The sequence below is a fragment of the Tabrizicola flagellatus genome, from assembly GCF_046295235.1.
GTDB classification, from domain to species: domain Bacteria; phylum Pseudomonadota; class Alphaproteobacteria; order Rhodobacterales; family Rhodobacteraceae; genus Tabrizicola; species Tabrizicola flagellata_A.
In genome coordinates this window covers 1-100,277 of sequence record NZ_JBKBLV010000012.1, presented here as the reverse complement: position 1 = coordinate 100,277, position 100,277 = coordinate 1, and the positions used below count along the sequence as shown (strand labels likewise).

Here is a 100,277-nt window from a genome sequence, read left to right as displayed (position 1 = left end):
GATCGAACCCTTCGGCGGATCTGCGGTGGCCATCCGCGAGACCCCCGCCGTCCTCGGCCCGGTCAACGGCGCGGCGCTGCTCCGCGACATCCTCGACGAACTCACCGATCAGGGCGACAGCCAACTGGTGCGTGCGAAGATCGACGCGATCCTGTCGCGCATGGCCTGTCACGGCTCGATCCGTTCCGGCCGCCAGATGCGGCCCGAGGAAATGAACGCCCTGCTGCGCGAGATGGAGGCGACGCCCCTCTCCGGCCAGTGCAACCACGGCCGGCCGACCTATGTGGAACTCAGCCTCCACGACATCGAACGGCTGTTCGGCCGCCGATGATCACGCTGTTCGGCCAGACCTATGCCTGGAACGCCCCCGAGGTCCTCGTCCTCGGCGGCCTCGTCGCGCTGCTCCTCGGCTTCCTCGTCCTGATCCTGCGCACGGCGGCACGGTCGGCCTCGGCCGCCGAACCGCTCGCCCGCGAGGTGGCCTGGCTGTCCAGCCGCATCCAGCAGATCGGCGACGGCCAGCAGCAACTGGCCGGCGGCCTGCACCATGTCAGCGAGGCGCAGGCCGTCAGCCAGACCGCGATGCTTCAGGTCATGGAACAGCGCCTCGCCGAGGTGCAGCGCCAGATGACCGAGGCGCTGCATGGCACCTCGACGCGCACCGCCCGGTCCCTGGGCGAATTGCAGCAGCGGCTGGAGACCATCGACAAGGCGCAGGCGAACATCGAGAAGCTGTCGGGCAACGTCTTGTCGCTTCAGGACATCCTGTCGAACAAGCAGACGCGCGGCGCCTTCGGGGAAATCCAGCTGCATGATATCGTGCAGAAGGCCCTGCCGAAGGACGCCTACACGATGCAGGCGACCCTTTCCAACGGCCGCCGCGCCGACTGCCTGATCCACCTGCCGAACCCGCCCGGCCCCATCGTCATCGACGCCAAGTTCCCGCTCGAGGCCTACGAGGCGCTCCGCCGCGCCGACACGCCGCGCCTGGCGCAAGAGGCCCAGCAGCTGATGCGGCAGGCCGTCCGCGCCCATGTCCGCGCCATTGCCGAGAAATACATCCTGGAGGGCGAGACCGCCGACGGCGCGCTGATGTTCCTGCCGTCAGAGGCGGTCTATGCCGAATTGCACGCGAATTTCCCCGACCTGGTGCGCGAAGGCTTCGCCGCGAAGGTCTGGATCGTCTCGCCCACCACCTGCATGGCGACGCTGAACACGATGCGGGCGGTGCTGAAGGACGCAAGGATGCGCGAACAGGCGGGGGCGATCCGGCGGGAACTGTCGCTTCTCTATGCCGATGTCGAGCGGCTGGGCGCGCGGGTCGAGAACCTCGACCGCCACTTCGGACAGGCGGCAAAGGACATCGAGGAAATCAAGATCTCTTCCGACAAGGCCACGAAACGCGCCCGGCGACTGGACAATTTCGACTTCGAGGAACTGGCCCCGGACGATCCCGCCCGCGTCATCGGACCGACGGCCGCCGAATGATCCACCTCACCGCCGCCGACTACACCCGCCAGCCCTGGAAGAACGGGCGCGGCAGCACGACCGAGCTGTGGCGGCTGGAGCGGCACGGGCAGCTTCTGGTCCGCCTGTCGCGTGCGGCGGTGGTCGAGGACGGACCATTCTCGCTGTTTCCGGGGATCGAGCGGAACCTGACGGTCCTCTCGGGCCCCGGCTTCCGGCTGACCGGGCCGGGGATCGACCTGCGGTGCGAGCCGCTGGTGCCTGTGGCCTTTCCGGGCGACGTGCCGGTCGAGGCCAGCGAGACGCAGGGGATGCAGTCCGACGATTTCAATGTGATGACCGCCCGCAGCCTGCCGAAACCGCAGGTGACGCCAGCCCAGAACGACAGCCTGCCAGCCGGCGGCACGCTGGCGCTTTATGCGCTTGGACCCTGCCTGGTGAACGGTCGGGCTGTGCAGCGCGACGACCTTATCCTGACCGAAGGCGCGGCCCGGCTTCAGGGCGACTGGCCGGTGCTGGCGGTGCGGCTTCACGGTCTGACCTGACGGCACCACGCCCGAAGCCCAGGAACTTGTGCCAAAAATTCTTGGGCCGCGCGCTCAGATGCGCAACAAGGGCTGCGCAAGCCGCGGGATCAGCCCACGGAACCGCAGCGGCGCATCCGTGGCGGCAAGGCAGATGCAGTCCTCACCCGCGAGTGCTACCGGGGTATGTTCCAGATCCTCGTCGGCGATCTCGATGTCGCCGCGACCGAAACGGTCGTTGTCATCGGCAAAGGCGCCCTGCAGGACCAGCGTCAGCTCCATCCCCCGGTGGCCATGGTCGGGCACCGCTGTCCCCGCCGGAATGTAGAGCAGCCGGGCCGAGGCGTCCTTGCCGGTGGGCAGGATCGCCTGCTTCACCCCGCCGCCGACCTTGCGCCAGCGCACGGCGGACAGGTCGCCGCCCACGTAATCCGCCAACGGCGCCGGAAAGATGCCCGCGGGTTTCAGCGGCTCGGACCGGGTCGCCTGCGGCAACCCTTCGATGCGTTCCAGCGCGCGGGACAGGGCGTCCTCGCCCATAGCGATCTCCTCGGCTTCTTCCAGCAGCGCGCCGCCCACCGCGTCGAAGGACGCCGCCCGCGCCCGGCACTCGTCGCAGAGCGACACATGCGTCGCCACGACAAGGTTGAACGCCTCGGGCAGCTGGCCGGCGGCGTAGGCCATCAGCAACTGGTCCGAAAGATGATGGCGTATCGTCGTCATTCCCGTCCTGGTCCTTACCCCAACTGGTGGCGCAGTTTTTCCAGCGCCAGCCTTATCCTCGACTTGATCGTGCCCAGCGGCAGCCCCGTCTCGGCAGCGATCTCGCTGTGCGACAGGTCACCGTAGAAGGCGCGCTCGATCAGCACCCTCTGCGGCGCGGGCAACGCGGCCAACGCGCGCCCCAGCCGCTCCGTCTCCTGCTGGGTCTCCATCACCTCTGCCTGGTCAGGCTCAGGCTCCGGTCCCCAGTCCAATTCCTCGGGCTCGGCCCGGCGCGCCTTGCGCAGCGCGTCGATCCGCCGGTTGCGGGCGATGGTATAGACCCAGGTCGCCACGCTGGCCCGCGAAGGATCGAAGAGATGCGCCTTCTGCCACAGCGTCGCCATGACGTCCTGCGCGCATTCCTCGGCCAGCGCGGCCCCCGCCCCGGACTTCATCAGGAAGGCCTTCACCCGAGGGGCAAAATGCCGGAACAGCGCCGCGAACGCCGCCCTGTCCTGATGGTCGCGTACCTTCACCAGAAGGCCGGCCCAGTCCGTCTCATCCGTCGTCGCCAACGACCCGTCCCTTTTCTGGCGCGAACCGACCCGTGCACCTATGCCCGAAGGCAGCGGCGGCAAGGCCTGTTCCGTCATAGCGGCTCTCGAGGCGTCAAGCATCATGGGCTTTCTACGCCTGCAACCCGCGAACGGATCATTTTTCAGCGAACTGGAGCGCGCCAGCCACAAGTCAAGGCTTTATGTCAACTGCATTTGACAGTTTTCTGGCTTCTGTCACGTTAGGCAAACCTGACACGAAACTTTCTTCGGTGCGGCAGCCTGTGCGCAGCGAAGGGTGATCCGATCGGGCGCCCGCTGCGTAACTGTCTCAAATAAACGAGGGAAGTCCAAGGAATGCCTTTCGAACAGTTCGGCCCCGCCCCCCGCCGCATCGCCGTGATCGGTGGCGGCATATCCGGAATGGCCGCCGCCCACCTGCTGGCCGACCGCAACTCGGTCGTGCTGTTCGAGTCCGAGCCGCGCCTGGGTGGCCATGCTCGTACCGTGATCGCCGGCAAGCGCAAGGATCAGCCGGTCGATACCGGCTTCATCGTCTTCAACCGGGTGAACTATCCCCATCTGGTGCGCCTGTTCGAGAAACTCGCCGTCCCCGTCACCGAAAGCAACATGTCCTTCGGCGCCTCGATCCGGGGCGGGGCCATCGAATACGGCCTGGCCTCGATGGACACGATCTTCGCCCAGCGGAAGAACGCCTTCAACCCGCGCTTCCTGCGGATGCTGACCGACATCCTGCACTTCAACCGCAATGCCGAGGCCGTGGCCAATGACCCCGACATGACCATCGGCGAGCTTCTGGGCCGCCTCGGCACCGGAGCCTACTTCCGCGACCACTACATCACCCCGTTCTCGGGCGCGATCTGGTCAACCCCGACCTCGGGCATCCTGAACTTCCCGGCACAGGCGCTGGTCCGCTTCTTCCGCAACCATGCGCTGATGGACTACGACGGCCAGCACCAGTGGTACACGGTCAAGGGCGGATCGATCGAATATGTCCGCCGCCTCCAGTCGGCGATGACGGCGCAGGGCGTCGACATCCGCACCGGCACCCCGGTCGCATCCGTTCGGCGCGAGGCCGGGTCGGTCTTCGTGCGCAGCCACGGCGCCGAGCCCGAACTCTTCGACGACGTGGTGTTCGCCACCCATTCCGACATCACGCTGAAGCTTCTGGCCGACGGCACGCCCGAAGAGACCGGCGCGCTTTCCGCGATCCGCTACCAGCCGAACGAGGCGGTGCTGCATTCCGACCCCGCGCTTATGCCGAAATCGCGCAAGGTGTGGTCCTCCTGGTCCTATGTCGAACCGAAGACCGGCCCCGGCGACCGCATCGACCTGACCTACTGGATGAACTCGCTGCAACCGATCCCGCAGGACGATCCGCTGTTCGTCACCCTGAACACCACCCGCCCGATCCGCGACGCGCTGATCCACGACGTGACCACCTTCCATCACCCCGTTTTCGACGTCGCCGCCTTCGCCGCCCAGGCGCGCCTGCGCACCATGAACGGCGCGCGCAACACCTGGTTTTGCGGCGCATGGATGCGCAACGGCTTCCACGAGGACGGCTTCGCCTCGGCGGTGGATGTGGTGCAGGCGATGGCGGAACGGCACGCCTTCCGGTTGGTCGCATGAGCCAGGTGCAGCGCATCCCCGCGGAAACCTTCCACGGCCGCAAGGGCGCGGTGAAGAACGCCTTCCGCTATTCGGTGGACTACCTGCTGCTCGACCCGGCGAAGGTGCAGGGTCCGGCGCTCTTCTCCCGCAACCGGGGCAACCTGATGTCGGTCCACGACGCCGACCATGGCGGCGCTCCCGGCCAGGGGCGCGGCGTGGACTGGGCGCGCGAGGTCCTTGCCCGACACCACCTCGCCCACGACCGCATCCTCCTCCTCGCCCAGCCGCGCCTGCTCGGCCATGTGTTCAACCCGGTCAGCTTCTGGCTGTCCTACGACCATGTGGGACACCTTCGCGCCGTGATCGCCGAAGTGACCAACACCTACGGCGATCGCCATTCCTATCTCTGCCACCGCGAGGATCGTGCCCCCATCACCCGCGAGGACACGATCACGGCGCAGAAGATCTTCCACGTTTCGCCCTTCCAGCCGGTCGCCGGCACCTACACGTTCCGCTTCGACATCAGGCCCGAACGGATCGGCATCTGGATCGACTACACCACCCCGGGCGGCGGCCTCTTCACCAACCTGATCGGTCCACGCCAGCCGCTGACAAACCTTGGCATCCTCGCCTCGGCCCTGCGCCGGCCCTTCGGCTCGCGCCGGGTCCTGGCGCTGATCCACTGGCAGGCACTGAAGCTGTGGCTCAAGAAGGTGAAGTTCAATCACCGCCCGACGCCCCCGGCCGAAGACATCTCCCGATGACCCGGCCCGTCCGGCCCGCCATCCTTCATCTGTCCGCAAATATCCCCGCCGGAGGCAAACGCCCGAGCCGGTTGCGCGCGCCGCGCGCGCAGAGGCGAGGCAAGAGGCTTGCGCCGACAGGCGCTCAATGTCGCTACCGCCGATGACCGCGCGCCTTCCCGCCTGGTCGCTCTTTGCCGCCCTGATCGCCATGGCCGGCCTGCCGATCTACATCCACGCACCGAAATTCTACATCGACAGCTACGGCACGACGCTGGCTGCGATGGGCCTGACCCTCGCCGGCCTGCGCCTCGTTGACGTTGTGCAGGATCCGCTGCTCGGCTGGCTTGCGGAACGCACCCGGCCGCGGCGCCGCCTGACCATCGCCGCCGCCACCGCACTCATGGCCGCCGCGATGCTTGCCCTCTTCGCCGTCGCACCGCCCGTCGCCCCTCTGGCCTGGTTCGCCCTCAGCCTGACGGTCCTCTTCTCCGCCTTCTCCTTCCTCACGATCTGCTTCTACGCCGAAGGCGTTACCAAGGCGCAGACCCTCGGCGCCCAGGGCCACATCCGCCTGGCCGGCTGGCGCGAGGGCGGATCGCTCCTCGGCGTCTGCCTTGCCGCCACCGCCCCGGTGGCGCTTGCGCCGCTCACCGCCACGCCCTTCACCGCCTTTGCCCTGATCTTCGCGGCCTTCGCCCTGGCGGCGACGCTTGCCATGCGCCAAGAATGGCAGGGGGCCGGGGCCGAACCCGCTGCGAACCCCTTCGAGCTGTTCCGCCCGGCGCTAGCCGATCCCCTGTCGCGCCGCCTGCTGCTGATCGCGCTCCTGAACGCCTCGCCGGTTGCCGTCACCTCCACCCTCTTCCTGTTCTTCGTCGAAAGCCGACTCGCCCTGCCCGGCTGGGAGGGACCGCTGCTCCTCCTTTTCTTCCTGGCCGCCGCAGCCTCCACGCCTCTCTGGAGCCTGCTGGCCCGCCGCCACGGCCCGAAGCCCGTGCTTCTGTTGGCGATGCTGCTGGCCATCGCCAGCTTCCTCTGGACCCTCAGCCTCGGCACCGGGGACCTCGTCCCCTTTGCCCTGATCTGCGCCGCCTCGGGCGCCGCGCTTGGCGCGGACCTCACCCTCCTCCCGGCGATCTTCGCCCAGCGCCTGGCACAGACCGGCACGCCCGAGGCGGCGGCCTTCGGGCTATGGAACTTCGTGTCAAAGGTGTCGCTGGCCCTTGCCGCGCTCACCATCCTGCCCGCGCTTCAGACCGCGGGCTTCCGACCGGGCGCCGCGAACACCGAATCGGCACTGAGGGCACTCACACTGATCTACGCCGGGCTGCCTTGCGTATTGAAACTGACGGCCATCGCACTGCTTGCCCGGACCCGCCTCGACATGACCCCGAAGGACGCCACGCCATGACCCCGATCCTTTCCGCCCTGTTCGGCGCGCTGGTCGTCGTCGCCCTGATCATGCTGCGAACCCGCTTCGCCTCGTTTGCCGCCCAGACCCCCGCAGACTATGCCGGCACCGGCCCCGCCTTCGACCTCCGCCGCCACCTGAACGGCCCGCTGACCTGCGAGGGCGTGATCTTCGGCCCGACCGGCCGCGTCACCTCGCGCTTCGTGGCCGAGATGACCGGCACCTGGAACGGCTCTGCCGGCACCCTGGCCGAAGTCTTCCGCTACGACAGCGGCACCGTGCAACATCGCGCCTGGACGCTTGTGCTGGCGGCTGACGGCCGGATCACCGCGACGGCACCCGATGTCGAGGGCACCGGCACGGGCCGTGTCGAGGGCTCGGGCGTCCTGTTGCGCTATCGCATCCGGCTCACGCCCGAGGCCGGCGGGCATGTCCTGGACGTGACCGACTGGATGTATCTGCTCGACAACGGCTCGATCATGAACCGTTCGCAGTTCCGCAAGTTCGGGATCAAGGTGGCCGAACTGGTCGCCACCATCCGCCCCGCCACGCCCGAGGCGCGCCAGCTGGCCGCCGCCGAATGAGGGAGTTCAGGGGCAAACGCTACTGGCTTGTCGGCGCGTCCGAAGGTCTCGGCCTGGCGCTCGCCCGGCTGATGTCGGAGGCCGGCGCCGACCTGATCCTCTCCGCCCGCAGCGAGGACAGCCTGAAGGCCGCCGCCGCAGCCCTTCCCGGACCGGCGACCATCCTGCCGATGGACGTGGGCGACAGCGCCAGCGTCGCCGCGACGGCGTCGCAACTACCAGATCTGGACGGCATGGTCTTTCTCGCCGGCGTCTACTGGCCGATGCGCGCACAGGACTGGGATGCCGAAAAGGCTGAAGCCATGGCCAACGTCAACTTCACCGGCTGCGTCCGCACCCTTGGCGCCGCCCTGCCGGGGATGGTGGCGAGGAACCGGGGGCATGTGGTCATCACCGGCTCGCTCTCGGGCTTCCGGGGCCTGCCGGGCGCCATCGGCTATGCCGCGTCCAAGGCCGGGACGATGGTGCTGGCCGAATCGCTCTACGCCGACCTGCGCAAGACCGGCGTCACCGTGCAGCTCGCCAACCCCGGCTTCATCCGCACCCGGCTGACGGCAAAGAACGAGTTCACGATGCCCTTCATCATGGACCCGGAGGTGGCCGCCCGGATCATGTTCCGCCACATGGCGCAGGGCGGTTTCAAGATCAGCTTCCCCACCCTCTTTTCCTGGCTCTTCCGGGGCGGCAACTTCCTGCCCGACTGGGCCTACTACCGGATCTTCCCGCCGCGCGGCTGACTTTCGCCCGCCTCGCGGCCGCGCTTGGCCCTTGCGCCGCGCGCCGCGCCGCGTTCAATGAGGCATGGCCGATCCCCTGTCGCATCCCACGCTTTTCCTCCGCATCCGTTTTGGCGGCGACGACATGATCGGTCCCGGCAAGGCCGCGCTCCTGGACCGCATCGCTGCCACCGGGTCGATCGCCGCCGCCGCCCGCGACCTGGGGATGAGCTACAAGCGCGCCTGGATGCTGATCGAGACACTGAACGCCATGTTCGACAGCCCGCTGGTCGAATCCTCGCGCGGGGGAACGGGCAAGGGCGGCGCTGTGCTGACCGACCGCGGCCGCGAGGTGCTGGCCGAATTCCGCGCCGTCGAACGGGCGGCAGCGGCCGAGACCGCCCCGCACCTGACCCGCCTGCAGGGCTGGCTGCGCAAACCCGGCGAAAAGATGCGACCAAAGGATTGACGCACGCACCGGCTTCACGCGATATGTTTGTCGAAACATATCGCAGGAGCCCTCATGATCCCCCGCCGCCTTGCCCTGGCCCTCGGCCTTGTCGCCCCGCTGATGCTCGGCCTTCCGGCCGCCGCCGAGGACCCCCCGGTGATCGCAGCCGCCGCCGACCTGCAATTCGCGGTGACCGAGATCGCCGCCGCCTTCACCGCCGAGACTGGGAAGGAGGTGAAGCTGTCCTTCGGCTCGACCGGCAACTTCGCCACCCAGATCCGCGAAGGCGCGCCGTTCCAGATGTTCATGGCCGCCGACCAGAAGTTCATCGCCGAACTCCACGCCGAGGGCCTGACCCGCGACGAGGGCACGCTGTATGCCGAAGGCCGGATCGTGCTGATGGCCCCGCACGGCTCGGCCCTGAAGCCGGACGAAGCGATGGACAACCTCGCCGCGCTGATCGACGCCGGCAAGCTGACCAAGTTCGCCATCGCCAACCCCGAACACGCCCCCTATGGCCTGCGCGCCATGGAGGCGCTGCAACACCGCGGGCTGTGGGAGAAGATCCAGCCGCATCTGGTGCTGGGCGAGAACGTGGCCCAGACTGCGCAATTCGCGCTGTCGGGCAATGCCGAGGGTGGCATCATCGCCCTGTCGCTGGCCCGCGCGCCCGAGGTGGCAGCACAGGGCGAATTCGCGCTTATCTCGCACGACTGGCACGACCCTCTGTTGCAACGCATGGTTCTCCTGAAGAACGCGGGCCCCGTTGCCGAGGAATTCTACGCCTACATCCAGTCTCCCCCCGCGCGCGAAATCATGGTCAGGTACGGCTTCATCCTGCCTGACGAGGGCTGATCTTGGACTGGACCGCGCTGACCCTGTCGCTGGAGCTTGCCGCCTGGACGGTGGCGATCCTGCTGCCCGTCTCGGTCCTCGCCGGCCGCTGGCTGGCCTATGGCCGGTTCCGGGGCAAGGGCGCCGTCGAGGCGCTGGTGATGCTGCCGCTTGTCCTGCCGCCCACGGTCTTCGGCTTCTACCTGCTGGTGGCCTTCGGGCGGAACTCTCCGGTGGGCGCCTTCTGGCAGGAAACCTTCGGACACCAGCTTGTCTTTACTTTCGAGGGGCTGGTGGTCGCCTCGGTCATCTTCAACCTGCCCTTCGCGATCCAGCCCGCCCAGCGCGGCTTCGAGGCGATTGCGGTGGAACTGCGCGAGGCGGCGGCGACCTGCGGCATGTCGCCCCTGCGCAGCTTGTGGAAGGTGGAACTGCCGCTCGCCTGGCCGGGGCTGATGACCGCCATGGTCCTGACCTTCGCCCATACGCTGGGCGAATTCGGCATCGTGCTGATGGTCGGCGGGTCGATCCCCGGGGAAACCAAGACCATCGCCATCGCCATCTACGACCGGGTGCAGGGCTTCGACATGCGGGGCGCCGGCATCATGTCGGCCGCGCTGGTCGCCATCTCCTTCTCGGCCATCGCCATCACCTACGCGCTTTCGGCGCGGATCGGGCGGAGGCTGGCATGACGCTGGAAGTCGCCCTTCGGGCCGAGACGCCGATCCCGCTGGACGTGGCCTTCGCGGTGGCGCCGGGCGAGCTTCTGGCGCTGGTCGGCCATTCCGGGTCGGGCAAGACCACCATCCTGCGCAGCATCGCCGGGCTGTGGCGGCCGACCACGGCAAGGGTTGCGGTGGACGGGGAAACCTGGCTCGACACCGGATCCGGCATCGCCCTTCCCACCCATCGCCGCCATGTCGGCGTTGTGTTCCAGAATTACGCGCTTTTCCCGCACATGACGGCGGCGCAGAACGTCATCGCCGCGATGGACCGCCCCGACCCGACCGAGGCCGCGCGGCTTCTGGACCTCGTGAACCTCCACGGCCTGTCCGACCGCAAGCCCGCGCAACTGTCGGGCGGCCAGCAGCAGCGCGTGGCGCTGGCACGGGCGCTGGCACGGAAACCGGCGGCGCTTCTCCTTGACGAACCCTTCTCGGCCGTGGACCGGGCCACGCGGGAACGGCTCCATGCCGAAATCCTTGCCCTGCGCGCCCATCTCAAGATGCCGGTGGTGCTGGTCACCCACGACATGAACGAGGCGCAGCTTCTGGCCGACCGGATGCTGGTGATCGAGAAGGGCCACGTCGTCCGCGAAGGCACCACCGCAGCCGTGATGGCCGACCCGGACGCACTGCGGGCCATGGGCATCCGTGAGGTCGCGGCCCTGCTGCCCGCCATCGTCGAGGGCGCGGAAGAGGACGGCCTGACCCGCCTGACCACCGCCGCCGGGCCGCTTTACCTGCCCGGCATCGACAACCCGCCCGGCACCAGGGTCAGGGTGCGGATCATGGCACACGAGGTGATCCTGTCCCGCAGCCGGCCCGAGGGCCTCTCGGCGCAGAACATCCTGCCCTGCACCGTCACCGCGATCCGCCCCGGCGACGGCCCCGGGGTCATGGTCCACCTGACCGTGGGGGACGACGAGATCCTCGCCCGCATCACCCGCCGCGCCGCCCGGCAACTGGGACTGCAACCCGGCGACGCGGCCCATGCGGTGCTGAAGTCGATGTCGGTCGCGCGCGATCATATCGCGGGCGCAGCCCATGACTGAGCCGCGCCGCAGCCTGCCCGCCGCCTTCGTCGCCGGCGCCGGGGTTGGCAGCCTCGGCGGGCTCATCGGCCTCGGCGGGGCCGAGTTCCGCCTGCCGCTGCTCCTCGGCCTGTTCCGCTTGCCGCCGCTTGAAGCCGTGATCCTGAACAAGGCCATCAGCCTTGTCGTCGTCGCTGCCGCCCTGCCCTTCCGCGCCGGCACCGTGCCCTTGGCCGAGATCGCCACCCACTGGCCGGTGATCCTGAACCTGCTGGCCGGCAGCCTTGCCGGGGCCTGGGCCGGGGCGGGCTGGGCCACGCGGCTGTCCTCGACCACGCTCTACAAGGTCATCGCCGCGCTTCTCGTCCTGATCGCCGCCGCGCTTCTGATCGGCCACGACGCCGAAGGCGCGGGCCCCGCCCTGACCGGCCCGGCGCAGATCGTCGCGGGCATCGCGGCGGGCTTCGGGATCGGGGTCGTCGCCTCGCTGATGGGGGTGGCGGGCGGAGAGCTGCTGATCCCCACCCTGATTCTCCTCTTCGGGGCGGATGTGAAACTCGCCGGCTCGCTCTCGCTGGCCGTCAGCCTGCCGACCATGCTGATTGGCTTCGCCCGCTATTCCCGCGACCAGAGCTTTGCGACACTCGCCCGCAACGGCCGCTTCGTCCTCGTGATGGCGGCGGGGTCGATCCTCGGCGCCTTCCTCGGCGGGCAGCTACTCGGGGTGGTGCCCGGAAGCCTTCTTCTGCCCATGCTTACGGCAATCCTCGTGATTTCCGCCGTGAAAGTCTGGCGCCATGGCTGAAACGGAATTGCCTTTCCGCCCGACTTCTGGCCAAGTCGGCCCATGCAGAACGCCCTGATCTTCGCCGCCGCCGCCTTTTTCGAGATCGCCGGATGCTTTGCCGTCTGGGGCTGGTGGCGGCTGGACAAGTCCGCGCTCTGGCTGATCCCCGCCGCGGTCTGCCTTGGCCTCTTCGCCTGGCTCCTGACCTTAGTCGATGTGGAACATGCCGGCCGCGCCTATGCGATCTATGGCGGGATCTACATCGTCGCCTCGCTCGCCTGGCTCTGGGCGGTGGAAGGCACCCGGCCCGACCGCTGGGACACGATCGGATCGGCGATCTGCATCATCGGCGCGGCGGTCATCCTCTACGGCCCCCGCCAGGTCTGACCCTCTCAGGCCAGTCGCCCGCGCAAGGGCAGAAGGCCCAGCGCCGCGACCAGCGCGAATCCTGCACCCGCAAGGAAGGTCGCCTCCGACCCCAGGCCCTGCCACAACGCCCCCGCGATCACGCTGGCCAGAAGCAGCGCCGCGCCCGTCACCAGGTTGAACATGCCGAAGGCCGTGCCGCGCAGTTCCGCCGGCACCGCCTCGGCCACCAGCGCCGACAGCAGGCCCTGCGTCAGCCCCATGTGCAGCCCCCAGAGCGCGATACCGAGCGCCAGTCCGGCAAACCCCGGCGCCAGCGCCAGCACCAGATCGGCCGCGATCAGCAGCGCGAGCCCCGCCATGAGAAGCACCGGCCGGCTCATCCGGTCCGACAGCACCCCCGCCGGCCAGGCCGAGACCGCATAGACCGCGTTCATCCCCACCAGCACCAGCGGCACCAGCATCAGCGACAGCCCAACCTCCTCGGCGCGCAGGATCAGGAAGGCTTCGGAAAACCGCGCCAGGGTGAACACTGTCGCCACCGCGACCACCGCCCAGTAGGTGCCGCCCAGAAGCCGCAGTTCGGCCCGAGCCAGCGGATTGCGCACCTTGCGCAGCCCCTCGGGCCGGGCGGGCTCCTTCACGGCGAACAGGATCAGCCCCAGCGCGAGGAAAGCCGGGATGACGGCAACCCAGAATACCGACCGGAAGTCGTCGGCAAAGAGCCACATCAGCCCGATGGCCATGAGCGGCCCGAGGAAGGCCCCCGCCGTATCCAGCGACTGCCGCAGCCCGAATGCCGCGCCGCGCCGCCCCTCGGGCGCAAGGTCGGCCACCAGCGCATCGCGCGGCGCGCCGCGGATGCCCTTGCCGACCCGGTCGATGAACCGCGCCGCCACGACCCAGCCCAGCGAGGGCGCCAGCGGAAAGACCGGCTTCGTCACCGCCGCAAGTCCATAGCCCAGCGCGGCCAGTTCCTTCCGCCGCCCGATCCGGTCGGACAGCGCGCCGGAAAAGACCTTGGTGATCGCCGCCGTCGCCTCGGCGATGCCCTCGATCACCCCAACCGCCAGCGCCGAAGCGCCAAGCCCGACCGTCAGATAGACCGGCAGAAGCGCGTGGATCATCTCGGACGAGACATCCATAAGCATCGACACGAAGCCCAGCGCCCAGATTCCGGCGGGCAGGCCCCGCCAGGGCGAGGCGGCCTTGGTCGCTGTGGTTTCGGTCATCGCGGGCGTTCCGGTTCGGCGGCGGGGTTTGCGGGATCAGTCGTGCCGCCGGGCTTCGGCTTCGGCCTCGGCACGGGTCACGCCGATGTCTCTTAGCATGCGGTCGTCAAGCCGCGCCAGCGCGGCGCGCTGCCGTTGTCGGTCGGCCCAGTCCATCAGCGGGGACGGACCCGCCGGCAGATGCTCGGGCGGGAAAAGCGGGAAGAAGGCGGTCAGGGGTCTGGTCCGGGTCATGCGGATGCTCCTCGCTCAGTCGCTTTCGCCCTTGGCGTCGAAGACGCGGCGGGCATAGTCGTCCAGCACCGCCTCGCAGCCCTTGAGCCGCGTCCGCGCCTCCTCGGCGCGGTCGGCGCCGTAGAAGTCCAGCTTGCCGATCCGGTCCAGCCAGCCCTGCAGCTTCTTCAGGTCGGCGTCGTTCTCTTCCAGCTCGGCATAGCTGTAGTGGCCGGCGGTGATCTCCTTGGCCACCTCGCGTTCGAAATCGTCGCACTTGTCGATGAACTCGGCATAGGCCTCGTCGCGGTCGGCCTTGAACCGGCCGACGACCCGCGCCTCCTGCGCGGCATCCAGCGCCATGGTCTGCAACAGCACCGCCTCGCCGCCGGCCTTGGCGATGTCGTTCTCGATCATCTTCAGCCGGCGCAGATGGTCGTCGCTGCGCGGCAGGACGCAGACCCCGTTCTGCAGATAGACCGCGCCCATGCCCTTCAGCTTGCGCCAGATGGCGATGCGCCTGGCCGAGGGTTCGGCAGGCACCTTGTAGGTCAGGAGAAGCCAGGTGATATCGCTCATGCGGACATATTTATAGTAACAGTGGTTACAAGTCAAGTGTCCGACAAAATCGCCTCACGCAACAACGACCGGCCCAGGCTCTGGACCCGGGTGGTCTAACTGTCTTCCGTCGGATTTTCGGACGGCCTTCGGCGGGATGCCGCCCAAGGCGGGCCTGCCGGACGGCCCGGGCGGCTCAGAACAGTCCGTCGCCGCCCTTGTCCTGTTCCACGACCTCGTCGGCGACCACGGCCGCCGCGCCCCCCACCACCAGCGGCGCGCAGCCCGAGGCGAGAAGCCCCGCCATCAGAACCGCCAGTCCAAGCCAGGGTTTCCGCATCTTTCCGCCTCCTGCCATATCCTTGCCAAATCCCTAACGTCCGCGACCAACCTTTTGATCTTTTTGGCGTATCTGCCTTTGTCCACCGTGGACAGGGTCAGAACTCCACACCCGGCTGGCCCTTGATGCCGGCCCGGAACGGATGCTTGACCAGGGTCATCTCGGTGACCAGATCCGCCGCCTCGATCAGCTCGTCCTTCGCATTCCGCCCGGTCAGGACGACATGGGTCAAGGGGGGTTTCTCGGTCTTCAGGAATTCCAGCACCTCGCCGATATCCAGGTAGTCGTAGCGCAGCGCGATGTTGATCTCGTCCAGCAGGACCATGCGGATGGACGGATCCCGGATCAGTTCCTTCGCCTTCTCCCACCCCGCCCTTGCGGCGGCGATGTCGCGGGCCTTGTCCTGCGTCTCCCAGGTGAAGCCCTCGCCCATCGCGTGAAACTGGCAGAGATCGCTGAAATTTTCGGTCAGAAGCCGCCGCTCGCCGGTATCCCAGGCGCCCTTGATGAACTGCACCACCGCGCAGGGCATCCCATGCGCGATGCAGCGCAGGATCATCCCGAAGCCCGAGGAAGACTTGCCCTTCCCCGCCCCTGTGTGGACGATGACCAGACCCTTCTCTCCCTCCTTCCCCGCCATGATCCTGTCTCGCGCGGCCTTCTTCTTGGCCATCTTCTGCGCGTGGCGGGCCAGGTCGTCGGGGTCGGTGGTCGCAACAGCGTCGGTCATGGTCGGTCGTGTCCTTGACAAGGGGAGGTGCGATGGCTCAGGTGGGCTGGCGCTGGTTCCTGTTTATGACAGGCGAAGAGGGAATGCGACAGGTCGGATTCGACCCTAGGCAGCCGCCCCCGCGACCGTGACCGGAGAGGTCCCATGGCCACTGGCGGATGCCGGGAAGGCGGGGGCCGTGGGGGGCAGCCCCCGTATCCGCAAGCCGGGAGACCTGCCAGCGCGGAAGGAAACCGGCGGACGGGGTGTTCCGCGACCGGTGATCGGCGGCAACGCCCCTCGCTGGCCCACCCCTTTCGCCTTTGGATAGGCAATGATGGGCACGACCCTTTTCGTCTGCACCACCTGCAAGGCCGGCCAGCCGGTCCCCGAGGGCGCACTGCCCCCCGGAGCGCAGCTTCACGCCGCGCTGACTGCCGGCCCCGCCCCTGAAGGCGTCCGCATCGTGGGCGTCGAGTGCCTGTCCGCCTGCAACACCGGCTGCGCCGTCTCGCTGACCAAACCCGGCGCCTGGTCCTATGTCTATGGCCGGCTGACGCTTGACGACGTGCCGGCAATCCTGGAAGGCGCCGGGAAATACGCCGCCACCACGGACGGCATCGTCCCCTGGCGCGACCGCCCTACCGTCTTCCGCAAGCAGAGCATCGCCCGCATCCCCCCTCACCCCCTGCCAGAGGCCGCCGAATGACCGACCTGACCAAAATCCCCGTGACCGTGATCACCGGCTTCCTGGGTGCGGGAAAGACCACTCTGATCCGCCACCTGATGCGGAACCCGCAAGGCAAGCGCCTCGCGATCCTGGTCAACGAGTTCGGCACCGTGGGCGTGGACGGCGAGATCCTGAAATCCTGCGCGGACGAGAACTGCCCCGTCGAGAACATCGTGGAGCTTGCCAACGGTTGCATCTGCTGCACCGTCGCCGACGATTTCATCCCGACGATCGAACAGCTGATGGCCATGCCGCAGCGCCCCGACCACATCCTGATCGAGACCTCGGGCCTGGCCCTGCCGAAGCCGTTGCTCAAGGCCTTCGACTGGCCGGCGATCCGCAGCCGGATCACGGTGGACGGCGTCATCGCGCTGGCCGATGCCGAGGCTGTCGCTGCCGGCCGCTTCGCCCCGGATGCGCAGGCCGTGGAGGCCCAGCGCGCGGCCGATGCATCGCTCGACCACGAGACGCCGCTTTCGGAGGTCTTCGAGGACCAGATCCTCTGCGCCGACCTGATCCTTCTGTCAAAGGCCGACCTTGCCGGGGATGCGGGGCTGGCGGCCGCGAAAGAGGTCATCAGCGCCGAGATGACCCGCCCTGTCCCCATGCTGCCGATGACCGACGGCGTGATCGACCCGCGCGTGATCCTGGGCCTGAACGCCGCCGCCGAGGACGACCTCGCCGCCCGCCCCTCGCACCACGATGGGGCCGACGACCATGAGCATGACGATTTCGACAGCGTCGTCATCGACCTGCCCGAGGTCACCGACCCAGAGGCCCTGTCCGCCGCCATCGTCCGGCTGGCCGAGGAGTTGAACATCCTCCGCGTCAAGGGCCATGTCGCGGTCGCGGGCAAGCCGATGCGGATGCTGGTCCAGGCTGTCGGCGCCCGCGTCCGCATGCAGTATGATCGCCCCTGGGGCACTGCGCCGCGTCGGTCGCAACTGGTCGTGATCGCCGAACACGACGACATCGACGAACCCGCGATCCGCAAGATCCTGGGGGCCTAGGATGCCGCTGGCAGGCGCCTTCCCGTCAGATTTGCCCAAAGCAAATCTGACCGCGCCCGACCCGCCCCCCGGGGGCGGGCGCGATATATCGCTCCCACCCCCGCGTGCCGGTCGCGGCCAGATTTGCGCGCGCCGGCAGACTGCATCTGCCGGGGCCCATCGCCCGGGTGTGGGGGCCTGACATGCACGTCGTCTTCCGCGAAAGCCACGGGCTTGAGGAAACCGAGACCCCCTTCGACCTCGGCCAGGACCCGGCCGACCTGGTGGTGCTTTCCTTCTCCGACAGCGACCTCGGGGCGTTCACGGCGGGCTATGAGCGCGCCTGCCGGGCGGGTTTCCAACCCACCGTCCGTCTCGCCAATCTCATCGCGCTGAAGCACCCGATCTCGGTCGACACCTACGCCGAACGCACCCTCTCCGGCGCCAAGGCCATCCTCGTCCGCCTGATCGGGGGCGAGGCCTACTGGCCCTACGGCCTCGCCGCCCTGCAGGACCTTGCCCGCCGCCAGGGCACGGCGCTTGCCATCCTTCCCGCCGACGGTCGCCCCGACCCGCGCCTCGACGAGCTGTCCACGCTCCCCGTCTCCACCCTCCGCCGGTTGCAGGCGCTGTGTGACGAGGGGGGCGCGGTGGCCGCCCATGCCGCGCTGGCGCAACTGGCGCTGGCGGCGGGCATCTACGCCGCCCCGGTGATGGGCGACAAGACCGTGCCGCATATGGGGTTCTACGATACCGAGCGCGGAGTCATTCCCGCGCCAGCAGCCCCCCACCCCCATCCCCTCCCCACGGAGGGGGAGGGGAGGCGACAGGCCGCCGACGGGTCCTCCCGGACGGTGCCACAGGACCATCCCCACACCGTCCTCCGCGGCTCCCTCCCCCCCGAGTGGGGGAGGGATGGGGAGGGGGGGGTGCCCGGGAAGGGCACCGTCCTCGTCACCTTCTACCGCAGCTACCTGACCTCCGGCGACACCGGCCCCGTGGACGCCATGATCCGCGCCCTCCGCGCGGAAGGCTTCGCCGCCCACGGCGCCTTCGCCCCCAGCCTCAAGGCCCCGGGCGTCGCCGACTGGCTCTCGGCCCATCTCGCCGCAAACCCACCCGTGGCCATCGTGAACGCCACCGCCTTCTCCGCCAAGGCCGACGACGGCGCGACCCCCTTCGACTCCGCCACCTGCCCGGTCTTCCAGGTCGCCCTCTCCACCGCCCGCCGCCGCGACTGGGCGGCCTCCGACCGCGGGCTGTCCCCCGCCGACCTCGCCATGCACGTCGTCCTGCCGGAAGTCGACGGCCGTCTCTTCGCCGGCATCGTCAGCCACAAGTCCCCCGGCAAACGCCACCCGGACCTGCAATTCTCCCGCTTTGCCCACCGCGCCGACGCGGCCCGCATCGCTGCCGTCGTGGGCCGCGTCAGCCGCTGGCACCGCCTGGCCACCACTCCCACGCCGGACCGCCAACTGGCCGTCATCCTCTCCACCTATCCCGGCCGCGCGCACCAGATGGCCCATGCCGTCGGCCTCGACGCGCTGGCCTCGACCGACCGCCTGCTCGCAACCCTCGCCACCGAGGGCTACCGGATCGCCAATGGCGCACCGCTGACCGAGGCCCTGACGGAAACCCTCGCCTGGCCCGTTGCCGACTATCTCGCGGCCCTCGAAACCCTCCCCGACCCCCTCCGTCAGGACCTGACCGCAGCCTGGGGCGACCCCGCCTCCGACCCGCAGGTCCGGGATGGCCAGTTCCACTTCCCAGGCACCCGCCGCGGCCACGCGCTGATCGCGCTGCAACCCGAACGCGGCGAGGTCGCCAGCCGCGACAGCGACTATCACGACCTCTCCCGCACCCCGCGCCATGCCTATGTCGCCTTCTACCTCTGGCTCCGCGCGCAATCCCTCCATGCCCTGATCCACATGGGCGCGCATGGCACGCTGGAATGGCTGCCGGGCAAATCCGTCGCCCTGTCGGAGACCTGCTGGCCCGAGGCGCTGATCGGCCCCACCCCGGTCATCTACCCCTTCATCGTCAACGACCCGGGCGAGGCCGCCCAGGCCAAGCGCCGCATCGGTGCCGTCACCCTCGGCCACCTGCCGCCGCCGCTCACCACGGCCCAGATCCCGCCCGAACTCCAGCGCCTCGAACGCCTGCTCGACGAGTATTCCACGGCCGACGGCCTCGACCCCGCCCGCCGCCGCCGCCTGATCGACACGATCCGCGACGAAGCTGCGGCCTCCGGCGTCGCAGCCGATCTCGGCCTGTCCGCCAGCGCCACCCCGGCGGAGGCAATCACCCGGATCGACCGCTTCGTCTGCGACCTGAAGGAAAGCCAGTTCGGCCAGGGTCTCCACATCTTCGGCGACGGCCAAGGCGAGACCCAGGGCCTCCTTGCCGCGCTGAACGGCCAGCGCGTCCCCCCCGGCCCCGCTGGCTCTCCGCACCGGGGCCGTAGCGACGTGCTGCCCACCGGGCGCAATCTCTTCTCCGTCGATCCCCGCGCCGTCCCGTCGCGCAATGCCCATGCCCAGGGCGTCAAGCTGGCCGAGGAACTGATCCGCCGCCACCTGCAGGACCACGGCGACTACCCGCGCGGCCTCGTCGTCGACCTCTGGGGAAGCGCCACGATGCGCACCGCCGGGGAAGAGTTCGCCATGGCCCTGCACCTCGCCGGCCTTGCGCCGAAATGGGACGACGGCTCCGCCCGCGTCTCCGGCTTCGAGATCCTCCCCCTCGCCCTCCTCGGCCGCCCCCGCATCGACGTCACTCTCCGCGTCTCGGGCCTGTTCCGCGACGTGTTCCCGACCCTCGCGCAACTCTTCGAAGCCGGGGCCGAAGCCCTCAGCCAACGCGACGAAACGCCCGAGGACAACCCCTACACCACAAGGCAATCCCGCGTCTTCGGCCCGAAACCCGGCCTCTACGGCCTCGGCATGGGAACCGCCGCCGACACCTTCACCGACGAGGCGCGCGCGGCGGCGGGCGAAGCCTGGCTCAACGCCTCTTCCTGGGCCATCGGCCCCGACGGCCAGTCGCACGAGGCCCGCGCCGACCTCGAAGCCCGCGTCCTGGCGTCAGACAGCTTCGTCCACGCCCAGGACCTCCCCGAAACCGATGTCCTGATCGCCGCCGACTACGCCGCGCACGAGGCCGGTTTCGCCGCCGCCGTCGCCAGGCTGGGCGGCGCGAAACCAACCCTCTACCACCTCGACGCGACCCGCCCAGACACGCCCCACGCGCGCACCCTCACCGAGGAAATCGCCCGCGTCGTCCGCGCCCGGGCGGCGAACCCGGCTTGGGCGAAAGGCATGATGCACCACGGCTTTCGCGGCGGCGCCGAAATCGCCGCCACCCTCGACCACATGGCGGCCTTCGCGCATCTGGCCCAGGTCGTCCCCCCGCACCTCTTCGACCTCTACCACGAGGCCACCCTGGGCCGTGCCGAGGTCCGCGACTTCCTCCAACGCGAGAACCCCGCCGCGCTTGCCGCCATGGAAGACCTCTTCCGCCGCCTCCGCGACGCCGGCCTCTGGCAGACCCGCCGCAACTCCATCGCCGCCCGGCTGGACGGTGCCGCATGACCCGGCCCCTTCGTCTGTCCCCAGATATCCCCGCCGGAGGTGCGACATGGTTTGCGCCATTGGTTCGAGCAACCATGTCGCGGGCGAGCCGGTTGCGCGCCCTTCGCGCGCAGAGGCGAGACAAAAGGCGCGCGCGGAACGCGCTCCTTTCAACACCCGCTCCAACCCCCAGGCGCGCCAAATGACCGCCTGGGAGATCAAGGGCTGGTGCCCCGGAGCCCTCCGCCCGATGCCGTCCGGCGACGGCCTCGTCGTGCGCATCCGTCCGCCGATGGGCCGCCTGACCCCGGCGCAAGCCGCAGCCATAGCGACAGCGTCCGAAACCCACGGCAATGGCATCATCGACCTCTCCGCCCGCGCCAACCTGCAACTGCGCGGCGTGACCGAGGCCTCGCATCCGCGCCTCATCGACGACCTCCGCGCCCATGGCCTGATCGACCCCGACATCGAGACCGAAACCCTCCGCAACCTCATCGTCACGCCCTTCCGGACCAGCCCCCCACCCCCATCCCCTCCCCACGCGGGGGAGGGGAGCCGCCCGGCCCGGCAGGTCCGCGCAACATCCGCCCCAGGTGCCTCCCTCCCCCCAGGGTGGGGGAGGGATGGGAAGGGGGGGCACCCGGCCAGATCAGAAGCCGACACCGACAGACTCGCCGCCACCCTCACCGCCGCCCTCGCCCGGATGCCGAAGCTTCCGGCCAAGTTCGGCTTCGCGCTGGACACCGGCCCGCGCCCCGTCCTGACCGGCGCCTCCGCCGATATCCGCGTCGAGCGCAGCGCCGACGGCAACCTGATCCTGCGCCCCGACGGCCACCCCTACGGCCAGCCCGTCACCGACCTTGCCCGGGACGCCATTGCCATGGCCGACTGGTTCGTCGCCAGCGGCGGCATCGCCAATGGCCGGGGCCGGATGTCCGCCCTCATCGCCAAAGGCTGCATCCCGCCGGGCTGCACCCTTGCCCCCGCCGAGACGCTGCCGATGCCCGGCCCCGGTCTCCACCCGGACGGCGCCCTTGTCGCCCTCGCCTTCGGCCAGATGCGCGCCGAAACGCTTCACGCCCTCGCCGCCCTTGGCCACGAGGTCCGCCCGACGCCCTGGCGCATGCTCCTGATCGCCGGCGCGACCGAGCTTCCCGGGATCCCCGGTCTCATCATCGACCCCGCGGACCCGCTCCTGCGGATCACCGCCTGCACCGGCGCCCCCGCCTGCCCGCAGGCGCTGGGCGACACGCGGCACCTCGCCCGCCGCCTCGCCCCGCAGCTTGCAAGCTGGCAAACGCTCCACATCTCCGGCTGCGCCAAGGGCTGCGCCCATCCCGGCCCCGCGCCCCTGACCCTCACCGCCACCGGCCAGGGCTACGACCTGATCCGGAACGGCACCGCCCATGACACGCCCAGCCTGACGGGCCTTGCCCCGCAGGCGATCCTCGACCACCTGAAGGCCCCGCATGCCCCACAGCTATGAGACCGACGGCGCCGCGATATACCGGCAGAGCTTCGCGATGATCCGGGCCGAGGCCGACCTCGCCCGGTTCACGCCCGAGGAAGAGATCGTCGCCGTCCGCATGATCCACGCCGCCGGGATGGTCGAGCTTGCCCCGCACATCCGCTTCACCCCCGGCATGGCCATCGCCGCCCGCGCGGCACTGGAGAACGGCGCGCCGATCCTCTGTGATGCGCGCATGGTCAGCGAAGGCATCACCCGCGCGCGGCTGCCGAAGGACAACCCGGTCATCTGCACGCTGCACGACCCCAGGGTCCCCGCGCTGGCGAAAGAGATGTCGAACACCCGCTCCGCCGCCGCGCTGGAACTCTGGCGCCCGCACCTCGCCGGGGCCGTGGTCGCCATCGGCAACGCGCCCACAGCGCTTTTCCATCTTCTCAACATGCTGGAAGACCTCGCCTGCCCCCGCCCCGCCGCGATCATCGGCTGCCCGGTGGGCTTCGTCGGCGCCGCCGAATCCAAGGATGCGCTGATGGAGGCCCCTCCGGCCCCCAGCCTCATCGTCAAGGGCCGCCTCGGCGGGTCGGCGATCACCGTGGCGGCCGTGAACGCCCTGGCATCGAGAAAGGAATGACCATGCCCGTCATGACCGATCCGTGCGGTGCCCCCCACCCCGCTCCCCTCCCCACGGGGGGGAGGGGAAGCGCCTCGGGCGACCCGCGCGCGCAAACCCGACCGCCCATGGCCCAGACTTCGTCGACCCCGCACCTCCCCTCCCCCCCGTGGGGAGGGGATGGGGGTGGGGGGCTCGCCCGCGCCCGGAAAGGGGGCCGCACATGGGCCGCGTGATCTGCGCGGGCCTCGGTCCCGGCGACCCGGATCTGATGAGCCTCAAGGCCGCCCGCACCATCGGTGCGGCGAAACATGTCGCCTATTTCCGCAAGGAAGGCCGCGCCGGGCAGGCGCGCCGGATCGTCGAGGGGATGCTTCCCCCGGACGCCGTGGAATACCCGATGGAATACCCCGTCACCACGGAACTTCCCTTCGACAGCCCCGGCTACATCGACGCGCTGGCGCATTTCTACGACGACTGGGCCAACAGACTCGCCGCGCTGGCCCGGACCGATGATGTCGTCGTCCTCTGCGAGGGCGACCCGTTCTTCTACGGCAGCTTCATGCACCTCCATTCCCGCCTGCAAGGCCGGGTGCCCGTGGAGGTGATCCCCGGCATCACCGGCATGACCGGCTGCTGGACCGCAACCGACACGCCGATCACGTGGGGCGACGACGTGCTGACCGTCCTCATGGCCACGCTGCCCGAGGACGACCTCGTCCGCCACATGGAACAGGCGGACGCGCTGGTCATCATGAAGACCGGCCGCAACCTACCCCGCGTCCGCCGCGCGCTGGAGCGGACGGGGCGGCTCGACCGGGCCTGGCTCGTCGAACGCGGCACCATGCCGAACCAGCGGGTCGCGCGCCTCGCCGATGTCGACCCTAACGACTGCCCCTATTTCGCGATCGTCCTCGTCCACGGCCACGGCCGCCGCCCGGAGCTGCCGGAATGACCGGCTGGCTGGCCATCGCGGGCCTCGGCCCCGGCGACGACCGGCTGGTCACGCCCGAGGTCTCGGCCGCCCTGGCCGAGGCGACGGATGTGGTCGGCTACATCCCCTATGTCGCCCGCGTCGCTCCGCGCGAAGGCCTGACGCTGCACCCGTCCGACAACCGCGTCGAACTCGACCGCGCCCGCGCCGCCTTGCAGATGGCCGCCGAGGGGCGCCGCGTCGTCGTCGTTTCCTCCGGCGATCCGGGCGTCTTCGCGATGGCTTCGGCCGTTTTCGAGGCGCTGGAGGGCCGGGCGGACTGGCAGGCGCTCGACATCCGCGTGCTGCCCGGCATCACCGCGATGCTCGCCGCCGCCGCCGCTGCGGGTGCGCCCCTGGGCCACGATTTCTGCTGCATCAACCTGTCGGACAACCTGAAGCCCTGGGAGGTGATCGAGACCCGACTCCGCCACGCCGCCCGAGCCGATTTGGCGATGGCCTTCTACAACCCCCGTTCGGCCAGCCGCCCGGAAGGGTTCGTGAAAGCCCTCGCCACCCTGCGCGAAGAATGCGGGCCGGACCGCCTTGTCACCTTCGCCCGCGCCGTCTCCACCCCCGACCAGCGCCTGACCACTGTTACCCTGGGCGAAGCGACGCCCGAGATGGCCGACATGCGCACCGTGGTGATCCTCGGCAATTCCGCCACCCGCCGCGTCGGGCCGTGGGTCTATTCGCCGCGGAGCGCGACATGACCCGCGAAACCCTCTTCGTTCCCTTCGGTTCCTCCTCGGAGCCCGCCCGCGAGGAGTGCCCGAAGGGCTCGACGAGCCTACCCCTGGAGACCCAGCCAGCCCATGACCTCGGCCACGGTCCGCGCCACCCGGCGATCCGGCACTGCGGGCCGATCGATCAGGATGACCGGCAGGCCCAGCGCGCGCGCGGCGACAAGCTTGGCCTCGGCCCCCGCGCCGCCGGCGTTCTTGGCCACGATCACCTCGATCCGGTGGTCCGAGAGCAGCGCCCGGTCGCCCGCCACCGTGAAGGGCCCCCGCGCGATCACCGCCTCGGCCAGGGGCAGGGGCAGCGGTTCGGTCGGCGGGTCCACCAGCCGCAAGAGGTAATGGTGCTGCGGCGCCGCCGCGAAGGCATCGAGGGTCTGCCGTCCGATGGCGAGGAACACCCGTTGCGGGGCCTGTCCGAGGGCCGCAACCGCCCCGGCGACATCGGGGACATGCATCCAGCGGTCGCCCTCGCCGGCCTGCCAGGGCGCGCGCTCCAGCGCGATCAGCGGGGTTCGTGTCGCCGTGCAGGCTTCCACCGAGTTCCGGCTCATCTGTGCCGCGAAGGGGTGGGTCGCATCGACCAGATGCGTGATGCCCTCGGCGCGGAGATAGGCCGCCAGCCCCTCGGCCCCGCCGAAGCCACCGATACGGACGGGCAGGGGCTGCGCCACCGGGGACCCGGTCCGTCCGGCGTAGGAATAGACCGCCTCCACCCCGGCCTCGGCCAGCGCGCGGGCCATGGCGGCGGCCTCGGTGGTGCCGCCGAGGAGAAGGACGCGCGGCGGACGGAGGGGGGTCATGGCTGATCCCTGGCTGACGATCATCGGTCTGGGCGAGGATGGACCGGACGGCCTGTCGCCCGCAAGCCGTGCCGCCCTGGCAGGGGCCGAGGTCGTCTTCGGCGGCCCGCGGCATCTGGCGCTGGTCGAGGCGGGGGACAAGGGCCGCCCCTGGCCCGTGCCCTTCGACATTGCCCCGGTGCTGGAGCATCGCGGGCGGCGGGTGGTCGTGCTGGCCTCAGGCGATCCGTTCTGGTTCGGGGCGGGCGGCAGCCTGATGGCGCATCTCGCCCCCGGCGAGTGGGTGTCGCATCCCGCGCCGTCCAGCTTCCAGCTGGCGGCGAATCGGCTGGGCTGGCGGCTGGAGGAGGTGCAGTGCCTTGGCCTGCACGCCGCGCCCTTCGACCGGTTGCGGCCGGTGCTGGGGCGGGGGGTGCGGGTGATCTGCACCCTGCGCGACGGGGCGGCGGTGGCGGACCTCGCGGCCTGGCTGGCGGCGAACGGGCATCCGAACGCGCGGCTGACCGTGCTGGAACGGCTGGGCGGCCCGCAGGAGCAGATCACGCAGGGGTTGCCAAAGGGCCCCATCGGGGCCCCGGTCTCGGCGGCCATCGAGGCCACCGATTCCGGGCTGCCGCGGGCAGGCGGCCTGCCCGATGCGCTGTTTGCCCATGACGGCCAGATCACCAAGCGCCCGGTCCGCGCGCTGACGCTGTCTGCCCTGGCGCCGCGGGCCGGCGAGCTGCTCTGGGACATCGGGGCGGGCTCGGGGTCGGTCGGCATCGAGTGGCTGCTGGCCGGGGGCGCGCGGGTCGAGGCGCTGGAGGCCGATCCGGCGCGGGCCGAGCGCGCCCGGGGCAATGTCGCGGCCTTCGGCCTGTCGCACCGCCACCGGCTGACCGAGGCCCGTGCGCCCGAGGGGCTGGAGCGCCTGCCGCCGCCCGATGCGGTCTTTGTCGGCGGCGGGGCGTCCGCGGCCTTGCTGGCGCGGCTGTGGGAGGTGATGCCCGAGGGTGCCCGGCTGGTCCTGAACGCGGTGACGCTGGAGACCGAAGCGCTGGTGCTGGACTGGTCGGCGCGGGTGGGCGGCAATCTCCTGCGTGTCGAGCTGTCCGAACCCGCCGCAATCGGGCGCAAGCGCGGCTGGCGCGCGGCGCTGCCGATCCTGCAATGGAGCGTCGTGCGATGATCGTGGCAGGCTTCGGGTTCCGGTCGGGAGCAAGTGTTGCGGCGCTGCGCGAGGCGCTGGCCCGCGCGGGGGGGGCCGAGGACGTGACGCATCTGGCGACGGTGGCGGGCAAGGCCGGGGGGCTGGCCGGGCTGGGCCGGGAGCTGGGGCTGCCGGTGATCGCGGTCCCGGACGCGGCGCTGCGCGGCCAGGTGACGGTGACGCAGTCGCAGCGGGTGGCGGCGCGGTTCGGGACCGGCTCGCTGGCCGAGGCGGCGGCGCTGGCGGCGGCGGGGCCGGGCGCGCGACTGCGGGGGCCGCGGGCGGTGTCCGCAGACGGGATGGCAACGGCGGCGATTGCCGAGGGCGCGGCATGAGGCACGGGAGCCGAATGGAGCGCCTTGCGGCGCAAGCCTGTGTCTCGCCTCTGCGCGGCCCGGGGGCCGCGCAACCGGCTCGGTCCGGCCTCCGGCGGGAGTATTTGGGAAAAGGGCAAATGCCGGGGCACGCGAGGGGTTTGACATGACCGTCCATTTCATCGGGGCGGGGCCGGGGGCGGCGGATCTGCTGACGATCCGGGGGCGCGACCTGATCGCGGCCTCGCCCGTCTGTCTGTATGCCGGGTCGCTGGTGCCGGAAGGGGTGCTGGCGCATTGCCCGCCCGGCTGCCGGATCGTGAACACCGCGCCGCTGTCGCTGGACGAGATCATTGCGGAGATCGTCGCAGCGCATGCGGCGGGGCTGGACGTGGCGCGGCTGCATTCGGGCGATCTGTCGGTCTGGTCGGCGATGGGCGAACAGCTGCGGCGGCTGCGTGACTTGGGCATCCCCTATGACGTGACGCCGGGGGTGCCGTCCTTTGCCGCCGCCGCCGCCGCGCTGGGGGCGGAGCTTACGTTGCCTGGGCTGGCGCAGTCGGTGGTGCTGACCCGCACTTCGGGCCGGGCCTCGCCGATGCCCGAGGGCGAGAGTCTGGAGGCCTTCGCCCGCACCGGGGCGACGCTGGCGATCCATCTGTCGGTGCATGTGCTGGGCGACGTGGTGGCGCGGCTGATGCCCGTCTACGGGGCGGACTGTCCGGTGGCGGTGGTGTTCCGCGCATCCTGGCCCGAGGAGAAGGTGCTACGGGCGACGCTGGCCACGCTGGATGTCTCGGTCGGCGAGGGCGAGCGGACGGCGCTGATCCTGGTCGGGCGGGCGCTGGCGCAGGAGGGGTTCACGGAAAGCCGGCTTTACGCGGGCGACTACGACCGGCGCTATCGTCCCGTGGGCACCGATCCGCGGTTTCCGGAGACCGGGCGGTGATCCCGGGCCTGATGGTCTCGGCTCCGGCCAGCGGCACGGGCAAGACCACGGTGATCCTGGGCCTTCTGGCCGCGCTGCGGGAGCGCGGGCTTGTGGTCCAGCCGTTCAAGAACGGGCCGGATTACATCGATCCGGCCTTTCACCGCGCGGCCTCGGGACGCGAGTCGGTGAACCTTGACAGCTGGGCGATGCCGGGGGCGATGCTGGACGGGCTGGCGGGGCTGGCCGAGGGTGCGGACCTGGTGCTGGCCGAGGGGTCGATGGGCCTTTACGACGGGGTGGCGGCGCCGGGGGCCTGTGGCAATGGCGCGGCGGCGGACCTGGCCCTGCGCATGGGTTGGCCCGTGGTGCTGGTGATCGACGCGAGCGGGCAGGCGCAGACGGCGGCGGCGGTGGCGCAGGGTCTGGCGCGGTTCCGGCCGGGGCTGCGGCTGGCGGGGGTGATCCTGAACCGCGTCGCCTCGCCCCGACACGAGGCGCTGCTGCGCGCCGGGATGGAGGAGGCGGGACTGCCGGTCCTGGGTGCCCTGCCCAAGCGCGCGGCGATCGCGATGCCGGAGAGGCATCTGGGCCTGGTGCAGGCCGAGGAACTGCCTGCGCTGACCGACCTTCTGCGCGCGGCAGGCGATCTGGTGCGCGAGGCTGTGGACCTCGACGCCCTGATCGCCGCGGCGGACAGCGCGGTGCGTCCCGCCCCCCCAATGCCGATCCCGCCGCCCGGCCAGCGCATCGCCCTGGCGCGGGACGCGGCCTTCAGCTTCGTCTATCCGCACCTTCTGGACAGCTGGCGCCGGGCGGGGGCCGAGGTGCTGCCCTTTTCGCCCCTGGCCGATCAGGCCCCGGACCCAACGGCCGATGTCTGCTGGCTGCCCGGCGGCTATCCCGAGCTGCACGGGGCAACTCTGGCCGGGGCCACGCGCTTTCGCGACGGGCTGCGCGGCTTTGCCGACCGCAAGCCCGTACATGGCGAATGCGGGGGCTACATGGCCATGGGCGAGGCGATCATCGACCGGGACGGCGCCCGCTGGCCGATGGCGGGGCTGCTGGGCCTGGTCACCAGTTTCGAGAAGCGCAAGATGCATCTCGGCTACCGGCTGGCGCGGCTGGCGCAGGGCATCCCCGGCCATGCGCCGGGCAGCAGCCTGCGCGGGCACGAGTTCCACTATTCCACCATCCTCTCCCAGCCCGATGCACCGCTGGCCGAGGTTACCGACGCCACCGGCACCCCGGTCGATGAGACCGGGAGCACTCGACTCCAGCCCGGCGGCGGGCTATCGACCGGCACCTTCTTTCACCTGATCGCGCCTGCCCCATGACCGGATTCATCCATTTCGTCTCAGCCGGACCCGGCGACCCCGAGCTGTTGACCGTCAAGGCGGTAAAGGCGCTGGAGGCGGCGGATGCGGTGCTGTTTGACGACCTGTCCTCGGGGCCGATCCTGGCTTTGGCGCGGCCGGGGGCGGACATGGTGGGGGTGGGCAAGCGCGCCGGGCGCGCCTCGCCCAGGCAGGACCACGTCAGCCGCCTTCTGGTGGACTATGCCCGGACCGGCGCCCGGGTGGTGCGGCTGAAATCGGGCGATTCGGGCATCTTCGGCCGGCTGGAGGAAGAGCTGACCGCCGTCCGCGCCGCGGGCATCCCCTGCGAGATCGTTCCGGGCATCACCTCCGCCTCGGCGGCGGCGGCGGCGGCGGGGATCCCGCTGACCCGGCGCCAGCACGCCCAGCGCATCCAGTTCATCACCGCCGCCGATGTCACCGGCAACCTGCCGCCCGGGCTGAACCTGCCCGCGCTGGCCGATCCCGGCGCGACCACGGTGGTCTACATGGGCAAGCGCACCTTCCCCGCGCTCGCCGCGGCGCTGGTCGCCCATGGCCTGCCGCCCGACACGCCGGCGCTTTTGGCCGAAGCCGTCAGCACCCCGGACCAGCGCCTGTACCGGACCACGGTCTCCGCCCTGGCCGAAGCCCTGGCCGGCGACCGTTCGCCCCTGCCTGGCCTGATCCTCTATGGCCGCCTGGCCGAAGGCGTCGCGGATTGATTGCGGCCGGTCGCCTTCCACCTTGACCTGACGCCGACAGAGGCGCAGACAGAAAGCTGCAAGGTGTCCCACAAGGCGCAAAGCGCCGGGACTGAAACGGGAATGAGGAGCGGGCCGACCCAACAGGGGGTCCGTGACATCAGCCGCCCCCGCGACTGTCAGCGGTGAGCGGGTTCCACCAAGGCCACTGTCCCCGAGGGGGCGGGAAGGCCAGGAGCCTGCCGCGATCCGCCAGCCAGGAGACCGGCCCTGCAAGGAAGCAAACCGCCGTCGGGTGTGACGGACAGGAGGGACAGACATGCATATCGAACCGGGCCTCGTCGACGGGGCCAAGATCGCGCTCAGCTATGCCACCGCAGCCGCCGCGGGCGGCACGGCACTTTACCACATCGCCAAGGCCACCCGCGAAAGCGGCATAGCCTCGGTCGCGCTGCGGTCGCTGGTGGCGACCGTGGGCGTCTTCACCTTCTTCGAGATCCTGCCGCATTTCCCGGTGGGCGTGTCGGAGGTTCACTTCATCCTGGGCTCGACCCTGTTCCTGATCCTTGGCGCAGGGCCGGCGGCCATCGGGCTGGCCATGGGCCTTCTGATCCAGGGTCTGTTCTTCGCGCCCTCCGACCTGCCGCAATACGGCATGAACCTGACCACGCTCCTCGTGCCGCTCTTCGCCCTGCATGCGCTGGCCAGGCGCGTCATCGCCCCCGGCACCGCCTATGTCGATCTGGAATACCGGCAGGTCCTTGCGCTCTCGACCGTCTATCAGGGCGGGGTGGTCGCCTGGGTGGCCTTCTGGGCGATTTACGGCCAGGGCTTCGGGGCCGAGAACCTCGGCTCGATCCTGTCCTTCGGCGCGGCCTACATGCTGGTCGTGCTGATTGAGCCCATCGCCGACCTGGCCGTGCTGGCCGCGGCCAAGACGCTGCGGGCGCAGGGCTCGGCCCTGGTGACGCCGCGGCTCTATTCCGCCGCCTGACCCGATGCGGCGCGGCCTTGCACGGGGCCGCGCCCACCCGTAAAGCCCGGGCCATGACCACGCTTTCCCTGATCGGCATCGGCACCGGCAATCCCGACCATGTGACCGGACAGGCCATCCGCGCGCTGAACGCGGCGGACCTGATCCTGATCCCGCGCAAGGGGCAGGCGAAATCCGACCTTGCCGACCTGCGCCGCCAGATCCTGACGCAGGTTCTGACCCGCCCCGTCACCGTCACCGAATACGACGTGCCCCAGCGCGCCGATCAGGACGACTACCTCGGCGCCGTGAACGACTGGCACGACGCCATCGCCCGGGTCTGGGCCGAGTGCATCGCCGCCCATCCCGGCGCCCGCGATGTCGCGCTGATGGTCTGGGGCGACCCCTCGCTTTACGACAGCACGCTGCGCATCGCGGCCCGGCTTCCGGGCGTGACCGTCAGGGTCGTGCCCGGCATCACCTCGCTTCAGGCGCTGACGGCGGCGCATGCGATCCCGCTGAACATGCTCGCCGCCCCCGTCACCATCACCACCGGACGGCAGCTGCGGGACCACGGCTGGCCCGAGGGCGCAACGACCCTGGCCGTGATGCTGGACAAGGGCGGCGCCTTCACCGCGATCGACCCCGCCGACACCCATATCTGGTGGGGCGCCTATGTCGGCATGCCCGAGGAATGTCTGATCCACGGCCCCCTCGCCGAGGTGGCCGAGCGCATCCTCGCCACCCGCGCCCGGTTGCGGGCCGAGCATGGCTGGATCATGGACATCTACCTTCTGCGCCGGGGCGGCGATGTCTGACCTGATCGCCCGCGCGCTGCCGCTTTACGGCCTGCCGCCCGACACGCCGCTGACCCTGCTCAACCGGTCCGAGAACGAGACCTGGGCCGCCGGCGATCTGGTCATCCGCCTGCACCGTCCCGGCTATCACACGAAGGCCGAGATCGCCTCGGAACTCGCCTGGCTGGGTGCGTTGCAGGATCTGCCGGGGCTAAACGCCGTCCGCCCTGTGGCGGGGCGGCAAGGTCTCGTCACCGAGATCGACGGCCGTTTCCTTGTCGCCTTCGCCCGCCTGCCGGGGCAGGAGTTGCAGCCCGGCGACGACCTGTCGCGCTGGTTCGCACCGCTGGGAGAGATCACCGCCCGCCTGCACAGGCACGCCCGCACCTGGACCCCGCCGCCGGGGTTCACCCGCAAGCGGTGGGATGCAGAGACCATCCTCGGCCCGCATCCGCATTGGGGCCACTGGCGGCAGGCGCAGGGGCTGGACGGCCCGGGCGCGGCGCTGCTTGCGCGCGCGACCGAAGCCCTGGCCGCGCGGCTGGCCGCCTACGGGACCGGGCCGGAGCGTTTCGGCCTGATCCATGCCGACCTGCGGCTGGCGAACCTGATCATCGATGGCGAAAGGCTGACCGCCATCGACTTCGACGACTGCGGCTTCGGCTGGTGGGCCTACGACCTCGCTGCCGCCCTCTCGTTCATCGAGACCGATCCCCGCCTGCCCGAGCTGATCGCCCGCTGGCTGGAGGGCTATGCCCGTATCGCCCCGATGGGGCCCGAGGACCGGGCGATGATCCCCTCGCTGATCTTCCTGCGCCGGGTCCTCTTGACCGCCTGGCTGGCCACCCGGGCCGACAGCGACACCGCCCAGGGCTTCGGCGGGCCGGGTTATACGGCCGGAACCCTCGAACTCGCCGAAGGCTACCTGTCCGGCGGCCTAAGATTTTTCGTCGAAAAATCTTAGGCTTGCGCTACTCTTTCAACAAGAGCCCCAAGGCCAGCACGGTCAGTGCCAGGCCCACCAGCACCAGGCCGGGCGGCACCGCGCCATGCAAGGCGATCTCCCACAGGATCACCCAGGAGGGGACAAGATAGGTATAGGCCATCACCTTCGCCGCCGGCAGGCGCAGGCTGGCATATTGCAGCAGGACGAAGGTCAGGGCGCTGGCGGCCACCGCGACATAGACCAGCGTGATCCAGACGTTGCCCGGCAGCGCCGCCCAGTCCGTCGCCAGCACCGCCGGCCAGGCGTAAAGCGCCAGCAGAAATGTCCCTGCCAGCATCATCCCGAAGGTGAAGACCACCGCCGGCTCGCCCCGGTTCAACCTGCGCACCAGGGGCGCGTAGGCGGCGTGGGCTACGCAGCCCAGGAAATAGATCGCCTCGCCCCGCCCGATCTCGAAGGCCACGAGCGCCCCGAGGTCGGCGCGGAAGATCACCCACAGCGCCCCCGCCGCCCCGATCGCCAGCGCCAGCGCCATCCGCCCGGTCAGCCGCTGGCGCAGGGTCAGCCAGCCGAAGCCCGCCGCCATCAGCGGCGTCAGCGTGAACACCGCCGCCGCCGAGACGGGCGGCGCGGACTTCAGCCCCTCGAACATCAGCACGAAATAGCTCGCCAGGAGCCCGCCCAGCACCAGATAGCGCCAGGGCGCCGCAAAGGCGCTTTTCGGGATGCCGGTCGTCGCCCGAGCCGCCGCGCCCACCAGCACCCCGGCCAGGACGAAGCGCACCACCGACAGGGCGCCGGGGTCGATGTGCGGCGCGGCCAGCACCCCCAGCGAGAAGGATCCCGCAACCAGCGCCGAAAAGGCCAGCATCGCCAGATGCCCGCGCGCGGATTGCGATAGATCGTCAAGCATCAGGTGCAGAACTTCCAGGACTTCGCGGCCTCTTTCAGATGGGCAAGGAAGGCCTGAACCTTCCGCGTCCGGTGCAGATCGACATGGGTGACGATGCGCAGGGCGGATTCCCATTCCGGGCGCGGCGGCAGGATCTCTATCAGATCGGGGTCGTCGGCCGCGCGCAGGGTCATGATGAACCCCAGCCCCGCACCCTGCCGCACCGCCTCTTCCAGCGCAGCTGCCTCGGTCGCGGCATAGACGATCTGTTCGGGCGGCACGGTCGCCCACAGCCAGCGATGGAACGGCGCGCGGGTCGTATCCGCATCGGTGCAGACAAATCGGTGTCCGCCGAACTCTGCCTCCGAGGCGGGTTTCCCGTGCCGTTCCACATAGGACCGCGCGCCGTAAAGCCCCGCCTTCACCCGCACCAAGGGCTGCACCACATTGTCCGGCTCTTCCGGCCCGTTGCCGGCCCGGATCGCCACATGCGCCTCGCCGTAGTCCAGCCGGAACAGCCGCATGTCGGTCAGGAACCGCACCCGCACATCGGGCCATTTCTCCTGGAAACTGACCATCACAGGGGTCAGCAGATCGGCGATCCCGGCGATCGAGGTCACCACCAGCTCCCCCGACACCGTCTCGCCCTGGCCCTTGATCCGGCTGACCAGATGGGCAAACTGCTCTTCGGTGGTCTGCGCGACGGCCAGAAGGTCACGGCCGGACTCGGTTGCCGTATAGCCCCGCGCGTGTCGCTGGAACAGCTTGACGCCCAGCCGTTTCTCGAGCGCGTCGATGTGCCGGATCACCGTCGCATGGTGCACCCCCAGAACCTCGGCCGCGCCCGAGACGGTACCCAGACGCGCCACCTGATAGGCGGTGCGGATCTCGTCCCAGTTCTCCATCTCGCCTCCGACATCCCTGTGCGCATGCGCACATCAGCGCAAATCGCCGGCCAGCACAAGCATGCGGGCGGGAACAGTCGCTGGCCCCGGATGACCCGATGCGCCGCGTTCCGCCCTGGCGGGCTTGACTCGCGGCCCTGGCGGGCGTATCCGCCCCCCAGTTTTCCCGGAGGCTTGCGCTTCCGGTCCCTTGGGCATTGCCAGGGATCGCCACCCGTCAGCGCGGATGCGCCCACGGGTGCCGTTCTGCTTTGCGACAGGGTTCCGCCGCCCCATATCGGGGCAAACGTCTGAAAGGGTGATGCGATGTTCGAAAGTCTATCCGAACGCCTTGGCGGCGTATTCGACCGGCTCACCAAGCAGGGCGCGCTGACCGAGGCCGACGTCGTCACCGCACTGCGCGAGGTGCGCGTGGCGCTGCTGGAGGCCGACGTCTCGCTTCCGGTCGCGCGCGACTTCATCAAGCGCGTTATCGACAAGGCCACCGGTGCCGCCGTCACCAAGTCGATCACCCCCGGTCAGATGGTCGTCAAGATCGTCCATGACGAGCTGATCCGCGTCCTGGCCGGCGACGACGCGCCCGAGGCGCTGAAGATCGACAACCCCCCCGCAACGATCCTGATGGTCGGTCTGCAAGGCTCGGGCAAGACCACGACCACGGCCAAGCTGGCCAAGCGGCTGAAGGAAAAGAACGGCAAGAAGGTTCTGCTGGCGTCGCTCGACACAAACCGCCCCGCGGCGATGGAGCAGCTGGCGATCCTCGGCATGCAGATCGGCGTAGATACCCTGCCCATCGTCAAGGGCGAGTCGGCGGTGCAGATCGCAAAACGCGCCAAGACCCAGGCGAACCTTGGCGGCTATGACGTGCTGTTCCTGGATACCGCCGGACGCCTGCACATCGACGAAGTCCTGATGGACGAGGTCCAGGCCGTCCGCGACATCGCCCAGCCTCGTGAAACCCTGCTCGTCGTCGACGGCCTCACCGGCCAGGACGCCGTCAACGTCGCCACCGAATTCGACGGCAAGGTCGGGATCTCGGGCGTCGTCCTGACCCGGATGGACGGCGACGGTCGCGGCGGTGCCGCCCTGTCGATGCGCGCGATCACCGGCAAGCCGATCCGCTTCGTCGGCCTCGGCGAGAAGATGGACGCGATCGAGCCCTTCGAGGCCGAACGTGTCGCCGGCCGCATCCTGGGGATGGGCGACATCGTGGCGCTGGTCGAGAAGGCGCAGGAAACTTTCGAGGCCGAACAGGCCGAACGCATGGCCAAGCGCTTCGCCAAGGGTCTGTTCAACATGAATGACCTGAAGATGCAGCTTGAGCAGATGCTGAAGATGGGCGGGATGCAGGGCCTGATGGGCATGATGCCCGGCATGGGCAAGATGTCCGCCCAGGCCGAGGCCGCGGGCCTGAACGACAAGATGCTCCACCACCAGATCGCGCTCATCAACTCGATGACCAAAAAGGAACGCGCGAACCCCGACCTGCTGCAGGCCAGCCGCAAGAAGCGCATCGCCGCTGGTGCGGGCCTCGACGTCGCCGACCTGAACCGCCTGCTGAAACAGCACAAGCAGATGGCGGAGATGATGAAGAAGATGGGCAAAGGCGGCATGATGAAGCAGATGGTCAAGCAGTTCCTTGGCAAAGGCGGCATGCCCGACCCCTCCAAGATGTCGCCCGAGCAGCTTGCGGAACTGGCCAAGGGCGTCCAGCAGGGCGCGGGCGGGCTGGGCGGCGGGCTCCCCCCCGGCATCGGCGGCCTGCCGCGCGGCATCACCCTGCCTGCGGGCCTGAGCGGGCTGATGAAGAAGAAATGATCCACCCGATTGCGCGCCAGTTTGACAATGCCGTGCCGGTCCTGCGGACCGAACGGGTTGTCCTGCGCGCGCCACGGGCTGACGATTTCGACGCCTACGCAACCTACTATGCCGAAGACCGCAGCCGTTTCACCGGTGGCCCGCTCGACCGCGCCTCCGCTTGGCGCGCCTTTGCTGCACAGATCGGTCATTGGCATCTGCGCGGCTACGGCCTGTGGACCGTGACCGATGCCTCCGAAGCGCCGATCGGCCACGTCGGCTTCTGGAACCCCGAAGGCTGGCTGGAACCCGAGATCGGCTGGGCGCTGTATCCCGGCCACGAAGGCAAGGGCTATGCGTACGAGGCAGCCATTGCCGCCCGAACCCACGCCTACAACGTTCTGGGCTGGGGTCCGTTGACCTCGGTAATCGCGCCGGGCAACGAACGGTCCATAGCGCTTGCCCTGCGCATGGGGGCAACCTTCGAACGGGACTGGGTCTCGCCGACCGGCAAGCCTGCGCTGATCTACCGCCATCCCGGGCCTGGGGCCGCCGCATGACCTACGCGATGCCCCTGCCGATCCCGGTCCTGACCACTGACCGTCTCATCCTGCGCGAACCGCGCGAGGCGGACTTTGCCGCGATGCTCGCCTTCAACGACAGCCCCCGGTCTGCCTTCGTCGGCGGTGGGCGCGACCGGTTCTGGGTCTGGCGCGCGCTGATGGCCAACATCGGGCACTGGGTGCTGCGCGGCTATGGGCTCTTTTCGGTCGAGACGAGGGCCGGCGACTTCATCGGCCGCATCGGCATGATCTGCAACGACGGCTGGGACGAGCCCGAGCTTGGCTGGCATGTCTTCGACGGGTTCGAGGGCAAGGGCTACGCGCTGGAGGCCGCCCGCGCCGCGCGTGCGGACTACCACGCCCGCGTCTCGGCCCGCCCGCCGATCAGCTACATCGACCCGGCCAACAGCCGGTCGCAGGCGCTGGCCCGCCGTCTGGGCTGCGTGCCGGAGCGGGAAACCGTGTTCCTGGGCACGCAAGTCACCGTCTGGCGCCACCCCGCCCCGGAGGCCGCCGCATGATCGAGACGACCCGCCTGATCCTGCGCCGGCCCGAGGCCGCCGACTGGCCCGCCTACCGCGCCTATCGCCTGTCGTCCCGCTCGACCGCGCCTATGCCCGAGGGCGAGGCCTGGACGCATTTTGCGGCCTTCTTCGGCCACTGGGCGCTGCGCGGCTTCGGCCGGCTTGTGGCGACGCTGAAGGACGGCGGCCGCGCCATCGGCCATTTCGGCCCCTTCTTCCCCGCAGGCCACCCCGAACGCGAACTGACCTGGACGCTCTGGGACGCCGCGCTGGAAGGGCAGGGCCTTGCCTTCGAGGCCGCCCGCGCCGCGCGCGACCATGCCTTCGGTGCGCTCGGCTGGACGACCGCCGTCAGCTACATCGCACCGGACAACGCCCGCTCGCAGGCGCTGGCCACCCGGCTGGGCGCAGCGCGCGATCCGGCGGCGTCCAACCCCTACGGCGATGCGACCCAGGTGTGGCGGCACGGCCGGGGGGTGATCGCATGACCCGCCCCTGGGAAACCGCGCCCGCCACCGGTCCGCTCTCGGCCCGGGCAGAGCGCTTTGCCGCCCTGGTCCCGGTGATCGAGACTGAACGGCTGCGCCTGCGGGCGCCCCGCATCGGCGACTTCCCGATCTTCGCCCGCTTTCTCTGCGACGCCGACCTCGACGACACGACCGACGACGACCGCGAGGCCGCCTGGCTCGACTTCTGCCAGCTTCTCGCCTCGTGGCCCTTGCGCGGCATCGGCCCCTGGACGGTCGAGGACCGCAAGGGCCGGGTGGTCGGCGGGGTGGCGGTGAATCACGAATACGGCGACCCCGAGGTCGAACTCGGCTGGGTCGTGACGAAGGGCGCGGAGGGCCGGGGCATCGCCACCGAAGCCGCCCGCGGCGCCCGCGCCTGGCTCTTCGCCACGCAGGGGTTTTCCAGCCTGGTCTCCTACATCGACCCGGAGAACACCGCCTCGGTCGCTGTCGCGGAACGCCTGGGCGCCACCCGCGACGCCATGGCCGAGGCCGCGATCGGCCACGACTGCCTTGTCTATCGCCACCTGCCGGAGATCGCCCGATGACCGACGCCGCTGCCCGCGCTGCCACGCTTCTGAAAGGGCACCGCGAATCCATCGACCGGCTGGACGCGATCCTGGTCTATACGCTGGCCGAGCGGTTCAAGCACACCCAGGCCGTCGGCCGGCTCAAGGCCGAACACGGCCTGCCGCCCTCCGACCCCGACCGCGAAGCACGGCAGATGGCCCGGCTGGACCAGCTGGCGAAAGAAGCCGACCTCGACCCCGAGCTCGCCAAGAAATTCCTGGCCTTCATCATCGGTGAAGTGATCAGGCACCACGAGAAACTGCAGAAATAACCGGGGCTTGCCCCGTCAACAGCCATCTGAAGGAGAAATGCAATGGCTATGAAGATCCGTCTCGCGCGCGGTGGTTCCAAGAAGCGCCCGTTCTACTCGATCGTCGCCTCCGATTCGCGGATGCCCCGCGACGGCCGCTTCATCGAGAAGCTGGGCACCTACAACCCGCTCTTGGCCAAGGACGATGAAAAGCGCGTCGTGATGAACATGGAGCGCGTGCAGCACTGGCTGTCGCAGGGCGCCCAGCCGACCGACCGCGTCGCCCGCTTCCTCGAGGCCGCCGGCGCCCGTCCGAAGACCGTCCGCAACAACCCCAAGTCCGGCACCCCCGGCAAGGCGATGGCCGAGCGCGCCGCCAAGAAGGCCGCCCGCGCCGCCGAACCGGCTGCCGAGTGATCCCGTGAGCGGCCAGTTCAGCCCCGCCTTCCGGGACGAGCTGGCCGCTCTCATGCGCTGGCGGCGCGACGTGCGCCGCTTTCGCACCGAACCGGTGCCAGAAGACCTGCTGGCCCGCGGCCTGCGGGCCTTCGGACTGGCGCCCTCGGTGGGCCTTTCGGAACCCTGGCGCCTGCTGCGGGTGGAAAGCCCGGAGCGCCGCGCCGCCTGTCTTGCCAACTTCCGCGACTGCAATGCGCGGGCGCTGGAGGGCTACGAAGGCGACCGCGCCGCGACCTACGGCCGGCTGAAACTGTCAGGCATGGTCGAGGCTCCGATCCATCTGGCGGTCTTCTGCGACGAAACGACGGCTAAGGGCGCGGGCCTCGGCGCTGCGTCCATGCCCGAGACCCGCGCCTATTCCGTTGTCGGCGCGATCATCCATCTCTGGCTCGCGCTGCGGGCCGAGGGCCTCGGCCTCGGCTGGGTCTCGATCCTCGATCCGCACCGGCTGGCCCGCGATCTTGACGTGCCGGACGGCTGGCGTTTCATCGGCTATCTCTGCATCGGCTGGCCGGAAGAGGAGGATACCGTGCCCGAACTGGAACGTGCAGGGTGGGAGTCGCGATCCCCGTCCCTGCATCTGGAGATACGCTGAGATGTCCGATCGCATCTGCATCGGTGCCATTGCTGGCGCCTTCGGGGTCACCGGAGAGGTGCGGCTGAAGTCCTTCTGTTCCGAACCCAGCGACATCGCCAGCTACGGCCCCCTCTCGTCGGAGGACGGCCGGCAAGAGTTCCACATCTCCCTGACCCGCCCGATCACGGGCGGATTCGCCGCGCGCATCCGGGGAATCGCCACGAAGGAGCAGGCGGACGCCCTGCGCGGCACCAGCCTGTTCTTGGCACGCGACCGGCTCCCTTCGCTGCCGGACGACGAGTTCTATCATGCCGATCTGATTGGCCTTTCCGCCTTCGACACGGGCGGAGAGCTGATCGGCAAGGTCACCGCCATCTACAACCATGGGGCGGGCGATATCCTCGAAATATCGACCAACCGTCATAAATCGGCCCTGCTTTTGCCCTTTACCGCAGCAATCGTCCCCAATGTCGACTTGGCAGCGGGACGGATCGTCGTCGATCTGCCTGACGAGTCCGAGTGATCGGTCAGCCTGGCCCAACCGGGTCCGGCACGCAGGAAAGGGTGGGACATGTTCACGCGCATGCGCCTTGTGAAGGGTGCGACGGCACTTCTCTACCTCGGGCCGCTGGTCGCCGGGCTCTGCGGCTTTGGCTGGACCATGGTTGCCCCCTTCACCGCGATCTTCGTCGTCTGGCTCATGGTGCTTCGGCCCGAACAATGGCCCTCTTCGCCCGAGGAATGGCTGACCGGCAGCGCGTTGCTTGCCGCCCTGGCCCAGGTGCTGTCGCAGATCGTCCTCGTGGCGCTGCTTTTCGGCATCGGCAGCGGGCTTGGCGGGCTTGCGGGCATCAGTGCCGTTGCAGTCAATCCGATCCTGCCGCTGTCGATCTCGTTCATCGCGATTCCGCTCTGCCGCATGCTGTGGGATTCGCGCGAGGCTGCCAGCCTCGGCTACTTCCTCGACGAAGAGGCCGAATCGGCCCATGCCGGGAATGCAGTCGGCATGGCAGCGATGGCAGTCATCCCGCTGCTCAACCTTCCCGACAGCGCCAGCGACGCCGAGGTCACCGAAGCCGTCGCAAAGGTCCTCGACGTGCCCACCGCCGAATTGCGGCTGGACGCGCTGACTGCGGCGCTGGCAAAGCCCGACCGCAGCCACGCCGCCCTGCGCCGAGGCCTGCTGCTTTGGGCGACCGAGCCCGAGATCGTCGCGCCGGGTCAGGTTTCGGGCTCGATGGCAAAGGCCTTCGCGATCGCCGACGGCAATCTCGACCTGCTGCGCCTCTACGTTCCCCGCGCGATGGCCCTGATCGCTGCGTTTCCGAACCGCGCCGATGACTTTCCGTCGCCGGCCGAATTGCGCGAGGCGGCGGAGGCGGCACCGGACTCGGACCTGCCCGCGCATCTGCAAGCCGACCTGCGCGAAGGCCTGCGGGCATTGGCCCGGGCCGTCGCGATGGCCTCGGGCACCGCGACAGACGAGGAAGAGCCGCCGGCAAGGGCCGAACCCGTCCCCTTCCGCCAGCGCAGCGTGCGCCGGGCCTGATCCGGGGCTTTTCCAGACGGGCCATTCGCGCTAATTCCGGCGGATGTCCGACGACGCCCCCGCCACTCCGAAAAGCCATGGCCGCTACCAGATCCGGCCGACGCTTCAGCCCCGCGACCTCATGGAGGAACCGCGGCTGGTGAAGGGGGCCTTAACCGCCAAGGTCATCACCCTTTTCCCCGAAGCGTTTCCGGGCACCCTTGGCCTGTCGCTGACCGGCAAGGCGCTGGATTTCGGGCTCTGGCAGCTGGAGGCGATCGATCTTCGCCAGTTCGGCGAGGGCAAGCACCGCAACGTAGATGACACCCCCGCCGGGGGCGGCGCCGGCATGGTCCTGCGCCCCGACGTGGTGGATGCAGCCTTGCGCCACGCCCGGGTCGGCACTCCAGTCGATCGGGCGCGCTGGCCGGTGATCTACCTCTCGCCCCGCGGGACGCCGTTCACGCAGGAAACGGCCCGACGCCTGGCGAAAGGGGCCGGGCTGACGCTGCTTTGCGGCCGGTTCGAGGGGGTGGACCAGCGGGTCCTCGACCACCACCAGGTCGAGGAGATCAGCCTGGGCGACTTCGTCCTCACCGGGGGTGAAATTGCCGCCCAGGCCATCCTCGACGCCACCGTCCGGCTGATCCCGGGCGTCCTGGGCAACGCCGCCTCGACCGAGGAGGAAAGCTTCTCGGACGGCCTTCTCGAACACCCGCAATACACCCGCCCGGCCGTGTGGGAGGGCCAGGAGATTCCCGCCGTCCTGCAATCGGGCAACCATGCCGAGATCGCCAGGTGGCGCCGCCAGAAGGCGGAAGAGCTGACGCAGGCGCGCCGCCCGGACCTTTGGGACAAGCGTAGGGTGCGCTAAAGCGCACCTGCGATCCCACCCGGACCCTTGACCGGACCTCTCCTTCCCCTTATACGCGCCCGGTCCGGGGCCCAAGGCCCGCCGGATCCGATTCCCTTTGCCTGCCTGCCTTCTTCCGCAGGGTCATCGCACGGGGACGGCACAGCAGAAAAGCAGGCGCCACCTGCGGCGGGCTTCTTGCGTCAGGTAAGGGGGACCCGGGCGAAGACCGAAAGCTCTGGCGCGGCATCACCTCTGCGGAAAGCACCGCAGGCAGAACTGGAGAAACGCGCATGAACCTCATCGCGCAGCTCGAGGCGGAGCAGATCGCCGCCCTCGGCAAGACCATCCCGGATTTCAAGGCCGGCGACACTGTGCGTGTCGGCTACAAGGTGACCGAAGGCTCGCGTTCGCGCGTTCAGGCCTATGAAGGCGTCTGCATCGGCCGCAAGGGCGGGGCAACCATCGGCGCCTCGTTCACCGTCCGCAAGATTTCCTTCGGCGAAGGCGTGGAACGTGTGTTCCCGCTCTACTCGACCAACATCGACTCGATCGAGGTTGTCCGCCGCGGCAAGGTGCGTCGCGCCAAGCTGTATTACCTCCGCTCGCGCCGCGGCAAGTCTGCCCGGATCGCGGAAGTCGCGAACTACAAAGAAAAAGCCGAGTAAGGAGCGGGACGATGAAAGCCGATACCCATCCCGATTACCACACGATCACCGTCAAGATGACCGACGGCTCGACCTATGTGACGCGCTCGACCTGGGGCAAGGAAGGCGACACCATGTCGCTCGACATCGACCCGCTGGCCCATCCGGCCTGGACCGGGCAGCAGGCCAAGCTGATGGACACCGGCGGCCGCGTGTCGAAGTTCAAGAACAAGTACGCCGGCCTCGGGTTCTGATCCCGTCCACGGTCGTCAGGAAAAGGCGGGGGTGCGTCGCAAGACGCGCCCCTTCCTGCATTCTGGCGCGGCGGAATTCGTACGAACTCCGGCCCGGAGCCTGTTCAGGCTCCGCACCGATTTCCGCACGGAAATCGGCCGTCTCCGTCGGCGAAATCCCGCTTCCCCCTGCCGGTTCGCCCGCATAGAAAGCGCCCGGAACGCAAGTCAGGGAACAGCATGGCGCGGATCATCGTCGTCGGGAACGAAAAGGGCGGCTCGGGCAAGTCGACCACCTGCATGCATGTCGCGACCGCGCTGGCACGGCTGGGCCAGAAGGTCGGCGCGCTGGACCTTGACCTGCGACAGAAGTCCTTCGGCCGCTATATCGAGAACCGCCGCGCCTACATGGCGCAGGCCGGCCTGACCCTTCCCACCCCCGACTACCGCGACCTGCCCGACCCCGACCCGGCCCATGGCGAGACCGCCCAGGACCAGCGCCTGACGCGCGCGATCGAGGCGATGCATGCCGAGAAGGACTATATCGTCATTGATTGTCCTGGCAGCCATACCCGGCTCAGCCAGGTGGCTCATACGCTGGCCGATACGCTCATCACGCCCCTGAATGACAGCTTCGTCGACTTCGACCTGCTGGCGCGGATGGACGGGCTGACCGGACGGATCAAGGGGCCGTCGATCTATTCCGAGATGGTCTGGGGCGCGCGGCAGATGCGGGCGCAGGCGGGTTTGCCGCCGATCGACTGGATCGTCGTCCGCAACCGGCTTGGCACGCAGGCGATGCACAACAAGAAGAAGGTCGGCGCCGCGCTTGAAGAACTGTCGCGGCGCATCGGATTTCGCGTGCTGAACGGCTTTTCCGAGCGCGTGATCTTCCGCGAACTGTTTCCGCGCGGCCTCACGCTTCTGGATCTGAAGGACACCGGGGTCGATCAGTTGAACCTGTCGAACATCGCGGCACGACAGGAACTGCGCGATCTGATGACGGGCCTCAGATTTCCGTCTCTGTCTGTCGGCTTTTGAACACCGGTCCGCCAAGCCCCCGCTGATTGACCACGCGGATGCGGGTCACCTTCTTCAGGCGCTTTTCGAACGGCGTATCCTCTTCGGTCTTGCGAGCACGGCCAAGACCCAATTTCTTCAAAATGCGGATCGTCTTATCCATCTTGGGCGTCCTATGTTCGATGTCCCATAATTCATCGGCAAGCAGGGCAGGACTAAGGCAGTTTAAGTCAAATGCTGGGTCGGGTCTGTGCTCATTTGGCGACAGATTGTATCCGATTTCGCCACATATAGGGCAAGGCGCCCGGAACTGTCATAGGGATCGTTGTGCCAGCCAGCCGGCCCAGGCCTGGTGCGACCCCGCGAAGACGTTGATGTCGACCTTGCCGGCGATGCCCGGGATCAGCCCGGTCGAGGTGTATTGCCAGAAGGTCCAGGCCGTTCCGTCATAGACCCCGTGCGGATGATCCGCGACCGAGCGCAGCCAGAACTCCACCCCTTTCAGCCGCCACAGCTCGGTGTCCCGGAAGAAATCGACGGTGGTGTAGATCATCGGCCGCTGCCCGTAGTGCCGCTCGACGATGTCGAGAAAGATCCGCGCTTCCTCGCGAATCGTGGCGCCGTCCCGGCGGAGGGTGCAGGTGGGGCTGAAGGGCGTCCATTCCATGTCGAGCACGGGGGGCAGGGCGCCCGGCGTCCGCGGCACATGCCGGATGAACCAGCGCGCCTGCTCGGCCGCCGGTCTGCAATGATAGAAGAAATGATATGCCCCGCGCTTGACCCCCGCAGCACCCGCGCCGCGCCAATGGCTCTCGAACATCGGGTCCACCATGTCGCCGCCTTCGGTCGCCTTGATGAAGGCGAAGTTGACCCCATTCGCCCGCGCCGTGGGCCAGTCCACCTGGGTCTGGAACCGAGACAGATCGATGCCATGCACCGGATAGCGGTCGGGCGAGCGCCCCGGCCAGTCGGTGGGCCTGGCATCGGTGAAGTTCGACGACATCACGACAACCTCGTCGCCCTTCGGGTCGGACATCGGTGCGCGTGTGCCACCGCAGCCTGCCAGCACTACAGCCACGATCAATGCCAGACCTGCCCGCATCACTCCGCTCCGTTTTTCGGATCAGTGTGCAGGACAAGCCCGGCCTTGTCATGCCCTTCGCAAAAGGGGTTGCGGCAGGCCGCCGATCGTCAGCGCGCGAAATCGGCCGTGGTCACGGCGCCGTCGCCATCGGCATCCATCATCGGGAACAGTTTGGCCGACGCCGCCTCGAACTCGGCCATCGTCACCTCGCCATTGCCATCGGCATCGTTGAAGGCCGGGGTCATTGCCTCGTGCACCGCCTTGCCGGGCGCGGCCATGTTCATGCCTTGGCCCTGACCGCCGTTGCCCATTTCCATCGCCATGTGCTCTTCCACCAGCGCCCATTCGGCCGCCGACAGGATCTGGTCGCTGTCCTGGTCGAACATCGCAAAGACATCAGACCGCTTGGACGCGACTTCCTCGGGCGTCACGCGGCCGTCGCCATCGGCATCCCACTGTTCCAGGAAGTGCTGGCCGGGATTGCCCTGCTGGGCCAGCGAGGGGCCGGCCGCAATGAGCGCGAGAGCCGCGGCTGCAAGGATCGGTTTCATCAGGTAAACTCCTTTGAAGGTTTGCAACTGTTATACGCTCCGATGCTCGGTTTCCGTCGCGCGGTCAAGCCTTGGCCAGTTCGTCCCAGCAGGCCAGCGCATGACCCGCGTACATCAGCCCCGGTCCGCCGCCCATCTGTATCGCCATGGCCAGCACGTCGCCCAGCTCCTCGCGGGTCGCGCCGGCCTTCATCAGCGCCTCGACGTGGAAGTTGATGCAGGGTTCGCAGCGCAGGATCACGGACATGCCCAGCGCGATGTATTCCTTCTCCTTCACGCTCAGCGGACCATTGTCCTTCACTGCCTTCGAGAGGGTGCCGAAGCCCTTTGTCGTCTCAGGCACCAGAGCATTAAGGGCGCGCAGCTCGCGCCGCATGTCAGAGATCTTTTCGCTGTAGCTTTGCGTCATGGTGGCCTCCTTTGCCGGTGCCCCGGATGGCACTGCCCGGCATTGATCGCCTTGACGCAGGTCAACCGAACCGGGCCGGGGACAGCGCCGCCACCAGATCCGCGCCGATCTCTGGCGCGCGGCCGCCGATCAGGTCCGCCGCCAGCCGGCTGGCCGCCGGGCAGGTCTGGAACCCGTAGCCACCCTGCCCCGCCAGCCAGAAGAACGAAGGCTCGCGCGCGTCCTGGCCGATCACCAGCACCCGGTCGGGCGCAAAGGTGCGCAGGCCCGCCCAGCTCGCCAGAAGCCGCGTAACCGGTTCCGTCACCATCTCCTCATAACGCGCCAGCCCCTCGGCCAGCACCATGTCGTCGGCCCAGGCATCATGCGGCTCCATCGGATCCTCCTCGGCCGGGCTGACGATCAGCGCCCCGGCATCGGGCTTGGCGTACCAGTCCTCGCCCGGTCCGAACATCATCGGCCAGCGGCTCACGTCATGCCCGCCGGGCGCCGGGATCCGCGCCATCGAGCGGCGGTAGGGCGTGAAGCCCAGCGGCCGGACCCCGGCCAGCGCCGCGACCTGATCGACCCAGGCCCCTGCCGCATTGACGATCATCCGCCCCGTGACCTCTCCCGCCGCGCTGGAGACGCGCCAGCGAGCCCCGTCCCGCGATATGGCCGTGACCCTTGCCTTCGTCAGCACCCGGGCGCCGCGCCCCTTTGCCTCGCGGGCGAAACCCTGCACCAGCAGGTCGGTGTCCACATCCTCGGCATGGGCGGCATAGCCCGCCATCGCCACCGTCTCCGGATTCAGGATCGGCACGATCGCCCGCGCCTCCTCCACGCTGATCCGGTCGAAATCCATTTCCCCCAGGTCGTGCTCGAAAGCCTCGGTCCGGTCCGCCTTGCCGACCAGAAGGAGGCCCCGCGGGCTCAGCACCCCCGGCAGCTCACGGAAATGCGCCTCCGAGGCCATCGACAGCCCCACCACCGCCGGCGCGCCATAGCGCGGCTCATAAAGCGCGGCCGAGCGGCTCGAGGCATGATGCGCCAGCACATCCTCGGCTTCGAGCAGGATCACCGTCCCGAGTTCCGAAAGTCGCGCCGCCGCCGAGATGCCGGCGATCCCGCCACCGATGATCAGGAAATCCGCATCCAATCCTCAACCCTCCCGAAACGAAAGGGCACGGTGACCCATGCCCTTTCATCTGTCTCCAAATATCCCACGGGGGTGCGGGGGTGTGAAACGCCCGCTCCGCCGCACGTCACTTCGGAATGTCGCCGGTGATCCCCTCGACATAGAAGCTCATCCCCAGAAGGTCGCCGTCCGGGGCGGTCTGGCCCTCGGCCAGCCAGGGGCTGCCGTCCTGCTTGTTGATCGGGCCGGTGAACGGGTGATAGGTCCCCGCCGCGATCGCGTCGCGCATCGCTTCGGCCTCGGCCTTCACCTCTGCCGGCACCTTGTCGGTGATCTCGCCGATCAGCACCTCGCCGCCGGCGATCCCTTCCCAGGCGTCGATCTGCTCGTAGGTCCCGTCCAGCAGCGCGCCGACGCGCTTCACATAGTAGGGACCCCAGTTGTCGATGATCGAGGTCACCCGCGGCCCGTCCTTGTAGGCCGCCATGTCCGAGGCCTGGCCAAAGCCGATCACGCCCTCGACCTTCGCGGCCTCGGCCAGCGGAGCGGTGGAATCGGTGTGCGCCGCGATCACGTCCACGCCCTGGTCGATCAGCGCCTTGGCCGAATCGGCCTCTTTCGCCGGGTCGAACCAGGTGAAGGCCCAGACCACCGACAGTTGCACGTCAGGGTTCACCTTCTTGGCATGCAGATAGTAGCTGTTGATCCCCATGATGACCTCGGGGATCGGGAAGGACGCGATGTAGCCGATCTTGTTCGACTTGGTCATCCGGCCCGCGATGATGCCCTGCACGGCCCGACCTTCGTAGAACCGTGCGTTGTAGGTCGAGACGTTCGGATGCTCGCGCTTGAAGCCGGTCGCATGTTCGAACTTCACGTCGGGGAACTTGGCGGCAACTGCGTTGGTCGCGTCCATGTAGCCGAACGAGGTGGTGAAGATGATGTTGCAGCCGCCCAGCGCCATCTGGGTCAGCACGCGCTCGGCATCCGCGCCTTCCGGCACGCTTTCCTGATACTGGATCTCGACCTTGTCACCATAGGCGGCCTTCACCTGCATCGCGCCGTCATGGTGCTGATAGGTCCAGCCGCCATCGCCGATCGGGCCGACATAGACGAAGCAGGCCTTCACCTTGTCCATGCCCTGCGCGAAGGCCCCCGAGGCCAGCATCAGCCCCATCGCGGCGGTCGCCAGCAGATTTCTCCGTTTCATCCTCGTACTCCCCTTGGTGGCGGTGCCTTTTCCGGCCCCGCGGTTATGTGCCTCAGCGCGAGGCGTGAAAGTTCTGGCCCAGGCTCGCCGGAGCCCCGCTCGCCTTGCCCTTCCGCCCGGCCGACATGATGACCAGCACGAGGATGGTTATCAGATAGGGGGCCATGGACAAGTACTCGACCGGGATCGCCGAGCCGGCGACCTGAAGGTTCAGCTGCAAGACGGTGATGCCGCCGAAAAGATAGGCGCCGATCAGCACCCGCCAGGGCTTCCAGCTGGCGAAGACCACGATCGCCAGCGCGATCCAGCCGGCACCGGCCGTGATGCCGTCCACCCATTGCGGCACCCGGGCAAGGCTCACATAGGCCCCGCCCATCCCCGCCATCGCGCCGCCGAAGGCGATGCAGGCCAGCCGGATGCGGTTGACCTTGTAGCCCAGCGCATGCGCCGCCTCGTGGCTTTCGCCCACGGCGCGGATGATCAGGCCCACACGGGTCGCCTTCAACACCCACCACAGGACCGCTGTCATCGCGATGCTGAAATAGACCACCCAGTCGTGGCCGAAGAGGATCGGCCCCACCACCGGCAGCTTGGCCAGCGCATCGGGCAAGAGCTGCCCGGTCGCCGGCGGCTTGATCCCGTTGTAGCCCTGCCCGCCAAGCGATGAGACCCCCAGCCCGAACAGCGTCAGCGCCAGCCCCGTCGCCACCTGGTTGGCCAGTAACACCTGGGTCAGAAGGGCGAAGATCAGGCTCAGCACCGCCCCCGCGACCGCCCCGCCGAGGAATCCCAGCACCGGGCTTCCCGTCTGCACCGCGACGACGAAACCGCCGAGCGCCCCGATGATCATCATGCCTTCGACGCCCAGGTTCAGCACGCCCGCGCGCTCCACCACCGTCTCGCCCAGCGCCGCCAGCAGGATCGGCACGGCCGAGGCCATCAGGGTTGCGATCAGGATGACCGGATTGATGCCGCCAAAGTCCATCTCAATGCGCCCCCACAGCCAGCCGGAACCGGTAATTCGTCAGCACGTCCACGGCGAGCAGGAAGAACAAGAGCATCCCCTGGAACACCTGAATCGCCGCCGCAGGCAGGCCCAGGTTCGTTGCCGCCATCTCGCCGCCGACATAGGTCAGCGCCATCAGGAACCCCGCCAGCACGATCCCCAGCGGGTTCAGCCGGCCGAGGAAGGCCACGATGATCGCCGTGAACCCATAACCCGTGTTGAAGTCGATGCTGATCTGCCCGGCAGGCCCCGTCACCTCGAACAGCCCCGCCATCCCTGCCAGCGCACCCGAGATCCCCATGCACAGCACCACCAGCCGCGCCGGCGACACGCCGTGGAACCGCGCCGCCCTCGGCGCCTGTCCCGCCAGACGGATCTGGAACCCCGCCTGGTGCCGCGTCAGCAGGATCCAGGCCAACACCGCCGTCACCAGCGCCGCCACGCCGCCCCAGTGCAGCCCTGTGCCCGCGATCAGTTCGGCATTCTGCGCCGCCGGATAGCTGGAAAAGTTGCGGCTGCCGGGAAAGCCCATGCCTTCAGGGTTCTTCAGGAACCCGGTCGAGGCCTTGGCCAGGATCGTCTGCGCCACATAGACCAGCATCAGGCTGACCAGGATCTCGTTGGTGTTGAACCGCGTCTTCAGGATCGCCGGGATCATCGCCCAGGCCCAGCCGCCGAGGGCCCCGGCAATCACCATGACCGGAAAGATCAGCCGGTTCTCGGTCGGAAAGACCGCAAGCCCCACGCTCGCTCCGATGATCGCGCCCATGATGTATTGCCCCTCGGCGCCGATGTTCCAGATCCCCGCCCGGAACCCCAGCGCCAGCCCGATCGCGATCAGGATCAGGGGCCCCGCCTTCACCAGAAGCTGCCCGCGCAGGTAAAAGGCAAACTCGCCGAAGACCGGGTCCCAGAAGATCGTCCGGATCACCTCGAACGGGTTCTTCCCCATCGCCGCGAACAGGATGCCGCCCGCGATCATCGTCAGGATCACCGCGACGGGCGGGGTGGCATACAGCCAGAACCGGCTCGGCGTCGGCCGCTTCTCAAGCCTCAGCACGACGCATCCTCCCCGCGCCAAATTCCTTCGAAGGAATTTGCAAAACTCTTCGAAGAGTTTTGCACCCCGCTACCCATGATGCGCCACCTCCATCCCGTGCGCCCCGCCCATCATCAGGCCGATCTCATCCATGGTCAGACCCTCCGTCGGACGCGGCTTCGTCAGGCGCCCCTCGTTCAGCACGGCAAAGCTGTCGGACACCTCCAGAAGCTCATCCAGGTCCTGACTGATCACCACCACCGCGGCACCTTCGCCCGCGCGATCGAGAATCGACTGCCGGATCTGTGCTGCTGCCGCCGCGTCCACTCCCCAGGTCGGCTGGTTGACGACGATGACGGAAGCCCCCTGCATCAACTCGCGCCCCATCAGGAACTTCTGCAGGTTCCCGCCAGAAAGCGCCCGCGCCGCCACATCCGGGCCGGGGGTGCGCACGTCATAGGCCGCGATGATCTCCTCGGCGAAGGCGCGCGTGCCCGGCCAGTCCACGAACCCGTTCCGGGTCAGCCCCTTGCGCACACCCGCCGTGAGGAAGGCGTTCTCCACCAGGCTCATGTCCGGCGCCGCCGCATGGCCATAGCGATCCTCCGGCGCCGCCACCAGCCCCGCCCGCCGCCGCTCCACCGGCCCCAGGTCGCCCACTGGTCGCCCGACCACCCGCACCTTGTCCGGCGCCGCGCGTAACTCTCCAGACAAGGCGAGCAAAAGCTCGTCTTGCCCATTCCCGGCCACCCCGGCGATGCCAAGAACCTCGCCCTTCGCCACCGTGAAACTGATCCCTTTCAGGCTGGTTCCGAACGGAATCGGCGAGGCCGCCGACAGGTCGCTGACCCCAAGCGCCACCTCGCCTTTCTCCGCCACCCGCCGCTCCGGCGTCTTGAGGCTGGTGCCCACCATCAGTTCAGCCATCTCTCGCGCCGTCCGCTCTCGCGGGGTGCAGGTCGCCACGACCTTGCCGCGCCGCAGGATCGTCGCCTCGTCACACAGGCTTTTGATCTCTTCCAGCTTGTGACTGATGTAGAGGATCGCCGTCCCCTCGCGCGACAACTGCCGCAGCGTCTTGAACAGGATCTCCACCTCCTGCGGCGTCAGGACCGAGGTGGGCTCGTCCATGATGAGCAGTTTCGGGTCCTGCAACAGGCATCGGATGATCTCCACCCGCTGCCGCTCGCCGGCGCTCAGGTCGCCCACCATCCGGGATGGGTCCAGCGGCAACCCATACTCCTCCGAAACCGCCCGGATCCGCGCCGCCAGCTCCCGCATCGGCGGCGGGTTCTCCATCCCCAGCGCCACGTTCTCCGCCACGTTCAGCGCCTCGAAGAGGGAAAAGTGCTGGAACACCATGGCCACGCCTAGCCGCCGCGCCTCCGCCGGTTTGGCCGGCTGGTAGGCCGCCCCCCGCAGCGTCATCGTCCCGCTGTCGGGGCGCACCAGGCCATAGATCATCTTGACCATGGTCGACTTGCCCGCCCCGTTCTCGCCCAGAAGCGCATGGATCTCTCCCTCGCCGATGGAGAACGACACATCCGAATTCGCCACCACCCCCGGATAGGCCTTGGTAATGCCTTCGACCCGCAACAGTTCCGGCCTGGTCATGCCCGCTTCTCCTTCGCCATCCCCTGCGGTGCGCGCAGAAGCTCCGCCACCACGCCCACCGCGATCGCCTGCGGATGCTTGCCCAGGGCCGGGTCCCCGATCGGACACCGGATCCGCCCGATCTGCGCCGCGTCATGCCCCAGGGCCGCCAGCCGCGACCGGAACCGCCCCCATTTCGTCGCCGACCCGATCAGCCCGCAGGACCGGAAGCCGCGCTTGAGTAGCCGGTGGCACAGTTCCAGGTCCAGCGCGTGAGAGAAGGTCAGCACCAGATGCTCCGCATCCACCGGAGCATGATCCGCCACCAGCGCCGGGTCGCGGCTCGGCATCACCGTCACGCCCTCCGGCACCTCCGCCGGAAACCGCTCCGCCGCCACATCCACCCAGGTCACCGCGATCCCCGGCAAGGGGGCCAGGACCGACACCAGAGCGCGGCCCACATGCCCCGCGCCCCAGACCCAGACCTGCCGCTCCGCTTCCATGACCGGCTCCACCAGCCAGCCCGAGACCAGCCCCGGCGCCGGCTTCACTCCCTGTCCCCGCGCCGCCGCCAGCACCCGCTTCACCGCGAGCGGCATCTCGCCCGCGCCCCGCGCCACGACCCCGGCCTCGGCTTCCGGCACCGCCTCGAATACCTCGGTCCAAAGCACCACCGCCCCGCCGCAGCACTGGCCCAGCGACGGCCCCAGCGCGACCCGCTCGACCAGCCGCGCCTCCCTCCCCCCACCGTGGGGGAGGGATGGGGTGGGGGGGCTGTCCAGCAACATGCGCGCCTTCGCCGCCGCCTCGTACTCCAGCGCCCCGCCGCCGATCGTCCCGGATTGCCCATCCGCCCAGACCAGCATCGACGCCCCGGCCTCGCGCGGAGACGACCCCTCTACGCCCGCGATCACCACCCGGGCGACACGGCCCTGCCTTGCCAGGGCCGCCGCCAATGCGTCCCGATCAAACATACGCACCCCCAGGAATTTTCGCCGAAAATTCCTGGCCCCCGCCTATCGCCCCCCTCATGTGCGGCCCTCCACGCGGCGCACCGCCATCAGCACCCGCTCCGCCGTCGCCGGCGCATCCAGCGCGGGATAGACCGACCCATCCCCGCAGGCCGCCACCGCATCCGACAGCGCCATCAGCGCCGAGATCCCCAGCATGAACGGCGGCTCCCCCACCGCCTTCGACTTGCCGACCGAGTCCTCGCGGTTGGGCTTGCCCCACAGCGCCACGCGGAAATCCCGGGGCCGGTCCGAACAGGCCGGGATCTTGTAGGTGCTGGGCGCATGCGTCGAAAGCCGCCCCTTCCCGTCCCAGACCAGCTCCTCCGTCGTCAGCCAGCCCGCGCCCTGCACATAGGCGCCCTCGACCTGCCCGATATCCAGGGCCGGGTTCAGCGAGGTCCCGGTGTCATGCAGCAGATCCGCCCGCAGGATCCGGTTCTCTCCGGTCAGCCGGTCGATCACCACCTCGGTCACCGCCGCCCCATAGGCGAAATAGTAGAACGGCCGCCCCGTCCCCTTCACCCGGTCCCAGATGATCTTCGGCGTCGCGTAATACCCCGTCGAGGACAGCGAAACGCGAGCCTGATAGGCCCAGGCCACCACCCGCGCCCAGTCATAGACCTCGCCCGCGACCTTCACCGTCCCGTCCACGAACCGCACCGAGGACGGCTTCACCTGATGCTTCTCGGCAATGAACTCCGCCAGCCGACCCTTGATCGTCTCCGCCGCCGCCTTCGCCGCCATCCCGTTCAGGTCAGACCCCGACGAGGCCGCCGTGGCGCTGGTATTCGGCACCTTCCCGGTATCCGTCGCGGTGATCTTCACCATGCTCACATCCAGCCCGAAGACCGAGGCCGTCACCTGCGCGACCTTCTGGAACAGCCCCTGTCCCATCTCGGTCCCGCCATGGTTCAGCGCCACGCTTCCGTCCTGGTAGACATGCACCAGCGCCCCCGCCTGGTTCAGCCAGGTCAAGGTGAACGAGATCCCGAACTTCACCGGCGTCAGTGCGATCCCCCGCTTCAGCACCGGACTGCGCGCATTCCACTCCGCAATCGCCGCCTTCCGCGCCCGGTAATCGCTGGTCCGTTCCAGCTCGGCCACCAGCTCATGCCCGATGAAATCCTCCACCGGCATGTGATAGGGCGTCGTCTGAACCCGCCCGTCCGGCGGCAGGCCATGCGACCCGAGCGAGGCCGCCGCCCCGCGCGAGGTCAGGTCGACCTCCGACCCGCCTTTCATCTGTCCGGAAATATCCTCGGGGGGTCCGGGGGGCGAAGCGCCCCCGGGGCTGGCCATCCCGCGATAGAAGTTGGCCTTGCGCACCTCCAGCGGCTCGCGACCCACGACAAAGGCCACATGATCCATGACCCGCTCGATCCCCACCATGCCCTGCGGGCCACCGAACCCGCGATAGGCCGTGGCGCTTTGCGTGTTCGTCTTCAGCCTGTGGCTTTCGATGCGGATATTGGGCAAGTGATAGCAGTTGTCCGCATGCAGCATCGCCCGGTCCGCCACCGGCAGCGACAGGTCCTGCGACCAGCCGCAGCGGAAGAGATGGGTAAACTCCAGCCCCAGAATCCGCCCCTCACCATCCACCCCGGCGCGATAGAGAATCCGCAAATCATGCCGCTTGCCCGTGATGACCATGTCGTCATCCCGGTCGTACCTCATCCGGCACGGCCGCCCGGTCAGGCGAGCCGCCACCGCACAGGCAATCGCCAGCGCATTGCCCTGAGATTCCTTGCCGCCGAACCCGCCGCCCATCCGGCGCACTTCCACCCGCACCGCACTCATCGGCAGATGCAGCGCATGCGCCACCTTGTGCTGCACCTCGGTCGGATGCTGGGTCGAGGAATGGACGACCATGTCGCCCCCCTCCTGCGGCACCGCCGCCGCGACCTGGCCCTCCAGGTAGAAATGCTCCTGCCCGCCGACCTCGAACGACCCCTCGACCAGCCGAGGGGCCTTCTCGATGGCCCGCGCTGCATCCCCCTTGGCCCAGATGACCGGCCCCTGCTCGAACCGGCTGTTCGCCGCCAGCGCGTCATCCACCGTCAACAGCGCCGGGAGCTCACGATAAGAGACCTTCCCCAACCGCGCCGCCTTCCGCGCCGCAAGATGGCTTTCGGCGATGACCAGAAACACCGGCTGGCCGACGTAATGCACCTTGCCCACCGCCAGAAGCGGCTCGTCCTGCGCCGAGGGGCTGCAATCCGGCATGTCGTCGAAATCCGCCGCCGATAGCACGGCGACGACTCCCGGAGCCGACTTCACCGCCGACAGGTCCATCCCCGTGATCTCGCCATGCGCGACCGTGGACAACCCGAAGGCCAGATGCAGCGCATTGGCCATGGACAGGTCATCGACATACCGCGCCTGACCCGTGACATGCAGCGGCGCCGCGTCGTGCGGCAGGGGCTTGCCCATGCTCATGGCGCCACCTCCAGCACATGCACCGGCACGCCGTTCAGGTCATGGAAATAGCGCCGCAGCAGGTTCTGCGCCGTCAGCATCCGGTAGGCGGCCGAGGCGCGCATGTCCGACAGGGGCGTGAAATCCCCCGCCATCGCCTCCGCCGCCGCCTCCACCGTCGCCTCGGACCAGGCCTTGCCGGTCAGCGCCGCCTCGGCCAGCGCCGCCCGCTTCGGCACCCCCGCCATGCCGCCGAACGCGATCCGGGCCGAGGTCACCACGCCCCCCTCCACGACCACGTTGAAACAGCCGCAGACGGCCGAGATGTCCTGATCGAACCGCTTGGAAATCTTGTAGCAGCGCAGGGCAGGGGCCTTCTCCGGGAAGGACACCCCCGCCACGAACTCGCCCGGCCGCCGGTCCTGCTTGCGATACTCCAGGAAGAAGTCCTCCAGCGGCATCGACCGCATCTCGTCGCCCCGGCGCAGGTGCAGCACCGCCCCCAGCGCGATCAGCGCCGGCGGCCCGTCCCCGATGGGCGAGCCATTGGCGATGTTCCCCCCGATGGTCGCCGCATTCCGCACCTGCACGCTGGCATAGCGCCGCAACAGCTCGCCAAACGACGGCAGCCGATCCTTCACCGCCTCGCGCAGGGCCGAGATCGTGACACAAGCCCCCACATGCAGGCTGCCGCCCCGCACCTCGATCCCCTTCAGGTCCTCGACCCCGTTCAGGAACGCCACTGGCCGCAACTCGCGCAGCTGTTTCGTGACCCAAAGCCCCACATCCGTCGCCCCCGCCACCAGCACGGCATCCGGGTTCTCCACATACCAGTCCGCCAGCGCATCGGAATCCGAGGGCCGGAACACGCCCGCCTCGCCCGCCGCAAAGGCTTTCACCGCCTCGCGGTCGGCGCGCATCCACTCCGGCACCGGCTCTGACGCTGCCGCCTCCGCCGCCCGCACGATGGGCGCATAGCCCGTGCAGCGGCACAGGTTGCCAGCCAGAGCATCGTCATGCGCGCGGTCGCCGCTCAGATGCGCCACCGCCATGCTGACCACGAAGCCCGGCGTGCAAAAGCCGCACTGGCTGCCATGATGCGCCACCATCGCCGCCTGCACCGGGTGCATCTCGCCCGCCGGCCCCGACAGACCCTCGACCGTCCGCACCGCCTTCCCGTGCAGCTGCGGCAGGAACAGGATGCAGGCGTTCAGCGCCCGCGAGCCCTCGGCATCCGTCACCATCACGGTGCAGGCCCCGCAGTCGCCCTCGTTGCAGCCTTCCTTGGTGCCCTTCAGCCCGCGCACCTCGCGCAGCCAATCCAGGAGGGTCCGCGTCGGGGCTTCCCCCGCCACGCGGACCGGCGTTCCGTTCAACAGAAACGCTACGTTCATCCGTCTGTCCGCCGCGGTCTCCCCGTTTGGGGCAGATTGCGAGGCCGCCCGATGCGGCGTAAAGCAGTCCTCGCGCCCCTTCTTCTTGTCCATTCATCAAGCAAGCAGGGACGATTCAAGGCAACAGTTATTTCCTTGGCAAAAGGCGAAGCTGTTTTCCGGATTTGCCGAAAATTCCAGCCGCAGCGCCGCGATTTCAGGCTGACGTTGACGTAAGGTAATCCTTACTCGCGGCCGGCCACAGCCCCGATTATACGCCCCTGACCATTTGATCAAGAAAACCGGATTCCACCATGGACTACATCACTTTCCTCAAATTCGCTCACGTTCTCGCCGCCGTCCTCTGGGTCGGCGGCGGTTTTGCGATGATCCTCGCCACGATCCTGATGTCCCGCCACGCCGGCGCCCAGGCGCAGATGGCGGTGGTGCGTGCCACCGTCCTCATGGCCCCGCGGCTCTTCATCCCGATCAGCGTCTTCACCCTCGCCACGGGCGTCGCGCTGCTGTTCCTGGCGGGCTGGGGCTGGCAGCCCTTCACCGTCCTCGGTCTTGCCGGAGTGCTGTTCACTGCGGGCTTCGGCGCGCTCATTCTTGGCCCCTCCTGCGAGCGTGTGCTGAAACTCGAGGAAACCGCCGGCCCCGAAGCCGCGCTGCCGCTGATGCGGCGGGTCCAGCGTCTTGCGGCGATCGACTACTCCATCCAGTTCGCCATCGTCTTCCTGATGGTGACCAAACCTGGCTGGAGCGACTTTGGCGTCCTCGTGGGTCTGGCGGCGGTGCTCGTCATGGCGGCCCTGGCCACGCTGCGCCCGCTGCCGCGCCTCGCCTGAGGGGGCTTCCTCCATCGCGCCGGGCCGGGTAACTCTACCCCATGCCCGGCGCACATCCCCGATTCATCCACCTCCGCACCCATACCGAACATTCGCTTCTGGAAGGCGCAGTGCCGGTGAAGAAGCTCGTCGGCCTCTGCACCGCGCAGGCCATGCCCGCCGTGGCCGTGACCGACACCAACAACATGTTCGCTGCGCTGGAGTTTTCCGTCACCGCCATGGGCGCAGGCGTCCAGCCCATCGTCGGCTGCCAGATCAGCATCGCCCATGACCCGGCCCAACCGGGCGAAAAGCCGCGAAACCCCGCGCCCATCGTCCTTCTGGCCCAGAACGAACGCGGCTACCTGAACCTGATGCGGCTCAACACGCTCCTCTACATCGAGGGCGCGATGTGCGGCTCGGCCAATCTCCCGCAGGTCACCCTCGACGAACTCGCGCAGCACTCGGAAGGCCTGATCTGCCTGACCGGCGGCCCCGAAGGCCCTCTTGGCCGGTTCCATGCCACCGGCCAGCACGCCAAGGCCCGCGCGCTTCTCGAACGCCTCGTCACGTTCTACCCGAACCGCCTCTATGTCGAACTGCAACGCCATCCCGGCCCCGGTGGCGCACTGCCGGAACAGGAGGCGCTGGCCGAACGCGGCGCCATCGACCTTGCCTACGAACTCGGCCTGCCCATCGTCGCCACCAACGATGTCTACTTCCCCAAGCCCGACCTCTACGAGGCGCACGACGCCCTCATCTGCATCGCCGAGGGCGCCTATGTCGACCAGCAGCAGCCCCGCCGGCGCCTGACGCCGCAGCACTACTTCAAGTCCGAGGCCGAGATGGTCGCGCTTTTCGCCGACCTCCCCGAGGCGCTGGAGAACACCGTCGAGATCGCCCGCCGCTGCGCCTATGCTGCCGCTAAGCGCAAGCCGATCCTGCCGAAATTCGCTGATGACGAGGTGCAGGAACTCCGCCGCCAGGCCAACGAGGGGCTCCAGGCCCGCCTGAAGGTCATCCCCCATTCGGCGACGCCCGAGGAATACCAGGAACGCCTCGATTTCGAGCTCGGGATCATCGAGAAGATGGGCTTCCCCGGCTATTTCCTGATCGTGGCCGACTTCATCAAATGGGCCAAGGACCACGGCATCCCGGTCGGCCCGGGCCGGGGGTCGGGCGCGGGCAGCCTCGTCGCCTATGCGCTGACGATCACCGACCTTGACCCCCTGCGCTATGCGCTTCTCTTCGAACGGTTCCTGAACCCCGAACGGGTCTCGATGCCCGACTTCGACATCGACTTCTGCATGGACCGGCGCGAGGAGGTCATCGCCTATGTCCAGGAAAGATACGGCCGCGACAAGGTGGCCCAGATCATCACCTTCGGCGCCCTTCTGTCCAAAGCCGCCGTGCGCGACGTGGGCCGGGTGCTGCAACTCTCTTACGGGCAGGTGGACAAGCTGTCCAAGATGATCCCCACGGAAGGCGTGAAGCCCGTCAGCATCACCAAGGCGCTGGCCGACGAGCCCCGCCTGCGCGAGGCCGCGAAGGAAGAGGTCGTCGGCCGCCTTCTGGACTATGCCGCCAAGATCGAAGGCCTCTACCGCAACGCCTCGACCCACGCCGCCGGCGTCGTGATCGGCGATCGCCCCTTGGATCAGCTGGTGCCGCTCTACCGCGACCCGCGCTCGGACATGCCCGCGACCCAGTTCAACATGAAATGGGTAGAAGCAGCCGGTCTGGTGAAGTTCGACTTCCTCGGCCTGAAGACCCTGACCGTGATCCAGAACGCGATGGACCTTCTGGCCCTGCGCGGGATCAGCTTCGACATCAACCTGATCCCGCTCGACGACAAGCCGACCTACGACCTCTACGCCAGCGCGAAGACCGTCGCGGTGTTCCAGGTCGAAAGCTCGGGCATGATGGACGCGCTCAGGCGGATGAAACCCACCTGCATCGAGGACATCGTGGCGCTGGTGGCGCTCTACCGCCCCGGCCCGATGGAAAACATCCCGGTCTATTGCGAGGTCAAGAACGGCCTGCGCGAGATCGAGTCGATCCATCCCACCATCGACCACATCCTGAAGGAAACCCAGGGCATCATCGTCTACCAGGAACAGGTGATGCAGATCGCGCAGGTCATGGCGGGCTACTCGCTCGGCGGCGCCGACCTCTTGCGCCGCGCGATGGGCAAGAAGATCCCCGAGGAAATGGCGAAGGAGCGGCCCAAGTTCATCGAGGGCTGCAAGGCCACCCACGGGATCGACGCCAAGAAGGCGGGCGAAGTCTTCGACCTGCTGGAGAAATTCGCCAACTACGGTTTCAACAAGTCCCACGCCGCGGCCTACGCCGTGGTCAGCTACCAGACCGCCTATCTCAAGGCCAACTACCCGGCCGAGTTCATGGCGGCGGTGATGAACTGCGACATCCACCTCACCGACAAGCTCGCGGTCTACAAGCGCGAGGTGGACAAGCTGGGGATCAGGACCGTGGCCCCCTGCGTCAACGCCTCGCTCGCCACGTTCACCGTCCGCGACGGCGCCATCGTCTATGGCCTCGGCGCCCTGAAGAATGTCGGCGTCGAGGCGATGAACCTGATCGTCCAGGCCCGGACCGCCGGGGAAACGACCGCGCGACCGTCCGACACCCCGCGCCTCCTCTCCCCCTCGTGGGGAGGGGATGGGGGTGGGGGGCACCCCGCCTCGGCCCAGGAGAAACCCTTCGCCAGCCTCTTCGACTTCGCCCGCCGCGTGGACCTGAAACGCATCGGCAAGCGCCCCCTCGAAATGCTGGCCCGCGCCGGGGCCTTCGACGCGCTCGACCCCAACCGCGCCCGCGTGTTCGAGGCGCTGGACGCCCTCGTCGCCTATTCCGCCGCCATCCACGAGGCCGCGGTCTCCGCCCAGAATTCGCTCTTCGGCAGCGCGGGCGCCGACATCCCCGAGCCGCGCCTGCCGTTCCGCGACGACTGGCTTCCGACCGAACGCCTCGCCCAGGAACACCAGGCCGTCGGCTTCTACCTCTCCGGCCATCCGCTCGACGACTACATGTCGGCGCTGCGCAAGAAGGGGGTCGAGACGCTGGCCCAGGTCACGGCCAAGGCCGAGCGCGGCCCCTGCATCGCCAAGCTCGCGGGTTCGGTCGCCTCCCGCCAGGAACGCAAGTCCGCCAAGGGCAACCGTTACGCCTTCATCCAGCTCTCCGACCCGACCGGGCTTTACGAGGTCACCTGCTTCTCCGAGGTGCTCGAGGCCTCCCGCGATTTCCTGGATGCCGGGTCGAATGTCGTCCTGACCGTCAAGGCCGAACTGGAAGGCGACACGCTCAAGCTCCTCGCCCAGTCGGTCGCGCCCATCGACAGCGTCGCCGCCCAGGCCGGCGCGCAGGACCTGCGCATCCACCTCTCGCGCCCCGAGGCCGTGGCCTCGCTCGCCGCGCTCCTGTCCCGGGTCGAGGGCCGCAGCCGTGCCGCGATCACGCTCTGCGTCACCGATCCCGACGGGCGCGAGATCGACATCGCGCTCCCCGACAGCTATCCCGTGACCCCGCAGATCAAGGGCGCGATCAAGGCGATGCAGGGCGTCCTGGCCATCGAAGAGATCTGATCCCGCGCACCCCTCCGCCGGCACCGCCTGCCCGGCCTTGCGGCGCCCGCCGTTCCGCGCCACCTTCGCGCCATGTCCGCAACGCCCGATCTGCTTCCGCCCGGCCGCCTGACCTCGCTCGACCTGGCGCGGACGCTGGCCGTCGTCTGCATGGTGATCTTCCATTTCACCTTCGATCTGGCGCTCTTCGGCTACATCGACCGCGGCACGATGGGCCAGCCCTTCTGGTATTATTTCGCCCGGATGATCGCGGGCAGCTTCCTGTTCCTCTCGGGCGTCAGCCTCTGGATCGCGCATGGCCGTGGCATCCGCTGGCCCGCCTTCTGGAAGCGCTGGATCAAGCTGGCCGCCGCCGCCGCGATCGTCACCACGGCCTCGATCTGGCTGGTGCCGGGCGGGCCGATCTGGTTCGGCATCCTGCATGCCATGGCCGCCACCGCCTTCCTCGGCCTTCTCGCCCTGCGCCTGCCCTGGCCGGTGACGCTCGCCCTTGCCCTGGCGATCTTCGCTGCCGCCTGGGGCCCGCGCTTCGCCGCGCTCGACCCGATCTGGCTGGTCTGGACCGGCCTTGCCGAAAGCCGGCCGATGATGGGCGATTACGTCCCCCTCGTCCCCTGGGCCGCCCCGGCGCTCGCGGGGCTCGCCACGGCCAAGGCCCTGCGCCTCGACCTCTGGCGCGGCGCCGCGCCCTCGCCCGTCCTGCGCGCGCTCACCTTCCCCGGCCGCCATTCGCTCATCATTTACCTCGTCCACCAGCCGATCCTCTTCGGCCTGTTCAACCTCTACGCCCGCCTCGCCTCCTGACGCTTCCCCTTCCCCCCGCTTTCCGCTAATCGGAAGCCCGAAGTTTGGAGGCCTGCGCGATGAAGTTCACCCTGTCCTGGCTGAAGGATCACCTCGACACCGAGGCCACCGTCGAGACCATCGGCGAGGCGCTGACCGACCTTGGCCTGGAAGTCGAGGGCATCGAGGACCCCGCCGCCGCGCTGGGGCCGTTCCGCATCTGCCGGGTGATCGAGGCCGTCCAGCACCCCAACGCCGACCGCCTCCGCGTCTGCCGGGTAGAGACCTACCCGGAAGGCCCCGGTGGCCGGTCGGAGGAAGTCCAGGTCGTCTGCGGCGCACCGAACGCGAAAACCGGCCTGATCGGCGTCTTCGCTCCCCCCGGAACGCATATTCCGGGGACCGGCGTGGACCTGAAACCCGGCAACATCCGTGGCGTCGATTCCAACGGGATGCTCTGCTCGGAACGCGAACTCATGCTGTCGGACAACCACGACGGCATCATCGAACTGCCCGCCGATGCACCCCTTGGCGTGCGCTTCATTGATTATCGCGGCCTGAACGACCCGGTGATCGAGATCAAGGTCACCCCCAACCGCCCCGACGCATTGGGCGTCCACGGCATCGCCCGCGACCTCGCGGCCCGTGGCCTGGGCCAACTGAAACCCGTCACCGTGACCCCGGTCGCGGGTAGCTTCCCGACCCCGATCGGCGTGAAGATCGACCCCGCGCTGAAGGCGAAAGGCTGCCCGCATTTCGCCGGCCGCCTGATCCGCGGCGTCAGGAACGGCCCCTCGCCCGACTGGATGCAGACCCGGCTCAAGGCCATTGGTCTGCGGCCCATCTCGGCGCTGGTGGACATCACCAACTACTTCACCTTCGGCCTGAACCGCCCGCTGCACGTCTTCGACGCCGCCAAGGTCAAGGGCGACCTGGTGATCCGTCCCGCAAAGGACGGCGAGACGCTCCTCGCGCTCGACGGCAAGACCTACACCCTCTCCTCCGGACAAATGGTCATCGCCGACGACCACGGCCCGGAATCCCTCGCGGGAATCATGGGCGGCGAGGCCTCGGGCTGCACGCCCGAGACGACGGATGTCTTCCTCGAATCCGCCTGGTGGGACCCCATCACCATCGCCGCGACGGGGCGCGCGCTGAAGATCAACTCCGACGCCCGCTACCGCTTTGAACGCGGGGTGGATCCGGCCTTCACGCTCCCGGGCCTTGAACTTGCCACGCAGATGATCCTCGACCTCTGCGGCGGCGAGGCCGGGACAGTGGTCCAGGACGGCGCCCCCATCGACACCGCGCGCAGCTACCAGCTGGACCCCGCCCGCGTGGTCAGCCTTGTCGGCATGGACATCCCCGAAGCCACCCAGCGCGCCACGCTTCAGGCGCTGGGCTTCACCCTGAGCGGCAACGCCGTGACCCCGCCCAGCTGGCGCCCCGACATCCTCGGCGACGCCGACCTGGTCGAGGAAGTCGCCCGCATCGCCAGCCTGACGAAACTGCAGGGCGCGCCGATGGCCCGCACCCAACCGGGCGTGCCGCGTCCGGTCCTGACGCCCCTCCAGGTCCGCGAACGCACCGCCCGCCGCACCATCGCGGCCCTGGGCTACAACGAATGCGTGACCTACAGCTTCATCGACGCGAAGGCCGCCACGCTCTTCGGCGGCGGGACCGAAGCCGTCCGCGTCGAAAACCCCATCTCCTCCGAGATGACGCACCTGCGCCCCGACCTCCTTCCCGGCCTCCTAGCCGCCGCCGCCCGCAACCAGGCGCGCGGCTTCATGGACCTCGCGTTGTTCGAGATCGGCCCCGCCTTCCACGGCGGCGAACCCGGCGACCAGCACCTGCAAGCAGCGGGCCTTCTGGTCGGCGCCGCCGCCCCGCGCGATCCGCACGGTTCGCGCCGCATGGTCGATGTGTTCGACGCCAAGGCCGATGCCGAAGCGGTGCTGTCAGCCCTCGGCGCACCCACCCGCGTCCAGATCACCCGCAAGGTCGCCGACTGGTGGCACCCCGGCCGCTCTGGCGTGATCGGCCTCGGCCCCAACACGCTGGCCACCTTCGGCGAGGTCCATCCGCGCATCCTGCAGGCGATGGACGTGAAAGGCCCCGCCGTGGCCTTCGCCATCCTTGTCGCCAACATCCCCGCGCCGAAGGTGAAGACGCCAACCCGCCCCGCCCTTGCGATCAGCGACCTGCAGGCGGTCGAGCGCGATTTCGCCTTCGTGGTGGATGCCCGGGTCGAGGCCCTGACCGCCGTCAATGCCGCACAGGGTGCCGACAAGACCCTGATCGAGTCGGTGCGCGTCTTCGACCAGTTCACCGGTGAAAAGGCCGAGGCGCAGATGGGCGCGGGCAAGAAGTCCATCGCCCTGACCGTCCGCCTGCAACCGCAGGACAAGACGCTCACCGAGGCCGAGATCGAGGCCGTGTCGGCCAAGATCATCGAGAAGGTCACCAAGGCCACCGGCGGGACGCTCCGCGCCTGACGCGACGGTTCAGCCCGAAATTCTTCGCCGAAGAATTTTGGGCCCCCGCCCCTACTTCTTCGCCTTCCAGGTGTTCAGCCAGGCCCCGATCCGCCCGAAGAAGCCCCGCGCCTCCTTCCTTGCGGCCTCGACCTTCGCACCCGCCGCATCGAAGGTCTCGCCCACATCGGCCAGGGCCGGATCGACCATCCGCTCGCGGAATTGCAACCACATCTTGCGGATCATGAAGGCCAGGAAGGCCAGGAAACCGAGGATGACGATGTTGACCCAGGGGATCAGCGTCACGTCCGGCCCCTCGACCGGGCGGATCGATACCGCGTTCGGAAAGATGGAAAAGATCGGCAGCCGCCAGCCGTAATGCGTCACGGCAACCCATTGCCCCGGCGTGCGCGCGGCATTGGTCGCCTCGGCCTGCAAGGTGCTGGAATTCCATTTGAAATACGGCGGCCAGAACCAGCCCGTATCCTCATTGCGGTAGGTCATCGTCTTGCCGCCATCGAAGACCGCGTCGATGTATCGGATATCGCGCGAGGTCGTCGAGATCTCGGCCCCGGTGCCGGTGTCCTCGATCGAATAGAACATCCAGTTGCCGCCGATCTGGGTGATGCGGTTGTAGGTGTTGATGATCTGCACCACGTCGCGCTGCGGCAGGGTGTAGTGCAGGAACAGCCCGACGATCAGCACCAGAAGGATGCGGATGCCCCATTTGATCTTGGTCCACATGCGCGCGTCCTTTCAGGTCCAGTTGATGACATAGATCGTGGCCAGGAAGCCGATCGTCGGGACGATATAGATAAGCCACAACAGGCGCCGTTTCAGCCCCTTGTCGTAATGCACCATCCCCGCCTCGATGAAGGCGCGGCGTTCCTGCGCGCTCAGCCCCTCGCGCGCCGGGTCGCTGTCCCATTCCTTCTCCAGTTTCTCGCGCCGCACGCTGCGCGAGTAGATCGAGGTCAGGAAATAGGCGATCGTCAGGAAGACATACATGAAGAACGCAAGGCGCAGCCAACCCATCTACCGTCTCCCCGTTCCCCAGGGCCCTACCACGGGCGGCCGCACCGGCCTCGGCCCCTCGGCCATCTGCGGGCGGTGCAATTCGTCCATGCTCGGCTCCGGCCCGAACAGCGCGGTGCGCGCGCCCTCGCGGTCCACCTGATACTCCCGCGCCAGGAAATCCGCCACATAGGTCTTCTTGGCCTCGGACCAGGTGGCATACTGGGCGTAGAACAGCTCCTTGTGGACAATGAACATCTGCCGCACGTCCATTGGCGAGAGTTCCGACAGAAGCATGTTCACCAGGTCCCGGTCCGGCCCCTTGCCGCGCAGCGTGTAGAAATAGGCCGGATGCTCACTGGTGATCTTCGGCCACGGCCCCCCGGCCTCGACCCACCTCAGCAGCGCCGCCAGCCCCAGGAACTCCTCGGGCAGAGCGGTCCCCAGCTTGTAGGCCACCTTGCGGAGTTCGGTGCGGCGGGCGTCGCCGACCTCGATCCCCAGCCGGTCGGCGGCATCGACCAGGATGAAATCCATCTTCTGCCGCAGGATCGCCGCCGCATCCGCCCCCCGCGCCTGCACGATGGGCTCCACCAGCCCGTTCCGCTCCAGCCAGTCGGCGATCTGGTTGCGGTGCGTCAGGTCCATGACCTGCGCGATCGGCACCTCGCCCAGGCTGCGCCAGTCCAGCGTGGAGATCGCCGCCGGATAGCGCACCCCCTGAAAGATGTAGATGCCGCCGAAATGGCTGGTCCAGAAGTTCGCCTGGCTGAAGGTCATCGCCGGAAGCGAGATCGGCACCCGCGTCACGTCGCCCGTCTTCTTCGCCAGCCCGATCATTTCGGCGATCAGCACATCGTCGCGCCAGCCGTCCGGCTCCTGCCGGAACCGCTCGATCAGCTTCGCGAGCTTCCCCGCATCCGCGACATGCCCGCCAATCGTATCCGCCTCGACCGTCACCTGCCGTATGTCGAACAGCTTGGCCGGCGAGTCGAAGGCGTAGACCGAGTTCTGCAACTCCCCCGCCACCGCATCCCGCGCGGTCAGGGCGAAAAGCTGAGCCTCGTTCTTCTCGATGAACTGCGTCAGGATCCCCCTGCTGGTGGAGAACTTGATGTTGAGAAGCGGCGCATCCTTCTGGGCCGTGGTGAGCAGGATGAACTGCCGGTTCGCCCCGTTGGGGTTGAGGTAGAGATGGTCGTTAAGCTCATCCCCGATCTCGGGCGAATAGCCGGAGAGGTCGATGTGGAAATCGTCGAGCTTCGTGGTCTTGCCGGTAAGGTGCTTGAGCGCCCGGTTGTAGCGTTCGACAAGGGCGGGCGAGGAGACCTCGATCAGGTTCCCGAACATGAGGCCGCGTTGGATGAGGCGTTTCATGGCGTGCTTCCTTTTGACGGGGCGCCTCTGTCTTGCGGCGTGCCCCCCACCCCCAGCCCCTCCCCACGCGGGGGAGGGGAGGCGCCTCGGCCCGCCGTCTCGCACATCGCCGAAGGTTGAGTGCCTCCCTCCCCCCGCGTGGGGGAGGGATGGGGTGGGGGGGCGTCTGCCAATTCCCCGCCACCAACCGCATCGAAGATCACCTGCATCACCCCCTCGATATTACCCGAAACCTCCGGATTCCAGAACCGCAACACCTGAAACCCCTGAGACACCAACCAGTCATCCCGCCGAATATCCCGCTCCCCACCATGCCCACCGCCATCAATCTCAATCACCAATCGCCGCCCCAGATCCGCGAAATCCGCGATGAACGGCCCGATGGGCGCCTGCCGCCGAAAATGCAGCCCCAGCATCCGGTTCAACTCCCGCAGCTTCGCCCAGACCTTCCGCTCCTGCGGCGTCATCTCCGCCCGCAGCCTCCGCGCCCTAGCCCGTGTGATGGGGTGGATGCCGGTCATGCGTTACGCCCCATGCCCAGGGCCCCCCACCCCAACCCTCCCCACAAGGGGGAGGGAGGGCCAATCCGGCCGCCACTGGCGCCCACGCAAACCGAAGAAGCGCCTCCCCACCCCCTCTTGGGGAGGGGGTGGGCGTGGGGGGCGGGAGAGGAGACCTCGATCAAGTTCCCTGCCACCATTTCACGTTGAATGGGGAGTTTCATTGGCAGAGGCCTATACCCACATTTTGGCTTTCGATCACAATGAACGGCTTCTCTGTTTCTGCCACCCAAGTATCAATTTGCAGGTAAGTGGTGTTCACAAATGTTGCATGGTCAAAATCTGAGGCGGGTCCGGGAATGGATGAGGCAAGTAATTTGAAAGATGAGGAGCGCGAGCCTCCGTCGAGAATTTTCTTTATTGGGTAGTACTCCGTCCCAAAGCCAGCGTGGTAAACAACTCCGGTTGTCATGTCGACGACCATGTCGTTCTCAAGATACGCAGATTCCAGTGAGTTAGGTTGAAAAGCCCCTTCGGCCGTCAGCTGAAAGACCTGATGCAACTTGCAGCGCATCGAGTAGGCATCCGCACTAGTTGGCGCGGAAGCGAGAAGAATTGGCAAGAAGATCAAACGGATTTGAGTGGTGAGTTTCATCACCCCTTCCCCTCCAGATACCGCCGCTTCGCCTCTTCCGTCCGGCCAAAGTCGCGCACCATGGCCTCGATGGCCACCTCGTCCGACTTGTCGGCATAGCGGAATTCGCTGTCGGCGTAGCGGTTGATCTCCTGGATCACCATCTCCACCGTGATCGGGGTCATCAGCCCTTTGATCATCGCCAGCTTCTCGTCATAGGGCTTGAAGAGGAACAGGTCCGGCGCCTCCATCCATTCGTCCGGCAGTTCAAAGTCCATCGCCCGGACCTTCACCGCATCGGTGATGTTCTTGATCGCGCGGCCTGTGAACCTTTCATCCGCCTCTTGGATCGCCTTCAGGTAGGCCCCGATCTTCGCCAGGGTATCGAGCTTCCCGATCTCCCGCGACACCCGGTCCCAGACCTTCAGGAGCCCCTCCTCATGCGGCTTCGAATGGCCCTCGAAGGACGCGGCAACGGCCTTCCTGATCTCCTGCGCCGCGAACAGCTGGTGATCCCCCACCGGGATGGAATGGTTCTTCCCCAGCAGAAGGGAGAGGATGTCGATGTAGTCTTCCTTCGTCTGCGGCCCGTCGACCAGAAACCGCGCCCCGGCCCGCTGGCGCAGGGCGTCGTCCACGTTCTCGGGGAAGTTGCTGAACATCCCGAAGCTGCAGTTCCCCCGCACCACCGTTCCCGCCCCCGCAAAGGCCTGCATGAAGACCGCCGTCACCTCCTGCTGGCCCGCGCTGGACTGCCGGTCCCCGCGCTTGCCCGCCACCTGGTCGATGTCGTCGATGGTCCCGAAGCCGATGACCGAAGGGTCGAGGATCGCGTCGATGAACGCCTTGGCATTCTGCCCCGACTTGCCCTGGTAGCTGTCGATCTGGTCGATCGAGAAGTTCTGATACCGAAACGGATACCCCGCCACCTTGCAGTAATCGTTCAGCAATCCCGCCATCATCTGGATCAGCGTCGTCTTCCCCGTCCCCGGCTTCCCATCCCCCATGAAGGTGAAGATGAACCCGCCAAGCTCCGCAAACGGGTTCAGTCGCCGCTCGAAATCATAGGCCATCAGCATCTTCGACAGCCGCAGCGACTGGTACTTGGCGATGTGGTTCCCCACCACCTCATGCGGCTTCTTGAAGGCCATGGCGATCATGCCACCCTTCGCAGCCTTCGCCGGCTTGAACCCCGCGATGGTCAGCCCGTCGGCCTCCACCTTCCAGGATCCCGCCGTAAACACCGAGGTCCGCGCCCCGTTCTCCGCCCGGATCTGCACCTTCTTCATCAAGGCCTCGGCAAAGGCCGACACCACCGCCACCAGCTTCACATCATCGGTGGCGAGTGCCCCGATGTCCTGGTCCAGCTCCCAAAGCGCGCCCTGCAAGGCCAGCGGAGCATTGTCGGTCAGCACCTCTTCCACCTCGCCCAGCTCCACCGTCCCCGGCCCCACATGCGGCGCGATGAGATACGCCAGCGCATTGGCAAAGGTGAACAAGACCACCAGCGCCTCGCCCTGCAACAACTCCCCGAACTCCGCGCGGCGCGCATCCGGCACCCGCCCCTCCAGGTTCGCCTTCTTCAGTTCCGCCAAGCCGGACTGGGCCGCAAACGTCTCCCCCATCGCCAGCGCAATCGCCAGCGCCCGGCGCATCGCATTCAGCACCGCCGCCTGGACCGGCGAGACCAGCCCATCCCCCAGCCCCTCGATCCGCTCCGCCAGCCGCACCCCGCTCGGCCGCGTCGTCGAGCGCGCCGCCATCCCCGGCACGGTCGAGCGGAACGTCGGTCGCGTCCCGATCCCCGGCGACCGCTCCGCCACCGGTGCCGCGACCAGGGGCTTCGCCAGCCGCGGCGCGTGATCGAAGCCGAAGACCATCCCAAGGGCTGCCTCGTACTGCGCCCGGATCGTCTCTTCCTTCAGCTCCATCGTATCGCGCGTGGTCATCCGGCAACCCCTTTCTTCTGTTCACAAATATCCCGGGGGTCCGGGGGCAGCGCCCCCGGGGGCTCAGCAATCACAACGTCGGAATAAGCCGCCCCCCGGCCCCGACCACGAACTTCCGCAATCCCTGAAGCCCCCGCGGGTTCTGCTCCACCAGCACCTGATAGGGCTTCTCCGGCAGGATGATCATCCGGTCCTGCCGCGTGGCGCCAAGCTCGGCCCCCGCTACCGGGTCCAGCTTGTAGACCTGCCGCCCGACGGTCGAGAACCACCCGTCCTTCACCTCTTCCTCACGGTCGCTGACCAGGTCCTCCACCGTCCAGACCAGCGCCCAATCCTCGCCCTCCGGCGCCTTCGCGCCCTCCAGCACCTTCGAGATCGGGCCGGACTGCAAGGTAAAGCTCGCCGAATACATCGGCCCCAGGATGATCCGCCGCAGCCGCTTGGGGTGCAGGTCGGCAAAGTCCTTGTCGAACCCGGTGGCGATGGTCAGCAGCTTCAGCCCGCCCACCGACTGCGCCATCAGGGCCGCCTGCGCCTGCGGCCAGCGGTAGGCATCGTTCAGGATCGGGCGCTTGCCCGAGTCCTCCAGGTCCATGAGGTAGACCACCGGCAGGTTGCTCTGAGTGTCCCAGACCGCCCAATGCACCAGGAAATGCCGCCGCTCGCCCAGATCCTCGATCCACTGCGCGTCCGGGTCGTTCCGCGCCCAGAAGATGCCGCCGGCCGCCAAAGCCTCATAGTAGTATCGCTGCGACAAGGCGAATTGCAGCGCGGTGGGGACCATCTGGTCCCCCACGATCTGCCGGATCATCCGGTCTTTCAGCTCCGCCTCCGAGGGCATGCCGGCCAGATGCTTTTCAGCCTGCTGGGCATCGACGGCCATTGTCATGAGTTCCTGCGCCACCGGAAATCCGCTTTCATGCCGGTCGATGGTCAGGCGCGGAGCCCCCTCGCCCCGACCCGTCATCAGGTACTTGTGATTGAGCGCCCGGAACGTCCCCGCAACCGCCGTCAGATACCGCCCGAGTACCCGAGCCTCGGTCCGCGTCAGCCGCCCCTCGGCCTCCACCTCCGCCGCCACCCGGCCCAGATGCCCGGTGATCCGGTCGAACTTGGCAAAATACCGCCGCGCGACAAGCGTGTCGTAAAGCTCATGGTGGTCCGAGGTGAGGACGTCTTTGACGGTGGGGTCAGGCATCGCGTGGTTGACCGTTCTTATCGACATCAAGAAACCAGCGCCAAAACCCGGCAAATCTTCCGCTGATCACATTGGCTTCCGTCAGGCCGCTTCGCGTCAGAATCATTCGGCTCCTTTCAGGAGACCAGAGAGCCCAGGCTACTCCGCGATAAGCTACAAACGCGAGGATTACGCCCGAAAGCGCAGGCATCCAGATGTCCGTGACCAGGACCGGTGGATCAGCGCTGCCTTCTTGCGCGGATAGGCCCCGCCAAATCGGGTATGCTTGCAGAATTGCGGCTATCGCAAACAAACCCAGTTGCTGCAGCCGAAACCTCATTCCCCATACGCGTTCTTGTCGTGCTTCTCGACAATCGCCGCAAAGCGCCGGGCGAAGCGTTCATCCGCCTTCGCCTTCTGCTCCAGGATCTGGCGGGCAAAGACCATGTGACCCTCATGCGCTTCCAGCATGTCGGCCATCTTGTCGTTGGTCGCCGCCCCGATCGCCGCCATCGCGGTCTGGGCCTCCTGGTCGGTCTTCACCCCGATCTCGTTGATCCGGTGCGCCACGTCCTGCTGCTGCGCGGTCTTCAAGGACGAGGTCAGCGCGTCGTACAGCACCACCCGCTGCTTGGTATCCGTCTGCAGCTTGTTGATCAGCACCAGCTGCGTCGCCGCCTGGTTCTGCAGACTGTCGACCCAGGTCTTGCCCTTCTCGATATACCGCTCCAGCGTCTGCGACTTCGCCAGCTTCACCTGCTCGTCCTGCACCAGCGCGTTGTATTTCGCATTCAGCGTCGCCAGCTCCGTCTCCAGCCTGGTCCGCGCCGCCGCGTCCTGTTCGACGCTGATCTTGTTCTCCAGCTCGATGATCTTCGGGTCCAGGGCGGCGACTTCCTTCCGCACCGCTTCCAAGGCCGCCACCGTCTCTTCCCGCTCCGTCAGGGTCGAGGCCAGGTTCCCCTCCACCCGCGTCTTCTGGGTGTTCAGCAGGTCCAGCTGCCCCTGCAACAGCTTAACGATCACGTCCGACTTGGAAATCAGGTCCTGCAACTTGTCGTCGATGGTGGCAGCGCGCATCCGCTCCTGCCGCATCGATTCCGCCTTCGCCGGCGAGAAGATGCCGATGAAGGACTCCATCCCGGTCTTCGACCGCATCTCGCTGAATTCCTTCGAGAATCCCGCAGTCACGTCGTCCAGCCCCATGATGAGTTCCGCGATGTTCGCGTTCATCAGCTCGGTATGCTTGGCCACATCCTCAAGCGTGGCGTTCTCGACGTCCAGCTCCACACCCTGGTCCAGCTTCGACCGCGCCGCTTCGATCCGGCTGGTGATCTCGCTGATCTTCGCCTGCGTCTGCGCGACCTGAGCCTGGCTTTCCCTGATCTGCGTCTCGAAATCGGCCATCCGACCCTCCGTTGAACCACATCTGCATCACATAGTGAAGTAACAGCGAATTACATCATCCCGGCCCCGATTGATGGGACCCGTCATGGGGGGAAGTCTTGCAGCAAGTTCCCCCGTCCGCCAAGCGCGGAATCCCGCCCCCGGCACTTGCCCTTTGACAAATACTCTCTGGGGGTATGGGGGGCGAAGCGCCCCCATCACCCGAGGAGGAGGCGCAGCCCGACGACGAGACAAAAGGCGCGCGCGCCAGCGCTCCTTTCAATACCCGGCCCTCAGACGGGAATGTTGTCGATCAGCCGCACCCCGTCGATCCAGGCCGCCGCCAGCATCCGGCGCGGGCGGCGCGGGTCGTCCGAAGGCATCAGCGTCTCGGCATCGCGCAACTCGATGTATTCCACCCGCTCGAACCCCGCCTTCCGCATCGTCTCGGCCGCCTCGCGGATCGCCATGCGGTCGGCATGGCCGGCGCGGATGTCGTCGGCGGCGCGGGTGATCGCGGCGTAAAGGATCGGTGCCTTGGCCCGCCCCTCCGCCGTCAGGCGCACGTTGCGGCTGGACATGGCCAGCCCGTCCGGCTCGCGGATCGTCTCGCAACCCACCACCTGCACCGGAATGTTCAGGTCGCGCACCAGCCGCAGCACCACCTGCAACTGCTGCCAGTCCTTCTGGCCGAAATAGCCCTTGTCGGCCAGCGACATCCCGAAGAGCTTCGTCACCACCGTCGCCACCCCGTCGAAATGTCCGGGGCGCATGTGGCCCTCCAGCGGCTGCGCCACGCCGGTCATGCTGACCGTGGTGATGAAGCCGTCGGGGTAGACCTCCTCGACCGGGGGCGCGAAGATCGCGTCCACCGGGACCGTGGCAAGAAGCGCGGCGTCGGCATCCTCGCTGCGGGGGTATTTCTTCAGGTCCTCGGGATTGTTGAACTGCTTGGGGTTCACGAAGATCGTGGTGATGACCCGGTCGCACTCCGCCCGCGCGCGCCGGGCGAGGGACAGGTGCCCGTCGTGCAGCGCGCCCATGGTTGGGACAACGCCCACCACCTCGTTCCGTGCCTTCCAGCCCCCCGCAAGGGCGCGCAGGTCGGCCACCGTCCGCAGGATCGGGATCATTTCTTCTCCTTCGCCGGCAACTCGTCCGGGAAGCTGTGCTCTGCCGCGGGAAAGGCGCGCGAGCGCACCTCGGCGGCATAGGCGGCGATGGCCGCGTCGGCGGCCTTGCCCAGCTCGGCATAGCGCTTCACGAACTTCGGCCGGAAGTCGGTGAACAGGCCCAGCATGTCGTCCACGACCAGCACCTGCCCGTCGCAATCCACCCCCGCGCCGATGCCGATGGTCGGGATCGACAGCGTCGCCGTGATGCGCCCCGCAAGACCCGCCGGCACCTTTTCCAGCACCACCGAGAATGCCCCGGCCGCCTCGGTGGCCTTCGCGTCCGCCATCACCTTCTCGGCCTCCTCGGCCCGGCCCACCACCTTGTAGCCGCCCAGGGTGTTCACCGACTGCGGGGTCAGGCCCACATGCGCCATCACCGGCACGCCGCGCGCGGTAAGGAAGGCGATGGTCTCGGCCATGTGCTGCCCACCCTCCAGCTTCACCGCCGGGGCGCCGGTCTCGGCCATCAGGCGAGAGGCATTGCGGAACGCCTGCGCCGGCCCCTCCTCGTAGGACCCGAAGGGCATGTCGATCACCGGCATCGCCTTCTGCGAGCCCCGCACGACAGCCTTCCCGTGCAGGATCATCATCTCCATCGTAACGCCCAGTGTGGACGGCAGCCCATGGATCACCATCCCAACCGAATCCCCAACCAGCACGATGTCGCAATGCGCATCGACCAGCCGGGCGACAGGGGTGGAATAGGCCGTCAGCACCACCAGCGGCGCACCGCCCTTTCGGGCGCGGATGTCGGGGGGCAGCACGGGCCGGACGGGGGACGTGGCGCTCATGGATGCCTCCGCGCAATTCACATTCTGCCCGCCATATGGGCACAAGCGGAAGGCCGCCGCAACAAATTTGCGCCGCAGCGCAGCACCGCCGGTCGCAGCGTCACGGGGTTGACGCGCCGGTGCCGCGCGGCCTGAATGCGCCGAAAGGAGAAGCCCATGACCCTCATCCAGCGCGTCAGCCGTGACGGCATCACCCCCGAGATCGGCGGCCCGGCCCCCGACCGTCTCCTCTCGGGCAACCCGGTCCATACCACCTGGAACCTTGAGGACCGCGACGGCCTTTACTGCGGGCTTTGGCAGTCTACCCCCGGGAAGTGGCGCGTGAGCTATTCGGAATGGGAATATTTCCGCATCTTGTCGGGCTATTCGATCCTGACCGGGGCGGACGGCAGCGTCACCCAGTTGCACCCGGGCGACAGCCTGATCATCCGCCCGGGCTTCGAGGGGACCTGGGAGGTCGTGCAGACCACCCTCAAGGACTATGTGATCCGGGTTTAGCCGCGGGTGCCCACCGTCACCGAGGTGCCCGAGACGACCGGACGCGGACATTCCTCGGGGGCGATGCCACGACGGTCACAGGCGGCCAGCCGCTTGCGCTCGGCCTTCTCGAAGGCGGCACGGTCCTGCGCCTCCTGCTTGGCGATCGCGATCTCGTCGCGCTGCTTCTTGGCGATGTTCTCCGGCGTCTGAGGCACCAGCCGGCCATAGGCGTCGATCATCTGCGGGCCTTCCAGCGCCAGGCTCTCGGCCTCGGTCCGGACCTTCACGCGGGTTCCGGTCGGCACCTTGTTGTACAGGTCGATGGCATCCTGGTTGAACAGCCGGATGCAACCCGCGCTGGTCGCGTGGCCGATCGAAGCGGCGTCGGACGTGCCATGGATGCGGAACATCGTGTCGCGCCCGCCGCGATAGAGATACAGCGCCCGCGCGCCCAGCGGGTTCTGCAGGCCGCCTGGCAGGCCCCCGGCATAGGCCGCGTAAAGGTCGGGCCGGGTGCGGATCATGTTGGCGGTGGGCTGCCACGACGGCCATTCCGCCTTGCGCCCGATCACGCCATTGCCCCGGAAGGACAGCCCCTCGCGACCGACCGCGATCGGATAGCGGGTCGCCGTCCCGCCCTCGCCCACCAGATAGAGCTTGCGCGCATAGGTATCGACGACCACCGTCCCCGGCGCCTCGTCGCCGGCATAGGCGACCTCGGTCCGGCGGTTGCTCTCGAACAGATACTGCTCTGGCACCGGCTCGATGAAGAAGGCGCCGTCCTGGATGCCTTCATAGCCGGGCACGACCACCGGCTCTTGCGGTTTCGGGATGCTGGCACAGGCGGCAAGCATGGGAAGGGCAAGGATCGCAAGGATCCGGGCAGGAAGCAGGGTCACTTGGCAGACTCGGGTTCAAGGGCAGCTTCTGCCACTTGCGCCACGGTCGCGCCCATGCGTCAAGCCCAAAAATGCAGGCTTTTCCGAATCTTCGCGGCCGAAGCTGGCCTGATGAGCGGGTCCTGTTCGATTCTGTGCGGTCCGCGCGGGCCGGCCGCGTCGCATATGCAGCGCATGCCGCCGGGATTATTCCATATCTAGCGGTTCCGGCAGGGAACCCGGCGGAACTTCGCGCATTGTAGCCGTACCGCTCCATCCAGAAGCGACTGAAAAGGGGAACCGCATGGCCATCGAAGCACTCATCGTCACACTCGTCATCGGCGCCATCGCCGGCTGGCTGGCCGGGCTGATCGTCAAGGGCTACGGCTTCGGCATCATCGGCAACATCGTCGTCGGCATCGTCGGCGCCTTCATCGCCGGGCTGATCCTGCCCTATGCCGGCCTTTCGTTCGGCGGCGGCATTGTCGGCGCGATCATCGCCGCCACCCTTGGCGCGGTGATCCTCCTGCTCCTGATCCGCGTCATCAAGCGCGCCTGAAGCGGACGGGCCGGGGCATCCCCCGGCCCGATCCCTCAGCCCACCACGTTGAAGGCGGGTCCGTAGGGGTAATGCGTGATGTCCTCGGGCTCGTCCTCGGTCACGACGAAGATGTCGTGCTCACGGTAGCCGCCCGCCCCCGGCATGCCTTCCGGGATCGTCAGCATCGGCTCCATGCTGATGACCATCCCCGGCTCCAGCACCGTGTCGATGTCCTCGCGCAACTCCAGCGCCGCCTCGCGGCCGTAGTAGTGCGACAGCACCCCGAACGAATGCCCATAACCGAAGGTCCGGTATTGCAGCATCTGCCGCTCGGCCAGGAACTCGTTGATCTTCATGGTGATCTCGGCGCACGAGGCACCGGGCTTCAGAAGCTTCATCCCGAATTCATGGCTGTCGATGTTGGTCTGCCAGACCTTCATGCTGGCCTCGTCCACCTCACCCACGAACAGCGTCCGCTCCAGCGCGGTGTAATAGCCCGAGATCATCGGGAAGCAGTTCAGCGACAGGATATCCCCGTGCTTCAGCTTGCGGTTCGTCACCGGGTTGTGCGCGCCGTCGGTGTTGATCCCGGACTGGAACCAGACCCAGGTGTCGCGGTATTCGGCGTCGGGAAAACGCTTGGCGATCTCGCGCTCCATCGCATCCCGTCCGGCGATGGACACTTCAAGCTCCGTCGCGCCGACCTTGATCGCCTCGCGGATCGCATAGCCGCCCACGTCAGCCACATTGGCACCGTGCTTGATCAGCGCGATCTCGGCCGGAGATTTCCGCATCCGCTGGTGCATCGTCGCCGGGGCGACATCGACCCCCCGCTTCGGCTTCAGGAAGGTGTTGAACTTCTCGGCCCGCTCCATCGTCAGATGGTCCGCCTCGCAGCCCACAGCCTTGCCGGTCCCCACCACCGAGACCACCGCACGCCAGAAATTGTCGCGGGTCCAGTCGGTATAGGTGATGTTGTCCTCGATGCTGCGGCGCCACGGCTGGCCCGCGTCGATCCCGGCGCTGATCGTCACGCACTGGGTTTTCGTCACGACGCAGGCATAGGGCCGCCCGAAGCTGCAATAGAGGAAGCCCGAGTAATAGGCCACGTTGTGCATCGAGGTCAGGACGACCGCGTCCAGCTCGTGCATCTCCATGATTTCGCGCAGGCCCGCCAGGCGATCGTGGTATTCCTGATCGGCGAAGGGCAGCCTGTCCTTCTTGCCGCCGTTGTGAAAGCGGTACATCTCGGGACGGTTCAACGACATGTCCAGACCTCGTGTGCAGGGGTCCGGCCATGTGCCACGGGACCCCGGAAGGTCCCGGCGTACAGGACGGAAGCGGGGGTTACCCGCAAGCGTCGGGGTGTTCACCCCTGCGGCGACGCCATCGCCACGGCTCGCTCCCTTCCTGCGCCCGCGCGGCCTTTTGCGCAAGACCGTTTCCGACCCTTGCACGGCCGGTTTGCGACCCCATCTATCCTTCGACACAAGGATGGAGACGTGAATGCGCTGCCCGGTGGATGGCGAAACCCTGGTGATGACCGACCGTTCGGGGGTCGAGATCGACTATTGCCCGAAATGCCGCGGTGTCTGGCTGGACCGGGGAGAGCTGGACAAGATCATCGACCGCTCGCTTGGCGGTGCCCATGCCGCGCCGGCCCCGACACCGCAGGCCGCCACGCAGCACCACGTCGCGCCCCAGACCGCTCCGGTCTATCAGCCCGAGCCGCGCGGCCATGACGACCGCCGCCGCTACAAGGACGACGACGACTACAAGTACGGTTACCGCAAGAAGCGCAAGGACAGTTTCCTGAGCGACATCTTCGACTTCTGACCAAAATGCTCCTCGCAGGCTGCGCCGCTCGTCGCAGCCCCGCGACGGGAAGCCGAAGGCGCACGAGGAGCAGCCCCTTGCGCCCGCCCCACAGCCGGTTAGCCTTGTCCCATGCGCCCCGGTCCCCGAAACCTCATCACCGACATCCCTGGCCTGCGGGTCGGCAACGCCGATGACGCGCGGCTTGGGTCCGGCACCACCGTCCTGACCGCCGACCGCCCCTTCACTGCTGCCGTTCACGTCATGGGCGGCTCCCCGGGCACGCGCGAGACCGACCTCCTCGCCCCCGACCGCATGGTGCAGGAGGTGGACGCGATCTTCCTTTCGGGAGGCTCCGCCTTCGGGCTCGATGCGGGCCAGGGCGTGATGCAGGCCCTGCGCGCCGCCGGACGCGGCTTCGCCGTCGGCCCCGTCGCCGTGCCCATCGTGCCCGGAGCCATCGTCTTCGATCTGCTGAACGGCGGCGAGAAGGACTGGACGGAAAGCCCCTATCCCCGCTTAGGCCGCGAAGCCTTCAAGGCCGCTGCGCAAGACTTCGCCCTCGGCACCGCCGGCGCGGGCTTCGGCGCGATGACCGGCAACCTCAAGGGTGGCCTCGGCTCGGCCTCCTGCGTCCTCCCCTCCGGCCTGACCGTCGGGGCGCTTGTGGTGGTCAACGCTCTCGGCCAGGCCACCGTCGGCGAGACCCCCCACTTCTGGGCCGCGCCCTGGGAAGAGGGCGCCGAGTTCGGCGGCCTCGGTCCCGCGCCCCGCATCCCGCAGGAGGCCCCCCTGCCGCGCAAGCGTATCGGGGAGGCCACGACCATCGCCATCGTCGCCACCGATGCCGCGCTCACCAAGGCCGAGGCGCAGCGCATGGCCACGGCCGCGCATGACGGCATGGCCCGCGCCCTTGTCCCCTCACACACGCTGCTCGACGGAGACCTCGTCTTCTCCGTCGCCACCGGCGCGAGACAGCTGCAAGGCCCGCTGACCGACAGCTTCCAGCTCGGTCACGCCGCCGCAACCTGCCTTGCCCGAGCCATCGCGCGCGCGATCTATCTCGCCCGCCCCGGCCCGCAGGACCTGCAACCGACCTGGAGCAGCCGCTTCGCCGGCACCCGCTGACCGCCCGGGACGACCGTCCGCCGCGCCCCGCGCTTCCCTCCCCCTCCGTGGGGGAGGGAGAGGGTGGGGGGCACCACGGTTGACATTCGGTGAACGCCCGCAAGCAAGCCCTTGATTTCTCGATGATCGGACGGGCCGCCCGGCGTGGACACTACCAGCGCTTCAGCGCGTCCTCGTCCGCGCCCTTCGCCGCGACCCATTCCGCCCCGTCAACGCCGATCTCCTTCTTCCAGAACGGCGCGCGGGATTTCAGGTAGTCCATCAGGAATTCCGCCGCCGCGAAGGCGTCCGCCCGGTGCGGCGCGGCGGTGGCGACCATCATGATCGCCTCGCCGGGACCCAGCCGCCCGTGGCGGTGGATCACCAGCGCATCGGCCAGCGACCAGCGCCGGACGGCCTGTTCCACGATGCCTGTGATCGCCTTCTCAGTCATCCCGGGGTAATGCTCGATCTCCATCGCCGAGAGCCGGCCGCCCTCGTCCCGGACGAGGCCGGTGAAGCTGACCACCGCACCCGCCCCCTGCACCGCCGCCGCGAAGGCTGCAACCTCGGCGCCCAGATCGAAGGCCTCGGACTGGACGGCGACCCGCATCTCAGCCCCCGGTCATCGGCGGGAAGAAGGCAACCTCGCGCACCCCCGCCAGCGGCGCGTCGAAACCCGCCAGTTCCTGATCCAGCGCCACCCGCAGCGCGGTCAGGTCGGCGAAGGCCGCGGCATAACGGTCCTCCCGCGCGCGCAGCTCCTCGACCAGCTCGGCGACCGTTGCGGCCTGCGTCTCTACCCGTTCGCGCGGCAGTCCGATCCGTTCCCGCACCCAGGCGAAGTAAAGCACATCCATCACTTTTCCTCCCGCAGGAAGGGCAGGGACTTGACGAAGTATTCCCAGCCAGTGACGACCGTCAGAAGGGCCGCGATCCACAGAAGCCAGATGCCGACGAGGTTCGCATAGGAGGCACAGTCCCGTTTGCCGCAGGCGCGGATCGGGTCGGCCTCTCCGGCAATGACCGCCTGCACATATTCCTCGGTGGTCATCCCCTGCATGGCCACGCCGTTGAGGTACTCAAAGCCGGTACCCAGGAACAGAACCGCGATCGCGATCATCTGCGCCGTGGTCTTCCACTTGGCGAGCTTCGTCACCTTCAGCTGGCCGCTCTTCGCTCCAAGGTATTCGCGCAGACCGCCGACGAAGACCTCGCGGAACAGGATCACGGTAGCGGGCAGGATCAGCCAGGGGTTCATCCCGTTGTAGCCGGTCAGGACCATGATCGCGATCACCACCATCGCCTTGTCGGCGATCGGGTCCAGCATGGCGCCGAATTTCGACTCCTGCTTCCACAGCCGGGCAAGGTAGCCGTCGAACCAGTCGGTGATCGCCGCACCTACGAACAGGGTCAGCGCCAGCCAGTCGGCCCAAGGGCGGTGGAAATACAGGAACATGATCGCCACGCCGGGCGCAGCCAGCAGACGAAGCACGGTCAGCGTGTTCGGGATCGTCCAGATCATGATGGATTGGTAGACCATGGGTCGGACATGGGGAAGGGGCTTGTGCGTCCGTTTCCGCCCTGTTGGTGTCGCACTTGCGCCAGCCCTGGAGGCCCCGCGCTAAAGCCCCGTCGGCTGGCCAACCACCACGAACTGCAACTCGTCCGCCTTGAACAGCCGTTCAGCGACGCGGCGGATGTCCTCCATCGTCACTGCCTCGACCTTCGCGTTGCGAGTGGTCACATAGTCGATCGGCATCCCGTCCATCTGCATCCCCACCAGGATGCTGGCGATCGGCCCGTTGCCGTCAAAGCGCAGCGGATAGGACCCCGTGAGATAGGTCTTGGTCGCCTCCAGTTCTTCCGGCGTCACGCCCTCGCGTGCCAGGCGGCCCCATTCCTCCTTCACCACCTTGATCGCCTCGGCCACCTTGTCGTTCGAGGCGGCGAACTGGCCCAGGATCATGTCGGCATGGTCCATGTTCACGATGTAGGTGCCGATCCCATAGGTCAGCCCGCGCTTTTCCCGAACCTCGGTCATCAATCGCGCGGTGAAGCGGCCGCCGCCGACAAGCTCGTTCAGCACGAAGGCCGGAAAGAAATCCGGATCGTCACGCGAGATCCCGCGCTGCCCGAAGAACACCGTGGCCTGCGGGGTCGGGAAATCGACCACGGTCACGCCGCCCGACAACAGCCAGGGCGCTTCGTCGGGCAACGGTGCCCCGGTCGCGGGCAGGTCGCCCAGGAGCCGGTCCAGCAGCACACCCAGATCCTCGGCCGTGATGTCGCCGCTTGCCGCGACATGGACCCGGTCCCGCGCCAGCGCCGCCTTGTGGGCGGCCACGACATCCTCGCGCGTCAGCGCCGTCACCGACTCGATTGTGCCGTCCCCTGTCGAGGCATAGGGATGGTCGCCGAAGGCCATGGCGTCGAATTTCTCCGCGGCAATGGTGCCCGGGTCCTTCGCGTTCGAGCGCAGGTTCGACAGCACCTGTTCGCGCACCCGGTCCACCGCGTCCTGATCGAAGCGCGGGTTGACCAGCGCCTCGCGCAGGAGGTCGACCACCTGGTCGCGGTTCTCGGTCAGGAACTTCACCGAGACCGACACCGAATCGCTGCCCGCGTCAAAGCGGATGTTCGCCGCCAACTCCTCGCGCGCCTCGGCGAAGGCGCGGCTGTCCATCTCGCCCGCGCCCTCCTCCAGCGTCGCCGTCATCAGGTTGACCGCCCCGCGCTTGCCCGGAGCATCCAGCGAGGTGCCGCCCTTGAACTGAATCTCCAGCGCGGCGAAGGGGATGTTGTGATCCTCGACCAGCCAGGCGGTGATGCCGCCGGGAGAGACGACCTCGCGGATCGGGATTTCGGCCCTGGCCGGCAACGCGACAGCCAGGAACGCGACAAACAGGGCGCGGATCATGGCTTGGCCTCCCCTTCCGCGGCGGGCCGCGTCAGCCAGCCCGTCACCGCGTTGCGCCGGTCCAGCACCATGCGCGCGGCCTCCATCACGTCCGCTTCGCTGACCGCGGCCAGCGCGTCATCCCAGCCTTCGATGTCTGCGACCGTCAGCCCGACGCTCAGCCCCTGACCGTAGCGGTGCGCCAGGTTTTCCACGCTGTCGCGAGCGTAGATCTCGCCCGCGCGAACCTGGGTGCGGATTCGCTCGAGAGCCGCAGGATCGGGGCCCGTTTTCAGGAAATCCGCCAGCACCCGGTCAAGATCGGCCTCCACCGCCTCAAGGCTTATGCCCGGAGCGGGCACCACCGCCAGACCGAAGGTAGCATCGTCGATGCTGGTACCGTCGTAGAAGGCCGAGGTATAGACCGCCACCTTCCTGTCGAACTGCAGGGCCCGCGCCAGGACCGAGGTCTGACCATTGCCGCCCAGAAGCTCGGCCAGCACGGTCAGCGCCGCGGCCATCTTCTGGTCGCCCGGGTCGCGTTCCGGGGCCAGGTAGGTGCGGAAGACATAAGGATCCGAAACCCTCTCGTCCGCCATCGAGATCCGGCGCTCGGCCAAGTGTGGCGGTTCCTGCGGGCGCAGGCGCGGGCCGATGCCGTCCGAGGGCTTCAGCGGGCCATAGTAGCGCTCGGCCAGTTCGCGCACCCGCTCGGGCGTCACGTCGCCAGCAACGATCAGCGTTGCGTTGTTCGGTGCATAGAAGCGTTCGTAGTGGCTCAGCGCGTCGGCGCGCGACAGGGTCTCCATCTCGTGCCGCCAGCCGATCACGGGGGTGCCGTAGGGGCTGTTCTGGAACTGCGCCGCCCGCATCTGTTCGATCAGAAGCGCGCTGGGGTCGCTGTCGGTGCGCTGGGCGCGTTCCTCGAGGATGACCTGGCGTTCGGTCGCCACGTCCTCCTCGGTCAGACGCAGGTTGCGCATCCGGTCGGCTTCCATTTCCATCACCAGGTCCAGCCGGTCGGCGGCGATGCGCTGGAAATAGGCCGTGTAATCCCAGGACGTGAAGGCGTTGTCGTCGCCGCCCTGTGCCTCGACGATGCCGGAGAAGGCATTGGGCGCGACCTTCTCGGTGCCCTTGAACATCAGGTGTTCCAGGAAATGGGTGATGCCGGAATGTCCCGGCGGTTCGTCCGCCGCGCCCACGCGATACCAGATCATCTGCACCACGACCGGGGCGCGGTGATCCTCGATCACCACCACGTCCAGCCCGTTTTCGAGAGAAAAGGTAGTGACCGGCACCTCCGCGGTCGCGGGCAAGGCCAATGTCAGCGCCAAGGCAAGGCCGGTGCCAGTTCGTCCGAGCATCCGCTCCTCCGCTTCATGTCTCGCGGGCGAACCTGCGATGCGGCGGCCGGACAATCAAGCCCGGGCGGTCGGGACCAACGCGCTTGTTACCGTTCGCCCGGCTTGGCGGGCGGCGCCGAGGGGTTGCGCACTCCAAGCGCGCGCCAGCGGGCCAGTTCGGCCTGCTGGTCCAGCCGCTGGTTGCGATAGGCCTTGTAATACACGTTGACCTTGAACAACCGCTCAAGCGGGCGGCCGTTGTTATCGCGCCGCCATTTCAAATCCTCGGCCGCCAGCGTGGCCCGGATACCGCCATCGACGCCGAAACGGGTGGCATGCGCATAAAGTGCCGAATCCGCGGCCGGGATGCCGCCCGCGGCCGACGGCCGGCCGCCAAGGGCGATCACGGCCTCGCCTTCGGGGTCACGGTCGGTGCGGTTGAACCCGCCCGGCGTGGGCTCCGGAAGCTCGGCCAGGTTTTCCGGCATTTCCAAGGGCTTGGGCGGCACGATGGCAAATTCGTCCGGTCCGGATCCAGAGCGCAGATTCATCAGCTTGGGGTCACCATTGCCACCGCAGGCCGCCAGCGAGATCATCGTCGCAACCGCGATGACCGCCCTGCCTTTCCGTGCCCGCATACCTGCCTCCGAAACCGTCTTTTGCTCGTCTTAGCCTAAAGCCGTGCGGTCGTCACGCCCGATTAGCGCGCCTTGCGCTTGGGTTTGCCGTCTGTTGCTGCATCCTTCGCCTCGCCCTTGGCAAAGACCACAAGCCCGGCCGCCCCGGCGAAGATCGCTATGTCGGCGACGTTGAAGGCATAGGGGTTCTCGATCCCGCAGCATGACATGTTCAGAAAATCCGCCACCGCACCGTAAAGCACCCGGTCAACGACATTGCCGAGGGCGCCACCGATCAGAAGCCCGCCCGAAAGCTGGGCCTTCCAGTTGCCGCCTTCGCGCCGCATCCACCAGACCACCCAGGCCGAAATCGCCAGCGCCACCGCGATAAGCCCCCAGCGCGCCAGGTCCGACCCATGCGCCAGGAGGCCGAAGTTGATGCCGTAGTTCCAGGCCATGCGGAAGTTGACAAAGGGCGGCAGCACGTCGATCTCATGCCGGTTGATCAGGTCCAGGCCATGCACCACGGCCAGCTTCGTCAGCTGGTCCAGCCCGAAGGTCGCCGCCGCCGTGATCCAGAACCGCCGCATCATCAGTGCCGGAAATGCCGCTGGCCGGTGAAGACCATGGCGAGACCCCGCTCGTCCGCCGCCGCGATCACCTCGTCGTCGCGCATCGACCCGCCGGGCTGGATGATCGCCGTAGCCCCGGCCTCGGCCGCGGTGATCAGACCGTCGGCAAAGGGGAAGAAGGCATCCGACGCCACGACCGACCCTTTCGTCAGCGGCCCGGGCAGGCCCAGCGCCTCGGCCATGTCCTGCGCCTTGCGCGCGGCGATGCGGGTGGAATCGACGCGGCTCATCTGCCCCGCGCCCACGCCCACCGTGGCGCCGTCCTTGACGTAGATGATCGCGTTCGACTTCACATGCTTGGCCACGGTCCAGGCGAACATCAGGTCGCGCAGTTCCGCCTCGGTCGGGGCGCGCCTCGTTACCACCTTCAGGTCCGACGCCGCGACATGCCCCGCATCGCGGTCCTGCACCAGGAACCCGCCGGCGACCTGCTTGAACGCCAGGCCCTTCGCCCTCGGGTCCGGCAGCGCGCCCGTGGTCAGAAGCCGCAGGTTCTTCTTCGCGGCAAAGATCGCCTTCGCCTCCTCTGTCGCGTCGGGGGCGATGACGACCTCGGTGAAAATCTTCACGATCTCTTCCGCCGTCGCCCCGTCCAGCACCCGGTTCAGCGCCACGATCCCGCCGAAGGCCGAGGTCTGGTCGCACTGGTAGGCACGGATGTAGGCCTCGGTCAGGGTCGCTGCGGTGGCGACGCCGCAGGGGTTGGCGTGCTTGATGATCGCGCAGGCCGGGGCGCGCCCGCCGAATTCGGCCACAAGTTCGAAAGCGGCATCAGTGTCGTTGATGTTGTTGTAGGACAGCTCTTTCCCCTGCCACTGCCGCGCCGTCGCCACGCCGGGCCGGTGGCTGCCGTCCACATAGAAGGCCGCCGCCTGATGCGGATTCTCGCCATAGCGCAGGGGCTGCGCCAGTTTCCCGGCAAGGCTGCGATACCGTGGCGTCGCCTCGCCGATCTCGTCCGCAAGCCAGGTTGAAACGGCGGTGTCATAGGCAGCGGTGCGGGAATAGGCGGTCAAGGCCAGCTTCTGCCGGAAGGCCATCGTCGTCGCCCCGTCATGCGCCTTCAGCTGATCAAGGAGCGCGGCGTAATCCGCCGGGTCCGTCACAACGGTGACGAACCGGTGGTTCTTCGCCGCCGCGCGGATCATCGCCGGCCCGCCGATGTCGATGTTCTCGATGCAGGTGGCGTGATCGGCGCCCTTGGCCACCGTCTCCTCGAAGGGGTAGAGGCTCACGACCAGAAGGTCGATCGGCTCGATCCCGTGCGCGGCCATCGCCACCAGATGCTCGTCATCGTCGCGCAGGGCCAGAAGCCCGCCATGCACGTTCGGATGCAGCGTCTTGACCCGGCCGTCCATCATCTCGGGGAACCCGGTCACGTCGCTGACATCCCGCACCGCCAGCCCCGCCGCCCGCAGCATGCCGCTGGTGCCACCGGTCGAGATGAGATCCACCCCGTATCCCGCCAGGGCGCGGGCCAGGTCCAGAAGGCCGGTCTTGTCGGAAACGGAAATCAGCGCGCGGCCGATGGGGACGAGGTTGGTCATGGGGCTACCCTGTCACTCTGCCAGGGGATCCTCGGGCCCCACGGCCTCCAGATCCCGGATGGCCAGCGGAGTATCCTTTGCCTTCGCCAAGGTCCAGCCCAAGCGTGTCTCGAAGCCCCGCGCCTCGCCGCGCAGCACGATTTGCAGGCTTGGCCGGGGGTGCAAACGCCCTTTTTCCAGGTAGGCGGACGGGTCCAGCGACAATTCGGCCGGCCCGGTGAAGCGGAAGATCCAGATCTCGCCGCTGCGGAGCACAAGGGAGACCGCCGCGCCCCCCATGTCCAGCGTCGCATCGACATCGGGGTGCAGGTGGAACCGCACCGCAAAGCGCCCCGCCTGCATGGCCGAGGCGGTCATCACATCCTCGAACCGCTTGCGCGCCTCGGCCTTCAGCGCGGTCAGCGCCTCGACCCCAGACAGCCGCCGCCCGTCATGGCTGAGCGTCAGGCTGCGGCTCGCGGTCAGCCCGTGCGTGCGCAGCCAGCCGTCATGCGCCAGATACAGGTCAGTCCCCTCGCTGCCCGTGGTCATGCGCGAGGCGGTGACGGCGGCGCGATGCTCCAGCGCCTCGCCGGTCGGATACAGGCGCGAGGACGAGACGCGGTCCATCGCCAGCACCGAATGGCACTCGGTCGCCCGCGCCGCCAGCCGCCACATCGGCCCGAAGGTCAGGCCCGATCCGCAGTTCACGACCACCGGCCGCCGCCCCGAGGTCAGCTCGAAGGCCGCCGTCGAGGCATGGCCGGTCTCGGCCGCCCGCCCGCCCGGAGGTGTCACGGCATCGACGATCACCGTGGTCCGCCCACCCGCCAGACGGGCGTATCCCATCGCGATGACAGGGGGTTTGTCGCCCCTGCCCCCGGCCGCCGCCAGCGCCTGGTCGAGCCGCCCCTCGGCGCCCCTGCCCCCGCCGTGAAACCGGGCCAACTCGCCATCGGCGTGGCGCAAGGTGCGCAGCGCCGGGGCGATCCGCACGATCGCCTCCTGCACCGGTTGCGGCACGGTCAACCCGGCCTCGGTCATCGCGCTCGCCGACCAGGTCAGCAGCGTCAGCACCTCGAGCAGTTCCTCCGGGTTCCGCGACGGGATGCCGCCCTCGGCATCGATGTCCGCGTCGCAGGCCGCCGCCAGCGCCTCGGTCGCCGGGTCGGCCAGCGCCTCCATCCCGATCAGCGAGATCCCGGCATAGACGAGGCCGGTCAGCGCCTCGAACCGCGGCAGGCCCTTGGCCGCGCCCTGCCAGCGCCGGGCCAGATAGCCCGCCTGCCGCGACAGCGCGCGATAGAAGGCCTCGGCCTCGGACGGAGGGCGGGCAGCCAAGAGCAGCGTGGCATGGTGGATCCAGCGGATGATCCGCCGCCCGGTCAGGTCCGGCGTCCAGCCGGGGCCGCGCCCGGCGCCGTAGCGCGCGATCCAGTCCCAAGTCCAGGCCTGGGCGCGCGCCCGCGCCTCCCTGGTGCCCAGCGCCGCCAGGTCGTCCAGCCAGGCAAACCCGTGGATCTCTTCGGCGAAGGCGCGATCGGGCACCGCCACATCCCAGATCGAACCGCCGCCGATCTCGGCCAGATGGCCCGCCAGAAGGACCGTGCCCTCCACCAGCTGCCGCCCGCGCGAGAGTGTCCCGATGGAGCGCGGCTCGGGCTGAGCGACGAAGCCGCCGGCCACCGGCGCACGCCGCGCCGCCAGGAGAGCCAGCCGGTCGGCCAGCCGGTCGAAACGTCCAGACCTGATGCCGGTGCCGCCCACGCCCTGCCTCGCCTGCCTGTCCGGTTCCCCCGGATCATGGCGGGATGATAGGCAATTGCGCCGGGCTCGTCGATGACTTCGTAACTCCTCGCCGACCCGCGACGAGGAGGCGAAGCCGAACGAGGAGCCGTCAGGCCAGGTGGTCGATCCGCCGCATGAATTGCGCCAGGTGGCCGACCTGGTCCAGCCAGCGCGCCACCAGCCTCGGATCATGCGGCGCGCCATGCACCCCGGCCGGGATCTCGCGGTTCATCACCGCCTCGATGGCCAGCGACACCGGCACCGACACCAGCCGCCCCATCGCTGTCCCGCGCACGTCGCCCCAGGCATCCATCGCCCAGGTCTCGTGGAACACGGGCTTGCCGTCGCGTTCGGCCTTCAGCGACACGAACAGCAGCACCCGGTCCGGCTCACCCTCGGCATAGGAATTGTCCTTCAGCAGCGCCGCCGCCCGCGCCTCGAGCGCGGCGTTGATCTCGGCCAGGGGCTTGCCCTCCAGCGCCTCGATCTCGCGGAAGATCGGCGCCCAGGCATCGGCCCAGCCGTTCAGCCGGATCGTGCCCCGGACGAAATCCTTCACCTTCCAGTGCTTTTCGAACCGGTATTCCTCCATGAACGGATAGCTGTCGCGGTTCGGGTAGACCTCGAAGCTTTCCGGCACGGGCAAGGGCGCGTCATACCGGCTGATCGCATCCCAGGGCCGCGCCACGCGCAGCTCGGTGAAATGCCGCAGGCTGCGCGAGGGCGACCGCAGCGCCTTCAGCACCCCCGCCGGGGCCCAGCTGAACTTGTAGCGGAAGGCATTCGCCTCCTTCGGAACCCCACCGCAGTAGCTGGTGAAGCTCAGGACATTCTCGTTGTCATAGGCCTTCGAGGCGCGATAGCGCGCCACCAGGTCATGCGCCATCAGGTGGTCGATGCCGGGGTCGAGGCCAACCTCGTTGATCGAGACCAGCCCCTTTTCGCGGAAGTCCTGATCCAGCGCCCGCATCTCGGGGGCGATGTAGCTGGAGGAACAGAAATTCGCCCCCTTTGCCAGGCACAGGTTCGCGATGGCCACATGCTGATCCGCCGGCAGCATCGACACCGCGATGTCGCCGGGCCTCAACGCCTCGGCCAGCCCCTCGAGGGTGAAGGGGCGGATGTCGTCGGTCAGGTCGCCCACCTCGGCCCGCGCCTTCTCGACGGTGCGGTTCCAGACCGTGACCGGATGCCCCGCCTCAATCAGCCGCCGCAGCCCCGGAATAGACGACAGCCCCGTGCCGCACCAATGGATCGTCATTTCTTCATCCCCTCCGCTTGGCCCACGCGGGACCAAGAATTTTCGAAAATTCTTGGCAAATTTCTTCGAAGAAATTTGCCCCCGCTCACACGCCCGCGACGTGCCTGTCGAATTCCACCTTCGCCCGGCCCCAGACGCCCGACCCCAGGTCCGTCAGCGTCAACAGCGACGGCAACAGCTGCGCCGCATAGTCCTGCGAGGATTCCACCGGCATCAGCGAGGGCAGGTTGTCGATCGCGGTCACGTCCAGGGGCGGGTTCTCGGCCACGCGCAGCGCCGGCGCATCCCAGTCCGTCGCCCGGTCATAGACCTTGATAGGCGAGAAATCACTGGTCGGATCGCAGGCGATGTCGCCGATCACCGTCAGCTTGCGCGCATCGGTCTTGGCGCTGGCCGGCACGAACACCGGGCACCCCGGCCGCGCCAGGATGCAGTTCAGGAAGATCTCGCGTTCCAGGATCTCCGGGAACGGTCCCCCGCTCGCGGTCTCGGCAATGTCCCATTTCGTCACCGCGACCCCCATCGCCGTGCACAGGTCCGCCGCACCCGTGCCCACGCGCCCCAGCGCCCCGATGATGATCGCGCGTGGCCGGCCCAGGCCCTGAAGCTCCTTGGCCAACTCCGCCAGCAGCGCATCCTTCGACGCCACCTTGCGCACTGGCCCGGCGATCCCGCCGCGCTGTTGCGCCGCCCAGACCTTCAGTGAAACCGCCGCGCCGGCATAGCCCGCCCAGTAGCCGAAGGCGGCGACGCGCCGGCCGGTCTCGTCCACCAGATACTCCAGGTCGTAAAGCACCCCGCCCCCGGCCTTGAAACGCTGGAGCAGCACCCGCCCCGCCGGCTGGCCCTTGTAGGCATGGCCGAACATGATGTGCCGGTGGACAAGCGGCGTTCCGTCCTCGGGCAACTCCTTCAGCCCGAAGATGATCGCATCCGCCGGCGCCTTCGGCCACAGGTTCTCGGCCACGACCTCGCAGCCTGCCGCGCGGTAGCCGTCGATCGGAATGGCCCGGACCGAGGACTCCTCGACCGTCACCCGGATCCCCGCCCGGATCAGCGCCGCCGCGCCTTCGGGGGTGATGCCCACCCGCTCCTCGTTCGGCCGCTGCTCGGCCCGCACCCAGAGATGCGTCATGGCTGTCGTCCTCTTTTCACCGGTCGGATCCAGATACCAGAACCCGTGGCCGCGACCAGACCCAAAAAGCCGACCTGCTTGCACGGGGGCGGCGAATCCGCGAACGTCACCGGCGCCATGCCCCAGAGCCCGCAAGATCCCCACAAGTCAGGCCCGGTGATGCTCGCGCAGCCCATGCCGCCCGGCTGCGTGCTGATCCGGGACGCGATCCTGGTGGCCGGACTGGATGCCGCGGCGAACCGCGACGGCACCGACCGGCCCGACAGGATCAACCTCCGCGGCCAGGGTGTCCGCTGCGCCGACGGCAGCGGCATCAAGCATGGCGGCAGTTCGTATCGGAACAGATTGCTTCAGCCGGACACGACCGCGCCGCTTCCGCAGCCTGCCGCCACGCTGGACGGCCTGTCGATCTTCGGTGGCATCGCGGGGCCCCAGTTCGGCCATCTCGTCACCCAGTCCCTCGGGCGGCTGACGGCCTGCGACCGCTTTCCCGAGGCGCGGCTTGTATTCATTGCCGAACAGATCGGCTTCGACGCCCTGCCGGGCTATTTCCTCCAGCTTCTGGCCCATCTCGGCATCCGGAACCCGGTGCAACTCGTCGGCGCCTCGACGCGCTGCGAGGCGCTGATCCTGCCCCAGGACCTGTGCAATCTGGAACGCAGACCCTGCGTCGCCACCGCCTACCGCCGCTGGCTCGACCGCTTCCGCGGCCAGCCCGACGCCTCCGTCGGCGAGGATCTCTACGTCAGCCGCGGCGCGCTGGGCTTCGATCTGGGCCAGTTCCTCGAGGAAAACGTCCTCGAGACAGCCCTGCGCCGCAACGGCTATGCGATCTTCCACCCGGAAGCGGTCCCGATCGGCGAACAGATCCGGCGCTACCGGGCCGCCCGGCGGGTCATCTTCGCCGACGGCTCCGCCGCGCATCTCTGGTCGCTCTTCGCAAGGCCGGACTCACGGGCGGCAGTGATCCTGCGTCGGCCGCCGTATCGCCATTTCCAGGCGTGGTTCCGGTCGGCCGGGTCGCCGAAGCCGGTTTTCCTCGACTTCGGCCTGGCGGACCTCAGCAGCCCCGGCAGGCCCGGCGCGACCGTCGGGGTGCTCGACATGCCCGCGGTCTGGGCCGCCCTGCGCGACGGCGGCTTCCACGACGACCCCCAGCCGGTCGGCACGCCGCGCGACCGGCTGACCGGCTGGCTGTCCGCCTCGGGAGAGCGCACAGGCCGCATCCCCCGGCCCGACCCGGCGCTCGATGCCCGCTCGCTGGCCCTGATCGCGGCGCGCCGGCGCTTCACCCTGCGCGAGACCGTCTGAACCGGTGGCGCCACGCCGGCTGGGTCGGAACACCATTGCATCCGCTGCCGTCCTTCGGCATCTGTGATCCAGCGGAAGAAGGGGTGCACGCGTGATGGATCTAGTCCCGACAAGTCTGGCCGACGTCGTGATCCTGACTCCCCGCCGCTTCGGCGATGCGCGCGGCTGGTTCACCGAGACGTGGAACGCCTCCCGCATGGCCGAGGCCGGGCTGGACCTGACCTTCGTGCAGGACAACCATTCCTTCTCGGCCGCGAAAGGCACCCTGCGCGGGCTGCATTTCCAGCGTCCGCCCCGCGCGCAGGACAAGCTGGTCCGCTGCTCGCGCGGGGCGATCCTCGATGTTGCGGTGGACATCCGCGAGGGCTCTCCCACCTACGGCCGCTGGGTCGCTGTGGAACTGACGGCCGACAACGGCCGCCAGCTTCTGGTGCCCAAGGGCTTCCTCCACGGCTTTGTCAGCCTGACCGACGACACCGAGGTGCAATACAAGTGCACCGACTTCTACAGCCCCGACGATGACGGCGCCGTGCGCTGGGACGATCCGGCCCTCGGCATCGACTGGGGCATCTCGGCCCCGATCCTGTCCGACAAGGACGCCCGCGCGCCGCTCCTGGCCGAGATCGGCACCCCCTTCCGCCGGGAGGCCACATGAAACTTCTCGTCACCGGAGGCTGCGGTTTCATCGGTTCCGCCGTCGTCCGCCTGGCCGTCGCGCGCGGGCACCAGGTGGTGAACCTCGACGCCCTGACCTATGCCGCGAACCCGGCCAATGTCGCCATGGTCGCGGACTCGCCGCTCTACCGCTTCGAACAGGCCGACATCCGCGACCGCGCCGCGCTGGACCGGGTCTTCGCCACCCATGCCCCCGACGCCGTGATGCACCTCGCCGCCGAAAGCCATGTGGACCGGTCGATCGACGGCCCCACGGACTTCATCGACACCAACATCACCGGCACCTTCAACCTCCTGGAAGCCGCCCGCGCCCACTGGTCCCGCGCCGGCAGGCCCACTGGCTTCCGCTTTCACCACATTTCCACGGACGAGGTCTTCGGCTCGCTCGGCCCCACCGGCCAGTTCACCGAGGTAACCCCCTACGACCCGCGCTCACCCTATTCCGCGTCCAAGGCCGCCTCCGATCACCTCGTCAGGGCCTGGCACGAAACCTACGGCCTGCCGGTCGTCCTCACCAACTGCTCGAACAACTACGGGCCCTTCCACTTCCCCGAAAAGCTGATCCCGGTCGTGATCCTGAACGCCCTCCACGGCAAGCCCATCCCGGTCTATGGCACGGGCGAGAACGTGCGGGACTGGCTCTACGTCGAGGATCACGCCGACGCCTTGCTCCTCGTCATGGAAAAGGGCGCCCTGGGGCGCAGCTACAACATCGGCGGCGAGAACGAACGGCGCAACATCGATCTCGTCCGCACGATCTGCGCGCTGCTCGACGAGATGGCCCCCAAACCCACCCCCTACGCGGACCAGATCACTTTCGTCACCGACCGCCCCGGCCATGATGCCCGCTACGCCATCGACCCCAGCCGCATCCGGCAGGAACTCGGCTGGCGGCCCTCCGTCACCGTCGAGGAAGGCCTGCGCCGCACCGTCCGCTGGTATCTCGACAACGAATCCTGGTGGCGCCCCCTCCTCGATCGCAAAGGGGTGGGCGAACGGTTGGGCAAGGCATGAAACTCCTCGTCTTCGGCAAAACCGGCCAGGTCGCGCGCGAGCTTCAGCGCCTCGCCTCCGACGCCACCTTCCTCGGGCGTGAGGATGCCGACCTCCTCAACCCCGCCGCCTGCGCCGCCGCCATCGCGGCCCATGACGCCGACGCAATCATCAACGCCGCCGCCTGGACCGCCGTCGACAAGGCGGAAACCGAGGAAGCCGCCGCCACCACCGTGAACGGCGAGGCCCCCGCCGCCATGGCGAAAGCCGCCGCCGCAAAGGGCATCCCCTTTCTGCACCTCTCCACCGATTATGTCTTCGACGGCGCAGGCGACCGGCCCTTCGCCCCCGACCACCCGACCGGCCCCCTGGGGGCCTATGGCCGGTCGAAACTGGCCGGGGAACAGGGCATCCGCGCGGCCGGCGGCCCCCACCTCATCCTGCGCACATCCTGGGTCGTCTCCGCCCACGGCACGAATTTCGTCAAGACCATGCTCCGCCTTGGGGCCGAGCGTGAAAGCCTGAACGTCGTCGCCGACCAGATCGGCGGCCCCACCCCGGCCGCCGCGATCGCCGACGCGCTCCTCATCGCTGCCAAGGCCATGACTGACGGCGCGCCCGGCGGCACGCATCACTTCTCGGGCAGCCCCGACACCAGCTGGGCCGATTTCGCCCGCGCGATCATGGCCGAGGCCGGCCTTCCCTGCCGGATCAACGACATCCCGACCAGCGAATACCCCACCCCGGCCCAGAGACCGCTGAATTCCCGCCTCGATTGCAGTTCATTCTCGGCAGCATTCGGCATCCCGCGCCCCGACTGGCGCTCGGGCCTCGCCGCCATAGTGCAGGAGTTGCGCCCATGACCCGCAAAGGCATCGTCCTCGCCGGAGGCACCGGCTCGCGCCTCTGGCCGATCACGCTGGGCGTCTCTAAGCAGCTTCTGCCGATCTACGACAAGCCGATGATCTACTATCCGATCTCGGTCCTGATGCTCGCCGGCATCCGCGACATCGCCCTCATCACCACGCCCGAGGACCAGCCGCAGTTCCAGCGCCTCCTCGGCGACGGTCGCCAGTGGGGGCTGTCCTTCACCTGGATCGTGCAGGAGAAACCCGAAGGCCTCGCCCAGGCCTATCTCCTCGCCCGCGATTTCCTCGCCGGCGCGCCCTCGGCCATGGTCCTCGGCGATAACATCTTCTTCGGCCACGGCCTGCCCGAGATGCTGAAGCGCGCCGACCAGCAGTCCACGGGCGGCACGGTCTTCGGCTACCACGTCTCCGACCCCGAGCGTTACGGCGTCGCCGCCTTCGACGCCGCGGGCCGCGTCACCCAGATCATCGAAAAGCCGAAAGAGCCCCCCTCCAGCTTCGCCATCACCGGCCTTTACTTCCTTGACGACCGCGCCCCGGACATCGCCGCGCAAATCACCCCCTCGCCACGCGGAGAGCTGGAAATCGTCGATGTCCTCGAACACTACCGCGCCGAAGGCTCGCTCCAGGTCGAACGCATGGGCCGCGGCTTTGCCTGGCTGGATACCGGCACCCCCGGCAGCCTCCTCGACGCCGGCAACTTCGTCCGCACGCTCCAGGACCGCCAGGGCATGCAGGTCGGCTCCCCGGACGAGATCGCCTTCCAGATGGGCTGGATCGACCGCGCCGGAATGGAACGCCAGGCCCAGGTCTTCGGCAAGTCGAGCTATGGCCTCCACCTCGCCGGCGTCCTCAGGGAACACTCCGCCCTGAAACGCTGACGCTTGGCCCAGGCACCCGCCCAAGCCATTTGCCCTTTTCCAAATACTCCCGCCGGAGGCTCCAACGCCGCGGCCGGTGCCACCGCGTCCTGTTCCGCACCGCCGCCGCGCCCCGCGCCTCCCCTCCCCCTCCGTGGGGAGGGGATGGGGGTGGGGGGCGCCCCGTCAGCCCTTCACCCGCTCCAGCACCTGATCCAGCGCCAGGCGCAGCGCCTTAACCCCGCCGGCCTCGCCGAACACCCGGAACACCTGCTCGTTCAGCCCGCCCCGCGTCGAATATTCCTCGCGCAGCGCGCCGAACGGCTTCCCCGAGCCTTCCGCCACCCGGCCCAGATTGGCGAACAGCCCCGCCATGTAGTCCCTTGCCGCCGCCTCCGGCAGACCGCGCTCCACCAGCCAGCCCTCGGCCGCCTCCAGGAGGCCGAAGTAACTTCCCATCAGCGCCGAGCCGACCGCCAGCAGATCGAACTCCATCTGACTCTGACATTCCACCGCCTGCCCCAGCCGGTCGAACAGCGCCGCCACCTCCGCGTCCGGCGGAAGGATCGGCGTTACGCAGCGCCTGTCGGCCACGAAGGGCAGGGGGATCGCCCGGATCACCGGCAGGTCCAGCCCCGCCCACCCCCGGATCACCTCGACCGGCGTCGCCGCGACCAGGCTCAGCAGCTTCTGCCCCGCCCGGAAGCGCAAGCTGCGCACGACCTCCTCCGCCACCTGCGGCCGGATCGCCAGCACCACCATGTCGCACTGATCGACAACCGCCTGATTGCTCTCGGCCACCGTCACATCGGGAAACCGCGCCGCCAGGTCCGCCGCCATCGCAGCGCCGCGCGGCGACAGGACAACCCCGCCGCCCAGCCCTTCGACGATCGCCGCGGTGATGTTTCCCGTCCCGATGAACCCCAGTCGCAAGGCGCTTTCCCCCGTTCCAGGCGCGTGCTGAACGACGTTAAGAGACCCTGAACGCCCGCGACCAAGTCATTGAAAAATCGGATGTCTCAGACTTTGTCCACCGTGGGCAGGCTCATGCCGCCTCGGACACCGGCCGCCGGATCGCGCTGGCCGCGTCAAGCACCAGCGGCCGGAGACCCGCCCCGCCCGCATCCAGGATCTCGAACAACTGCCGCCGCATCCGGGGATCCCAGAAGTCATTGATATGGGCCGCGAGCAGGGCCGCCCCCTCGTCATGCGGCTTCGATTCCATGAACTTTGCGATGTCGTTCGCCATCCGCGTGATCTTTTCAACCGACATGCGGCACCTCCGTCAGAATCCGATCCGTATGCGAGAAGACCTCGAACCGGTCCCCCTTCGCGAGCGCCACCAGGGTGATCCCAGACGCCTCCGCCAGTTCCACCGCCGCCACGGTCGGGGCCGAGACGGCAATCACCATCGGCGCCCCCAGCATGGCGACCTTCTGCACCATGTCGGTCGAGACGCGCGAGGTCAGCACCACCGCGCCCTCCGGCCGAATGCCCTCGCGCAGCATCGCGCCCACCAGCTTGTCCAGCGCGTTGTGCCGGCCCACATCCTCACGCGAAAGCAGCATCCGCCCGTACCAGAACGCAGCCCCATGCACCGCCCGGGTCGCATCGTGCAGCCGCTGCTCCCCCGGAAGCGCCGCCACCGCGGCCAGCACCTGCGCCGGCGTCATTCGGAACCGTGAGGGCGCCACCACCGGCACTTCCCGCAGCGCCTGGTCGATCGATTCGATCCCGCACAGCCCGCAGCCCACCGGCCCCGCCATCACCCGCCGCCGCGCCGCCAGCCGCGCCTCGGCCTCGGGCCGCAGCCAGAGCTGCACGTCGACACCGCGCTCAACCTCAACCACCTCGACCGACAGGATCTCCTCTGGCCGGGCGATCCCCTCGGTCAAAGCGAACCCGACCCCGAAATCCTCCAGGTCCGCCGGCGTCGCCATCATCACCGCCTGGGTCGTCCCGTTGAACGACAGGGCGACGGCCACCTCTTCGGGCAGCACCCGGTCTCCGGCCGAAACCGAAGACCCGAACACCAGCCGAGGGGTTGGCCGCGCGCCCTTCATTCCGCGGCCAGGATACGACGCGACAGGGCAGCCTGGGCCTCGTATTCCTTCTGCCACTCGGTCGGCCCGTTCGACGGGCTGACCTGCACCGCGGTCACCTTGTATTCCGGACAGTTCGTCGCCCAGTCGCTGAAGTCCGTCGTGATGACGTTCGCCTGCGTCCCGGGGAAGTGGAAGGTTGTGTAGACCACGCCCGGCGGCACCTTGTCGGTGATCGTCGCGCGCAGGGTCGTCTCGCCCGACCGGCTGGCCAGCCGCACCAGGTCGCCCTCGCGGATGCCCCGGTTCTCGGCGTCGTGCGGGTGGATCTCCAGAACGTCCTCGCTGTGCCAGACCACGTTCGCCGTCCGCCGGGTCTGCGCGCCGACGTTGTACTGGCTGAGAATCCGTCCGGTTGTCAGCAACAGCGGGAAGCGCGGGCCGGTCTTTTCGTCCGTCGCCACATATTCGGTGCGGATGAACTTGCCCTTGCCCCGCACGAACCCGTCGATGTGCATCAGCGGAGTCCCCTCGGGCGCCTTCTCGTTGCAGGGCCACTGGACCGAACCCATCGTTTCCAGCTTCTCATAGGTCACGCCGGCGAAGGACGGCGTGGTCATGGCGATCTCTTCCATGATCTGCGACGGGTGGGTGTAGGACCAGTTGGCCCCCATTGCGTTGGCGAACATCTGGGTCACTTCCCAGTCGGCATAGCCCTGCTTCGGCGCCATGACCTTGCGGACCATGTTGATCCGGCGTTCCGCGTTGGTGAAGGTGCCGTCCTTCTCCAGGAACGACGAGCCGGGGAAGAACACATGGGCATAATTCGCGGTCTCGTTCAGGAAGAGGTCGTGGACGATGACGCATTCCATCGCCGCCAGACCCGCCGCGACGTGATGGGTGTCGGGGTCGGATTGCAGGATGTCCTCGCCCTGGCAATAGAGGCCCTTGAAGGTGCCTTCGACCGCGGCGTCCAGCATGTTCGGGATGCGCAGTCCCGGCTCCGGGTCCAGCGTCACACCCCAGGCCTTCTCGTAGATCGCACGGACCTCGGGGTTCTTCACATGGCGGTAGCCCGGCAGTTCGTGCGGGAACGACCCCATGTCACAGGACCCCTGCACGTTGTTCTGCCCGCGCAGCGGGTTCACGCCCACACCGCGCCGGCCGATGTTGCCGGTCAGCATGGCGAGGTTTGCGATCCCGATGACGGTGGTCGAACCCTGGCTGTGCTCGGTCACGCCGAGGCCATAGTAGATCGCCGCATTGCCGCCGGTCGCATAAAGCCGCGCCGCCTTGCGCACTTCCTCCGCCGGAACGCCCGTCACCAGCTCCACCGCTTCGGGCGAGTGATTGGGGGCCGAGATGAACTCGGCATAGTCCTGGAACTCGTCCCAGTCGCAGCGGGTGCGGATGAACTCTTCGTTGTAGAGCTTTTCCGTCACGATCACATGCGCCATGGCCGAGACCACCGCCACGTTCGTCCCCGGCGTCAGCGCCAGGTGATGCGCGGCCTTGTAGTGCGGGCCTTCCACCGTTTCCGTGCGCCGGGGATCGACGACGATCAGCTTCGCGCCCTGCCGAAGCCGCTTCTTCATCCGGCTGGCGAAGACCGGATGCCCCGCATGCGGGTTCGCGCCGATGACCATGATGACGTCGGCTTCCTCAACCGAATCAAAGTCCTGCGTCCCGGCGCTTGTGCCGAAGGTCTGCCCCAGCCCATAGCCGGTGGGCGAATGGCACACACGGGCGCAGGTGTCGGTGTTGTTGTTGCGGAACACCGCACGGGCCAGTTTCTGGACGAGGTAGGCCTCCTCGTTCGTGCAGCGGCTGGAGGTGATGACCCCCACCGAATTCCGCCCGTACTTGGCCTGAATGCCCTTCATCTTGGCGGCGGCGAATTCCATCGCCTCGGCCCAGGAAACTTCGCGCCACGGCTCGGTGATCGTCTCGCGGATCATCGGCTTCAGGATGCGGTCCCTGTGCGTGGCATAGCCATAGGCGAACCGGCCCTTGACGCAGGAATGGCCGCGGTTGGCCTTGCCGTGCTTGTAGGGCGTCATGCGGACAAGCTCATCGCCGCGCATTTCGGCCTTGAAACTGCAACCAACGCCGCAATAGGCGCAGGTGGTGATGATCGACCGGTCGGGCGTGCCGATCTCGATCACCGACTTCTCCTGCAGGGTCGCCGTCGGGCAGGCCTGCACGCAGGCGCCGCAGGACACGCAGTCCGAGGCCAGAGCGTTGTCCGTCTTCGCGCCAAAGGAGACGCGGCTGTCAAAGCCCCTGCCCTCAATGGTCAGCGCGAAGGTCCCCTGCACCTCCTCGCAGGCCCGGACGCAGCGCGAGCAGACGATGCATTTCTGCGGGTCGTAGGAGAAATAGGGATTGGAATCGTCGCGCGGTATATACAGCGGGTTCGCCTCTCCGCTGGTGTTGCGCGGCTTGAAGTGCGTATCTACAGCCTCATAGCGCACGTCGCGCAGGCCCACGGCCCCGGCCATGTCCTGCAACTCGCAGTCGCCATTGGCGCTGCAGGTCAGGCAGTCGAGCGGGTGGTCCGAGATGTACAGCTCCATCACCCCGCGCCGCAGCTGCTTCAGCTTGCCCGTCTGGGTGTGAACCTTCAGCCCCGGCGCGACCGGGGTGGTGCAGGAGGCCGGCGTGCCGTTCCGCCCCTCGATCTCCACCAGGCACAGCCGGCAGGACCCGAAGGCATCGACGCTGTCCGTCGCGCAGAGCTTCGGCACCGAAATCCCGATCTCGGCCGCCGCGCGCATGATGCTGGTCCCCTCCGGCACGGTCACGTCGAAGCCGTCGATGGTCAGCGTGACCATGGTTTTCGATTTGGCAGCCGGGGTGCCGAAGTCGCGATCCGGGATGATGAAATCTTTCATTCTGCAGCCTCCTTCGCGCGAGCGAAGTCATCGGGGAAATGGGTGATCGCCGACATCACCGGATAGGGGGTGAAGCCGCCCAGCGCGCAGAGCGAGCCGAGTTTCATCGTGTTGCACA

General features: G+C 68.3%; 105 protein-coding genes, 1 pseudogene and 2 riboswitches. Of the genes and pseudogenes, 56 read left to right on the top strand and 50 right to left on the bottom strand.

The features are described 5' to 3' along the window. From ACK4IU_RS07375 to ACK4IU_RS07365, 3 genes and pseudogenes are all read left to right on the top strand, one after another. Nucleotides 1-331 (top strand): annotated as a pseudogene (locus tag ACK4IU_RS07375) (DNA mismatch repair protein MutL); the annotation flags it as partial. Then, the gene (locus ACK4IU_RS07370) at nucleotides 328-1,488 is read left to right on the top strand and encodes a DNA recombination protein RmuC (RefSeq protein ID WP_409733183.1); all 1,161 of its coding nucleotides are present in this window, start codon (nucleotides 328-330) and stop codon (nucleotides 1,486-1,488) included. The pseudogene ACK4IU_RS07375 and the gene ACK4IU_RS07370, both read left to right, overlap by 4 nt. Next, entirely contained in the window at nucleotides 1,485-2,012 is a 528-nt protein-coding gene (locus ACK4IU_RS07365) for a HutD family protein (RefSeq protein WP_409733181.1), read from the top strand. Before ACK4IU_RS07370 ends, ACK4IU_RS07365 begins: the two co-directional genes overlap by 4 nt. 54 nt (nucleotides 2,013-2,066) lie before the next feature. Here the strand turns inward: ACK4IU_RS07365 and ACK4IU_RS07360 are convergent, their stop codons facing one another. Further along, nucleotides 2,067-2,714, bottom strand: a complete 648-nt coding sequence (locus ACK4IU_RS07360; RefSeq protein ID WP_409733179.1) for a ChrR family anti-sigma-E factor — start codon at nucleotides 2,712-2,714, stop codon at nucleotides 2,067-2,069. 14 nt (nucleotides 2,715-2,728) lie between these two features. Next, the gene (locus tag ACK4IU_RS07355; protein ID WP_409733177.1) at nucleotides 2,729-3,271 is read right to left on the bottom strand and encodes a sigma-70 family RNA polymerase sigma factor; all 543 of its coding nucleotides are present in this window, start codon (nucleotides 3,269-3,271) and stop codon (nucleotides 2,729-2,731) included. Nucleotides 3,272-3,607: 336 nt separating this feature from the next. On the opposite strand from ACK4IU_RS07355, the gene ACK4IU_RS07350 reads away from it, so the two are divergent. The 11 genes from ACK4IU_RS07350 to ACK4IU_RS07300 all read left to right on the top strand — a co-directional run bounded on the left by ACK4IU_RS07350 (nucleotide 3,608) and on the right by ACK4IU_RS07300 (nucleotide 12,554). Beyond that, on the top strand, nucleotides 3,608-4,903 hold the full coding sequence (locus ACK4IU_RS07350; RefSeq protein ID WP_409733175.1) for an NAD(P)/FAD-dependent oxidoreductase: 1,296 nt from the start codon (nucleotides 3,608-3,610) through the stop codon (nucleotides 4,901-4,903). After that, on the top strand, nucleotides 4,900-5,649 hold the full coding sequence (locus ACK4IU_RS07345) for a DUF1365 domain-containing protein (RefSeq protein ID WP_409733172.1): 750 nt from the start codon (nucleotides 4,900-4,902) through the stop codon (nucleotides 5,647-5,649). Before ACK4IU_RS07350 ends, ACK4IU_RS07345 begins: the two co-directional genes overlap by 4 nt. Then, nucleotides 5,609-7,042, top strand: a complete 1,434-nt coding sequence (locus tag ACK4IU_RS07340) for an MFS transporter (protein WP_409733203.1) — start codon at nucleotides 5,609-5,611, stop codon at nucleotides 7,040-7,042. Before ACK4IU_RS07345 ends, ACK4IU_RS07340 begins: the two co-directional genes overlap by 41 nt. Then, a complete protein-coding gene (locus ACK4IU_RS07335) occupies nucleotides 7,039-7,626 on the top strand; it encodes a DUF3833 domain-containing protein (RefSeq protein ID WP_409733170.1) in 588 nt (195 codons plus the stop codon). The genes ACK4IU_RS07340 and ACK4IU_RS07335 overlap by 4 nt, the downstream gene beginning before the upstream one ends. Further along, nucleotides 7,623-8,363 (top strand): SDR family NAD(P)-dependent oxidoreductase, encoded by a 741-nt coding sequence (locus ACK4IU_RS07330; RefSeq protein WP_409733168.1) that lies wholly within the window; start codon nucleotides 7,623-7,625, stop codon nucleotides 8,361-8,363. The genes ACK4IU_RS07335 and ACK4IU_RS07330 overlap by 4 nt, the downstream gene beginning before the upstream one ends. Nucleotides 8,364-8,427: 64 nt before the next feature. Next, entirely contained in the window at nucleotides 8,428-8,811 is a 384-nt protein-coding gene (locus tag ACK4IU_RS07325) for a winged helix-turn-helix domain-containing protein (RefSeq protein WP_409733166.1), read from the top strand. Nucleotides 8,812-8,865: 54 nt separating this feature from the next. After that, the gene (gene modA / locus ACK4IU_RS07320) at nucleotides 8,866-9,648 is read left to right on the top strand and encodes a molybdate ABC transporter substrate-binding protein (RefSeq protein ID WP_409733164.1); all 783 of its coding nucleotides are present in this window, start codon (nucleotides 8,866-8,868) and stop codon (nucleotides 9,646-9,648) included. 2 nt (nucleotides 9,649-9,650) lie between these two features. Then, nucleotides 9,651-10,319, top strand: a complete 669-nt coding sequence (gene modB, locus ACK4IU_RS07315; RefSeq protein WP_409733162.1) for a molybdate ABC transporter permease subunit — start codon at nucleotides 9,651-9,653, stop codon at nucleotides 10,317-10,319. Beyond that, nucleotides 10,316-11,401: a molybdenum ABC transporter ATP-binding protein gene (gene modC / locus ACK4IU_RS07310; protein ID WP_409733160.1), complete on the top strand. Its 1,086-nt coding sequence runs from the start codon at nucleotides 10,316-10,318 to the stop codon at nucleotides 11,399-11,401. Before modB ends, modC begins: the two co-directional genes overlap by 4 nt. Beyond that, entirely contained in the window at nucleotides 11,394-12,185 is a 792-nt protein-coding gene (locus ACK4IU_RS07305) for a TSUP family transporter (RefSeq protein WP_409733158.1), read from the top strand. Before modC ends, ACK4IU_RS07305 begins: the two co-directional genes overlap by 8 nt. Before the next feature lie 42 nt (nucleotides 12,186-12,227). Continuing rightward, nucleotides 12,228-12,554: a YnfA family protein gene (locus ACK4IU_RS07300; protein ID WP_409733156.1), complete on the top strand. Its 327-nt coding sequence runs from the start codon at nucleotides 12,228-12,230 to the stop codon at nucleotides 12,552-12,554. Between the two features lie 5 nt (nucleotides 12,555-12,559). Here ACK4IU_RS07300 and ACK4IU_RS07295 read toward each other — a convergent pair whose 3' ends face one another. The 5 genes from ACK4IU_RS07295 to cobO form a co-directional block, all read right to left on the bottom strand. Continuing rightward, nucleotides 12,560-13,765 carry an MFS transporter gene (locus tag ACK4IU_RS07295; protein WP_409733154.1) on the bottom strand — a complete coding sequence of 402 codons (1,206 nt, stop codon included), beginning with the start codon at nucleotides 13,763-13,765 and terminating at the stop codon, nucleotides 12,560-12,562. A 36-nt stretch (nucleotides 13,766-13,801) separates the two neighbouring features. Then, a complete protein-coding gene (locus ACK4IU_RS07290; protein ID WP_409733152.1) occupies nucleotides 13,802-13,999 on the bottom strand; it encodes a DUF1127 domain-containing protein in 198 nt (65 codons plus the stop codon). A gap of 15 nt (nucleotides 14,000-14,014) precedes the next feature. Then, the gene (locus ACK4IU_RS07285) at nucleotides 14,015-14,557 is read right to left on the bottom strand and encodes a Chromate resistance protein ChrB (RefSeq protein WP_409733150.1); all 543 of its coding nucleotides are present in this window, start codon (nucleotides 14,555-14,557) and stop codon (nucleotides 14,015-14,017) included. Nucleotides 14,558-14,732: 175 nt separating this feature from the next. Then, complete coding sequence (locus ACK4IU_RS07280; protein ID WP_160147725.1) at nucleotides 14,733-14,876, bottom strand: hypothetical protein; 144 nt, start codon at nucleotides 14,874-14,876, stop codon at nucleotides 14,733-14,735. Nucleotides 14,877-14,973: 97 nt separating this feature from the next. Continuing rightward, complete coding sequence (gene cobO / locus ACK4IU_RS07275) at nucleotides 14,974-15,606, bottom strand: cob(I)yrinic acid a,c-diamide adenosyltransferase (RefSeq protein ID WP_409733147.1); 633 nt, start codon at nucleotides 15,604-15,606, stop codon at nucleotides 14,974-14,976. 36 nt (nucleotides 15,607-15,642) lie between these two features. Beyond that, nucleotides 15,643-15,843, top strand: a riboswitch (cobalamin riboswitch). Nucleotides 15,844-15,922: 79 nt separating this feature from the next. Here cobO and ACK4IU_RS07270 point away from each other — a divergent pair. The 7 genes from ACK4IU_RS07270 to cobJ all read left to right on the top strand — a co-directional run bounded on the left by ACK4IU_RS07270 (nucleotide 15,923) and on the right by cobJ (nucleotide 24,637). Next, on the top strand, nucleotides 15,923-16,294 hold the full coding sequence (locus ACK4IU_RS07270) for a DUF1636 family protein (RefSeq protein WP_409733145.1): 372 nt from the start codon (nucleotides 15,923-15,925) through the stop codon (nucleotides 16,292-16,294). Beyond that, nucleotides 16,291-17,325 carry a cobalamin biosynthesis protein CobW gene (cobW, locus tag ACK4IU_RS07265; protein WP_409733143.1) on the top strand — a complete coding sequence of 345 codons (1,035 nt, stop codon included), beginning with the start codon at nucleotides 16,291-16,293 and terminating at the stop codon, nucleotides 17,323-17,325. The genes ACK4IU_RS07270 and cobW overlap by 4 nt, the downstream gene beginning before the upstream one ends. A 182-nt stretch (nucleotides 17,326-17,507) precedes the next feature. Beyond that, nucleotides 17,508-20,894, top strand: coding sequence for a cobaltochelatase subunit CobN (cobN, locus tag ACK4IU_RS07260; protein ID WP_409733141.1), 3,387 nt, complete (start codon nucleotides 17,508-17,510; stop codon nucleotides 20,892-20,894). Between the two features lie 181 nt (nucleotides 20,895-21,075). Then, a complete protein-coding gene (locus tag ACK4IU_RS07255) occupies nucleotides 21,076-22,359 on the top strand; it encodes a precorrin-3B synthase (RefSeq protein ID WP_409733139.1) in 1,284 nt (427 codons plus the stop codon). After that, nucleotides 22,343-22,972, top strand: a complete 630-nt coding sequence (locus tag ACK4IU_RS07250; RefSeq protein ID WP_409733137.1) for a precorrin-8X methylmutase — start codon at nucleotides 22,343-22,345, stop codon at nucleotides 22,970-22,972. Before ACK4IU_RS07255 ends, ACK4IU_RS07250 begins: the two co-directional genes overlap by 17 nt. Before the next feature lie 202 nt (nucleotides 22,973-23,174). Then, nucleotides 23,175-23,906 carry a precorrin-2 C(20)-methyltransferase gene (locus ACK4IU_RS07245; protein WP_409733135.1) on the top strand — a complete coding sequence of 244 codons (732 nt, stop codon included), beginning with the start codon at nucleotides 23,175-23,177 and terminating at the stop codon, nucleotides 23,904-23,906. Next, complete coding sequence (gene cobJ / locus ACK4IU_RS07240; protein ID WP_409733133.1) at nucleotides 23,903-24,637, top strand: precorrin-3B C(17)-methyltransferase; 735 nt, start codon at nucleotides 23,903-23,905, stop codon at nucleotides 24,635-24,637. The genes ACK4IU_RS07245 and cobJ overlap by 4 nt, the downstream gene beginning before the upstream one ends. A 77-nt stretch (nucleotides 24,638-24,714) precedes the next feature. Here the strand turns inward: cobJ and ACK4IU_RS07235 are convergent, their stop codons facing one another. Beyond that, nucleotides 24,715-25,467, bottom strand: a complete 753-nt coding sequence (locus ACK4IU_RS07235) for a cobalt-precorrin-6A reductase (protein ID WP_409733131.1) — start codon at nucleotides 25,465-25,467, stop codon at nucleotides 24,715-24,717. On the opposite strand from ACK4IU_RS07235, the gene cbiE reads away from it, so the two are divergent. The 8 genes from cbiE to ACK4IU_RS07195 all read left to right on the top strand — a co-directional run bounded on the left by cbiE (nucleotide 25,466) and on the right by ACK4IU_RS07195 (nucleotide 32,673). Then, on the top strand, nucleotides 25,466-26,635 hold the full coding sequence (gene cbiE, locus ACK4IU_RS07230; protein ID WP_409733128.1) for a precorrin-6y C5,15-methyltransferase (decarboxylating) subunit CbiE: 1,170 nt from the start codon (nucleotides 25,466-25,468) through the stop codon (nucleotides 26,633-26,635). The two genes, ACK4IU_RS07235 and cbiE, sit on opposite strands and share 2 nt — an antisense overlap. Then, nucleotides 26,632-26,991 (top strand): cobalamin biosynthesis protein, encoded by a 360-nt coding sequence (locus ACK4IU_RS07225; protein ID WP_409733201.1) that lies wholly within the window; start codon nucleotides 26,632-26,634, stop codon nucleotides 26,989-26,991. The genes cbiE and ACK4IU_RS07225 overlap by 4 nt, the downstream gene beginning before the upstream one ends. Before the next feature lie 145 nt (nucleotides 26,992-27,136). Beyond that, nucleotides 27,137-27,919, top strand: a complete 783-nt coding sequence (gene cobM / locus ACK4IU_RS07220; RefSeq protein ID WP_409733125.1) for a precorrin-4 C(11)-methyltransferase — start codon at nucleotides 27,137-27,139, stop codon at nucleotides 27,917-27,919. Continuing rightward, nucleotides 27,919-29,235, top strand: coding sequence for a cobyrinate a,c-diamide synthase (locus tag ACK4IU_RS07215; RefSeq protein WP_409733198.1), 1,317 nt, complete (start codon nucleotides 27,919-27,921; stop codon nucleotides 29,233-29,235). Before cobM ends, ACK4IU_RS07215 begins: the two co-directional genes overlap by 1 nt. After that, complete coding sequence (gene cobA, locus ACK4IU_RS07210; RefSeq protein WP_409733123.1) at nucleotides 29,232-29,960, top strand: uroporphyrinogen-III C-methyltransferase; 729 nt, start codon at nucleotides 29,232-29,234, stop codon at nucleotides 29,958-29,960. The genes ACK4IU_RS07215 and cobA overlap by 4 nt, the downstream gene beginning before the upstream one ends. 44 nt (nucleotides 29,961-30,004) lie before the next feature. After that, a riboswitch (cobalamin riboswitch) is annotated at nucleotides 30,005-30,227 on the top strand. A gap of 31 nt (nucleotides 30,228-30,258) precedes the next feature. After that, complete coding sequence (locus tag ACK4IU_RS07205) at nucleotides 30,259-30,933, top strand: energy-coupling factor ABC transporter permease (protein ID WP_409733121.1); 675 nt, start codon at nucleotides 30,259-30,261, stop codon at nucleotides 30,931-30,933. Nucleotides 30,934-30,986: 53 nt separating this feature from the next. After that, nucleotides 30,987-31,730, top strand: a complete 744-nt coding sequence (gene cobF / locus ACK4IU_RS07200) for a precorrin-6A synthase (deacetylating) (RefSeq protein ID WP_409733119.1) — start codon at nucleotides 30,987-30,989, stop codon at nucleotides 31,728-31,730. Next, the gene (locus ACK4IU_RS07195; RefSeq protein ID WP_409733117.1) at nucleotides 31,723-32,673 is read left to right on the top strand and encodes a phosphotransferase enzyme family protein; all 951 of its coding nucleotides are present in this window, start codon (nucleotides 31,723-31,725) and stop codon (nucleotides 32,671-32,673) included. The genes cobF and ACK4IU_RS07195 overlap by 8 nt, the downstream gene beginning before the upstream one ends. Before the next feature lie 7 nt (nucleotides 32,674-32,680). Here ACK4IU_RS07195 and ACK4IU_RS07190 read toward each other — a convergent pair whose 3' ends face one another. Together ACK4IU_RS07190 and ACK4IU_RS07185 are read right to left on the bottom strand one after the other, a co-directional pair. Further along, a complete protein-coding gene (locus ACK4IU_RS07190; RefSeq protein WP_409733115.1) occupies nucleotides 32,681-33,568 on the bottom strand; it encodes a DMT family transporter in 888 nt (295 codons plus the stop codon). Next, complete coding sequence (locus ACK4IU_RS07185) at nucleotides 33,568-34,452, bottom strand: LysR family transcriptional regulator (RefSeq protein ID WP_409733112.1); 885 nt, start codon at nucleotides 34,450-34,452, stop codon at nucleotides 33,568-33,570. The genes ACK4IU_RS07190 and ACK4IU_RS07185 overlap by 1 nt, the downstream gene beginning before the upstream one ends. A 306-nt stretch (nucleotides 34,453-34,758) precedes the next feature. Here ACK4IU_RS07185 and ffh point away from each other — a divergent pair, with 306 nt between their 5' ends. From ffh to ACK4IU_RS07115, 14 genes are all read left to right on the top strand, one after another. After that, on the top strand, nucleotides 34,759-36,270 hold the full coding sequence (gene ffh, locus ACK4IU_RS07180; RefSeq protein WP_409733110.1) for a signal recognition particle protein: 1,512 nt from the start codon (nucleotides 34,759-34,761) through the stop codon (nucleotides 36,268-36,270). Then, entirely contained in the window at nucleotides 36,267-36,809 is a 543-nt protein-coding gene (locus tag ACK4IU_RS07175; protein ID WP_409733108.1) for a GNAT family N-acetyltransferase, read from the top strand. The genes ffh and ACK4IU_RS07175 overlap by 4 nt, the downstream gene beginning before the upstream one ends. Then, entirely contained in the window at nucleotides 36,806-37,333 is a 528-nt protein-coding gene (locus ACK4IU_RS07170; RefSeq protein ID WP_409733105.1) for a GNAT family N-acetyltransferase, read from the top strand. Before ACK4IU_RS07175 ends, ACK4IU_RS07170 begins: the two co-directional genes overlap by 4 nt. Next, nucleotides 37,330-37,824: a GNAT family N-acetyltransferase gene (locus tag ACK4IU_RS07165; protein WP_409733103.1), complete on the top strand. Its 495-nt coding sequence runs from the start codon at nucleotides 37,330-37,332 to the stop codon at nucleotides 37,822-37,824. The genes ACK4IU_RS07170 and ACK4IU_RS07165 overlap by 4 nt, the downstream gene beginning before the upstream one ends. Then, complete coding sequence (locus tag ACK4IU_RS07160) at nucleotides 37,821-38,393, top strand: GNAT family N-acetyltransferase (protein ID WP_409733101.1); 573 nt, start codon at nucleotides 37,821-37,823, stop codon at nucleotides 38,391-38,393. The genes ACK4IU_RS07165 and ACK4IU_RS07160 overlap by 4 nt, the downstream gene beginning before the upstream one ends. Next, entirely contained in the window at nucleotides 38,390-38,686 is a 297-nt protein-coding gene (locus tag ACK4IU_RS07155) for a chorismate mutase (RefSeq protein ID WP_409733099.1), read from the top strand. Before ACK4IU_RS07160 ends, ACK4IU_RS07155 begins: the two co-directional genes overlap by 4 nt. A 42-nt stretch (nucleotides 38,687-38,728) precedes the next feature. Continuing rightward, nucleotides 38,729-39,082 carry a 30S ribosomal protein S16 gene (gene rpsP / locus ACK4IU_RS07150; protein ID WP_409733096.1) on the top strand — a complete coding sequence of 118 codons (354 nt, stop codon included), beginning with the start codon at nucleotides 38,729-38,731 and terminating at the stop codon, nucleotides 39,080-39,082. Nucleotides 39,083-39,086: 4 nt separating this feature from the next. Then, the gene (bluB, locus tag ACK4IU_RS07145) at nucleotides 39,087-39,719 is read left to right on the top strand and encodes a 5,6-dimethylbenzimidazole synthase (RefSeq protein WP_409733094.1); all 633 of its coding nucleotides are present in this window, start codon (nucleotides 39,087-39,089) and stop codon (nucleotides 39,717-39,719) included. 1 nt (nucleotide 39,720) lies between these two features. Beyond that, nucleotides 39,721-40,224, top strand: coding sequence for a ribosome maturation factor RimM (gene rimM, locus ACK4IU_RS07140; RefSeq protein ID WP_409733092.1), 504 nt, complete (start codon nucleotides 39,721-39,723; stop codon nucleotides 40,222-40,224). Between the two features lie 60 nt (nucleotides 40,225-40,284). After that, a complete protein-coding gene (locus ACK4IU_RS07135) occupies nucleotides 40,285-41,250 on the top strand; it encodes a hypothetical protein (RefSeq protein ID WP_409733090.1) in 966 nt (321 codons plus the stop codon). Nucleotides 41,251-41,293: 43 nt separating this feature from the next. Then, nucleotides 41,294-42,103, top strand: coding sequence for a tRNA (guanosine(37)-N1)-methyltransferase TrmD (trmD, locus tag ACK4IU_RS07130; protein ID WP_409733088.1), 810 nt, complete (start codon nucleotides 41,294-41,296; stop codon nucleotides 42,101-42,103). A gap of 272 nt (nucleotides 42,104-42,375) precedes the next feature. Further along, on the top strand, nucleotides 42,376-42,750 hold the full coding sequence (gene rplS / locus ACK4IU_RS07125) for a 50S ribosomal protein L19 (protein ID WP_409733086.1): 375 nt from the start codon (nucleotides 42,376-42,378) through the stop codon (nucleotides 42,748-42,750). A gap of 11 nt (nucleotides 42,751-42,761) precedes the next feature. Then, nucleotides 42,762-42,983, top strand: coding sequence for a 50S ribosomal protein L31 (rpmE, locus tag ACK4IU_RS07120; protein WP_409733083.1), 222 nt, complete (start codon nucleotides 42,762-42,764; stop codon nucleotides 42,981-42,983). A gap of 219 nt (nucleotides 42,984-43,202) precedes the next feature. Next, entirely contained in the window at nucleotides 43,203-44,003 is an 801-nt protein-coding gene (locus ACK4IU_RS07115) for a division plane positioning ATPase MipZ (protein WP_409733081.1), read from the top strand. Here ACK4IU_RS07115 and ACK4IU_RS07110 read toward each other — a convergent pair. The 12 genes from ACK4IU_RS07110 to xdhA all read right to left on the bottom strand — a co-directional run bounded on the left by ACK4IU_RS07110 (nucleotide 43,972) and on the right by xdhA (nucleotide 56,813). Then, nucleotides 43,972-44,145 (bottom strand): hypothetical protein, encoded by a 174-nt coding sequence (locus ACK4IU_RS07110; RefSeq protein ID WP_409733079.1) that lies wholly within the window; start codon nucleotides 44,143-44,145, stop codon nucleotides 43,972-43,974. The genes ACK4IU_RS07115 and ACK4IU_RS07110 overlap by 32 nt on opposite strands. A 150-nt stretch (nucleotides 44,146-44,295) precedes the next feature. Further along, the gene (locus ACK4IU_RS07105) at nucleotides 44,296-45,087 is read right to left on the bottom strand and encodes a GH25 family lysozyme (RefSeq protein WP_409733077.1); all 792 of its coding nucleotides are present in this window, start codon (nucleotides 45,085-45,087) and stop codon (nucleotides 44,296-44,298) included. Nucleotides 45,088-45,173: 86 nt separating this feature from the next. After that, nucleotides 45,174-45,617, bottom strand: coding sequence for an EF-hand domain-containing protein (locus tag ACK4IU_RS07100; RefSeq protein WP_409733075.1), 444 nt, complete (start codon nucleotides 45,615-45,617; stop codon nucleotides 45,174-45,176). A gap of 64 nt (nucleotides 45,618-45,681) precedes the next feature. After that, nucleotides 45,682-46,026 (bottom strand): carboxymuconolactone decarboxylase family protein, encoded by a 345-nt coding sequence (locus tag ACK4IU_RS07095; RefSeq protein ID WP_409733073.1) that lies wholly within the window; start codon nucleotides 46,024-46,026, stop codon nucleotides 45,682-45,684. 61 nt (nucleotides 46,027-46,087) lie between these two features. Further along, nucleotides 46,088-47,164 carry an NAD(P)/FAD-dependent oxidoreductase gene (locus ACK4IU_RS07090; protein WP_409733071.1) on the bottom strand — a complete coding sequence of 359 codons (1,077 nt, stop codon included), beginning with the start codon at nucleotides 47,162-47,164 and terminating at the stop codon, nucleotides 46,088-46,090. A gap of 106 nt (nucleotides 47,165-47,270) precedes the next feature. After that, complete coding sequence (locus ACK4IU_RS07085; protein WP_409733069.1) at nucleotides 47,271-48,353, bottom strand: BMP family ABC transporter substrate-binding protein; 1,083 nt, start codon at nucleotides 48,351-48,353, stop codon at nucleotides 47,271-47,273. A 52-nt stretch (nucleotides 48,354-48,405) separates the two neighbouring features. Next, nucleotides 48,406-49,338, bottom strand: a complete 933-nt coding sequence (locus tag ACK4IU_RS07080) for an ABC transporter permease (protein WP_409733067.1) — start codon at nucleotides 49,336-49,338, stop codon at nucleotides 48,406-48,408. Between the two features lies 1 nt (nucleotide 49,339). Next, on the bottom strand, nucleotides 49,340-50,419 hold the full coding sequence (locus tag ACK4IU_RS07075; protein WP_409733065.1) for an ABC transporter permease: 1,080 nt from the start codon (nucleotides 50,417-50,419) through the stop codon (nucleotides 49,340-49,342). Nucleotides 50,420-50,488: 69 nt separating this feature from the next. Beyond that, nucleotides 50,489-52,012, bottom strand: coding sequence for an ABC transporter ATP-binding protein (locus ACK4IU_RS07070; RefSeq protein ID WP_409733063.1), 1,524 nt, complete (start codon nucleotides 52,010-52,012; stop codon nucleotides 50,489-50,491). Then, nucleotides 52,009-52,965 (bottom strand): xanthine dehydrogenase accessory protein XdhC, encoded by a 957-nt coding sequence (gene xdhC / locus ACK4IU_RS07065; protein ID WP_409733059.1) that lies wholly within the window; start codon nucleotides 52,963-52,965, stop codon nucleotides 52,009-52,011. The genes ACK4IU_RS07070 and xdhC overlap by 4 nt, the downstream gene beginning before the upstream one ends. 54 nt (nucleotides 52,966-53,019) lie before the next feature. Continuing rightward, on the bottom strand, nucleotides 53,020-55,440 hold the full coding sequence (gene xdhB / locus ACK4IU_RS07060) for a xanthine dehydrogenase molybdopterin binding subunit (protein WP_409733057.1): 2,421 nt from the start codon (nucleotides 55,438-55,440) through the stop codon (nucleotides 53,020-53,022). After that, nucleotides 55,437-56,813, bottom strand: a complete 1,377-nt coding sequence (xdhA, locus tag ACK4IU_RS07055) for a xanthine dehydrogenase small subunit (RefSeq protein WP_409733055.1) — start codon at nucleotides 56,811-56,813, stop codon at nucleotides 55,437-55,439. The genes xdhB and xdhA overlap by 4 nt, the downstream gene beginning before the upstream one ends. Before the next feature lie 293 nt (nucleotides 56,814-57,106). Here xdhA and ACK4IU_RS07050 point away from each other — a divergent pair, with 293 nt between their 5' ends. The 4 genes from ACK4IU_RS07050 (at nucleotide 57,107) to pheT (ending at nucleotide 64,508) form a co-directional block, all read left to right on the top strand. Next, nucleotides 57,107-57,643 carry a DUF2269 family protein gene (locus tag ACK4IU_RS07050; protein WP_409733053.1) on the top strand — a complete coding sequence of 179 codons (537 nt, stop codon included), beginning with the start codon at nucleotides 57,107-57,109 and terminating at the stop codon, nucleotides 57,641-57,643. A 41-nt stretch (nucleotides 57,644-57,684) separates the two neighbouring features. Then, a complete protein-coding gene (gene dnaE, locus ACK4IU_RS07045; RefSeq protein WP_409733051.1) occupies nucleotides 57,685-61,227 on the top strand; it encodes a DNA polymerase III subunit alpha in 3,543 nt (1,180 codons plus the stop codon). 72 nt (nucleotides 61,228-61,299) lie between these two features. Next, nucleotides 61,300-62,031 carry a heparan-alpha-glucosaminide N-acetyltransferase gene (locus ACK4IU_RS07040; protein WP_409733049.1) on the top strand — a complete coding sequence of 244 codons (732 nt, stop codon included), beginning with the start codon at nucleotides 61,300-61,302 and terminating at the stop codon, nucleotides 62,029-62,031. Nucleotides 62,032-62,090: 59 nt separating this feature from the next. Continuing rightward, nucleotides 62,091-64,508: a phenylalanine--tRNA ligase subunit beta gene (pheT, locus tag ACK4IU_RS07035; protein ID WP_409733047.1), complete on the top strand. Its 2,418-nt coding sequence runs from the start codon at nucleotides 62,091-62,093 to the stop codon at nucleotides 64,506-64,508. A 51-nt stretch (nucleotides 64,509-64,559) separates the two neighbouring features. Here pheT and ACK4IU_RS07030 read toward each other — a convergent pair whose 3' ends face one another. The 10 genes from ACK4IU_RS07030 to panB all read right to left on the bottom strand — a co-directional run bounded on the left by ACK4IU_RS07030 (nucleotide 64,560) and on the right by panB (nucleotide 74,490). After that, nucleotides 64,560-65,231, bottom strand: a complete 672-nt coding sequence (locus ACK4IU_RS07030; protein WP_409733045.1) for a DUF1523 family protein — start codon at nucleotides 65,229-65,231, stop codon at nucleotides 64,560-64,562. A gap of 12 nt (nucleotides 65,232-65,243) precedes the next feature. Beyond that, complete coding sequence (locus ACK4IU_RS07025) at nucleotides 65,244-65,522, bottom strand: hypothetical protein (RefSeq protein WP_409733043.1); 279 nt, start codon at nucleotides 65,520-65,522, stop codon at nucleotides 65,244-65,246. After that, nucleotides 65,523-66,878, bottom strand: coding sequence for a DUF6638 family protein (locus ACK4IU_RS07020; protein WP_409733041.1), 1,356 nt, complete (start codon nucleotides 66,876-66,878; stop codon nucleotides 65,523-65,525). It lies immediately after the preceding gene. Continuing rightward, nucleotides 66,875-67,399, bottom strand: coding sequence for an endonuclease domain-containing protein (locus tag ACK4IU_RS07015; protein WP_409733039.1), 525 nt, complete (start codon nucleotides 67,397-67,399; stop codon nucleotides 66,875-66,877). Before ACK4IU_RS07015 ends, ACK4IU_RS07020 begins: the two co-directional genes overlap by 4 nt. Before the next feature lie 199 nt (nucleotides 67,400-67,598). Next, nucleotides 67,599-68,033, bottom strand: coding sequence for a hypothetical protein (locus ACK4IU_RS07010; RefSeq protein WP_409733037.1), 435 nt, complete (start codon nucleotides 68,031-68,033; stop codon nucleotides 67,599-67,601). Beyond that, nucleotides 68,033-69,961: an ATP-binding protein gene (locus tag ACK4IU_RS07005; RefSeq protein ID WP_409733035.1), complete on the bottom strand. Its 1,929-nt coding sequence runs from the start codon at nucleotides 69,959-69,961 to the stop codon at nucleotides 68,033-68,035. Before ACK4IU_RS07005 ends, ACK4IU_RS07010 begins: the two co-directional genes overlap by 1 nt. A gap of 70 nt (nucleotides 69,962-70,031) precedes the next feature. Continuing rightward, a complete protein-coding gene (locus ACK4IU_RS07000; protein WP_409733033.1) occupies nucleotides 70,032-71,186 on the bottom strand; it encodes a hypothetical protein in 1,155 nt (384 codons plus the stop codon). A gap of 288 nt (nucleotides 71,187-71,474) precedes the next feature. After that, nucleotides 71,475-72,545, bottom strand: coding sequence for a hypothetical protein (locus ACK4IU_RS06995; RefSeq protein ID WP_409733031.1), 1,071 nt, complete (start codon nucleotides 72,543-72,545; stop codon nucleotides 71,475-71,477). Between the two features lie 272 nt (nucleotides 72,546-72,817). Next, nucleotides 72,818-73,657, bottom strand: a complete 840-nt coding sequence (gene panC / locus ACK4IU_RS06990; RefSeq protein WP_409733029.1) for a pantoate--beta-alanine ligase — start codon at nucleotides 73,655-73,657, stop codon at nucleotides 72,818-72,820. Next, entirely contained in the window at nucleotides 73,654-74,490 is an 837-nt protein-coding gene (gene panB, locus ACK4IU_RS06985; RefSeq protein WP_409733027.1) for a 3-methyl-2-oxobutanoate hydroxymethyltransferase, read from the bottom strand. Before panB ends, panC begins: the two co-directional genes overlap by 4 nt. A 156-nt stretch (nucleotides 74,491-74,646) precedes the next feature. Between panB and ACK4IU_RS06980 the strand changes: the two genes are divergently transcribed. Then, complete coding sequence (locus ACK4IU_RS06980) at nucleotides 74,647-74,988, top strand: cupin domain-containing protein (RefSeq protein ID WP_409733025.1); 342 nt, start codon at nucleotides 74,647-74,649, stop codon at nucleotides 74,986-74,988. Here the strand turns inward: ACK4IU_RS06980 and ACK4IU_RS06975 are convergent. After that, nucleotides 74,985-75,824 carry a L,D-transpeptidase gene (locus ACK4IU_RS06975; protein ID WP_409733196.1) on the bottom strand — a complete coding sequence of 280 codons (840 nt, stop codon included), beginning with the start codon at nucleotides 75,822-75,824 and terminating at the stop codon, nucleotides 74,985-74,987. The genes ACK4IU_RS06980 and ACK4IU_RS06975 overlap by 4 nt on opposite strands. Nucleotides 75,825-76,152: 328 nt before the next feature. On the opposite strand from ACK4IU_RS06975, the gene ACK4IU_RS06970 reads away from it, so the two are divergent. Then, nucleotides 76,153-76,407 (top strand): GlsB/YeaQ/YmgE family stress response membrane protein, encoded by a 255-nt coding sequence (locus ACK4IU_RS06970; RefSeq protein WP_409733023.1) that lies wholly within the window; start codon nucleotides 76,153-76,155, stop codon nucleotides 76,405-76,407. Nucleotides 76,408-76,442: 35 nt separating this feature from the next. Here ACK4IU_RS06970 and ACK4IU_RS06965 read toward each other — a convergent pair whose 3' ends face one another. Next, nucleotides 76,443-77,651: an aminopeptidase P family protein gene (locus ACK4IU_RS06965; RefSeq protein WP_409733194.1), complete on the bottom strand. Its 1,209-nt coding sequence runs from the start codon at nucleotides 77,649-77,651 to the stop codon at nucleotides 76,443-76,445. Between the two features lie 244 nt (nucleotides 77,652-77,895). Between ACK4IU_RS06965 and ACK4IU_RS06960 the strand changes: the two genes are divergently transcribed. Together ACK4IU_RS06960 and ACK4IU_RS06955 are read left to right on the top strand one after the other, a co-directional pair. Then, nucleotides 77,896-78,225 (top strand): zf-TFIIB domain-containing protein, encoded by a 330-nt coding sequence (locus tag ACK4IU_RS06960; RefSeq protein ID WP_409733021.1) that lies wholly within the window; start codon nucleotides 77,896-77,898, stop codon nucleotides 78,223-78,225. Between the two features lie 111 nt (nucleotides 78,226-78,336). Then, nucleotides 78,337-79,332 carry a P1 family peptidase gene (locus ACK4IU_RS06955; RefSeq protein WP_409733019.1) on the top strand — a complete coding sequence of 332 codons (996 nt, stop codon included), beginning with the start codon at nucleotides 78,337-78,339 and terminating at the stop codon, nucleotides 79,330-79,332. Between the two features lie 151 nt (nucleotides 79,333-79,483). Here ACK4IU_RS06955 and ACK4IU_RS06950 read toward each other — a convergent pair whose 3' ends face one another. From ACK4IU_RS06950 to ACK4IU_RS06900, 11 genes are all read right to left on the bottom strand, one after another. Beyond that, entirely contained in the window at nucleotides 79,484-79,924 is a 441-nt protein-coding gene (locus ACK4IU_RS06950; RefSeq protein WP_409733017.1) for a molybdenum cofactor biosynthesis protein MoaE, read from the bottom strand. Nucleotide 79,925: 1 nt separating this feature from the next. Next, nucleotides 79,926-80,171, bottom strand: coding sequence for a molybdopterin converting factor subunit 1 (gene moaD / locus ACK4IU_RS06945; RefSeq protein ID WP_409733015.1), 246 nt, complete (start codon nucleotides 80,169-80,171; stop codon nucleotides 79,926-79,928). Then, on the bottom strand, nucleotides 80,171-80,836 hold the full coding sequence (gene pgsA / locus ACK4IU_RS06940) for a CDP-diacylglycerol--glycerol-3-phosphate 3-phosphatidyltransferase (protein ID WP_409733192.1): 666 nt from the start codon (nucleotides 80,834-80,836) through the stop codon (nucleotides 80,171-80,173). Before pgsA ends, moaD begins: the two co-directional genes overlap by 1 nt. Nucleotides 80,837-80,935: 99 nt before the next feature. Further along, nucleotides 80,936-82,231, bottom strand: coding sequence for a M16 family metallopeptidase (locus tag ACK4IU_RS06935; protein WP_409733013.1), 1,296 nt, complete (start codon nucleotides 82,229-82,231; stop codon nucleotides 80,936-80,938). Then, the gene (locus ACK4IU_RS06930) at nucleotides 82,228-83,577 is read right to left on the bottom strand and encodes a M16 family metallopeptidase (RefSeq protein ID WP_409733010.1); all 1,350 of its coding nucleotides are present in this window, start codon (nucleotides 83,575-83,577) and stop codon (nucleotides 82,228-82,230) included. Before ACK4IU_RS06930 ends, ACK4IU_RS06935 begins: the two co-directional genes overlap by 4 nt. Before the next feature lie 86 nt (nucleotides 83,578-83,663). Next, nucleotides 83,664-84,194, bottom strand: a complete 531-nt coding sequence (locus ACK4IU_RS06925; RefSeq protein ID WP_409733008.1) for a DUF3035 domain-containing protein — start codon at nucleotides 84,192-84,194, stop codon at nucleotides 83,664-83,666. A 62-nt stretch (nucleotides 84,195-84,256) separates the two neighbouring features. Continuing rightward, the gene (gene lspA, locus ACK4IU_RS06920; protein ID WP_409733190.1) at nucleotides 84,257-84,763 is read right to left on the bottom strand and encodes a signal peptidase II; all 507 of its coding nucleotides are present in this window, start codon (nucleotides 84,761-84,763) and stop codon (nucleotides 84,257-84,259) included. A 2-nt stretch (nucleotides 84,764-84,765) separates the two neighbouring features. Next, a complete protein-coding gene (purH, locus tag ACK4IU_RS06915; protein ID WP_409733006.1) occupies nucleotides 84,766-86,352 on the bottom strand; it encodes a bifunctional phosphoribosylaminoimidazolecarboxamide formyltransferase/IMP cyclohydrolase in 1,587 nt (528 codons plus the stop codon). A 12-nt stretch (nucleotides 86,353-86,364) separates the two neighbouring features. Continuing rightward, entirely contained in the window at nucleotides 86,365-88,098 is a 1,734-nt protein-coding gene (locus ACK4IU_RS06910) for a heparinase II/III family protein (protein ID WP_409733003.1), read from the bottom strand. Between the two features lie 130 nt (nucleotides 88,099-88,228). After that, a complete protein-coding gene (locus tag ACK4IU_RS06905) occupies nucleotides 88,229-89,380 on the bottom strand; it encodes a saccharopine dehydrogenase family protein (RefSeq protein WP_409733001.1) in 1,152 nt (383 codons plus the stop codon). Between the two features lie 85 nt (nucleotides 89,381-89,465). Continuing rightward, nucleotides 89,466-90,515 (bottom strand): saccharopine dehydrogenase, encoded by a 1,050-nt coding sequence (locus ACK4IU_RS06900; protein ID WP_409732999.1) that lies wholly within the window; start codon nucleotides 90,513-90,515, stop codon nucleotides 89,466-89,468. Between the two features lie 159 nt (nucleotides 90,516-90,674). Between ACK4IU_RS06900 and ACK4IU_RS06895 the strand changes: the two genes are divergently transcribed. The 5 genes from ACK4IU_RS06895 to rfbA all read left to right on the top strand — a co-directional run bounded on the left by ACK4IU_RS06895 (nucleotide 90,675) and on the right by rfbA (nucleotide 95,244). Next, a complete protein-coding gene (locus tag ACK4IU_RS06895) occupies nucleotides 90,675-91,826 on the top strand; it encodes a glycosyltransferase 61 family protein (RefSeq protein WP_409732997.1) in 1,152 nt (383 codons plus the stop codon). Between the two features lie 94 nt (nucleotides 91,827-91,920). Continuing rightward, on the top strand, nucleotides 91,921-92,481 hold the full coding sequence (gene rfbC / locus ACK4IU_RS06890; RefSeq protein ID WP_409733188.1) for a dTDP-4-dehydrorhamnose 3,5-epimerase: 561 nt from the start codon (nucleotides 91,921-91,923) through the stop codon (nucleotides 92,479-92,481). Further along, nucleotides 92,478-93,515 (top strand): dTDP-glucose 4,6-dehydratase, encoded by a 1,038-nt coding sequence (rfbB, locus tag ACK4IU_RS06885; RefSeq protein ID WP_409732995.1) that lies wholly within the window; start codon nucleotides 92,478-92,480, stop codon nucleotides 93,513-93,515. The genes rfbC and rfbB overlap by 4 nt, the downstream gene beginning before the upstream one ends. After that, a complete protein-coding gene (gene rfbD, locus ACK4IU_RS06880) occupies nucleotides 93,512-94,357 on the top strand; it encodes a dTDP-4-dehydrorhamnose reductase (protein ID WP_409732993.1) in 846 nt (281 codons plus the stop codon). Before rfbB ends, rfbD begins: the two co-directional genes overlap by 4 nt. Beyond that, a complete protein-coding gene (gene rfbA, locus ACK4IU_RS06875; protein WP_409732991.1) occupies nucleotides 94,354-95,244 on the top strand; it encodes a glucose-1-phosphate thymidylyltransferase RfbA in 891 nt (296 codons plus the stop codon). The genes rfbD and rfbA overlap by 4 nt, the downstream gene beginning before the upstream one ends. A gap of 165 nt (nucleotides 95,245-95,409) precedes the next feature. On the opposite strand, the gene ACK4IU_RS06870 is transcribed toward rfbA, so the two are convergent. From ACK4IU_RS06870 to ACK4IU_RS06850, 5 genes are all read right to left on the bottom strand, one after another. Then, nucleotides 95,410-96,156, bottom strand: a complete 747-nt coding sequence (locus ACK4IU_RS06870) for a pyrroline-5-carboxylate reductase (protein ID WP_409732989.1) — start codon at nucleotides 96,154-96,156, stop codon at nucleotides 95,410-95,412. Between the two features lie 112 nt (nucleotides 96,157-96,268). After that, a complete protein-coding gene (locus ACK4IU_RS06865; protein ID WP_409732987.1) occupies nucleotides 96,269-96,496 on the bottom strand; it encodes a formate dehydrogenase subunit delta in 228 nt (75 codons plus the stop codon). Then, nucleotides 96,486-97,286 carry a formate dehydrogenase accessory sulfurtransferase FdhD gene (gene fdhD / locus ACK4IU_RS06860; RefSeq protein ID WP_409732985.1) on the bottom strand — a complete coding sequence of 267 codons (801 nt, stop codon included), beginning with the start codon at nucleotides 97,284-97,286 and terminating at the stop codon, nucleotides 96,486-96,488. The genes ACK4IU_RS06865 and fdhD overlap by 11 nt, the downstream gene beginning before the upstream one ends. Continuing rightward, nucleotides 97,283-100,159 carry a formate dehydrogenase subunit alpha gene (gene fdhF, locus ACK4IU_RS06855; RefSeq protein ID WP_409732982.1) on the bottom strand — a complete coding sequence of 959 codons (2,877 nt, stop codon included), beginning with the start codon at nucleotides 100,157-100,159 and terminating at the stop codon, nucleotides 97,283-97,285. Before fdhF ends, fdhD begins: the two co-directional genes overlap by 4 nt. Continuing rightward, on the bottom strand, nucleotides 100,156-100,277 hold a 122-nt coding region (locus tag ACK4IU_RS06850; protein WP_409733186.1), incomplete at its 5' end, for an NADH-ubiquinone oxidoreductase-F iron-sulfur binding region domain-containing protein. The genes ACK4IU_RS06850 and fdhF, both read right to left, overlap by 4 nt.

Bases quoted from the DNA above. Each gene is read 5' to 3' on its own strand.
- ACK4IU_RS06995 (WP_409733031.1), bottom strand. From the start codon at position 72,545: ATGGCCGATTTCGAGACGCAGATCAGGGAAAGCCAGGCTCAGGTCGCG.
- ACK4IU_RS06970 (WP_409733023.1), top strand. From the start codon at position 76,153: ATGGCCATCGAAGCACTCATCGTCACACTCGTCATCGGCGCCATCGCC.
- ACK4IU_RS07360 (WP_409733179.1), bottom strand. From the start codon at position 2,714: ATGACGACGATACGCCATCATCTTTCGGACCAGTTGCTGATGGCCTAC.
- ACK4IU_RS07345 (WP_409733172.1), top strand. From the start codon at position 4,900: ATGAGCCAGGTGCAGCGCATCCCCGCGGAAACCTTCCACGGCCGCAAG.
- ACK4IU_RS06960 (WP_409733021.1), top strand. From the start codon at position 77,896: ATGCGCTGCCCGGTGGATGGCGAAACCCTGGTGATGACCGACCGTTCG.
- ACK4IU_RS07135 (WP_409733090.1), top strand. From the start codon at position 40,285: ATGCGCCTTGTGAAGGGTGCGACGGCACTTCTCTACCTCGGGCCGCTG.
- ACK4IU_RS06935 (WP_409733013.1), bottom strand. From the start codon at position 82,231: ATGATCCGCGCCCTGTTTGTCGCGTTCCTGGCTGTCGCGTTGCCGGCC.
- ACK4IU_RS07270 (WP_409733145.1), top strand. From the start codon at position 15,923: ATGGGCACGACCCTTTTCGTCTGCACCACCTGCAAGGCCGGCCAGCCG.
- ACK4IU_RS07160 (WP_409733101.1), top strand. From the start codon at position 37,821: ATGACCCGCCCCTGGGAAACCGCGCCCGCCACCGGTCCGCTCTCGGCC.
- ACK4IU_RS07050 (WP_409733053.1), top strand. From the start codon at position 57,107: ATGGACTACATCACTTTCCTCAAATTCGCTCACGTTCTCGCCGCCGTC.
- ACK4IU_RS07370 (WP_409733183.1), top strand. From the start codon at position 328: ATGATCACGCTGTTCGGCCAGACCTATGCCTGGAACGCCCCCGAGGTC.
- ACK4IU_RS07205 (WP_409733121.1), top strand. From the start codon at position 30,259: ATGCATATCGAACCGGGCCTCGTCGACGGGGCCAAGATCGCGCTCAGC.
- cobN (WP_409733141.1), top strand. From the start codon at position 17,508: ATGCACGTCGTCTTCCGCGAAAGCCACGGGCTTGAGGAAACCGAGACC.
- lspA (WP_409733190.1), bottom strand. From the start codon at position 84,763: ATGCGGCGGTTCTGGATCACGGCGGCGGCGACCTTCGGGCTGGACCAG.
- ACK4IU_RS07195 (WP_409733117.1), top strand. From the start codon at position 31,723: ATGTCTGACCTGATCGCCCGCGCGCTGCCGCTTTACGGCCTGCCGCCC.
- ACK4IU_RS07300 (WP_409733156.1), top strand. From the start codon at position 12,228: ATGCAGAACGCCCTGATCTTCGCCGCCGCCGCCTTTTTCGAGATCGCC.
- ACK4IU_RS07330 (WP_409733168.1), top strand. From the start codon at position 7,623: ATGAGGGAGTTCAGGGGCAAACGCTACTGGCTTGTCGGCGCGTCCGAA.
- pgsA (WP_409733192.1), bottom strand. From the start codon at position 80,836: ATGATCTGGACGATCCCGAACACGCTGACCGTGCTTCGTCTGCTGGCT.
- rfbB (WP_409732995.1), top strand. From the start codon at position 92,478: ATGAAACTTCTCGTCACCGGAGGCTGCGGTTTCATCGGTTCCGCCGTC.
- dnaE (WP_409733051.1), top strand. From the start codon at position 57,685: ATGCCCGGCGCACATCCCCGATTCATCCACCTCCGCACCCATACCGAA.
- fdhD (WP_409732985.1), bottom strand. From the start codon at position 97,286: ATGAAGGGCGCGCGGCCAACCCCTCGGCTGGTGTTCGGGTCTTCGGTT.
- ACK4IU_RS07170 (WP_409733105.1), top strand. From the start codon at position 36,806: ATGACCTACGCGATGCCCCTGCCGATCCCGGTCCTGACCACTGACCGT.
- ACK4IU_RS07365 (WP_409733181.1), top strand. From the start codon at position 1,485: ATGATCCACCTCACCGCCGCCGACTACACCCGCCAGCCCTGGAAGAAC.
- ACK4IU_RS07100 (WP_409733075.1), bottom strand. From the start codon at position 45,617: ATGAAACCGATCCTTGCAGCCGCGGCTCTCGCGCTCATTGCGGCCGGC.
- ACK4IU_RS07110 (WP_409733079.1), bottom strand. From the start codon at position 44,145: ATGGATAAGACGATCCGCATTTTGAAGAAATTGGGTCTTGGCCGTGCT.
- ACK4IU_RS06950 (WP_409733017.1), bottom strand. From the start codon at position 79,924: ATGCGGGTCGCCGTCCAGTCCGAGGCCTTCGATCTGGGCGCCGAGGTT.
- ACK4IU_RS07085 (WP_409733069.1), bottom strand. From the start codon at position 48,353: ATGAAACGGAGAAATCTGCTGGCGACCGCCGCGATGGGGCTGATGCTG.
- cobW (WP_409733143.1), top strand. From the start codon at position 16,291: ATGACCGACCTGACCAAAATCCCCGTGACCGTGATCACCGGCTTCCTG.
- ACK4IU_RS07010 (WP_409733037.1), bottom strand. From the start codon at position 68,033: ATGAAACTCACCACTCAAATCCGTTTGATCTTCTTGCCAATTCTTCTC.
- ACK4IU_RS07155 (WP_409733099.1), top strand. From the start codon at position 38,390: ATGACCGACGCCGCTGCCCGCGCTGCCACGCTTCTGAAAGGGCACCGC.
- cbiE (WP_409733128.1), top strand. From the start codon at position 25,466: ATGGCTGATCCCTGGCTGACGATCATCGGTCTGGGCGAGGATGGACCG.
- ACK4IU_RS07095 (WP_409733073.1), bottom strand. From the start codon at position 46,026: ATGACGCAAAGCTACAGCGAAAAGATCTCTGACATGCGGCGCGAGCTG.
- ACK4IU_RS06900 (WP_409732999.1), bottom strand. From the start codon at position 90,515: ATGACGCATCTCTGGGTGCGGGCCGAGCAGCGGCCGAACGAGGAGCGG.
- ACK4IU_RS07030 (WP_409733045.1), bottom strand. From the start codon at position 65,231: ATGTGGACCAAGATCAAATGGGGCATCCGCATCCTTCTGGTGCTGATC.
- rfbA (WP_409732991.1), top strand. From the start codon at position 94,354: ATGACCCGCAAAGGCATCGTCCTCGCCGGAGGCACCGGCTCGCGCCTC.
- cobA (WP_409733123.1), top strand. From the start codon at position 29,232: ATGACCGGATTCATCCATTTCGTCTCAGCCGGACCCGGCGACCCCGAG.
- ACK4IU_RS07350 (WP_409733175.1), top strand. From the start codon at position 3,608: ATGCCTTTCGAACAGTTCGGCCCCGCCCCCCGCCGCATCGCCGTGATC.
- xdhA (WP_409733055.1), bottom strand. From the start codon at position 56,813: ATGAACGTAGCGTTTCTGTTGAACGGAACGCCGGTCCGCGTGGCGGGG.
- rpmE (WP_409733083.1), top strand. From the start codon at position 42,762: ATGAAAGCCGATACCCATCCCGATTACCACACGATCACCGTCAAGATG.
- modC (WP_409733160.1), top strand. From the start codon at position 10,316: ATGACGCTGGAAGTCGCCCTTCGGGCCGAGACGCCGATCCCGCTGGAC.
- ACK4IU_RS07040 (WP_409733049.1), top strand. From the start codon at position 61,300: ATGTCCGCAACGCCCGATCTGCTTCCGCCCGGCCGCCTGACCTCGCTC.
- panC (WP_409733029.1), bottom strand. From the start codon at position 73,657: ATGATCCCGATCCTGCGGACGGTGGCCGACCTGCGCGCCCTTGCGGGG.
- ACK4IU_RS06925 (WP_409733008.1), bottom strand. From the start codon at position 84,194: ATGCGGGCACGGAAAGGCAGGGCGGTCATCGCGGTTGCGACGATGATC.
- ACK4IU_RS07285 (WP_409733150.1), bottom strand. From the start codon at position 14,557: ATGAGCGATATCACCTGGCTTCTCCTGACCTACAAGGTGCCTGCCGAA.
- rimM (WP_409733092.1), top strand. From the start codon at position 39,721: ATGTCCGATCGCATCTGCATCGGTGCCATTGCTGGCGCCTTCGGGGTC.
- ACK4IU_RS07025 (WP_409733043.1), bottom strand. From the start codon at position 65,522: ATGGGTTGGCTGCGCCTTGCGTTCTTCATGTATGTCTTCCTGACGATC.
- ACK4IU_RS07070 (WP_409733063.1), bottom strand. From the start codon at position 52,012: ATGACCAGGCCGGAACTGTTGCGGGTCGAAGGCATTACCAAGGCCTAT.
- modA (WP_409733164.1), top strand. From the start codon at position 8,866: ATGATCCCCCGCCGCCTTGCCCTGGCCCTCGGCCTTGTCGCCCCGCTG.
- moaD (WP_409733015.1), bottom strand. From the start codon at position 80,171: ATGGATGTGCTTTACTTCGCCTGGGTGCGGGAACGGATCGGACTGCCG.
- panB (WP_409733027.1), bottom strand. From the start codon at position 74,490: ATGAGCGCCACGTCCCCCGTCCGGCCCGTGCTGCCCCCCGACATCCGC.
- ACK4IU_RS07020 (WP_409733041.1), bottom strand. From the start codon at position 66,878: ATGAAACGCCTCATCCAACGCGGCCTCATGTTCGGGAACCTGATCGAG.
- ACK4IU_RS07250 (WP_409733137.1), top strand. From the start codon at position 22,343: ATGCCCCACAGCTATGAGACCGACGGCGCCGCGATATACCGGCAGAGC.
- ACK4IU_RS07280 (WP_160147725.1), bottom strand. From the start codon at position 14,876: ATGCGGAAACCCTGGCTTGGACTGGCGGTTCTGATGGCGGGGCTTCTC.
- rpsP (WP_409733096.1), top strand. From the start codon at position 38,729: ATGGCTATGAAGATCCGTCTCGCGCGCGGTGGTTCCAAGAAGCGCCCG.
- ACK4IU_RS06865 (WP_409732987.1), bottom strand. From the start codon at position 96,496: ATGTCGGTTGAAAAGATCACGCGGATGGCGAACGACATCGCAAAGTTC.
- ACK4IU_RS07080 (WP_409733067.1), bottom strand. From the start codon at position 49,338: ATGGACTTTGGCGGCATCAATCCGGTCATCCTGATCGCAACCCTGATG.
- ACK4IU_RS06895 (WP_409732997.1), top strand. From the start codon at position 90,675: ATGCTCGCGCAGCCCATGCCGCCCGGCTGCGTGCTGATCCGGGACGCG.
- xdhB (WP_409733057.1), bottom strand. From the start codon at position 55,440: ATGAGCATGGGCAAGCCCCTGCCGCACGACGCGGCGCCGCTGCATGTC.
- ffh (WP_409733110.1), top strand. From the start codon at position 34,759: ATGTTCGAAAGTCTATCCGAACGCCTTGGCGGCGTATTCGACCGGCTC.
- ACK4IU_RS07255 (WP_409733139.1), top strand. From the start codon at position 21,076: ATGACCGCCTGGGAGATCAAGGGCTGGTGCCCCGGAGCCCTCCGCCCG.
- ACK4IU_RS07005 (WP_409733035.1), bottom strand. From the start codon at position 69,961: ATGACCACGCGCGATACGATGGAGCTGAAGGAAGAGACGATCCGGGCG.
- ACK4IU_RS07225 (WP_409733201.1), top strand. From the start codon at position 26,632: ATGATCGTGGCAGGCTTCGGGTTCCGGTCGGGAGCAAGTGTTGCGGCG.
- purH (WP_409733006.1), bottom strand. From the start codon at position 86,352: ATGACCAACCTCGTCCCCATCGGCCGCGCGCTGATTTCCGTTTCCGAC.
- ACK4IU_RS07295 (WP_409733154.1), bottom strand. From the start codon at position 13,765: ATGACCGAAACCACAGCGACCAAGGCCGCCTCGCCCTGGCGGGGCCTG.
- trmD (WP_409733088.1), top strand. From the start codon at position 41,294: ATGTCCGACGACGCCCCCGCCACTCCGAAAAGCCATGGCCGCTACCAG.
- pheT (WP_409733047.1), top strand. From the start codon at position 62,091: ATGAAGTTCACCCTGTCCTGGCTGAAGGATCACCTCGACACCGAGGCC.
- cobM (WP_409733125.1), top strand. From the start codon at position 27,137: ATGACCGTCCATTTCATCGGGGCGGGGCCGGGGGCGGCGGATCTGCTG.
- ACK4IU_RS07305 (WP_409733158.1), top strand. From the start codon at position 11,394: ATGACTGAGCCGCGCCGCAGCCTGCCCGCCGCCTTCGTCGCCGGCGCC.
- ACK4IU_RS07115 (WP_409733081.1), top strand. From the start codon at position 43,203: ATGGCGCGGATCATCGTCGTCGGGAACGAAAAGGGCGGCTCGGGCAAG.
- ACK4IU_RS07015 (WP_409733039.1), bottom strand. From the start codon at position 67,399: ATGACCGGCATCCACCCCATCACACGGGCTAGGGCGCGGAGGCTGCGG.
- ACK4IU_RS07245 (WP_409733135.1), top strand. From the start codon at position 23,175: ATGGGCCGCGTGATCTGCGCGGGCCTCGGTCCCGGCGACCCGGATCTG.
- xdhC (WP_409733059.1), bottom strand. From the start codon at position 52,965: ATGTTTGATCGGGACGCATTGGCGGCGGCCCTGGCAAGGCAGGGCCGT.
- cobJ (WP_409733133.1), top strand. From the start codon at position 23,903: ATGACCGGCTGGCTGGCCATCGCGGGCCTCGGCCCCGGCGACGACCGG.
- ACK4IU_RS07235 (WP_409733131.1), bottom strand. From the start codon at position 25,467: ATGACCCCCCTCCGTCCGCCGCGCGTCCTTCTCCTCGGCGGCACCACC.
- ACK4IU_RS06905 (WP_409733001.1), bottom strand. From the start codon at position 89,380: ATGACGATCCATTGGTGCGGCACGGGGCTGTCGTCTATTCCGGGGCTG.
- ACK4IU_RS07165 (WP_409733103.1), top strand. From the start codon at position 37,330: ATGATCGAGACGACCCGCCTGATCCTGCGCCGGCCCGAGGCCGCCGAC.
- ACK4IU_RS07290 (WP_409733152.1), bottom strand. From the start codon at position 13,999: ATGACCCGGACCAGACCCCTGACCGCCTTCTTCCCGCTTTTCCCGCCC.
- ACK4IU_RS07185 (WP_409733112.1), bottom strand. From the start codon at position 34,452: ATGGAGAACTGGGACGAGATCCGCACCGCCTATCAGGTGGCGCGTCTG.
- cobF (WP_409733119.1), top strand. From the start codon at position 30,987: ATGACCACGCTTTCCCTGATCGGCATCGGCACCGGCAATCCCGACCAT.
- ACK4IU_RS07000 (WP_409733033.1), bottom strand. From the start codon at position 71,186: ATGTCGATAAGAACGGTCAACCACGCGATGCCTGACCCCACCGTCAAA.
- cobO (WP_409733147.1), bottom strand. From the start codon at position 15,606: ATGACCGACGCTGTTGCGACCACCGACCCCGACGACCTGGCCCGCCAC.
- ACK4IU_RS07325 (WP_409733166.1), top strand. From the start codon at position 8,428: ATGGCCGATCCCCTGTCGCATCCCACGCTTTTCCTCCGCATCCGTTTT.
- ACK4IU_RS06930 (WP_409733010.1), bottom strand. From the start codon at position 83,577: ATGCTCGGACGAACTGGCACCGGCCTTGCCTTGGCGCTGACATTGGCC.
- rplS (WP_409733086.1), top strand. From the start codon at position 42,376: ATGAACCTCATCGCGCAGCTCGAGGCGGAGCAGATCGCCGCCCTCGGC.
- ACK4IU_RS07190 (WP_409733115.1), bottom strand. From the start codon at position 33,568: ATGCTTGACGATCTATCGCAATCCGCGCGCGGGCATCTGGCGATGCTG.
- ACK4IU_RS06975 (WP_409733196.1), bottom strand. From the start codon at position 75,824: ATGCTTGCCGCCTGTGCCAGCATCCCGAAACCGCAAGAGCCGGTGGTC.
- rfbD (WP_409732993.1), top strand. From the start codon at position 93,512: ATGAAACTCCTCGTCTTCGGCAAAACCGGCCAGGTCGCGCGCGAGCTT.
- rfbC (WP_409733188.1), top strand. From the start codon at position 91,921: ATGGATCTAGTCCCGACAAGTCTGGCCGACGTCGTGATCCTGACTCCC.
- fdhF (WP_409732982.1), bottom strand. From the start codon at position 100,159: ATGAAAGATTTCATCATCCCGGATCGCGACTTCGGCACCCCGGCTGCC.
- ACK4IU_RS06955 (WP_409733019.1), top strand. From the start codon at position 78,337: ATGCGCCCCGGTCCCCGAAACCTCATCACCGACATCCCTGGCCTGCGG.
- ACK4IU_RS07175 (WP_409733108.1), top strand. From the start codon at position 36,267: ATGATCCACCCGATTGCGCGCCAGTTTGACAATGCCGTGCCGGTCCTG.
- ACK4IU_RS07335 (WP_409733170.1), top strand. From the start codon at position 7,039: ATGACCCCGATCCTTTCCGCCCTGTTCGGCGCGCTGGTCGTCGTCGCC.
- ACK4IU_RS06980 (WP_409733025.1), top strand. From the start codon at position 74,647: ATGACCCTCATCCAGCGCGTCAGCCGTGACGGCATCACCCCCGAGATC.